Origin of the sequence: Kineosporia sp. A_224, from assembly GCF_002198655.1 — a bacterium.
Lineage (GTDB): Bacteria > Actinomycetota > Actinomycetes > Actinomycetales > Kineosporiaceae > R-H-3.
Genome location: NZ_MWLN01000199.1, coordinates 110,590 through 204,208 on the forward strand (window position 1 = coordinate 110,590; position 93,619 = coordinate 204,208).

Here is a 93,619-nt window from a genome sequence, read left to right on the forward strand (position 1 = left end):
CCAGGGTCGCGTCGTTGACCACCAGGCAGCGGTCGGACGTCAGCACCGTCTCGAACAGGAGGAAGTGCCACAGATACTCCAGGAGCGACTCTCCCGTCGACGTCCACAGCGCGTGAGCCTCGTTCTCCCGCTCCACGACCATCTGGTCTCTCAGACCCCACAGCCAGACACCCTGGTTCTCGACACCGATCAGGAGGACATCGCCGGTGTGCTCGGCGTCGGTGGGAATGGTGTTCTGCCGGGCGGCGGTCGCGTCCCAGCAGGCGACGGTCAGCTGCCAGCGCACGACCTCTGCGGGCATCGTGGAGCCGGGGTCGACGGGGGCAGGACCACGGTCCGGTGGTCCGTACCAGGCGCTCAGGAAGCTGGCGGGGTTGGCCGTCGTCGAGACTCAGGGCAGGCCGGACGTCATGGTCCATGCGGTGATCGTGCCGTATGCGGGTCGCCTGCTCCCCGGTGAGCCAGACGTGCCGTCTGACGCGGAGCGCTAGAACGGTGGCGGCTCGTCCTCCGCGGGCGGTGCCTCGGGCGGGCAAGCGTGCGGGAGGTGGGTGCGGGGCAGCGGGACGTGAGGGAGCGCGGTGTAGGCGCGTCCGGTGCGGGTGGTCCAGGTGGTCGTGCCGGGTGGGTCGCCGGGGTTGTCCCGTTGTTCGGGGATGAGCAGCCCGGCGGTCTTGAGCCGATGGCACGCGCGGCAGAGCGGGCGGATATTGCACTCACACGTGGGTCCGCCTTCTGCGAAGGGCTTCTGGTGGTCCGCGTCGCAGCGCCAGGACGCCTTGCTGCACAGCGGAGCGGTGCAGGTCGGGAACGCGTGCTCCACCAACAGCTTCAGTCGTTCGCTCGCGACGTACCCCGGGCTGAAGGTGTTCTTCCCGACCCCGAGGACGGTGCCGTGCTCGCCGTCGACGACCAGGCACCGGAAGACGCCGTTCGTGACGAGGTCGCGGACAGCGTCGGCGGGGATCGGGCCGTAGCCCTGCAGGGTGCCGGGGTCGTTCACCAGCCCCATGAGGGTCTCGGCGGAGACGGTGACGTTCACGCTGACGTGGACGTCCGGCCAGGTCGTGGTGAACCACTCCGGCGCGGACGGCTCGTCGGTGCTGCCGTTCGGGTCGGCGGCGGCGGCGGGCGTGGCGGCCGTCGGCGCACTGGTGTCGGTCGGGACGCAGCCGGCCGGGACCGGGAGGACGTCGGCGGGGACCGGGAGGTAGCCGCTGGTGCAGCCGGTGACGAACAGGTCGTGCCGGAGCTGGTCCAGGGTCCGCGGGTCGCCGTTGGCTCTCAGGTAGCGGGCGGCGGCGTCGAGGCCGTTGTAGGCGGCGGTGATCGCCTCACCGGGGCCGACCGCGGTGAACAGGGCGGCGCCGTCGTCGGTGGTCTGGATGCTGACCCGGCGGCCCTTGCGGTTGCGCTCGCGGCGCTTGGCCTCGGCGTCGGCGTCGACCGCGAGGACCGCAGCGGTGAGGGCCTTCTCGAACCGGTGGGTGCCGCCGTCCAGCACACCCGGCGTCGCGTACACGAGGGCCTCCACCGCTTGTGCGGCCTCGGGTGTCAGGGCCCGGGTACGGCCCAGGACGAGACGCAGCCGGGGCCAGTCCACCCGGCCCGCCTGCAGCGCCTGCGCGGTGAGCGGCAGCTTCTCGTCGATGATCATGGCCTGGGCAGCCTCGACGAGGTAGTCGGCCCTGCTCAGCGTGATCCCGGCAGCACAGGCGATCTCCACGGCGACGGAGCCATCGACCAGGGCGTCCTCGTGGTCCATCTGCGTGCGCCCCGACCGGGCCTTGCGGGGCAGCGACGGGGTGTTCCCGGTCCGGGCGGTGACGATCCGCTCGGCGTGGGCGACCTGCAACCAGAGTGTGCAGTTCTCCAGCCGGCGCAGGGCCGCGGCGCCGGAGAGCGACGCGTCCTGCAGCACGTCGACGAACCCCTCCACGGCAGCCTGCTGCGCGGTCCACGCCTGCGCTCCGCCAAGCACCTCCAATGCCGCTGCGAGCGACTCGAGCCCGGGCGACCCGTCGAGTGCCGCCCGCCGATCGACCGCGTCCCGCCGGTCGTCCGCGGCGATCTGCGCGTACAGCTCGGCGAGCTCTGCGTCCCAGTCCTGCTGCGCCGCAACCGGATCCACCCACCACTCGTCGACCAGCCGCTCCGCGTGAGCGTCGGCGAGCGCCCGCTGCAGTTCCTCGTCCGCTCCGGGGCAGGCCGCCAGATCCGCTGCACTCCAACGGATCTCGCCACCGAGCGGGTCGACCGGCAGGTCGTCGTCGGCGACGTCGATCACATCGCCGACCTTGGTCGAAAGCCTCACCGTCATGATCCGATCCTAGCGCAGATCGAGCCAGGAATCGAACATGGGTTCGAATGAGAATGGTTGCGACGTAACGAGATCGCCCCGCAACGGGTCGGCTACGGTCGCTCTGTCGCGTCCACGTCCGCAACAACCAGTCGTCCCTCGAGCACCGCGAGCGGCCGCACCGTCAACGCCCGCTCGGCCGGCCCGAGCAGCACCTCGCCGGTCCGCAGGTCGAACTCGCTCCCGTGACAGTTACAGGCCAGCACATACCCGTCGAAGACCTCGCCGTCGGCACCGAACGGGCACGCCGCGTGGGTGCACTCGTCGTCGACCGCGACCCACCCGCCCTCGTGCCGGACGACCGTCACGGGCAGCCCGTCGAGCTCGGCGGAGACGACCGTCCCGACCGACGCCGACGTGTCGACGTCCGCCACCGCCGTCCGGCCGGCACCGCCACCAGGCAGGGCGCTCACGCGTCCCACGCCAGCGGCAGCGTCGTCGCCCCGCGGGTCGCCCAGCCGTGCACGACGGGCTCGACGTCCGGGTCGAGACGCAGGTTGGGCAGCCGGGCGAACATCTCCTCGAGCACGACCTGGCCGAGCACCTTGGCGACCGAGTTCCCGATGCAGAAGTGCGTGCCGTAGCCGAACGCGACGTGCGTCCGGGCCGGGCGGTCGAGGTCGAACTCGTCGGGGCGGTCGGGCCACCGCTCAGGATCCCGGTTGGCCGAGCCGATCATCAGCCCGACCTCGGTGCCGGCCGGGAACCGCAGGCCGCCGAGGACGGCGTCCGACACCGTCACCTTCTCGGTGATCCCGAAGGGCGACAGCCAGCGCAGCCCCTCCTCGACGCAGCGTGCGACCCAGGCCGCCGGGTCGGTGCGCAGCCGGTCGGCCTGACCGCCCGCCCCCGGCGCGGCGTCGGGCCGCCCGAGGACGCCGAGCAGGGTGTTCGCGGCGCCGTGCGCGGGCTCCTGGAACCCGCCGACCACGAGCACGCCGATGCTGCCGATGAGGTCCTCGACAGGGCGGACCTGCCCCTCCGGCAGCCCGTCGTGGAGCATGTGCGACAGCGCGCTGCCGTCCGGGGCGGCGGCGAGCGCGCCGAGCCGCCCGTCGAGGTACGCGAGCAGGTCCGTCTTCGCCCGGCGTCCGCGCTCGGCGACGTCGGAGCTGCGGCCGAAGTCGACGAGGTAGGCGGCGTAGTCGTGGAACCAGCGGCCCAGGGTCGCGTCGTCGACGTCCGTGAACCCGAGGACGTCGCCCACGGCGCGCTGGCTGATCGGCTCCAGGAGGGCGGACGTCGCCTCGCAGCGCCCGAGCGGCGCGACGGCGTCGACGTACCGTGCCGCGGTCGCGCGCAGCAGGGTCTCCCGGTACCCGGCGACGGCGCGCGGCCGGAACGGCGGGTTGATCGCGTTGCGCAGGTCCCGGTGCGCGGACCCGTTGAGGCTGATGACGTTCGGCTCGCCGTAGACGTCGTTGAAGATGCCCTTCGCCGGTTCGAAGACGGTGTCGTCCACCCCGGCCTGCTCGCACAGCGCGTACGTGGTGACGAGCACCCGGCCCGACGCGGGCACGTACGCGACGGGCGCGTTCTCGCGCAGCCAGGCGTACGTCGGGTACGGGTCGGCCTCGAGCACCTCGAGCGAGAGGTCGACGACGACGTCCGTGGCGAGGTCGCTGCCGGGCGTGCGGTCGACGTGCAGGGGCAGGGGAGCGGTCACGCGGCGATGCTGCCAGAGCGGACGTCGCGTGCCCAGGGTCGTGCGGGCGGATCGGTCGTGCGGGCGGATCGGCCGTGCGGATGGTCAGCCGTGCGGACGGTCAGGCGCGGCGGCGGCGCCGGGCCGCGCCGCCGCCGCGGCCGGAGCTGCCGAAGATCATGGACACCCCGACCATGAAGCCGAAGTCGTACCAGCCGCCGTTGTTGCGCACCTCGTAGATGCCCACGCCGTCCTTGAACAGCGAGACGACGAACGTCACCGGGCTGATGAACCCGTGCCACAGCCCGAGCCAGAAGCCCGCGGCGTCCGGTCCGGCGACCGAGGCCGTGTTCGGGCCGGCCGCGCAGGCGGTGAGCGCGAGCGCGCCGACGATCAGTGCGAGGGCGATCCCGATGCGCCTCATGGTCATCCCGCTTCCCGTGGCCGCGGTCGGGCGCCGGCGTGGCGTCCCGGGCCGGCCACCCCACCAGCCAACGCCACCGCGGGCCGGCCGGCGCGGTGCGGACGTCCCGCGGTCACGATGCGGCGACGAGCACCCGGCTGCCCGCGCCGTCCGACAGGGCCGTGGCGACCAGCAGGTCGGCGACGTCCTCCCGGGAGACCCTGGGGTTGCCGCGCAGCGGGCGACCGGTCGCGTCGGCGGGCAGACCGGTGCCCGGGGCGTCCGTGAGTGTCACGGCGCGGACGACGGTGACGGGCAGGTGCCCGGCGAGGGCGAGCCGCTCGGCACGGTCGAGGTTCTCGTACGAGTGCCGCAGGGCGCTGAGCCGGACGACGAGGCGGAAGACCGCGGGGAGCGCCGGGCGGCTGTCGCCCGCGCCGAAGGCGCTCAGCAGGACGAGCCGCGGCGCCCCGGGGGCGGCGGCCAGGACCGCCGACACCGCGGTCGGGACGACGTCCGCGGGGCCGTCGAGGCCCTTGAACGGGTTGCCCGCGCGGTACCGGACGCCGACCGCGCTGACGACGGCCGTGCTGCCGTCGAGCGCCGTCCGCATCGCCGCACCGTCGTCGAGGGTGCCGCGGACGACGGTGAGGCCGGGGGCGGCGGCGAGGTCCGCGGGCAGCCGGGCCGGGTCGCGGACCAGGGCGACGACGCGGACGCCGCGGGCCAGGGCGCGCCGGGCGACCAGGGAGCCGACCTTGCCGGTCGCGCCGAGGACGGTGATCTGGTGGGTGGTGCCGGTCATGGCTGCTCCAGGTGGGTGCGGGCCGCCGCTGCTCGGCGGGCTTGCAGCCAGGGCACACCTTCGAGTTGACTCGAAGTCAAGCCGTGCCCGAGGAGGTCCCGTGACCGAGCCCGACGCCGTCCCCGACCTGCCCTGGACCGTGGCGGCGTTCGCCGCCCGCAGCGGCGTGCCCCCGACGACGCTGCGGTACTGGGACGACGAGGGGCTGCTCCCCGCCCACCGGCTCGACAACGGCCACCGCCGCTACGGCCCGGACGACCTGCCGCGCCTGGAGATGGTGCGGATGTGCCAGGGCCTCGGCTGCACGATGGACGAGGTGCGGCTCGTCCTCGACGCGCCCGACCCCGCCGCGCGGGCCCGGTTCGCGGCGGAGAAGCTGCCCGAGGTGCTCGGGCGGATCGAGCTGCTCCGGGTCGCGGCCGATGTCCTGCGGCACGTCGCGGTGTGCGAGCACACGGACGCGACGTCGTGCGGCGCGTGGATGCGCTCGGTGCTCGAACCGCCGGGGGAGCGGCCGGACCTCAGGGCAGGGTGAGGATCTCGGCGCCGGTCTCGGTGACGAGCACCGTGTGCTCGAACTGCGCGGACCGCTTGCGGTCCTTGGTGACGACGGTCCAGCCGTCGGCCCACATGTCCCACTCGAAGGTGCCGAGCGTCAGCATCGGCTCGACGGTGAAGGTCATGCCGGGCTCGATGACCGTCGCGTGGTCCGGGGCCGCGTCGTAGTGCGGGACGACGAGGCCCGAGTGGAACGCCGTCCCGATGCCGTGGCCGGTGAAGTCGCGCACGACGCCGTACCCGAAGCGCTTCGCGTACGCCTCGATGACCCGGCCGATGACGTTCACCTGCCGCCCCGGGGCGATCGCCTTGATGCCGCGCATCATCGCCTCGTGCGTGCGCTCGACGAGCAGCCGGGACTCCTCGTCGACGTCGCCGACGAGGTAGGTCGCGTCGGTGTCGCCGTGCACGCCGAGGCCGTCGACGGTGAGGAAGGCGGTGATGTCGATGTTGACGATGTCGCCGTCCTGCAGGACGGTCGAGTCCGGGATCCCGTGGCAGATGACCTCGTTGACGCTGGTGCACAACGACTTCGGGAAGCTGCGGTAGCCGAGCGTCGACGGGTACGCGTGGTGGTCGAGGAGGTACTCGTGGCCGATCCGGTCGAGCTCGTCGGTCGTCACACCGGGGGTGATCGCCTTCGCGACCTCGGCCATCGCACGGGCCGCGAGCCGGCCCGCCTCGCGCATCGCCGCGATCGTCGCGGCGTCCTTGACCTCCGGGCCGGTGTAGCGGGCGGGGGAGGGCCTGTCCACGTACTCGGGCCGGGGGATGGACGCCGGGACGGGGCGCCGGGGGCTGACCTGCCCGGGCTCGAGGGTGCCGATGGGCGCGACGGAGCCGCCGGTGGTCGTGGACATGGCGTCGAGTCTACGGTCGGTGCGCCCGTGACTCGCGTCGGCGGCTCGCCTTGACGGGGATGTGTGACGGGGCGACCCTGTGGCCCGTGGCCCACCCGCCGCCCTCCGAGCCCGACCAGCCCGCGCCGTCCACGGGCCGCCCCCCGCTGCCCCGTGCCGACCGGATCACCGCGGCCGACCGGCTGCGGAGCGGGCTGCGCCGATCGGTGGCGCGGGTGCGCTGCCGGTTCGGGCTCCACGACTGGGCCTACCGGCGCAACCCGGACGTCGGCGGGGCCTCGGCCGTGTTCCACCAGTGCCGGCGCTGCGGGCGCGAGTACTCGCCGCCCGACCCGCGGCAGACCTGGTTCTGACGCGTCCCGGGCCTCGCGGATCAGGGGCTGACGGCGAGGAACAGGAACGCGGCGAGCAGCACGAGGTGGACGGCGGCCTGCAGCCGGGTCGCCCGGCCCGGGACGACGGTGAGCACCGCCGCGACGATGGTCACCGCGAGCAGGGTGATCTGGGTCGGGTCGAGGCCGAGCAGGAGCGGGCCGTCGAGCCAGATCGAGGCCACGGCGATCGCCGGGATCGTCAGGCCGATGCTCGCCATCGCCGAGCCGAGCGCGAGGTTGAGGCTGATCTGGATCCGCTCGCGCTGCGCCGCCCGGACGGCCGCCAGGGTCTCGGGCAGGAGGACGAGCAGGGCGATGACGACGCCGACGAACGACGGCGGGAACCCGACGCCCGCGACGGCCTTCTCGATCGCCGGCGACTCGACCTTCGCGAGCCCGACGACCGCGACGAGCGAGGCGAGGAGCAGCCCGAGGCTGATGTACGCCGTCCGGTTCGTCGGCGGGTCGGCGTGGACGTCCTCGTCGAGGGTGCCCGAGCCGTCCGTGGCCACGGGGAGGAAGAAGTCGCGGTGCCGCACCGTCTGGGTGAGCACGAACGCGATCCAGAGGGTGAGCGAGGCGATGGCCGCGAACACGAGCTGGCCGGACGAGAGCTCCGGGCCGGGCCGGCTCGTCGTGAAGGTGGGGAGGACGAGGCAGAGCGTCGCGAGCGTCACGACGGTCGCGAGCGCGCCGCCGGTGCCCTCGGCGTTGAACGCCGGGATGCCGTGGCGCAGCGCCCCGACGAGCAGGGAGACGCCGACGATGCCGTTGACGGTGATCATCACGGCGGCGAAGACGGTGTCCCGGGCGAGGGACTGGGTCTCCGGCCCGCCGGAGATCATGAGCGTGAGGATGAGCGCGACCTCGATGACCGTCACGGCGACGGCGAGCACGAGCGACCCGAACGGCTCGCCGACCCGGTGCGCGACGACCTCGGCGTGGTGGACGGCGGCGAGCACGGCCGCACCGAGGACGACCGCGACGAGCGTCACGACGACGGCCCCTGTGGTGCCGTCGAACTTTCGGCCCCAGGTGAGGGCGAGGACGACGACCGCGAGCGGCGGGACCACGGTCGTCCAGGTCAGGGCGGGCAGACGGGAGCGGGTCGCGCGGGTGTCGGTGGTCATCCCCACCACCATTTCAGTGCAGATGCCCGTGCGCAGATCGAGATGCCGTCGCCGGGCGGTGATGCATCCTCAGCCCGTCGGGGTGAGAACCTCGATCCGGTTGCCGTTCGGGTCCTCGGTGTAGAACCGCCGCATCCCGGGGAAGTCGTCGTCGAACGTCACCGGTGCGCCCGCCTCCTCGAGCCGGGCGGCCCAGGCGTCGAGGTCGCCGACGAGGAGCCCCGGGTGCGCCTTGCGCGCCGGCCGGAAGTCCGCCTCCACGCCCAGATGCAGCTCGACGCCGTCCCGCCGGAACCAGCAGCCGCCTCGGGCGGCGAGGGCGGGCGGCTTCGGCACCTCCTCGAAGCCGAGGACGCCGAGGTAGAAGGCGCGCAGCGCGTCCTCGGTGCCGGGCGGGCAGGCGAGCTGGACGTGGTGGACGACGGCGTCCCGGGTCATGGCGGCCTCCTTCGGTGATGTCTTGATGTCAAGATACTCCGTCGTGCCATGATCTCCCCGTGGACGAGGCTCGCGTGCAGACGACTCCCGGTCGTGCGACGCGCTGGTGGGTCGTGCTGCCCTGGGCGGTGGGCGGTCTCGTGTTCTTCGGGCGGGTCTGGTCGCACTGGCACAGCAGTGACGCATGGGACTGGGTCTCGACGTTCGGGGTGGTCATCATCGTCGCCGGCGTCGTGATGCTGTGGCGGGGCCCCGGGACGGTGCGCTCCCGCCAGGCCGCGGGGCTGTTCGTGGCCGCCGGCGCACTGATGTGGTTCCTCGATGTCAACGTCGACCGGTTGGACCCGGGGCAGCCGCATCGCACGTCCTGGCTCCTGCTCACGGTGGCGCTCTTCGGGGGCATCGCCGGGTGCCTGACCGTCGCGTTCGCGCGCGTTCGGGCCGAGCGCGAGCTCTGGCAACCAACGGGCTTCCTCGGCCGGCAGTGAGCAGAATGGCGCCATGGACGACGCCCGCGCCGTAGCCGTTCTCCGCGTCACCGACGCCGAGGCCTCCGCCGAGTGGTACCGGCGCCTCGGGTTCACCGAGGAGTTCCGCCACCAGTTCGAGCCGGGGATGCCCTGGTACATCGGGATCCGGGGCGGGGAGGCCGCCCGGCTGCACCTGTCCGAGCACCGCGGTGACGCCCGTCCGGACACGCTCGTCTACCTCTACGTGCCTGACGTGGACGCCGTCGCCGCGGCCTGCGGCGTCACGCACATCCACGACAACCCGTGGGCGCGCGAGTTCGAGGTCAAGGACCCCGACGGCAACCGGATCCGGGTGGGGACGGTGCCCGCGTCGCGTCGGTAGGGTCGCCGGTCATGACCCCGCCCGATGTCCTGACCGGTCGAAGCCTGCTCGTCGCGGCGTCGTACGTCGTCCTGCGCCGCGGCGACGAGGTGCTCCTCCAGCTGCGGCGGGACACCGGCTACATGGACGGGTTCTGGGCCAGTCTCGCCGGGCACGTCGACCCGTACGAGTCGGCGCAGGAGGCCGCCGTCCGGGAGGCGCGCGAGGGGGCCGGCGTCACGATCGACGCCGGCGACCTGCGTGCGCTGACGACGCTGCACCGGGTCGAGGTCGGCGGCCCGCCGGTCGAGCAGCGCTGCGACTTCTTCTTCGAGGTGACCCGGTGGGCCGGGGAGCCGACCGTGCTCGAGCCCACGAAATGTGCTGCCATGCAGTGGTTCGACCTCGACGCGCTGCCGGCGGACGTCGTCCCGCACGAGCGGCTCGTGCTCGACGGGCTGCGCTCGGGCGACCTGCCGCCGGTCGTCAGCCTGCTGCGCTGAGCCCGCCCCTCAGAGGCTGCTCAGCGACGTGATGTTCGCCTTCTCGAGGAAGGTCTTGTAGTCGTCCGGGCAGAGCGCGCCCACCGCGGCGTCGTCCATCGCGCTCTTCAGCTCGGCGGGCGGGACGTCGGTGCTCGTCATCGTCAGCACCATCTGCGCCTGGTAGCCGGCGTCGACGGCGTCCTGGCCCTCGAGCCCGGCGAGCGTGTTCTTGAGTGCCTTGCAGACGACGGGCGCGTACTTGGCTCCCGCCCCGGCGTCGCCCGCGCCGGGCTGCGCCGCGGACGACGAGGCCGCCGCCGGGGCGGACGAGGCGGCGGGTGCGGCCGACGTGCTGCTCGCACCGCCGCACGCGGTCAGGAGGCCGACGGTGAGCGCTGCCAGGAGCACGGGGGTTCGCATCTTGTGACGCTAGTGGTCCGGGAGGCTCGGCATACGGACAAGCCGGAGGCGGACCGCACGTCCTGGCGGGGCGGTCGAGGGTCGCCTAGCCTGCCGTCCATGACCGAGCAGCCGCAGTTCTGGTTCTACTGCCGGAAGCGGTGCATCTGCGCAGGTCAGACGGCCTGATCCTCGGCCGGGGGCACACCGGGGGCACACCACGCGTCGTCGACAGCCCGGCGCGTGCGGTCCTCGGAGTCCGGCATGAGGTGACCGTAGGTGCTCAAGACGAGGCCGGCGTTCTCGTGCCCGAGCCGCTCGGCGACCGCCACGACGGACTCGCCGGCGGCCAGGAGCAGCGAGGCGTAGTGGTGCCGGAGGTCATGGCTCGACGTCCCGGCCGGCAGCGTGGTGAGGGCGACCCGTTGCCGGAACAGGCCGTCGTAGTAGTCGCTGCGGTAGTGGTTTCCGTGCGTCGTCGCGAACAGGCTCCCGTCGGCCCCGTTGCCGAACTCCGCGAGGTGCTGGGCGGTGCCAGGTCGGGCTCGACGTCCAGGTGCCAACCCTCCCGGCACTGTGCCGCGCGCAGTGCACGGGCCTTCTTCGCGCAGGGCGGGCACACCGTCTGCCGGGTGGAGCCGCAGGGCTGCTCGACCACCTCTGTGGCTCCGGTGTCGAGGTCGACCCGGCGGAGCAGGACCGGCCGGACGCAGACCCCGAACTCGACAGCGACCTTGCGGAGCACCTGCGCCGCACGAGGCTGCCGAGCACGGTCCAGCCGGGAGCCGGGACGCACCCACCCCGAGGCGAGACCCGCCAGCGCCAGCGGATCGACCGGCACAGCACCGACCGCGACGGCGCGGCTCGAAGCATCGAGGACGACGGTCATGCTCATCCACCCCTGACACGACAGAGGGCGTGCCGGGGATGCTGGACCACACCCCGACACGCCCAGCCTGTGGGATGGCCGAACAGTCAGAACCGCTGCGACACGTTGGTAGGCAACGGAATGGTCGCTCGTGTCCAGCCGAACGACCAGCGCCAATGCGCACAAGTGAACGAGGAGAGTGTCGTAGACGGTGACCCTGGCCGGCCCCTAGGGGCCGAGGCGTCGACTTCGGCGAGTGGCAACCATCCCGCCGGCGGATTCGTTGAGTGGCACTCAGCGGATCACCGTGAAACCCACTCTGCCACACCCCACCGACAACCGGGAAGCGGTAGTCAGCGGGCAGAACCGTTCAGGACCAGACTCCCAGGCCACCGCCGGGCAGAGAGATGCACCGGAACGCACCTGGACCTGTGACACCCCACGCCTCATAGTCCTGAGAGACGGGCACGTAGACGTGAACGCCGGAAGAGAAGACGAGTCGAAGACTCCCCGATCGGAAGGCGACGGATGAGAGCACGGTCGTCCCTACCAAGTCGGCAGCCGGACCGGTGTCTCCACTCGATGGCTCGATGGGGATGCGCACTGCACCCGGCGCCTGCAACGGGCCATGAGACAACGTGGCCGCCGTCTCGATCACGAGCTCGGACACCGATCCGACCGACAGCACGAGCCGAAAGTCCGACGTTACGGACTCGATCCGCTCATCCCGAAACGGCAACAGGATGCGGTCGTCCAGATACCTCGGCTCACCGGTCACGAAGCGAATCCTCCCCGACTCCTTGACTCCGGAGGCGGAAGGAGGACACGGAAGGAGGCGGACAACGGAAGGAGGCGTGTGATCCGTCAGTAGAGGTGCGCCAGATTCCCGTCACCTGATGTGCGACAGGTGTCCTAGGAAGCTGAGGATGCCGTCCGCGGCCGGCACGACGAGGCTAGACGGCCGGCAGACGGATGAGTAGACGCGGTCGCAGTCCCGGAGGTGCGTCAGCCTTGGTCGGGAAGGTAGTGGTGCGGGCTTCGCTCCCAGGGCTGTCCTGGCCCTGGCCGTTCTGCCATCCAGCCGGGGGCGAGGTCGGCAAGGTCCTTGAGGCTCGAGTTCAGGGCTACGGCGTGCGCGATGTGCGTAGCTACGCAGGCGTTCGGTTGGTTGGGGTCAGTCCGCCCGTCGCCTACGAGCCAGTTGTTGTCCGAGTCGTGGATCACCAATCGTGCTGGGGACTGCCCTGAGAGCACCGTCCGTTGGACAACTGCACCCAGGCCGTGCGGGAACCTGTTGTCGGTGAAGGGCCACGGCAGCTGCTGGAACATCTCATCGGCGTCGCGCTCGGTCACCGGCTTAGTATCGCTCGGCGCCTCGGGCGGCCAGAGCGTGTGAGCCCTTTCATCGAAGCGGAGCGCAACGGCTACGTCAGAGGGCGGCGGGGGCGTTGTCGGGGTCGGGCAGCCGGATGCTGCGGCTTGTGGTTCCGCACCGCGTCGGTCGTGGTGCGTCGCACGATGTGGACTTCGCCGTCGTTGAGCTCGATCGCCAAGGTGTTCTCCGAAATGGCGATGGTGACCGTCTTACCGGCATGGACGCGGCCGAGGGCGACCTTCTGCCCGACGACCATGACGACGCCGCTGTTCGAGGCGCGACGCTGCACCCGGACCGGTTCAGTGTCCGGTCGCGGCGGGGGGCCGGCGGGTCGCGCGCCCCGAAGTGCTCGGGCTTGCTGGACGGTCAGGGGGTTGGGGCGGGTACGTAGTAGCTCTCGGGTGTGGACGTCGAAGAATGACAGCGTGGAGCCCTCGATGCGGATCCCGATCGAGCGGCCGGCCAGGATCTCCGCGGCGGCGATCGAGTGCCCGCCGAGCAGGACCCGACCGTTGCGGCCCACGCAGCGTTCCACCTCGACCGCCGTCGTGCTCGGATCCGAGGACGGCAGGGGCGGTGGACCGGCTGGCCACGCGCCCTGGGCGGCCAGCCGGGCCAGGTCGTTGACGGACAGGTGAGAGCGCAGGGTCTTCACCCGGGCGCCGTTGATGGACAGGTGCAGCATGTCCGTGTCCGCCCAGAACTTGACGGTCTTGCCCGCGCGGAGCGGGCCGAGCCAGAACTGGCGACCGGCGACGAACAGGTTCCCGCTGGCAGGCACGACCCGGTCGAACTCGACCGGACCGCCCGACCACACCGGAGAGACCCGGTAGCCCGGTCCATCCGTCTGTCCGAGCGGCAGCGACTTCGCTGTCGTCGGCAAGGCAGCCACCGGAGCCGAAGGGTCATCACCCGGCAGAGTCGGAACGGCGGGAGTCGGGGTCAACGCGTCGGGAACCCACAGCGGCACCACGTCCCGCTCGGTGTCCGGTCGTGGTCGGAACCGGTCCGCAGGCACCACGGGGACCCGGTTGTCGAGGCCTTGGTGCGGGCGGTCGTGGTTGTACTCCCGGACCCACGCATCGACTGCGGCCTGGGCCTCGACAATGCTGGTGAACGGTCCCGCGTCGGTGAGGAAGTCCGGGCCGAGAGTGCCGTGGAACCTCTCCACCTTGCCGTTCTGGTTCGGCGACGCGGGCTGGGTCAGCCGGTGGCTGATCCCGTTGTGCCGGCAGATCTTGTCGAACAGCACCTCCCCGCCCTTACCAAACCGGTCGGTGAACTGCTTCCCGTTGTCGGTGATCACCTCTGCCGGGACACCGAACCGGGCCAGCGCCGTCGCGAACGCCAGACACACGGCACGACCGGTCGCTCGTTCCACGACCGAGGCCATCACGCAGTACCGGGAATGGTCATCGACCCCGGTCACCACCTTCACGACCCGGACCTCGCCGGTCCGCACATCGACCAGCTCGACGCCGTCGACGATGTCGATGCCCCACAGCTGCATCGGCTCCGGGCGCTCGAACCGCGTGTAGGACGACCGCGGACGCTTCCGGGGACGATGGACCAGCAGCCCCTGCCGGTACAGGATCCGGTCGATCGTCCGCTCTGACGGCACCACGACGCCGGCCACCGGCTTGCGGAGCAGCTCGAGCCGGATCCGGGTCGACCCCCACCGCGGATGGGCGCGTCGCATCTCCGCGACCGTCGCCTCCACCTCTGGTGACACCTGATGCGGGCACGACTTCGGCCGATGCGACCGGTCGGCCAGCCCCGGCAGCTGCGAGGTCAGATACCTGCCCACCCACCGGTGCAGCGTGGACCGGGACACCCCGACCGACTCAGCGACCTCCGTCACTGCCGCTCCGGCCAACACCGCCCGGACAGCGTCCAACCGCTGCTCGACCATCGACAACACGACCAGTGCCAATCCCGGCCCCTCCAGCCCAGACGTCCCACGGAGACGACTGGCCAGACTGGCCGATCATGAACCACTGTCGCGCATCACCTGACGCTCACCTGTCGCACATCACCCGACGCAGGACACAACGGAAGGAGGCGCTGTTGCTGAATCTGCCAATGACATATCAAGGGCGGCCGCTCCGCGGCCGCCGGCGCCGCGCCTTGCCCTCCCGCTCCGCTCCGGGCCGGCGCGCGCGGTGGGACTCGATGTGGTGGCAGGGAGCGGTAGCGGCCTGTCGACGAAGATGGGTCAGAGGACGGCGCTCAGAGCCTGGTAGCGGCGGTAGCCGTACTGTTCGCCAGCTTCCCACTCCACGGTGACAGCCTCACCGGCCTGCAGCTGGCGGTAGCCGTCCATCCTTTACACGGACCAGTGGACCCTGCAGCCGCCCGGCAGCTCCGGCGCGTCGAGGACACCCCAGCCGATTTCAGGCTCTGCTGACTGATCCGTGGGTCATGTCCGGCCGGGAAGTGCGGGGCGGTGGCCGCCGAGGTTGAGCATGGCCAGGGCGATGAGGGCGTCGGGGCTGGCGAAGCCGAACGCCATCCGGGTGATGAGTCGGATCTTTGTGTTGACGGACTCGATGAGTCCGTTGGACAGGTGGTGCTCGATCGAGGCGAGGATCGTGTCGCGGTGCTCGACGATGGTCCGCTGGAGTTTGACGAAGCGTGGGATCCGGCAGCGGCGGGCCCAGCTGATCCAGGCGTCGAGGGCGGGGACGGCCTCGTCGAAGGGCAGTTGGAACACCAGCCGTAGTCCTTCCTTGAGCAGGTAGGCGCGGTGCAGGCGGGGTTCGGCCTTGGTGATCCAGTCGAGCTTGGCTTGTTGCCGGGTGGTGAGGTGCTCGGGGTTCTTCCAGAGCGCGAACCGGGCGCCCTTCAACGCTTTCGCGTGCCCGGCGGCCTCCACCCGCAGGCCGGCCGCGCGCCGGGCGCGGCGGGCGCGGGCGTCGTCGCGGGCGGCGTTCCACGCCTCGCGGCGGACCTCGTCGAGGGCTTGGGTGGCCCACCGGACGACGTGGAACGGGTCGGCGCAGCGGACCGCGTTCGGGCACCGTTGCGTGACGACGTCACCGATCCAGTTCGCGCCGTCGGCGCTGACGTGGGTGAGCAGGGCGCAGCGCTCGGGGCCGAGGGCGTCGAAGAACGCCCGCAGGGTGGCCTGGTCGCGGCCGGCGGCGACCCACACCAGCCGTCCGGTGTCGTGGTCGACGACCACGGTCAGGTACTTGTAGTTGCGCTTGTAGGAGATCTCGTCGATCCCGATCCGGCGCAGCCCGTCGAACAGGTCCAACCCGGCGGTGGTGTCGGCCCAGACCCGGCTGATGATCGAACCGACCGTCCGCCACGCGATCCGCGCCAGCTGCGTGACCGCGGTCTTGGAGCACTGCGTGGCCAGCCAGGCGACCTGCTGGTCGAACCCGTACGTGTGGCCGGCGCCGTGCCGGGCCCAGGGCACCTGACGCACGGTCGGTCCGTGCTGGCGGCAGTTCACCCGCGGTGCGTCGGCCTCCAGGAACACCCGGGTGGTGCCCCAGTCCAGACCCCGCCAGCGGCGCCGGCCCTCACCCCGGTCGAACCAGGCAGCCCGCGCCCCGCACCGCCCGCACCGACCACGGGCACCTCGTCGCGGTCGGACATGAACCACGACCACGTCGTCCCCCTGGTCGTACTCGACGTCCTCGACCACGGTGTTCTCGACGCCCAACAGGGCGCCCCATAGGCTTGCTCGACGCACGCCGTTCCTCGCTCACAGGTGACTGACCCTAGACAAGCCAGAAACCTAGGCCGGGAACGGCGTGCACCCGTCTCCGACGCCACCGACCACCCACGGAAACGTCAATAGAGCCCGATTATTTCCGGGGTCGAAGCTGCGGACCACTGCCTGGCTCCTTCCCGTCCGAAAGCTCACGACGGGGAGGGTAGCGACCAACCGGTCAGAGCCAGGCAGGCTTTCGTTCGGCCCGCGCGGGACATGTCATCGGGTCCCGTTCGTGTGACGCGCGGGGCCGATCGCCTCAGTCTCGCGACTCACCTTCCGGTACCACCGCCGAACCCCGACAACCCCCAGGTTCCGGTCGGTGCCGGGAAGGTGCTCACCGCACCTGCGCGTGGCCGAGTCCTCGAGGTGGGTGGGAGTTGCTCGGCGAGCCTCCCCGACGGAGGTACCTCCCGCCTGACGGCAAGGGGATGAACCGCCCCCCTTGCCGCCAGCTCCCACCTGTTAGACCAAGACCAGGCGAGGAACGCCCGACGAGCCAGCCCAACCAGAACGACCCGGACGTCGCCGCCCACTCGAAAGTCATCGGCACTGTTTCGGGCTACTCGAGTCCGCCCGACCAACGAACATTCAAGTCATGAAGGCTTCAATCAGTTCGTCCCTCCGCCAACAACAGCCACCTTCGGCTCCGCCGCCTCAATGTCGGCGGAAGCAGCCTCTACGGACCGACCTGCCCACAACTTGGCCAATTCCGTGTCTTGACGCTCCGCCGGAGTCACTATGCCCGACGACACCGGGAAGACTGCGTATGGCATGTCTGGGACGATTCTTCCGGTGGAGTCTCGGGTCACCGGCATCAGATAGTTCTGCCCAATCTCCACCCAAGTCGACCCATCGACCACCAACTTACTGCGTTTGCCGTTGTGCGTGACCCAACCAGCCCAAACTGCATCGAATTGCAGGGGAGGTGCGGCAGCGTCGGGACGCCGCCAAAGAGTTTCCGCTACCTCAAAACTGATCACCCGATAGATCCAGAGTTCACCCGCTGCGACACGCGCGGGAGGAGCCGGATCGGTCTCTTCCTTTGCTGTCACGGCAGTGACAAGCAGCACTGCATCCGCATGCCTCACAAGATCCTCCAACGTATCGGAGGGATAGAGCGTCGCCCCGTCGGCGTAGACCACCGGGGGCAAGTCGCGAGTGTCATTGCCGCGGTGGATCACGGCGAAGGAAAGCACTGCGAGCGCAAGGCTTACCGCCAGGCCCGACACCCAAGCGATCTGAACTCTTCTCATCGTTGTCCACCCTGATTTCGGCCTGTTCCGCAGGGACATCCCGCGACGGCGAACGGCACGGCCCATGTCACACATGATCCTTCCTCAAGCAGTCTGGATCGCCTTAGTATGTGCCGTTGATCTGCCCAACGTTAAGGAGCCCGAGTGCCGCCGGCATGGTCGAGTCGATACTCTTGCGCAGGCACTGCAGTGAAGAGTCCTGATTCCCCATGGCGGGGCTCGCATTATCACCGTGTACGAGCCCTACGGCGTGCCCAGACTCGTGGCAGATAAGCGTCAGGAACGGTGTGCTCATGGAGAAAGTGACGTACTCCTGATCGCACTGCGTCGACGAGATGGCGTCGTCGCAGATCGTTAGTCCGATAAGGCCACCCTGTAATGTTCCCTGCCTATAGATTATGTCGGTTTCGGCCGACCCTGTATACACTGGCGAACTCGTGAAGTTCACCGTGAGTACAGTTGGTTCAAATTGTCCTTCGAGCACTGAGTTAATGTTTGAACGTCCCGTTGCTGAGATAGTTGCCTCGTCGAACCACACCAATGTCGCATTGTCCGTCCGACAGAAGAGAGAGCCATCCGCGCAATTCCAATTGGTGTTCGGGGTATGGAACATGTTGTCCTGCGCGGCGAGTGCCGGAGCGGGCGCCAGGCTCAACGTCACAACCGACAAGAGTGCAGCAAGAATTGACCGGCGCCTACGTGGATTGCGCATCTGTAGCCCTCCTCCAGGTGTGGCCAGCATGATCGCGCTAGTCGAGGGCGTCAAGGACCGGGCGCAGATGATCCCGATGACCGTGACCGAACGTTGGCTGTCAACGGCAGTCTCTTGACTCCGACCGGACAGTTCACCGCGGCCGACATAGAAGCCAGCGCCTTGTGGTCATCGCAGGGAGCAGTGACCGTCGCGTCAGACATGGATACTAGAACGGACTCAAGACCTCGCCGTGGGGATGCCAATCGACCATATTCAGACGAGTCGACTGGGCACGAATCGGCAGGCCAATGGCGGTTGTCCACGATCGACAGCTAGCGTCGGCCCGGAGTCTGCGGGTTGAGGGCCGCTCAGCCAGCTCCCAGAAGGACCAGCCCATGATGGTCGACGAAGTCCTGGTAGTCCTTGACGTTCAACGTCGCGAGCGGCCGGCCCTCGAAGAGGCAGCACGCCGCGTTCCACATGTCGTTGACCGGTCGCGGTCGGCCGGCGCGGCGGGTGGCGGCGGACAGCCGGCCCCAGATCCGGGCGACCTCCTCGTCGTAGCCGATGACCGGAACCGTCTCCAGCCACGCGTCGAGGAGGTCGGTGCTCTTGCGGCCCCAGCTGCGGGCCACCGTCCACTCCGTCAGCTCCCCGAGCGCACGAAGGTGATGCACGGCGCGTACGGCGCGAGCTGACCGAGGACCTTGGGGGAGAGGCGGCGGCGGATGAGGTTCGAGACGACCGTGTCGAGGGCTACGTAGTCCACCTGGGGCTAGACCGTCCCCAGCCGTCGGCCCTCGCGGACGTACTCGAGGAACTCGTCGAGCTCGCCGGGCTCCGCTAAGAGCTCCTCGCGGGCGTAGAAGGACCCGTCGCCGATCGGGCGGGTGCCCTTGGCCGCCGCCTGCTCGTCGAGGGTGGCCCGCCGCTGCTTCCACCGGTCGGGCGCGGGCGTCGGGTGCTCAGCACCGGTCGTCATCGCGACCACCTCCAGTTCGCTCGGGACGACTGCTGAAACAAGTCTCGCACCCAGGACCCTTCCCCGGCGAGCGGCTGCCGGGGGCGCGTCGGGGGCACACGGGGGCACGCCAGGGGCGCAGGAGCCTGTCCGGCGCTGACAGCCGACGACCGACCATCACGAACGTTTCCGCAGGTCAGCACGTGTTCTGGCGGCATCGGACGAGGTCACCTAGGCTGCCGATATGGAGCAGCCCCAGTTCTGGTTCAACATCCGCACCGGCAAGGTCGAGACGGAGTACGACAAGAACCAGGGCAAGGACCTCATGGGGCCCTACGCCAGCGAGGCCGAGGCGGCGCAGTCGCTGGCGAAGGCCGCCGAACGGACCGAGTCGTGGGACGAGGAGGACCGCCGCTGGCGCGAGGGCGACGAGGCCTGAGCCCACGACCTGCCGCGGCTCAGTGCCGGGCGAAGTAGGCCAGCGCGTTCTGCTTGTCGGGGAACGCCGGCGCACCGAGACCGCCCCCGACCAGCTGCAGCCCGCGGAGCACCGCCCGGCCGATGCCGTCCATGCCGATGAATGCCGAGCGCACCCCGTGCGCCGACATCGGACCGCGCATGGCCGCCTTCACCGCGGTCAGGAACTCGCTCGTGGGCTTATGGTTCGGGTCGACGTGTACGAGCACCCGAACCCCGTGCTCAGCCGCCGCGACGAGCCTGAGGGTCTCCTCCAGGGTCGCCATGTCCTGCTCGTGCGTATGGCCGCGGTAGTCCGCGAGCAGGTAGCGCAGCCCGTTCTCCTCCTGCCAGCTGCACGCCATGACCGACCTCCCTCGAATGGCGGCGTCTCCACCTCTGCGAGCCCTATCGGCTGCCGGGGCCGCCGACTTGATCAGACGGTGGGCCGGGCCTGCCGGCGCCGCCGGTCGGTGAACGTCTCGCGGTAGCGGTTGAGCAGGGACAGCAACTCGTCCTGGTCGAGGCCGCCGTAGCCCGCGGGCACCGTCGTGGGGTAGCCGAAGCGGCCGCGCAGCCGGCGCCGCGTCCGGTCGTCGGGCGCGTGCCGGTAGGCCCGGTTCTGGAACCCGACCCCGGCGCCGGCAGGGCTGAACCGCACGCAGTCCTCCCAGGTCTCGCTCTGCCGTACCCGGAACGCGCCGACCTCGGTGACGCCGTCGGCGTCGACGACGAGCCGGGCCGGGCGCACGAGGTCGACCACGGACGACGCGACGAACCACCCGAGCGCACCGAGGACGACGGCCGCGCCGGCGACCCACCACAGCGACCCCGCGGCGTCGTCGGCACCGGCCGCCACGACGCCGCCGCACCCGAGCGTCAGGACGACCGCGAGCGCGAGGGTGGCGACCCGGTTGCGGCGCGCCATGACGAGCTCGACCCGGGGGAGCGACGGCGGGTCCTGCGGCACGTCTCCAGGATCGCCCGTGGCGGTGACCATGCGCAGGCGTTCGGCTACGTCGCGTCGGGGCGGACGGCGTCCGCCCCGGGGAGCGTCTCGTCCGCCCGGCGGGCCCGCTCCTCGCGCAGGTCCCGCTCGCGGACGGCGTGCTCGTCGGTCCGGGCGTCGTAGCCCCAGAACTCGCGCAGCCAGGCCGCGGTCGCGACGACACCGACCGCGCAGAGCACCCCGCCGCTGACGATCGACGTCCGGACGCCGAACCCGTCCGCGACGACCCCGGCCCGCACCTGGCCGCCGAGCGGACCCACCGAGTACGAGAGCATCTCGATGCCCGCGAGCCGGCCGCGGCGCTCGTCGGGGATGGTCTGGTTCCAGATGATCTGCCGGAACAGGGCGCTCACCATGTCGGCCGCCCCGGCCAGCGCGAAGAAGACGAGCACGAGCCACGCGGCCGACGCGAGACCGGCCGCCGCGGTCGCCAGCCCCCAGCAGGCCGCGGCGACGACGACGACCCTTCCGTGGTGGTGCACGCGCGCCGTCCAGCCGCTCGTCGCCGTCGCGACGAGGCTGCCCGCCGTCCCCGCGCTGTAGAGCAGGCCGAGGAGCTCGGGCTGCCGGAGCACGTCGGTCGCGAACGCCGGGAAGAGCACGACGGGCATGGCGAGGAACATCGCGACCATGTCGATGACGTACGTGCCGAGCAGGTCGCGCCGGCCGGCCGCGTAGCGGATCCCCTCGACGATCCCGGCGACGCTCGGCGGCGTCCCGCCGTCCGTGACGGGGGCCGGGCGCAGGCCGACGTAGAGCACGGCGGCGACCGAGAGCCCGACGACGTCCACCGCGTACGCCCACGTCGCACCGCCCGAGGCGAGGATGAGCCCACCGATCGCCGGCCCGGCGAGCAGCCCGGTCTGCATCCCGATCGACGAGAGCGCCAGCGCCCCGGGCAGCTCGTCGTGCCGGACGACGCGCGGCAGCAGCGCCTCCCGGCTCGGCCGGTGCGCGGCGGTCACGGCGGACAGCAGGGCGCCGACGACGTACAGCGCCCAGACCTGCGGGGTCGGCAGGTGCGCGTTGACGAGGAGCAGCGCCGTGAGCGCGACCTGGGCGACGGTCGTCGTGACGAGCACGGTGCGGCGGTCGTAGTGGTCGGCGATCGCCCCGCCCCAGAGGCCGAACACGACGAGCGGCACGAGCTCGACAGCGCCGAGCATGCCGACCGCGAGGTTCGACCCGGTCAGGGCGTAGAGCTGCCAGGGCAGCGCGACGTAGGTGACCATCGCGCCGAGGTAGGTCACGGTGCCGGCGACGAGGAGCAGCCGGAAGTCGCGCGACGTCCGCAGAGGCGTGAGGTCGACCATCGGCAGGCGGGGGAGGCGGGGCACGAGCGGTCAGCCTCTCAAGCCGGTGGTGGTGATCGCATCCGGGTATCCGCCCGGCCGGAGGTCAGGAGGTGCCCGGGTCAGCGGTGCAGCTTGGGGAGCACCTCGCGGCCGAAGACCTCGATCCACTCGGCCTGGTTGCGGCCCACGTTGTGCAGGTAGACGCGGTCGAAGCCGAGGTCGCAGAACTTCTGGATCGCGGCCCGGTGCACGTCGGGGTCGCTGGAGATGACCATGCGGCCCTCGAAGTCCTCCGGGCGGACGAGCTTGGCCATCTGCTCGAAGTCGAACGGGGAGCGGATGTCGGCCTTGGGGAACTTCATCCCGCCGTTGGGCCACTGGTCCATCGCGTTCGCCAGCGCCTCCTCGTCGGTCGGCGCCCACGACAGGTGCAGCTGGAGCACGCGCGGCATCGTGTCCGGGTCCTTGCCGGCCTCCCGGGCGCCCTCGGCGAACTTGTCGAAGAGGCCGCCGATCTTCTCCAGCGGGGCCCCGACGGTGATGATCCCGTCGGCGAACTTGCCGGTCTTCTTCGCGTTGATCGGGCCGGCCGTCGCCACGAGGATCGGCGGCGCCTGCTCGGGCATCGTCCACAGCCGGGTCGACTCCATCTTGAAGAACCGGCCGTCGTGCTTGACGTCCTTGTTCGCCAGCGAGGCGTCGAAGAGCTTGCGGATGACCTCGATGGCCTCCCACATGCGGAGCGACCGCTCGCCGGCCTCGGGCCAGTACCCCGGCACGACGTGCTCGTTGAGCGCCTCGCCCGACCCGAGGCCCAGCCACGACCGGCCCGGGTACATCGCCTCGGTGGTCGCCGCGGCCTGGGCGACGACCGCCGGGTGGAAGCGGAAGGACGGGCACGTCACGCCCGGGCCCAGGTCGCCGCGGGTGCGCTCGCCGACGGCGGCCAGGACGCTCCACACGAACGACGCCTCACCCTGCGCGGGCACCCAGGGCTGGAAGTGGTCGGCGGCCATGCAGCCGGAGAAGCCGTGCTCCTCGGCGAGCACCTGGTATCCCACGACCTCCTGGGGTGCGAACTGCTCGAGCATCGCGGCGTAGCCGATCGTCAGGTCTGCCATGCGGCCGAGATTAGCCGGACGTCGTCCCGCCCGCCCGACCGGTCACGGGTGAGCGCCCACGCCACGGCGAGGTTCGGCACCCACGCCAGCCAGGCGATCGCGGCGTAGGCCTGGGCGAAGGTCCCCGGGGCGAGGCCCGCGGCGTCCAGGCCGGACCAGGCGCCGAGGTAGAGCCGCAGGGTGACGGCGGCGAAGGTCAGGGCGACGGCGCGGACCATCCAGCGCCGGTGGGTCGCGACGTCCCGGCGGCGGGCGGCCCGGACCCCGAGCACCGTCGTCGTCAGCCAGGCGGCGGCCAGCGCGGCGAACCCGGCCCGGGCCACCGGCCCGCCGAACGCCGTCGGCGCGAGCGCGAGCCCGCCGACGCCACCGACGAGGACGCCGAGGCCGAACAGCCGCCCGAGCACCCGGTGCACCCGTGGCACGCGGCGGCGCAGCGTGCGGGACAGCTGCCACGGCGCGGTCGCCAGCGCGAGCATCGCGCCCGTGACGTGCAGGTACAGCGGCACCTGGTGGGCCAGGTACACGGCGCGCTGCTCGTCGAAGTACAGCGCGGGGTCGAAGCGCAGGTACGCCGACGCGACGAGGACGACGAGCGTCGACAGCAGCGTGGCGAGGGCCCAGAGGAGGCGGCGTCCGGTCATGCCTCGACGATCTCGGCCCGTGCGGCGCCGTCCCACCGGGCCCGCCCCCGGGCCGGGCCGGGGGACAACCCCCGGAGGGCGCTGCGGCCGGCCCGACGCCGGTGGGCGGCCGGGCTACGCGATGAGCGAACGGGTGTCGACGCCGGGCCCCGCGGTCTGCGCAGGATGGGCCCATGACGGACCCGGCCTCCTCGGCGACCCCGCTCCCGCTCTTCGGCGTCAACCTCGGCCGGCTCGCCGACCCTGCGTCAGGCCCCGCGCCGGCCGGCCCGCCGGGGGACGACGCGGCCGGGGTGCCGGCCGGTCCGGTCGCGGCGGCCCGCTGGGCCGAGGAGAACGGGCTCGACGTCGTCACGGCGGCCGACCACGTCGGCGCACCGTCGCCCTTCCTCCAGCTCGCGGCCGCGGCGGCGGTCACGTCGCGGGTACGCCTGCGCACGTACGTCCTCGACTACGGCTTCTGGAACCCCGTCCTCCTCGCGCGGGACGTCGCGACGCTCGACGTCGTCTCCGGCGGCCGGGTCGACCTCGGGCTCGGCGCCGGGCACATGCCGAAGGAGCACGAGAGGGCCGGGCTGCCGTTCCCGCGGTACGCGGACCGGCTCGCCGAGCTCGACGCGTTCGCGACCGCCGTCCGCGACGCGCTCGCCGCCGACGACCAGGCGCCCAAACCGGTGCAGCGGCCGGTCCCGCTGTTCATCGCCGCGATGTCGCCGCGCGGGCTGGACGTCGCGGCCCGGCACGGCAGCGTCGTCGGTCTCGCCGGCGCGGTGCAGCTCGCCGGTCGGCCCGCGGGCACCTTCGGGCTCGCGTCGTCCGCGCAGACCGACGAGCGGGTCGCCGAGGTCCGGGCCGCGAGGGCGGCGCGCGGGCAGCAGCCGGCGACCTTCGACGTCCTGCTCCAGATGGTCTCCCTCGGGAAGGACCCGCAGGAGAGCGCCGAGGCGCTCGCCGCCGAGTGGCGCGCCGAGGGCGACGAGATCACGACCGCCGAGCTGCTCGACACGCCGTTCCTGCTCTTCGCCCGCACCGCCGAGGACGCCGCCGCCGAGCTCGAGCGGCGCACGCTGCGGTGGGGCGTGTCGTCGTGGTGCACCCACACGCCGTCCGGGGTGCCGCTCGCGCAGGTCGCGGCGGCGTACCGGGCCCGCGCGGCGGCGCCCGCGTGAGGTCGCTCGTCGACGACACCGGGCGCGACGTCGTCGTCCCGGACGACGTCACGCGGGTCGTCTCGATCGTCCCGTCGCTCACCGAGTCGGTCGCGGCGACCGCCCCCGGGCTGCTCGTCGCGGCCACCGACTGGTGCACGTACCCGGCGGACCTCGACGTCGTGCGGGTCCGGGGCACGAAGAACCCGGACGTCGCGCGGATCGTCGACCTCGCGCCCGACCTCGTGCTCGCGAACGCCGAGGAGAACCGCGACCCCGATCTCGACCGGTTGCGCGCCGCGGGGGTCGCGGTGTGGGTCACCGACATCCGTACCGTCTCCGGCGCGCACCCGGCGCTCGGCCCCGACGGGTCGCTCGCGCGGATGCTCGACGCGTGCGGGCTCGCCCGGCCCGGCTGGCTCGACGCGGCGGACGCCGCGTGGGCCGCCGTCCGCCCGGCTGCGCCCCGGAGGCGGGCCGTCGTCCCGATCTGGCGCCGGCCGTGGATGGCCGTCGGCCGGGACACGTTCACCGGCGACGTGCTCGCCCGGCTCGGCGTCGACAACGCGCTCGACGGCGACCCCGAGCGCTACCCGAAGGTCGACCTCGACGGGCTCGCCGGGCGGGTCGGCGGGTTCGACGTCGTCGTCCTGCCCGACGAGCCGTACCTGTTCACCGCGGACGACGGCCCGGAGGCCTTCCCCGGCGTGGAGTCCGTGCTCGTCTCAGGGCGACTGCTCACCTGGTACGGGCCGTCGCTCGTCGACGCGGCCCGGGACCTGCCGGGCCTGCTCGGCACCCCATGACCCCCAGCGGACAGGAGAACCCGGTGCACCTCGACCACATCGCCGCCCCGGACGGCGTCGCCCCGGGGCGCGGCTACACCCAGGTCGTCACCGGCCGCGGGCGCCTCGTCGCCGTGTCCGGCCAGATCGCCCAGGACGCCGACGGCGCCCTCGTCGGCGAGGGCGACGTGGCGGCGCAGGCGCGGCAGGTCTTCGCGAACCTCGGGAGCTGCCTGCGTGCTGCGGGCGCGACGTTCGCGGACGTCGTCAAGCTGACGGTCTTCGTGCTGGACGCAGCCAGCCTTCCGGCCGTCCGCGCGGCGCGCGACGAGGTCGTCGACACCGCGCGTCCGCCGGCGAGCAGCGCCGTCGTCGTCGCAGGGCTCTTCGCTCCCAGCTACCTGCTGGAGATCGAGGCGCTGGCCGTCGTCGCGGACTGAGCCCCGGCGGTCGACCGCGGCTCACGCGTCGAACGAGTGCTCCGCCGCCGGGAACGTGCCGCCGCGGACGTCGTCCGCGTACGCCTTGGCCGCCTCGAGCATGACGCCGTGCAGGTCCGCGTAGCGCTTGACGAAGCGTGGCGCCTTGCCGGTCCGCAGGCCCATCATGTCCTGCCAGACGAGCACTTGGCCGTCGCAGTCCGGGCCGGCGCCGATACCGATCGTGGGGATCGCGAGCGCCTTCGTCACCTCGGCGGCGGCCGGCGCGGGGACCATCTCGAGGACGATCGCGAAGGCACCCGCGGCCTCGAGCGCCACGGCGTCCGCGACGAGCTTCTCGACGCCGCTCGACCCGCGGCCCTGCACCCGGTAGCCGCCGAGGGCGTGCTCGCTCTGCGGCGTGAACCCGATGTGCGCCATGACGGGGATGCCGGCGCCGACGACGTTCTCGACGCTCGGCGCGACCCGGGCGCCGCCCTCGAGCTTCACCGCGTGGGCGAGGCCCTCCTTCATCATCCGCATGCTCGTCGCGAGCGCCTGGTCCGGCCCGGCCTGGTACGAGCCGAACGGCAGGTCGGCGACGACGAGGCTGCGCCGGGCGCTGCGGGTCACGGCGCGCACGAGCGGGACGAGCTCGTCGACCGTCACCGGGACGGTCGTCTCGTAGCCGAGGACGTTGTTCGCCGCCGAGTCGCCGACGAGGAGCACCGGGATGCCGGCCTCCTCGAAGATCGCCGCCGAGTACTGGTCGTAGGCCGTGAGCATCGCGAACTTCTCGCCGCGCTGCTTGAGCTCGCGCAGGTGGTGGATCCGCACCCGGCGCGGGGGAGGGACGGCGCCCGGCGCCGCGGCGTCCGGGACGATGACGCGCCCGCCGTACGGGTTGGGCTGCTCGGCGCCGGAGGTGCCTGCGGCGTCCGGGGCCGGGGTCTGCTCGGTCATGTCGATCCCTCTCTCAGGACTCGTCCTCGCGCCAGCGGCTCGTGATCGGCAGGCGCCGGTCCCGGCCGAAGGCGACGGGGGAGATCTTCGGGCCCGGTGCGGACTGGCGGCGCTTCCACTCCGCGCGGTCGACCATCGTGACGACGGAGTCGATCGTCGCGGCGTCGAAGCCGTCGGCGAGCAGCTCGGAGCGGCCGTGCGCGCCCTCGACGTAGCGCTCGAGCAGCTGGTCGAGCAGCTCGTACGGCGGCAGCGAGTCCTGGTCGGTCTGGCCGGGGCGCAGCTCCGCGGACGGAGCCTTGGTGATGCTCGCCTCCGGGATCGGCGGCGTCTGGCCGCGCCGGACGGCGTCCGCGTTGCGCCACCGGGACAGCGCCCACACGAGCGTCTTCGGGACGTCCTTGAGCGGGTTGAACCCGCCGACCGAGTCACCGTAGATCGTCGAGTAGCCGACCGACAGCTCCGACTTGTTGCCGGTCGTCAGGCAGAGGTGGCCCTCCTGGTTCGAGACCCCCATGAGGACGACGCCCCGTACCCGGGCCTGGAGGTTCTCCTCCGCGACCCCGGTGAGGTGCACGCTGTCGAGGAACGCCTGGACCATCGGCGCGATCGGCACGACCCGGTAGTCGAGCCCGGTGCGCTTGGCGAGGTCGGCGGCGTCGTCCTTGGAGTGCTCGCTGGAGTACTTGCTCGGCATCGAGATGCCGACGACGTTCGCCGGCCCGACGGCGTCCACGGCGATCGCCGCGACGAGCGCGGAGTCGATGCCGCCGGACAGCGCCACGACGCACGAGCGCATCCCGTTCTTGCGCACGTAGTCCCGCAGGCCGACGACGAGCGCCTCGTAGACCTCGGCCTCGCCGTCGAGCGGTTCGGCGACGCTCGCCGGCGCGAGGTACGCGGGGTCGGGGGAGTAGGGGGCGACCGGCTCGGCGGAGACGGTGACCCGCCGGACGCCGTCCACCGGGCGGGTCGCGTCGTCCGCGCTCGCGTGCGCCCGGTCGTGCGGCAGGTCGAGGTCGACGACGAGCAGCGCCTGCGAGAACTGCCGCGCCCGGGCCAGGACGTCGCCGCCGGCGCTCACGACGATCGAGTCGCCGTCGAAGACGAGGTCGTCCTGGCCGCCGACCATGTTCACGTACGCCAGGGCGCAGCCGGCCTCGGCGGCGCGCCGGGTCACGAGGTCGCGGCGGACGTCGTCCTTGTCCGTCTCGTACGGCGAGCCGTTGAGCACGAGCAGCAGCTCCGCGCCGGCAGCGCGGGTCTGCGCGACCGGGCCGCCCTCCTGCCAGAGGTCCTCGCAGATCGCGATCGCGACGTCGACGTCCCGGACCCGGACGACGGTGAGGTCGCGGCCCGGCACGAAGATGCGGAACTCGTCGAAGACGCCGTAGTTCGGCAGGTGGTGCTTGGCGTAGCGGGCGACGACCCGCCCGCCGACGAGCACCGCCGCCGCGTTCTGCGGCGACCCCTTGGGCACGCCGAGCCGGTCGACGTCCGCGACGTTGTCGCCGTCCGCGTCGGCCCGGTCGAGGTACCCGACGACGACCGGCAGGTCGCCGAGGCCGTCGGCCGCGAGGTCGCCGGCGAGGCGCTCGAGCGCCGCCCGGCTGGCGTCGACGAAGCTCGTGCGCAGCGCGAGGTCCTCGACGGGGTAGCCGGTGAGGACCATCTCGGGGAAGGCCACGAGGTGCGCGCCCGCGTCGCGGGCCTTCGCGGCCCACTCCCGGACGAGCACGGCGTTCCCGGCGAGGTCGCCGAGGGTGGGGTCGACCTGGGCCAGGGCGAGACGCAGCTGCGGCATGGCACCAGCCTAGGACCGGCCGCCCGGTCCTGCCGAGATGGTTTCCGACTGTGAGTCGGAGACTTCGGTCACGGTGCCCGGTCCGTGAGGTGCCGGCGATCGTCAGAAACATGCCTTGACAGGCATATGACGAGGGAGAGAGGCTGCCGGGGTGCCCGATGCCCTCGCCGTGCTCGCCGAGCCGCACCGCCGCCGCATCCTCGACGTCCTGCGCGCGGGGGAGCAGCCGGTCACGGTGCTCGTCGAGGCGCTCGCCCTGTCCCAGCCCGCGGTGAGCAAGCACCTGCGGGTGCTGCGGGAGGCGGGCCTGGTCGCCGTCCGGCCGGTGCACCGGCAGCGGTTGTACCGGGTGCGACCGGACCCGCTGCGCGAGATCGACGCGTGGCTCGCGCCGTACCGGGCCCTGTGGGCCGACCGCCTCGACGCCCTCGAGGCCCACCTCGACACGATGGAGTGACCCGATGACGCACGACGACCTGGCACAGCCCGACGAGACCCGGTTCGGCACCGTCGAGGAGGTGGACGGCGGCCGGCGGCTGCGCTTCGTCCGCCGGCTCGCGCACCCGCGGGAGAAGGTCTGGCGCGCGCTCACGCAGGACGAGCACCTCGCCGCGTGGTTCCCGCAGCGGATCGTCGGGGAGCGCGCCGCCGGGGCGGCGCTGTCCTTCGAGTTCCGCGGCGGCGAGGCGCAGCCGTTCGCCGGCCGGATGCGCGTCGTCGACCCGCCCGCGGTGCTCGAGTACACGTGGGGCACCGACGTCCTGCGGTTCGAGCTCGAGGACGACGGCGCCGGCTGCGTGCTCACGCTGCTCGACACCGTCGCCGAACGCGGCACGCAGGCCCGCACCGCCGCCGGCTGGCACGTCTGCCTCGACGCGCTCGAGGCCGCCCTGGCCGGCACCGCACCGCACGGCCCCGGCTGGGCCGACGTGCACACGCGCTACGTCGTCCGGCTCGGCCCGGAGGCCTCGACGATCGGCCCGCCGGCCGGGCTGCACCTCACGTGACGGTCAGGGCACGAGAGCGATCTTCCCCGCCGCGTGGCCCTCGCGCAGTGCCGCGTGCGCGGCGGCGGCCTCGGCGAGCGGGTACGTCGCGGCGACGGTGACGACGAGCCGGCCCGCGTTCACGAGGTCGACGAGCTCGAGACGCGCGGCGTCCCGGACGGCGGTGCCCGGGTCTGCGCCGGGGCCGCCGCCGAGCGCCTTGATCCCCGCCGAGCCGGCGCGGCCGAAGGCGGCGATCGTCGCGATCCGGCCCCGGTCCTTCGTCAGGGCGAGCGAGACGTCGACGGCCTCGTCGGTGCCGACGAGGTCCAGCGAGGCGTCCACGCCGTCCGGCGCGAGCGCGCGGACCCGTTCCTCGAGCCCGGCCCCGTAGGCGACCGGCTCGGCGCCGAGCGCCCGCAGCGCGTCGTGCCGGCCCGGGCTCGCCGTCGCGACGACGCGCGCCCCGCGGAGCGCGGCGAGCTGGACGGCCACGAGGCCGACGCCGCCGGCGGCGCCGTGGACGAGCACGGTGTCGCCCGCCCCGACCGCGGTCGCCGTGAGGGCGTGCACCGCCGTCGCACCGGTGAGCATGAGGCCGGCCGCGGCCGGCCAGTCGAGCGCGGCCGGCTTCGGCACGACCGACGCGGCCGGCACGACGAGGCGGTCGGCGTACGCGCCGGTCGTGCGGAACACGACGACCTCGTCACCGACCCCGACCGGCCCCGCCGGGCCCACGGCGTCCGCACCGACCGCGGTCACCACACCGGCGGCCTCGAAGCCCAGGCGCATCGGCAGGCTCGCGGGGTCCGAGCCCATGAAGCCGCTGTAGACCTTGTGGTCGATCGGGTTGACGCCCGCCGCCCGGACGTCGACCGCCACCTCGCCCGGGCCGGGCGGTCCGACCTCGACGTCGACGACGGACAGGACCTCGGGACCGCCGAAGGCGGTCGCGACCACGGCACGTGTCATGACCCTGCCAAGCAGCCGGCGACCCTGCTGATTCCCCGGGCCGTTGCCGTGCACCCGACGATGCGGTTCTCAGCGCCGGGACGGTGCGACGACGAGGGACTGCGCGCTCGACCCGACGACGCCGAGCTCGTCGTGGAGCGTCGAGCGGGCCAGCCCGGTGCCGGACGAGGCGTAGCGGGAGTGCGCGTCGAGGCAGACCCAGTCACCGGCGAGCGGCCGGGTCAGGTGCACGGTGAGGTCGACGTTGACGAACTGCCACAGGTCCCAGTCGAGCCCGGCCGAGACCCCGGAGGAGGAGTCCGCGACGAGGACGGCGCGCTGCAGCCCGGACGGCTCCTCGCCGCCGACGAGGGGGAGCCGGGCGCGCCCCCAGACCGTCGCGTCCCCCCGGCCGTGGGTGCCGCCGACGACCCGCCAGTCGATCGAGCGGCCGTAGGGGAAGTCCCAGCGGTCGCCGCCGACCGGCGGGCAGAGGTCCGGCTCGGGCAACGTCACCCCGGCCTCGGTCACGTCGTCCGGCAGCGCCACCGGCGGGTCGGCGACCGCGAGCAGCCAGGTCCGGGCGACGAGCACGTCCCGGCCGCCCGCCGACAGCGTCGCCTCGGCGAGCGCCACCCGGCGGCCGGGCCGGACGACCCGGGCCGTCACCTCGACCTGCCCGACCGGGACGGGGGCGAGGAAGTCCACCGCCGTCCGGACGGCGACGAGCCCGCTGCCGCCCGCCGCGGCCACCACCTGCTCGCAGGCCCGCACGAGCAGCGCCGACGGCGGGCCGCCGTGCATCGCGTCCGCCGACCAGGGGCCGGTGCAGTGCTCGTGGGCGTCGAACCGCTGCGTCGCAGGCGCTCCGCCGCCGGGGTCGAGGGGTGCGACGAGTGCGAAGTAGGAGGTGCTCACCGGGCGGCGGCCTTCCCGTCGACGAGGTCGAGACGTGCGTCGCACCACTGCGCGACCTCGGTGTCGTGGGTCGCGAGGACCACCACGACGCCGTCGTCCGCGAGCCGGCGCAGGGCCGCGAGGACGACGTCCCGCGCGGCGGTGTCGAGCTCGCTCGTCGGCTCGTCGGCGAGGAGCAGCCGCGGCCGGACGACGAGCGCCCGGGCCACCGCGACGCGTTGCTGCTGCCCGCCGGACAGCTCCTCCGCGAGCCGGTCGGCGGTCAGCTCGTCGGGGCCGAGGCCGGCGTCGGCGAGGGCGGCCGACGCGCGGTCCCGCACCGACGACCCGTCGCCCCGCCTCCCGCCCTCGAGCTGCAGCGCGAGCTCGACGTTCTCGTGCGCAGTGAGCACGGGCAGCAGCCCGTAGCCCTGGAGCACCATCGCGGCCCGGCGCCCGGGGCGGTGGTCGTCGAGGGCGACCGGGGCGCCGTCCCAGGCGACGGTGCCGGCGTCCGGGACGACGAGCCCGCCGAGCACCCCGAGCAGGGTGCTCTTGCCCGACCCGGACGGGCCGGTCACGGCGAGCACGCTGCCGGCCGGGACGTCGAGGTCCACGTCGTCGAGGACGGCGCGCCCGCGGTACCGGACCGTCACGCCGCGGGCCACGAGCCCGGTCGGCGGACCGCCCGGGGCCGTTCCCGCCGGAGCCGTGCCCGCCGCGCTCACGGCTGCCTCCGCACCAGGCGCAGGTCGTCGCCGTCCCGGCGGACCTCGACGAGGGTGCCGGCGGGCCAGGCGTCGCGCTCGCTGTGCGGCAGGTGCAGCGCGCCGTCGGCACCGACGACGACGAAGCGCTCGTCGCCCCGGCCCTCCTCGCCGACCCGGCCCGCCCGCATGACGACCTGCCGGCCGAGCCGGGCGCCGACCTCGCGGTCGTGGGTGACGGCGACGACGGTCGTCCCGAACCGCTCGTTGACCCGCTGCAGCGTCGCGATGACGGCGTCCCGGCCCGCGGCGTCGAGCTGGCTCGTCGGCTCGTCGGCGAGGAGCAGGCCCGGGCCGCCCGCGACCGCGGCGGCGATGGCGACCCGCTGCAGCTCGCCGCCGGACAGGGCGGCCAGCGGTTCGTCGGCGAGGTGGTCGAGGTCGAGCCCGGCGAGCAGCTCGTCGGCCGCCTCGGCGCGGTGCCGGCGGCCCGTCCCGCGCTGGGCGAAGGCGACGTTCTGCGCCGGGCTCGCGTACGGCAGGAGGTTGCGGCCGGCGCCCTGCAGGAGCGTCGCGACCCGGCCGCGGCGCAGCCGCAGCAGCTCGCGCTCGGACATCCGGCCGATCTCCGCGTCCCCGATCCGGACCGTGCCGGCCGAGGGCCGCACGAGCCCGGACAGCGCCGCGAGGAGGGTCGACTTGCCCGAACCCGACGGCCCGAAGAGGGTCACGGTCTCGCCGGCAGCGATGGTCAGGTCGACCCCGCGCAGCGCGACGACCTCGGTGTCGAAGAGCCGGTAGATGTGGACCAGGCCCTCGACCCGGACCGGCAGACCCGCGCCGGCGGGGGCGTGGGCGCTCATGCCTGCACCTGCCGGAGCAGCCCGGTGTCGGCCGCGGCGACGACGCGCCGGGCGCCGAGCTCGCTGAACGCCGCGGCGACGAGGGCCGCCGCACCGGTCACCGCGAGCAGGAGCGGCCAGCGGACGCCGTACGCCCGGACCGCCTCCGACCCGCCGGTGACCGCCGGCAGGGCGTCGAGCACGAGCCAGGTCGCGGCGGCGCCGGTGACGCCCCCGACGAGGACGCCCAGCAGGACGAGCACGAGCTGCTCGACCCGCCCGGCCGCGACGAGCGAGGAGCGCCGGGCCCCGAGCAGGCGGGCCGCCGCGAGCTCGTAGGCGCGCCGGCGGCCGCCGAGGTACGTCGAGGCGAGGAGCGCGCCGCCGCCGGCGAGCAGCGCCGCGACCGCGGCGACGAGGTAGAGCACGAGAGCCAGCGAGGTGCCGTCCCCGTCGAGCACGGCCTGGCGCTCCGCGAGGCTGTCGACGCCGCGGACCGACAGGCCGGCGGCCCCGAGCCGGCGGACGGCGTCCGGTGGTGCGGCCGGCGACAGCCACACCTGGGCGTCCGCCTCGGACCAGCGCCGCTCGGCGGCGGAGTCGACGGCGTTGCGCAGGTCGACGAGCGCGCCCGCGCGGCCGACGACGGGCAGCGGGCCGCGCCTGCCGGTCGCCGTGACGACGAGCTGGGTCGAGTCGAGTCCCGCGACGCGGACGGTCGGGGCGTCGGACCCGCTGTCGTACGGCGAGTACGACGCCCGGTCCCCGAGGACGGCAGGCGGGTCTGCGGGGTGGTCGGCGGGCTCGGCGGCCGGACCCGTCCCGTCCGTGACGGTGAGGACCAGCCCGGCGGCGCTCGTCGCCACGTCCTGCGGGCGGACCCGGGACGGGTCGAGGGTCAGCGACGCCGTCCGGGCGAGGCGCCACCCGCCCGGGGCCGACAGGCCGGCGTCGACCGGGCCGCCGGCGTCCGACATCCGGGTCACCGTCACGGTGCCGGACGGCTGCACGTCGCCGAACGGGTCGACGTCGAGGGTGAGGCGGAGCAGCCGGCAGCCGTCTGCGCACGAGGGCAGGCGGACCGTGTAGTCGCGGGTGCCCCGGGCCAGCGCGCCGAAGGTGACGACCCGGTCGGTGCCGTCGGGGGCGATGAGCCGGGCGCCGAGGGACGTCTTCGACGAGCGCGCGGGCAGCGCGTCGTCAACGGTCACCGTGAGCGTGTCGCGCGCCGTGACGGGTGCGGCGTCGACCGGCGGCCGCAGGACGCGCGCGAGCCCGGCCGGGGTGGTCCCGACCCACGCCGGGTCCCACGCCGAGACGGCGGCGAACCGCGGCGAGTCCACGGCGAGGGTCCCGTCGACGCTGACGGCGGCCATCGCCCACGTCCCCTCGGGGTCGACGGTGCCGACGACCTCGGCGAGCGCCCACGGGGGCAGCGCCGCGACGTGGACGACCTGCGCTGCCGGCACCTGGGTGCGGGCGAGGTCGAAGCGGGCCTCCTGGGCGATCCGCCACTCCTGGACGCCGAAGACGGCCAGTGCGACGGCCACCGCGAGGAGCACGCTGACCCGGCTGCCGGCCGGTCGCCGCGCCAGGTTGCGGGCAGCGAGGAAGAGCGCCGCGCCGGGGCGGCCGCGGGTGCTCGCGACCGCGAGCCGGGCCACGAACGGCAGCACCCGGACGGCGACGAGCCCGCCGGCGAGGGCGAGCAGCGCCGGCGTCGCGAGGGCCACCGCGCCGGAGACGCCGGTCCGCAGCAGGTAGACGCCCTCCGCGGCGAGCACGAGCGCGACGGCGTCCACGGCGACACCGCGCAGCCGGGCCGCCCGGCCGCCGGCCGTGCGCCGGAGCTGGTCCAGGACCGGCGCGGTGAGCAGCCTGGCCGTCGCAAGGGCGGCCGCGACGAGGCCGCCGACGACGGCGGCGGCGAGCGCGAGCCACACGGTGCGGTCCAGGGTCACCGACGTCCCGGGCTGCAGCACGCCCTCGACGAGCCGGCTGACGACGAGGTAGGACAGTGCCAGCCCGACCGGGGCGGCCGCGAGCAGCAGGACGCAGGCCTCGGCGAGCGCGAGGACCGCCGTCCGGCGCAGGGACAGGCCGCGCAGCTTCGCGAGGGCGACCTCGGCGCTGCGCTCCTCGGTCGTCGTCGCGACGACGAGGAAGAGGACGAACCAGGCGAGCGCGACGAGCTGCAGCGTGATCGCCAGCGCGGCGCCGCGCAGGTCCCGCCGCTGGGGCGCGACCTCGGCGAGCAGGTCGGTGATCTGGTTCGTCAGGGTCATCGGGGGCAGGTCCTCGGCGGCGACGCCGCGGACGGCGCCGGCCGGCCGGCCCCCGACCGCACGCAGGTCCCGGTCGACCGCGGCGACGTCGGCGACGACGGGGCCGGTGGTCGAGAGCAGGATCGTGTCCCGCCGCAGCGGCCGGTAGGCCCCGGCGGCACCGCCCAGCGTCCTGTCGTCGATGTCGTCGCGCGCGACGAGCACGGCGTCGACCTTGAGGACGTCGTCCGGCTGGCGCGGCTCGGTCCACTGGATCGGGGAGCGGGCGCCCCACACGGCCTCCGCCGCGGCGACGTCCGCGTAGACCCCCGCGACGCGCAGCGGCCGGGCGGCGAGCGAGAGCCGGACCTGGCTGCCGACCGCCAGCCGGAAGGTCTGCGCCGTCCGCCGCGAGACGAGGACCTGGCCCGGGCCGGGCGAGCACGTGCCGCTGTCCATCTGCAGCCCCTCGCACGCCCGCTCGAGCCACACCGGCTGGGCCAGCCCCGCGACGGAGCCCCCGTCGAGCACGAGGGACGTGCTGTCGAGCTCGACGAACGCGCTGGGCGGCCCGAACCACCGGTCCAGCCGGTGGTCCGCGGCGACGGCCCGTGCGGCGTCCGCGACGACCGGCGGCCCGACCTGGCCGGTCGTCGGGTCGCTGCTCATGTCGCCGGTGAGCCGGCCGGGCCCGCCGAGCTGGGCCTCGACCGTGAGCCCGACCTGGACCGCCGGCGCCTGGGCGACCCGCTGCCGAAGGAGGGACTCCTCGGCGCTGCGCGCGTAGAGCGGCCCGAGGGTGCCCGCGGCGGTCGCGACGACCGACGCGGCGAGGACGGCGAGCGAGGTCGCCCGGCGCCAGCGCACCGCGCGCCAGAGCAGGGCCAGCACCGGGCCAGGCTAGCGCCCGGCGGCCCGCCGGTGACCGTGCCCGGGCGACGGGGCCGCCTCCCGCCGTGGCGAGGTCCAGGCCGTAGCCTGTTACCGCGGCGACACGCGGCCCTGTGAGGCTGGGCGGATCCGTACAACCGGTTCGGGCGGGAGCCCCCGATCGATGAGCGAGTGTGACCGTGGACAGGCAGCAGGAGTTCGTCCTCCGCACGATCGAGGAGCGTGACATCCGGTTCGTCCGGCTGTGGTTCACCGACGTCCTCGGCTCGCTCAAGTCGGTGGCCGTGGCCCCTGCCGAGCTCGAGGGGGCGTTCTCCGAGGGCATCGGCTTCGACGGCTCCGCGATCGAGGGCCTGGCCCGGGTCTACGAGGCCGACATGCTCGTCCGGCCGGACCCGGCGACGTTCGCCGTCCTGCCCTGGCGCGGGGACCACCACGGCACCGCGCGGATGTTCTGCGACGTCCTCACCCCGGACGGCGAGCCGTCGATGTCGGACCCGCGCAACGTCCTGCGCCGCGCGCTGCACAAGGCCGCCGGCCACGGGCTGACGTTCTACACGCACCCCGAGATCGAGTTCTACCTGCTCAAGGACGAGTGGGCGCCGGGCCGCGACCCCGAGCCCGTCGACCGCGCCGGGTACTTCGACCACGTCCCGCGGGGCACGACGCACGACTTCCGGCGGGCCGCGATCGGTGTCCTGGAGTCGATGGGCATCTCGGTGGAGTTCAGCCACCACGAGGGCGGCCCCGGCCAGAACGAGATCGACCTGCGCTACGCCGACGCGCTCAGCACGGCCGACAACATCATGACCTTCCGCAGCGTCATCAAGGAGGTCGCGCTCGAGCAGGGCATCTACGCGACGTTCATGCCCAAGCCGTTCGCGGACCACCCCGGCTCCGGCATGCACACCCACCTGTCGCTCTTCGAGGGCGACCGCAACGCCTTCCACGAGGCGGGCGCGGAGTTCCAGCTGAGCAAGGTGGCGCGGCAGTTCATCGCCGGCCTGCTCGCGCACGCCGCCGAGATCACCGCGGTGACGAACCAGTGGGTCAACTCGTACAAGCGGCTGTGGGGCGGCGGAGAGGCCCCGAGCTACGTCTGCTGGGGCCACAACAACCGGTCGGCGCTCATCCGGGTGCCGATGTACAAGCCGGGCAAGGGCAACTCGACGCGCATCGAGTACCGCGCGATCGACTCCGCCGCGAACCCCTACCTCGCGTTCGCGATCATGCTCGCGGCCGGGCTCAAGGGCATCGAGGACGGGCTCGACCTGCCGGACGGCGCCGAGGACGACGTCTGGTCGCTCACCGACGCCGAGCGCCGGGCCCTCGGGATCAAGCCGCTGCCGACGAGCCTGGACAACGCGATCCAGATCATGGAGGAGTCCGAGCTCGTCGCCGAGACCCTCGGCGAGGGCGTCTTCGACTACTTCCTGCGCAACAAGCGCGCCGAGTGGGCGGAGTACCGGCACCAGATCACCGCGTTCGAGCTCAACCGCTACCTCCCGATGCTCTGACCGTCGCGACCGATGACGAGTGACCGATGACGACGCTGTCCACCCCGACGCCCCCGTCGGACGCCGCCACCGCTGCCCGCGTGCTCGTCGTCGTCCACGAGGACGACTCCGGCCTCGGACGGCTCGACCCGTACCTGCGTGAGCGACTCGGCCCGGCGTGCGTCGACGACCGGCACCCCGGCTCGGGCGACGACCTGCCGGCCGACCTCTCCGGGCACGACGCGATCGTCGTGCTCGGCGGGGTGATGGCCGCCTGGGAGGACGACGTCGCCCCCTGGCTGCCCGGCACCCGGGCGCTGCTCGCCGAGGCGGTCGACCGCGGCGTCCCCACGCTCGGCATCTGCCTGGGCTTCCAGCTGCTGGCGATGGCCACCGGCGGGCGGGCCGAGCGCGGCACGCACGGGCTGGAGATCGGCTACGTCGAGGTCGACCTGCTGCCCGCGGCGGCGGACGACGCCCTGCTCGGCGCGGTCCACGCCGAGGCCGGGCCGCGGATCGGCGTCGCGCACTGGCACCAGGACACCGTGACCGAGCTGCCGCCGGGCGCCGTCCCGCTCGCGACCGGGCAGCGGTACGCCCGGCAGGCGTTCCGGCTGGGGGAGCGGGCCTGGGGCGTCCAGTACCACCCCGAGGTCACCGCCGCGGACTACGAGAGCTGGCTCGTCGGCGGCCACGGCACCGTCGTCGGCGCCGGGCTGCACCCCGACGACCTGCGGCCGGCGCTCGCCGCCGGCGAGGAGTCGCTCGCGCGCGTCGCCCGCACCCACGCGGTCGCGTTCGCGGACGTCGTCGCCGCGTACGTCGCCCGCCGCTGACCGTCGCCCGGCGCCGCCGTCGGCACCGGTCCGACGGCACAGGGCGGACGGGCTACGGTGGCGGACGTGAGCACGTCCAGGCCCCGGCGCGGCAGCCTCGGGGGCCAGCTGGCCCGCCTGGGGTTCGTCGACGTCCCGAAGGCCGAGCGGCTCCTCGAGGACCCGGCGCTCGCCGGGATCGTCGACCCGTTCGAGGACCTCTTCGAGGACGGCGCGCTCTCCGCGCTCGGCGAGGCGCCGGACCCGGACCTCGCGCTGCTCTCGCTCGTGCGGATCCTCGAGCAGCTCATCGGCCTGCAGCCCGACGACCCGTTCGCCGCGTTCGACCTCGACGGCGCGGACGAGCGCCCCGCCGCACCGTCGACCGGCGAGATCGCCCTGCTCGGTGCCCACCCCGCGCGGCTGCGCGCCGTCCTGCGCTCCGGGGGGCCGGCCCGGGACCGGCTCGTCGCCGTCCTCGGCGCGTCGGCGGCGCTCGGCGACCACCTCGCCCGCCACCCGGAGCACTGGACGGTGCTCGTCGAGGACGACGAGGAGAGCCGCACCGCGCCCGCGATGCGCGCCGAGCTCCTGCTGGCGGTCGGCGCCGACCCGGACGCCGCGGAGCCGGTGGCGGACCTGCCGCCGGAGGAGGCGACCGACGCGCTGCGGGTCGCCTACCGCCGCCGGCTGCTCGCCGTCGCCGGGCTCGACCTCACCGCGCCCGACCCGGTCGTCGCGATGCCCGCGGTCGGCCGCGAGCTCGCCGACCTCGCCGCGGCCGCGCTGGAGACCGCGCTCGCGATCGCCCGCAGCGAGCTGCCGCCGGACGCCGCCCCGTGCCGGATCGCGGTGATCGGGATGGGCAAGTGCGGCGGCCGCGAGCTCAACTACGTGAGCGACGTCGACGTCGTCTACGTCGTCGAGCCCCCCGAGGAGCTCGCCGGCGACCCGGACGCCGAGACCGCCGCGCTCGCCACCGGAACCCGGCTCGCCGCGGGCCTGGCCCGGGCCTGCTCCGCCGCCACGGCCGAGGGCACGCTCTGGCCGGTCGACGCCAACCTGCGCCCGGAGGGCAAGGCCGGGCCGCTCGTGCGGACCCTCGAGAGCCACCGCTCCTACTACCAGCGGTGGGCGGCGACCTGGGAGTTCCAGGCGCTGCTCAAGGCCCGCCCGGTCGCCGGTGACCTCGCGCTCGGCGAGGCCTACCTCGACGCGCTCGAGCCGATGGTGTGGCAGGCCTCGCAGCGGGAGAACTTCGTCGAGGACGTCCAGGCGATGCGCCGCCGCGTCGAGCAGCACGTGCCCGCCAAGGAGGCGGCCCGCCAGATCAAGCTCGGCCCGGGCGGCCTGCGGGACGTGGAGTTCAGCGTCCAGCTGCTCCAGCTCGTCCACGGCCGGGTCGAGCCACGGCTGCGCACGGGCAACACGACCCAGGGCCTGGAGCTGCTCTCGACGTACGGCTACGTCGGCCGTGACGACGCCGCCGAGATGGACCGGGCCTACCGCTTCCTGCGCACCCTCGAGCACCGGGTGCAGCTGTTCCGGCTGCGCCGCACCCACGTCGTCCCGGACGCCGAGGCGGACCTGCGCCGGATGGGCCGGTCCTTCGGGTTCCGCCGGACGCCGGCCGTCGAGCTCGAGGAGACCTGGCAGGCCCGGGCCCGCGAGGTCCGGCGGCTGCACGAGAAGCTCTTCTACCGGCCGCTGCTCGCCGCCGCCGCCCGGCTCACGACCGACGAGGTCCGGCTCACGCCCGAGGCCGCGACGGCCCGGCTGCGGGCGCTCGGCTACCGCGACCCCGGCGGCGCGATGCGGCACATCGAGGCGCTCACGTCGGGCGTCAGCCGGCGGGCCGCGATCCAGCGCCAGCTGCTGCCGGTCATGCTCGGCTGGTTCGCCGGGGGAGCGGACCCGGACGCCGGGCTGCTGTCGTTCCGCCGGGTCAGCGACGAGCTCGGGACGACGCACTGGTACCTCAAGATGCTCCGCGACTCCGGGGCCGCGGCGGAGCGGATGGCGCACGTCCTCGCGTCGAGCCGGCTCGTCTCAGAGCTGCTCGAGCTCGGCCCGGAGGCGGTCGCGATGCTCGGCGACGAGGCCGAGCTGAGGCCGCGGCCGCGGTCGGCGATGATCGACGCCGTCCGGCGGGCCGCCGACCGGCACGACCGCGACCCGGAAGGCGCCGTCATCGCCGCACGCGCCGTCCGGCGGCGGGAGATCGTCCGGACGGCGATCGCGGACCTCGTCGGGCTCGCCGACCTCGCAGCGGTCGGGCGGGGGCTGTCGGACGCCGCGGTGGCGGCCGTCGACGGCACGCTGCGGGCGGCGTCCGCGGCCGTCGCGCAGCGCACCGGCGGCACGCTGCCGACCCGGCTGCTCGTCGTTGGCATGGGCCGGCTCGGCGGCAGCGAGGCCGGCTACGGCAGCGACGCGGACGTCATGTTCGCCCACGAGCCGCTGCCCGGTGCCGACGAGAAGCAGGCCCAGGACGCCGCGATGGCCGTCGTCTCCGAGCTGCGCCGGATGCTCCGGATGCCCGGCCCGGAGCCGGCGCTCGACGTCGACGCGGACCTGCGGCCCGAGGGCCGCAACGGCCCGCTGGTGCGCACCCTGGACTCGTTCGCGGAGTACTACGGGCGCTGGTCGTCGACGTGGGAGGCGCAGGCGCTCACCCGGGCCGTGCCGATCGCCGGTGACGAGGACCTCGCGCTGCGGTTCGTCGCGCTCGTCGACCCGCTGCGCTGGCCCGAGGGCGGGCTGCCCGAGGCGGCCGTCAAGGAGATCCGCCGGATCAAGGCCCGCGTGGAGTCCGAGCGGCTGCCGCGCGGCGCGGACCCGCACCGGCACCTCAAGCTCGGCCGCGGCGGGCTCTCGGACGTCGAGTGGACCGTCCAGCTGCTCCAGCTCCAGCACGGCCACGCCGTCCCGGGCCTGCGCACGACCTCGACGACGGGGGCGCTCGCCGCGGCCGCGGAGGCCGGTCTGCTCGACCAGGAGGACGCCCGGGCGCTGCTGCTCGCGTGGACGCTCGCCTCCCGGGTCCGCAACGCGACCGTGCTGTGGCGCGGCCGGCCGTCGGACGCGCTGCCGAAGACGGTCCGCGAGATGGACGGCGTCGCCCGGATCGTCGGATACCCGCCTGGGTCCGCCGGGCAGCTCGACGAGGACTACCTGCGGGTGACCCGCCGGGCGCGCTCGGTGGTGGAGCGGGTCTTCTACGGCTGAGCGCGGCGTCCCGGCGGCCCCGGGGTGCAGCGGGGCCACCGCGTCGGCCAGGATGGCCCGGTGCAGCTGACCCCCGCCCGCGGCGTCTTCGGCGACGAGCCCGTCTGGTTCCACGAGCCCGCGCGCTGGCGCCGCTCCGGCCCGGACATCGTGCTCACCGCAGACCCGGGCAGCGACTTCTGGCGCCACACCCACTACGGCTACGTCCACGACAACGGGCACTTCCTCGGCGCCCGGATGCTCGGCGAGTTCGTCGCGAGCACGACGGTCGAGGGGCAGTACCGGGCCGGCGGCGACCAGGCCGGCCTCATGGTCCGGATGGACGCCGAGCGCTGGATCAGCGTGGCGGTCGAGCGCGTCGACGGCGGGCACAGGATCGTCGCCGTCGTGACCCACGGCGTCTCGGACCGCAGCGTCGTCCCGGTCGGCCGGGTGGACGGGCCGGTCGGGCTGCGGGTCGTGCGCTCGGGCGACGGTCTCTCGGTCGAGTTCTCCCTCGACGCCGGGGCGACCTGGGTGCCGCACCGGCTCTGCTACCTGCCCCCGGACCTGCCCGCGTTCGTCGGCCCGATGGCCGCCTCGCCCGCCGGGGACGGCTTCGAGGTCGTCTTCCGCGACATCGTCATCACCAAGCCCTGACGCGTCCGCCCGCGCCGGGTCCCGGAACAGCAGCGGGCCCGGACGACGCGGGGAACGTCGTCCGGGCCCGAAACCAGGTCAGGGGGCTGACCCGGGGGACGACGGCCCGCCTGGGGCGGGCGGGCCGTCGCGCACGGTGCTGTGCGTCAGGTCGCGAACGGACCCGCGCCACCACCGAAGGAGCTGAAGGCGTACCACGGACCGTTGACGGTCGGGGTCTGCCCGTTCCGCAGGCGCAGCTCCCACGTCGCGCCGCCGGGGGCTGCCGTGATGACGGCATTCCCGATGAACACGTAGTTCGTGACGCCTGCGGTGGTGTTCTTCCGGTAGATCCGCACGGTCGCGGCACCGTTGGTGACGCTGCCGTTGAGGCGGAGCTCGGAGCCTGCCCGGTAGCGGCCCGTGGCGATCGAGACCGTGTCGGTCTGGATCGACACCTGGACGACGTCGACCGCGGTCTGGCCGCCCTTCGTGGCCGTGACCTTGTAGAAGAGCGGAGCGTTCCGCGCCTCCCAGACCGCCGCGTTCGTGCCCGCGGCGTTCGTCGCGGTGGACGTCGGCAGCCCGAGGACCGGGACCGTCACCGTCGGCGCCGCGACGTCCGTCGCGGACAGCAGGCTGGTCGCGATCACGGCCGAGTTGGGGTCGGCCGTGGTGATCCGCTGCCAGGTGTACGCCACCCCGCTGATCGGCGAGCTGCCGTTGAGCGTGACCGCCGCACCGCCGCGGACGGCGGTCTTGTCCGCGCCGGCGCTCACGGTGACCTGTTCGCCGACCGTCGCGGTCGCGGGCCCGGAGGCCGGCCCGGCGCCGACGGCGTTCCGGGCGGTCACGGTGACCGTGTACTCACCGGCGTCGAGGCCGGTGATCTGGGTTGTCAGCGTTCCCGTGCCGGGGGACACCTGCTTCGAGCCGTTCTCGGGCCCTGCCCAGGTCACGTCGTACCGGGTGACCGGCGCGTCCTGCGGGTCGGCCACGGCCGTGAACTCGACGTCGATCGTGCCGAGCCCACCGACGGCGCCGGTGAGGGTCGGCGCGTCCGGGGTCGACGCGTCGAGGAACGTCACGAGCTGGTCGACCTGTGCCGAGGGGTTCCCGGCGGCGTCGAACGCGACGACGCTGATCCTCGTGCTCGCCGAGATGTCGAACGGCGCCGTGTACAGCGTCGTCGGGACGCTGCCGGTGAGGACGTCCCCGTCGGTGAGGTCCGGGAAGCCCGGCTCGCCCGGCGCGGTGAGGGCGTAGTAGATCTCGCCGCCCTCGGTGGAGGCCAGCGTCACCGGGGTCGCGCCGAGGTAGGGGCCGGCCGGCAGCGTGAGCGACGCGGTCGGAGGCGTCTCGTCCGGCGGCGTGATGCTCAGCTGCGCCGCCGGGTTCGTCTCGTTCCCCGCGGCGTTCACCGAGGTGACCTCGTACGTGTAAGCGTTCGGGTCGCCGTCCACGGTGAGCGTCGTGCCGGTCGCGGTCGCGTTGTTGACCCGCTTGCCGAACTCGGCCTGCTTGAGGTTCGCGTCCTGTGCGCCGACGGCGCGGACCCGGTACCCGGTGATGGCCGGGGTGCCCGGGACCGGAACGGCCGGCACCCAGGTGACCTCGACGTTGTGGCCGCCGCCGGACGTCGCCTCGACGACCGTGATGCTCGTCGGCGCCGGCGGGCCGGACTGCAGCGGGCCGTTCGGGCAGCCGCCGAAGCCGGGGCCGCCGAGCTCGCCGAACTCGGCGATCGTCAGACCCTGACGGTTCGCGTCGAGGTCCTCGACCTCCCACGCCATGGCGCGCGCGCCGCCGCCGGCGGCGATCGCCGCGGTCTCGGCGTTGAGGAACTCGTAGGTCGCGACGAAGTCGACCGGGCCGGTCGTCGCGTTCTGGTCGCTGAAGATCAGGCTCGAGGAGTACTGGCCCCGGGCGTCGAGGGTGAGCGGGCCCGGGGTGGCCCGGACGTCACGGCGCGCGATCTCGGTACCGGTGAGTGCCGGCTCGACGATCCGCTGCTCGAGCTGCGCGAGGTTGACGCCGGCGCCGATGTGGCCGCGGAGCCGCAGGACCGTCGGGTCGAGCGCGTCGATCTCGATCGCCGGACCACCGAACGCGCCGATGTTGGCCGCGATGGTCGTGGTGTCGCCGAGGAGCTCGTTGCCGACGTACACCGAGACCTTGTCGCCGGCCTGGATGTCCGGCGTCACGTTCGGGGCCCCGGTGCCGGTGCCCCAGCAGTACCCGCCGGGGTGGTTGATCTCGATGGACGGGCTGCCGCCGGTGAGGACGCCCTCGGCGGAGCCGGTCACCTGGCCGTCCCGCGTGACGACGACGCGTGCGGTCTCGCCGACGTGGGTGTCGAAGCCGTCGACGGAGATGAAGTCGCGGTCGGGGAAGACGACGATGTTGTCCGGGAAGGTCGGCACGGCCGCCGAGGCCGAGGAGGCCAGGCTCAGCGTGCCGACAGCGCCCGCGGAGACCGCGAGGACGACCGCGAGCCCCATCCGGGTCGGCTTGTCGAGAGATCGGAGCCGGCGCGCAAGGGCGCGCGGCAGCGCAGCGGTGCGATTCATGTGATGCCCCAATACCTTCGCAGTCCCCAAGGGACCGGCTGCCCCGCCGGTCACTACCGAGGCTGCACCGCGAAAGGGTTCATGGCTAAGGGAGTCTTAAAATTCCCCCTAGTTTGGGGGGTGGCCACCCCCTGCATGAGGGGGGCCGTACGGACGAGGCACTCCGTCGTTCGGTGGATCTCCGGTCGGTTTCCGTAATCGCGGCGCGACGGGCCTGCGCCCAGCATGGCACGTCCCGGCGTGGTGCACGCGCGGCTCGTACAGTCGTGGCAGCGGCGCGGGCGTGCGCCGCCCGAGGCGGGAGGTGGCCGTGAGCCGGGACGACGCGACGTGGCGGCGGGCGGCGCGCCTGGCCCGGGGTGCGCTCCCGCTGCGGGCGGTGCCGTGGGCCGCGACCGGGGCGCACGGCGCGGGCCCGGACGAGGACGGCGACGCGACGTCCGACGGCCAGGCCCGCCCGGGGCGGGGCATCGACGAGGTCATCGGCGACTGCGCGCTCTACGAGGACGGCCGGCGCCGTCCGGGCCGGATCGACCTCGCCGACGCGGGCCGGACGGCGCGGACGGTGCAGGGCGGCAAGGGGTTCGTCTGGATCGGCCTCCAGCAGCCGACCGCCGAGGAGATCTCCGTCGTCGCGGACGCGTTCGGGCTGCCGGCCCTCGCCGTCGAGGACGCCGTCAAGGCGCACCAGCGGCCCAAGCTCGAGGTCTACGGCGACGTCGTGTTCGTCGTCATCAAGCCCGTGCGGTACGTCGACCACGAGGAGGTCGTCGACGTCACCGAGATCGCCGTCTTCCTCGGGCGCAACTTCGTCGTGACCGTCCGGCACGGGCACAGCGACGTCCTGCGCCGGGTGCGCGCCGAGATCGACGCCGAGGGGTCCGACCTCGCCACGCACGGCCCGACGGGGGTGCTCTACCGGACGGCGGACCTCGTCGTCGACGGCTACGAGGAGGCGATCTCCTCGATCGACGTCGACGTCGACGAGATCGAGCTGCAGGTCTTCGGCGCCGAGCAGCACGACGTCGACGACGACGAGAACTCCGAGCGCATCTACAAGCTCAAGCGCGAGATCGCCGAGTTCCGGCGGGCGGTCGCGCCGCTCGCGCTGCCGCTCCAGCGGCTCGCGGACGGCGCCGTCGCCGGGGTCGACGCGGAGCTCCTCCAGTACTTCCGCGACGTCCACGACCACGTGCTGCGCGCCGCCGACGCGATCGAGGTGCACGACCGGCTGCTCTCCGACGTGCTCCAGGCCGAGCTGGCCCGGGTCGCGGCCCGGCAGAGCCGGATCGCGGTGCGGCAGAACGAGATCGCCGTCCGGCAGAACGAGGACATGCGCAAGATCTCGGCCTGGGCGGCGATCGCTCTCGTACCGACGGCGATCGCCGGCATCTACGGCATGAACTTCGACACCATGCCCGAGCTGCACTGGCGCTACGGGTACTTCGGGGTGCTCACCGTCATCGGGGTCGCCTGCGTGACGCTGTACCGGCTGTTCCGCCGCAACGGCTGGCTCTGACCGCCGCCGACGGGTCCTGGCCGTCCGCGCCGTGCGGATGACGGGCCGTCCGGCCGGATGACGTCCGGCCCGACGTCCCCCGCCGCGACGCCGCCGAGCACTAGCGTGGTCCGCGTGATCGACAGGGTCCTCGGGGAGCTCGAGTCGGCGCTGCGCGCCGACGGGGCCGCGGCCGGCCGGGCGATGCAGGCCGTGTGGCAGCAGGTCGGGTCGGCGGACGCCGCCGCGGCGACCCGTGCGCTGGAGCGCATCGGCTCCCTGTTCGACGGGCTGCCGCCCGGCCGCGGGAGCCGGCTCGCCGTGCTCGCGGGGGCGCTCGTGGAGCGTGGCGCCGACCCGGCACCCGCGGTGCCCGCCGTCGTCGACGGCTGGCTCGAGGCGGCGGAGGCGGCGACGGAGTTCGCCCGGCGCTGGCGGCTCGCCGTCCGGCTCGCACCGCCGGAGCCGGTGGACGACCCCGCGACGTTCGAGGCCGTCGTCGCCCGGCTCGCGGGCGGGGAGCCGGCCGACGACGGGCTGCGCCGGCTCGCCGCGGCCTGGTTCATGCTCGGGCAGTGGACGATGGCGCTCACGACGTTCCTCCAGCAGGCCGCCGTCCGGACCGGCCTGCCGCGCCGCGAGGAGGTCGAGGACGCCGTGGAGGCGCTCCAGGACGTCCGCTACGACCTCGACTGGCTCGTCGACCTGCTCCGGGTGCTCGACGACGAGCAGATGCTCGTCCTGCACCGGCCGAGCGGGCGCGGCTGGGCGCTCACCGTCGGCGGGATCGGCGACAACTTCCAGCTGCACACGCTGCTCGCGGCGACGCTGCTGAGCATGACCGACGACCGGCTGCTCCCCGGCATGCCGCCGTCCGCCGCGGAGGTCGCCGCCGCGACCGACGGCCCGCTGCGCCCCGACGGCGGGATGCAGGCGCGGTTCCACCTCGTGGACGGCGAGGGGCACTGGATCTGGAACGAGGGCGTCCCGGCGGACATCCCCGTCGTCGACGGCGCGCGCGTCGTCCTGCTCGACCCGCTCGGCGAGGCGCGCACGTGGGAGGCGGGCCGGCAGTTCGCGCAGATGGTGCCGACGGTCCGGCTGGTGCGGGTGCTCGACCGGGACGAGGCCGCGCTGCGCATCGTGTCGGTCCCGACGATCGCGACGCCGCAGCACCCGTGACGCTCAGCACACGTCTTCGGCGCCGCGAACCACAACGATGACCTCCCCGAAACATTCGGTGTAGCGGGGCTACCTAGCGTCGATCTTCGGCAGACCTCTGCCGCACGGACGACGACAGGGAGTGGCAGCACATGGGTGGGAACGACGCTCGGATCCAGGCGATCAAGGACGTCGAGGCCTACGTGCCTCCTGCGGTGAGCTTCATGGCCGAGGAGAAGCCGGGCGAGATCTTCGGCGAGAACGTGTTCAGCCGCGCCGTGATGCAGCAGCGGCTTCCGAAGTCGGTCTTCAAGTCCGTCCTCGCCACGATCGAGCACACCGCGCCGCTCGACCCGCTCGTCGCGGACGCCGTCGCCTCGGCGATGAAGGACTGGGCGCTCGAGAAGGGCGCCACCCACTACGCGCACGTCTTCTACCCGCTGACCGGCCTCACCGCGGAGAAGCACGACAGCTTCTTCGAGCCGATCGGGGACGGCGGCGCCATCGCCGAGTTCGCCGGCAAGACGCTCATCCAGGGCGAGCCGGACGCCTCGAGCTTCCCGAACGGCGGCCTGCGCAACACGTTCGAGGCCCGCGGGTACACCGGCTGGGACGTCACCAGCCCGGCGTACGTGCTCGAGAACCCGAACGGCAACACCCTGTGCATCCCGACGGTCTTCGTCTCCATGACCGGCGAGGCGCTCGACCACAAGACGCCGCTGCTGCGCTCCCAGCAGGCGATGGCGGACCACGCCGAGCGGATCCTGCGCCTGTTCGGGCACACTCCCGCGCGCGTCGTGTCGTACTGCGGCCCGGAGCAGGAGTACTTCCTCGTCGACCGGCACTTCGTGCTGGCCCGTCCCGACCTGCTCAACGCCGGCCGCACCCTCTTCGGTTCCAAGCCGCCCAAGGGCCAGGAGTTCGACGACCACTACTTCGGGGCCATCCCCGAGCGGGTGCTCGGCTTCATGCTCGACACCGAGCGCGCCCTGTTCAAGCTCGGTATCCCGGCGAAGACGCGGCACAACGAGGTCGCGCCGGGCCAGTTCGAGATCGCGCCGATGTTCGAGCGCGCGAACGTGGCGTCCGACCACCAGCAGCTGCTCATGACGACCTTCAAGTCGATCGCGCGCAAGCACGGCATGGAGTGCCTCTTCCACGAGAAGCCCTTCGCCGGCGTCAACGGCTCCGGCAAGCACGTGAACTTCTCGATCGGCAACGCGACCGAGGGCAACCTGCTCCTGCCCGGCGACAACCCGCACGACAACGCGCAGTTCCTCGTGTTCTGCGCCGCCGTCATCCGGGCCGTCCACAAGTACGCCGGCCTGCTCCGCGCGTCCGTCGCGTCGGCGAGCAACGACCACCGGCTCGGCGCGAACGAGGCCCCGCCCGCGATCATCTCGATCTTCCTCGGCGACCAGCTCGCCGGCGTCTTCGAGCAGATCGCCCTTGGGGCCGCGACGTCGTCGAAGAGCAAGGGCCGCCTGACGATCGGCGTCGACACGCTGCCCGTCCTGCCGACCGACCCGGGCGACCGCAACCGGACGAGCCCCTTCGCCTTCACCGGCAACAGGTTCGAGTTCCGTGCACCCGGTTCGATGCAGACCGTCGCCGGCCCGATGGTCACCCTGAACACGATCATGGCCGAGGCGCTCGACCACATCGCGACGGAGCTCGAGGCAGCGGTCGCCGCCGGGACCGACTTCAACGCCGCGGTACAGACCGTCCTCACCGAGATCATCAACACCCACGGCGCGGTCGTCTTCAACGGCGACGGCTACTCGGAGAAGTGGCAGGTCGAGGCTGCCGAGCGCGGGCTGCCGAACCTGCGGACGACGCTCGACGCGCTCCCCGAGCTCGTCTCCCCGGAGGCGATGGAGCTCTTCGAGAAGTACAAGGTCTTCAACCACCGTGAGATGCACAGCCGCTACGAGATCGGTCTGGAGCACTACACGCTCACGATCGGCGTCGAGGCGCGCCTCACGCACGAGATCGGCGCGACCGTCGTGCTGCCGGCCGCCGTCCGCTACCAGACCGAGCTGGCCGTCAACGTCGGCGCGCTCAAGGCGGCCGGGGTGGACGCCGACCTCGCCTCGCTGGAGACGGTGACCGGCCCGCTCGGGGACCTGCGGGCGGCGCTCACGACCCTCGGCGCGGCACTGGCCGCCGACGCGGGGGAGGAGCCGCTCGAGGAGGCCACGTACGCCCGGGACGTCCTGCTGCCGGCGATGGCCGCCGTCCGGACCGCCGCCGACGCGCTCGAGGGCGTCGTCGCCGACGACCTCTGGCCGCTGCCGACGTACCAGGAGATGCTCTACATCCTCTGACCCGCGCTCACGCGGACGGCGACGGGCCTGCGACCGGCAGGCTCGTCGCCGTCTTCGGCGTGAGGTCGACGTTCGGGTCCTCGGACGGCGCGTACATGTGCTGCCCGAAGTAGACGGCGACGCGGTCCATGACGTCCGCCGACGGGCTGAACAGCACGTACCGCTTGCGCGGGCCGCCGGTGCTCGTGGCCATCTGCGGCACCCGGAAGTCGAACCGCACACCGCTCGCGCGGGCGATCCGGGCGATGGTCCGGGGTGCGTAGTAGGAGACGTGACCGCGGCGGTAGAGGTACTCCTGACGCTCCAGGTTGCCGCCGTCGTAGATGTTCGTCGAGCAGACGAGCAGCCCCTGGGGCGTGAGCAGGTCGAACAGCCGGCGGAACTCGGTCGTCGGGTCCGTGAAGTGCTCGACGACCTCGCAGGCGACGACGAGGTCGAACCGCTCGGTCGTGCCGTCCCGGACGTTGAGGAAGTCCTCGTCGAGCCCGAGGTCGACCACGTCGCTGATGATCGCCCGCTCCACGCCGGGCAGGGCGCGCACGTGCAGGTAGTCCTGGCTGCGACCGGCGCCGAACACGTTGACCCGCAAGCCCGTGCGGCCGAGCACCTGGACGCCCATCCGGGCCATCTGGAACTCCCGGCCCGGCCGGTCCGCGGTGCCGACCCGCGCCGTCAGCTCGAACCGGTTGACCGAGGTGAACTTCGTGTAGTCCACCGTGTTCGTGCCGTTCGAGACGTAGCCGCACTGCGAGCAGATCCGCAGCTCGTAGGCCCGCTTGGGGCGCTGGACGGTCTGCGACCGGGTCTTCGTCGACCCGCAGACCAGGCAGCCCTCGGGCAGCGGCGATCCGCTCGCGTCGGGTCGGCGGCTCGCCTCGAGCCGGCGGTTCGCCTCGAGGAGGAGGCGGCGGCGGCGCGCGGCCTGGAACCTGCGCAGCTGCCGGCGCGGGTGCCGCAGACCGCGTGCCACGGCGTCGAGCCGGGCACCGGCCCGCTGCGCGGGGCCTGCAGGATCCGTCATCGTTCGCACCACCTTCCGCCGCTCCCGGGTGGTCCCAATCGGCGGCGCTGACCAGGGACCCTACTGCGCCGCGCGCCCCGCGTCATGATCCGGCGCGTCGCGACGGCTGCGCCGGCACCGGCCGACAGCACGCGAAGGGCCTCCGACCCGGGATCTTCCCTGGTCAGAGGCCCTTCGGACGACGCGATCTCAGATGTCGTAGTACAGCTCGAACTCGTGGGGGTGCGGCCGCAGGGAGATCGGGAGGATCTCCTGCTGACGCTTGAAGTCGATCCACGTGTCGATGAGGTCCTCGGTGAACACGCCACCCTCGGAGAGGTAGCTGTGGTCGGCCTCGAGAGCGTCGAGGACGGCGCCGAGCGAGCCGGGGACCTGCGGGATCGAGGCGTGCTCCTCCGGCGGCAGTTCGTAGAGGTCCTTGTCGACCGGTGCGAGCGGCTCGATCCGGTTCTTGATGCCGTCGATGCCGGCCATGAGCTGGGCGGCGAACGCGAGGTACGGGTTGCTCGACGGGTCGGGCACCCGGAACTCGATGCGCTTGGCCTTCGGGTTCGAGCCGGTGACCGGAATCCGCACGCAGGCGGAGCGGTTGCGGGCCGAGTAGACCAGGTTGACCGGCGCCTCGTAGCCCGGCACCAGGCGGCGGTAGCTGTTCACCGTCGGGTTGGTGAAGGCGAGCAGCGACGGGGCGTGGTGCAGGAGGCCGCCGATGTACCAGCGCGCGATGTCGGACAGGCCGCCGTAGCCGCGCTCGTCGTAGAAGAGCGGCTCGCCGTCCTTCCAGAGCGACTGGTGGCAGTGCATGCCCGAGCCGTTGTCACCGAAGAGCGGCTTCGGCATGAAGGTCGCCGTCTTGCCGGCCTCCCACGCCACGTTCTTGATGACGTACTTGAAGAGCATGACCTTGTCGGCCGACTTGAGCAGCGTGTCGAAGCGGTAGTTGATCTCCGCCTGGCCCGCGGTGCCGACCTCGTGGTGGGCGCGCTCGACCTGCAGGCCGAGAGAGTCCAGGGTCTTCGACATCTGGTCGCGCAGGTCCGCGTAGTGGTCGACCGGCGGGACGGGGAAGTAGCCGCCCTTGTACCGGGTCTTGTAGCCGCGGTTGCCGCCCTCCTCGACGCGCCCGGTGTTCCAGGCGCCCTCGATGGAGTCGATGTGGTAGTACCCGGCGTTCTGCTTCGTCTCGAAGCGGACGTCGTCGAAGACGTAGAACTCCGCCTCCGGGGCGAAGAACGCGGTGTCCGCGATGCCCGTCGACTTGAGGTACGCCTCGGCCTTGCGGGCCACCTGGCGCGGGTCGCGGCTGTAGGCCTCGTCCGTGTACGGGTCGACGATGCTCATGTTGATGTTGAGCGTCTTCTCCGTGCGGAACGGGTCGATGTAGGCGGTGCCGACGTCCGGGATGAGCTTCATGTCCGACTCGTTGATCGCCTGGAAGCCACGGATCGACGAACCGTCGAACATCTGGCCCTCGGCGAAGAACGTTGCGTCGACCGACGCGGCCGGCACGTTGAAGTGCTGCATGACCCCGGGGAGGTCGCAGAACCGCACGTCCACGAACTTGACGTCCTCGTCCTTGATGAACTTGAGGACCTCGTCGCCATTGCTGAACATCCAACCTCCAGGGCTGGGGAGCGGAGCGGGCATCGGGCAGGGTTCACCGCGGGCCCGCGTCATCGGGGAGTCCCGTGGAATCGCCCTGGACACTATGGACCAGGGATTTCCCGCCAGTGTCCCGTCTGTTTCCGTGAGGTAACGGGAGCCGACCGCAGGTGTCGGCGGTGTGACGCTACCCCGCGCCCGGGGGCCCGGGTGCCCCGGCGCGCCGCCCCGGCTAGCCTCGGGGCATGGCCGGACGACGCGACATGGGTTCGTGGCTCGACGGGCCGGGCGGGTCGCGGACGCCGGTGGACGACGGCGCCGACCACGCCGGGGCCCGGTTCGGCCGGCCCGCGCAGGGCGCCGGGTCGGTCGCCTCCTTCGGGCGGCGGGTCGTCGGCCTGCTCGTCGACTGGCTGCTCTGCGTGCTCATCGCGCAGGGGCTGCTGTCGTCCGTCGGTCGCCCCGACCTCATGGCGCTCGTCGTCCTCGTGACCGAGCACGTGCTGCTCGTCGGGACGCTGGGCATGACGGTCGGGCACCGGGTCGCCGGGATCAGGGTCGAGACCCTCGACGGCCGCCCGCCGGGACCGGCCCGGGCGCTCGTCCGGGCGCTGCTGCTCGTCCTCGTCGTCCCGCCGCTGTTCACCGACCGCGACAACCGCGGCCTGCACGACCGCGCCGCCGGCACCCTCGTCGTCCGCGCCGCCTGACCCACCCTCCCACCCCGGAGTTACTAGCGCGTATGACCCGTTTTCTGGGTCATACGCGCTAGTAGCTCGGGTCAGGTGTCGTGGAGGGGGAGGCGGACCTGGAAGCGGGTGTCTCCCGGCACCGACTCGACGCGCAGGTCGCCGCGGTGCCGCTGGACGACGATCCGGTAGGAGATGTCGAGCCCGAGCCCGGTCCCCTCGCCGACCGGCTTCGTCGTGAAGAACGGTTCGAAGATCCTGGACCGCAGCTCCGCCGGGACGCCCGGCCCGGTGTCGCCGATCTCGACGAGCACGTGCTCGCCGTCGCGTGCCGTGCGCACGGTGAGCGCGCCCTGGCCGCCCATCGCCTGGACGGCGTTCTCGACGAGGTTCGTCCAGACCTGGTTGAGCTCGCCGGGGTAGGCGGGGATCCGGGGCAGCGTCCGGTCGAGGTCCTTGACGACGGTGACCCCGGGCCGCAGCTTGGCGCCCAGCATGACGAGCGTCGACTTGAGCCCTTCGTGGACGTCGATGTCCTGGCGCGGCGCCCGGTCCATCTGGGAGTACTGCTTCGCCGCTCCGACGAGCGCCGAGATCCGGCCCGTCGTGTCGTCGATCTCGTTGAGGAGCATCTCCGTCTCGAGGGTGTACGTCACCCAGCGCAGCCCGCCACCGAGATGGGTCCGGGGCACCGCGGCCGCGACCCGGTCGAGCCAGCCGGTGTCGAGCCCGGCGGCGACGAGCGTCGCCGCGAGCTCCCACCCGTTGGCGACCTCGTGCTCGTCGAGCCAGTCGGTCAGCTCGTCCTCGGCGTCGCTCGTCTCGAGCGGCGACAGCTCGGGCGCCGACGCCAGCCGGGCCACGGCCTCCTCCTGGACGTCGGTGAGCCGGATGAGCGTGTCCGCGTCGAGCTTGCCGTCGGCGAGGCTCGCGAGCTTGTGCCGCATCGCGGCGAACCGTTCCCGCAGCGTCGCGGTCGCCCGGACGGCGGCCGCGGCCGGGTTGTTCAGCTCGTGCGTGAGCCCCGCGGTGAGCCGGCCGAGAGAGAGCAGCCGCTCCCGCTGGGCGACGATCTCGTTGCTCGAGCGCATCCCGACGAACAGGCCCTCGAGCAGGTGCATCGCCATCGGGAACCAGGTGCGGATCTCGACGGCGAACTCGTCGGCGTCCAGCGCGAGCAGCGCCGCGTCGGTGACTGCCTCCATGGAGGCGCTGTACGGCAACGGTTCCGGCGTCCGGACGTACGCCTGGGTCGCCCCCGCGTAGGCGCCGCGCTGGCTCGTCCGGATGATCTCGAGCTCGTGGTCCTCGACCCGGCGCCGCATGACGACGGTGCCCTCGAGCAGCACGAAGAAGCACGTCGCGGGGTCGCCCTGGGTGTAGACGGCCTCCCCCGCCGTCCGGCGCTCGACCCGGCCGTGCGCCGCGAGCCAGCCGAGCTTGTCGTCGTCCAGCGACTCGAAGAGGAACAGCGTGCGCAGCACGTCGGGGCCGACCCGCTCCGGGCCGGCCGTCGTCCCGTCGACCGTCACGCGGTCACCGCCCTTCCAGGTACCGGTGCACGAGGGTCACCGCGAGGGCCCCCTCGCCGACCGCGGACGCCACCCGCTTCACCGACTGCGACCGGACGTCGCCGGCGACGAACACCCCGGGCACGCTCGACTCGAGCAGGTACGGGTCGCGGTCCGGCGACCAGCCCGGCGGCGGTGCGCCGTCCCGGACGAGGTCGGGGCCGGTGAGGACGAAGCCCGCGTCGTCGCGGTGCACGGCATCCGGCAGCCACGCCGTCATCGGCGACGCGCCGATGAACACGAAGACGTGCCCGGTCCGCACCGTCGTCGAGGTGCCCGTCGCGTCGTCGGCGAGCGTGACCTGCTCGAGGTGGTCCTCGCCGTCCAGCGCGGCGACCCGGGTGCACAGCCGGACCTCGATGTTCGGCACGGCCCGCACCTGCTCGATGAGGTAGTGCGACATCGACCGTTCCAGGTCACGCCCGCGGACGACGAGGGTCACCCGCGCGGCGTGCCGGGCGAGGAAGACCGCGGCCTGCCCGGCCGAGTTCGCCCCGCCCACGACGACGACGTGCTCGCCCGCGCACGTCGCGGCCTCGGTCGCCGTCGAGCCGTAGTAGACCCCGCTGCCGACGAAGCGGTCGGCGCCGTCCGCGTCGAGCTGCCGGTACGCGACGCCGGTCGCGAGGATCACCGTGTGCGCGGCGATGCGCGTGCCGTCGTCGAACCGGACGACGCGGCGCGGCCCGGTCGCGTCGATGCCGACGGCCGTGCGCGCCGTGAGCACCTCGGCACCGAACTTCACCGCCTGCCGGCGGGCCCGGTCGGTGAGCTGCCCGCCCGAGACCCCGTCGGGGAAGCCGAGGTAGTTCTCGATCCGCGAGCTCTGCCCGGCCTGCCCGCCGGCGGCCTGGCGCTCGACGAGCACCGTGCGCAGCCCCTCGGACGCGCCGTACACCGCGGCGCCGAGGCCGGCCGGGCCGGCCCCGACGATGAGGACGTCGTAGAAGTCCTCGGTCGGCACGGTCGACAGGCCGACGCTCGTCGCGAGGTCGGCGAGCGTCGGGGCCCGCAGCACCGTGCCGTCGGCGGTCACGACGACCGGCACGTCGTGCGGCGTCGAGTCGCTCGCGGCGAGCAACCGCGCGCCGTCCGGCTCGTCGGCGGCGTACCAGCGGTACGGGACGGCGTTGCGCGCCAGGAAGTCCCGGACCTCGAAGCTCGGCCGGGAGAACCGGTGCCCGACGACCTTCGTCACCGTCACGGCGGCCTCACCGCTCGCCGCCCACAGCTCCAGGAGCGTGTCGATGACGGGGTAGAGCTTCTCCTCCGGGGGCGACCACGGCTTGAGCAGGTAGTGGTCGACGTCCACGTCGTTGATCGCGCGGATCGCGGCGTCGGTGTCGGCGTAGGCGGTGAGCAGCGCGCGGCGGGCCCGCGGGAACAGGTCCATCGCGGCCTCGAGGAACTCGATGCCGTTCATCTGCGGCATCCGGTAGTCGGCGAGCAGGACGGCGACCGGCTCGCCGCGCAGCCTGAGCTCCTTGAGCGCGTCGAGGGCCTCTGCCCCGGACGACGCGCGGACGACCCGGTGCCGGTCGCCGTACCGGCGGCGCAGGTCCCGTGCGACGGCACGGGAGACGGACGGGTCGTCGTCGACGGTGAGGATGACGGGACGGCGCTCCTGCTCGGGCGCGGGGTCGGGCTCGGTCACGACAGGGCCAACGCTGCGGACGGCTCGGGCATGCCGGTCACGCTAACGAGCGGTCCCGGGTGCCGCACCCGCGCGCAGGGCCCGGCGGGAGCGTCCGGGGCACAGGGCAGACTGGCGGGCGTGAGACCCGGGACGGACCTGCCGCTGCGCGCCGTCCTTCCGGCGGTCCTCGCCGCGCTCGACGCCGCGGGGACCGCCGTGCTCGTCGCGCCGCCCGGCACCGGCAAGACGACGCTCGTGCCGCTCGCGCTCGCCGGTCTGCTCGACGAGCCGGACGACGGACCGTCCGCGGGCACCCCGCCGGTCCGGGTGCTCGTCGCCGAGCCGCGCCGGCTCGCCGCGCGCGCCGCGGCCCGGCGGATGTCGGACCTCGTCGGCGACCAGGTCGGCGGCCTCGTCGGGTTCACCGTGCGCGGGGAGTCCCGGACGTCGGCGCGCACCCGGGTCGAGGTCGTCACGACCGGGCTGCTCGTGCAGCGGCTGCTCGCGGACCCGGAGCTGGCCGGGGTCGGCGTCGTCATGCTCGACGAGGTGCACGAACGGCACCTCGACACCGACCTGGCGCTCGCGTTCTGCGTCGACGTCCGGGCGGCGCTGCGGCCGGACCTGCGGCTGCTCGCCACGTCGGCGACCGCGGACGCCGAACGGGTCGCGGCGGCGCTCGGCCGCGACGCGGCCGTGGACGGCGGCCCGGGCGACGGTCTGCCGGGCGGGGCGGCCCCCGTCGTCGAGGCGGACGGCGTCCTGTTCCCCGTCGAGCCGGTCTGGTGCCCGCCGCCCGCCGGGATCGCGCCGCCGCACGGGCTGCGCGTCGACCCGCGGCTGCTCGACCACGTCGCGACCGTCGTCCGGCGGGCTCTCACCGAGCGCGCCGGGGACGTGCTCGTCTTCCTTCCCGGCGCCGGCGAGATCGGCGGCCTGACCGGTCGGCTCGCGGGCGCGACCGACCCGGGAGGCGCCCCGCTCGACGTCGTCCCGCTGCACGGCCGGCTGCGCGGGGACGTCCAGGACGCGGCGCTGCGCCCGACCCCCGGACGGCGCCGCGTCGTGCTCGCGACGGCGGTGGCGGAGAGCAGCGTCACCGTGCCGGGGGTCCGGGTGGTCGTCGATGCCGGGCTGGCCCGGGTGCCGCGGACCGACCTCGGGCGCGGGCTCGACGCCCTCGTCACCGTGCGGGTCTCCCGCGCCGGCGCGACCCAGCGGGCCGGCCGGGCCGGCCGGGAGGCACCCGGCGCGGTCTACCGCTGCTGGCCGGAGGGCGAGCACGAGCGGCTCGCCGCCCAGCCCGAGCCGGAGGTGGGGACGGCCGACCTCACGGCGTTCGCGCTGCGGCTCGCGTGCTGGGGCGCACCGCGTGGTCGCGGCCTCGCGCTCGTCGACGCTCCCCCGGTCGCCGCGCTCGATGTCGCCGAGGCGACCCTGCACGGCCTCGGCGCCCTGGACGGCGACGGCCGGGCCACACCGCGCGGCCGGGCCCTCGCCCGGGTCGGGGCGCATCCGCGGCTGGCCCGCGCTCTGCTCGACGGGGCACCGCTCGTCGGTGCGCGGCGGGCCGCGGAGGTCGTCGCGCTGCTGTCCGACGACGCGGGGACCGGCCCGGGCGGGGCCGGTGGCGACGACCTCGTCGCCCGCTGGCGGGCGCTGCGGACCGGGCGGGACCCGGGCTCCCAGCGCTGGCAGGACGAGACGCGGCGGTTGCTCCGGGCGGTCGAGGGCCCGGCGGCACGAGGCGGTGCGCCGTCCGGGCCGGCGGACGGGCCGTCGCTCGACGAGGCGGCCGGGGTCGTCGTCGGCCTCGCCTTCCCCGAGCGGCTCGCGCGCCGGCGCCGGGCCGGCGACCGCAGCTACCTCATGGCGTCGGGCACCGCCGCCGAGCTCGGCGACGGCACCCGGCTCGCCGACGCCACGTGGCTCGCGATCGCCGTGGCGGACCGCCCGCCGGGGCGCCGCGACGCCCGGGTGCGGGCCGCCGTCCCGGTCGACGAGGCGACGGCGCGCGAGGTCGGCGCGCACCTGCTCGAGGAGGTCGACGAGGTGGTCTGGGCGGGCGGCGACGTCCGGTCGCGGCGGCTCGAGCGGCTCGGTGCCGTCGTCCTCGCGGAGCGCCCGCTGCGCTCCCCGGACCCGGCCCTCGTCGCCGCCGCCGTCGCCGCGGGGCTGCGCGCCGAGGGCCTCGACCTGCTGCGCTGGAGCGAGAACGCCCTCGCGCTGCGGCGCCGGCTCGCCGCCTGCCGGTCCGGCCTCGGCGACCCGTGGCCGGCCGTCGACGACGAGAGCCTGCTCGCGCACCTCGACCTCGCCGGGGCGCGCTCGCGCCGTGACCTGCTCAGGGTCGACGTCACGACGGCGCTGCGCACCCTCGCCGGCTGGCGGCTCGTGGCGACCCTCGACGACGTCGCCCCCGAGCGCGTCGAGGTGCCCTCGGGGTCGAAGGTCGCCGTCGACTACACCGACCCGGACGCCCCGGCGCTCCCGGTCAAGGTGCAGGAGGTCTTCGGCTGGACGGCGTCCCCGCGGGTCGCCGGCCGCCCGCTCGTGCTGCGGCTGCTCTCCCCCGCCGGCCGCCCGGTCGCCGTGACGAGCGACCTGGAGTCGTTCTGGCGCAACGGGTACCCCGGCGTCCGCGCCGACCTGCGCGGCCGCTACCCACGGCACCCCTGGCCCGAGGACCCGCTCGCCGCGGCACCGACCAGGCGGGTCAACCCGCGCCGAGGCTGAGGTCGGCGCCACTACAGTCGACAGCGCCTCAGAGGTAGATCGCTCTCGATATGTACGGCGATCTACCTCAGAGGGCATATGGACGGCCGCCGCGTCGGGAGGAGTGCAGCAGTGAGCGACCGCACCCGGCGCGCTCCGCTGAGCGCCGACGAGATCGTCGCGGTCGCCTGGGAGATGTCCGGCGGCGATGCGGACGCCGTGAGCCTGCGCGACCTCGGCGCCCGGCTCGGGGTCCACCCGACGGCGGTGTACCGGCACTTCCCGGACAAGCACGAGCTCATGTGCGCCGTGGCCGACCGAACGCTCGCCGGCGTCTGCGACGTCGCGGACGGCGTCGACGACCCGGTCGAGGCCCTCGTCGCCGTCCTCTCGGCGCTCCGCGGCCGGCTGCTCTCCCGGCCCGCCGCTGCGCGGGTGCTCGCGCAGGGCCCGACCCGGCGGGTCAACGAGGTCACGCTCACCGAGCGGCTGCTCGGGCTGCTCCGGGCGCTCGGCCTGCCCGACGCCGACGTCGCCCGCGGCTACCACGCCGTCGTCGAGCTCACCGTCGGCTCCGCCGTCATCGACCAGCCGGTCGACGCGCTCGGCGCCCCCGGCCGGGCCGCGACGTACGACCGGTGGCGGGCCGACTACCTCGCCCTGGACGCCGACCGGTACCCGGCGCTCGTCGCGCTGGCCCCGGTGCTCTACCGCGGTGCGGGCGAGGACTTCGAGTTCGCCCTGAGGCTGCTCCTCGAGGCCCTCGCCCGTCGCGGCGGGCGCGGCTGACGCACGCCCGTGCGTCGGTGCCGGCGTCGGCGCTGGCGTCAGTGGTACGGCAGGTAGAACGCCTTCTCGAAGTCCGACAGCGTCTCGCCGTCGAGGGTCGACCCGGATGCCTCGAACTTCTCGAGCTCGGCCCGCTTGACCCCGACGAGGTTCGCGACGAGCTCGGCGCCGACCGCCTCGACGAGCGCGGTGTCGGCCTCGAGCGCGTCGAGCGCCTCGCCGAGGCTCGTCGGCGCCGTGACGTCGGTGCCGCCGTCCTCGAAGCCGTCGCCGGTGTAGGCGGGCGGCGGCTCGGCCTTCGCCGTCGCACCGAGCCACGCCGCGCGCAGCACCGCGGCGACGCCGAGGTGCACGTTCATCGAGCCGTCGCCGACCCGGCTCTCGACGCGCATCGCGGTGCCGGCCTCGGCCGGGATCCGGTTGCTCACGTTGCGGTGGTCGACGCCCCAGTTCGCCCAGTAGCCCGCGAGCGTGCCCGGCTGCAGGCGGCGGTAGGCGTTGACCGTCGGGGCGCAGAGCGCGATGAGCGCGCGGTGGTGCTCGCAGAGCCCGGCGACGCTCTGCCGGCCGACCTCGGCGAGGCCGTGCTCGGCGTGCGGGTCGTAGAAGGCGTTGCGCCCGTCGGCGTCCGCCATCGAGAAGTTCACGTGGAGGCCGGAGCCGGCGACCGTCGGGAACGGCTTGCCGAGGAAGGTGAAGTCGAGCCCGAGCGCGAGGCCCCGCTCCCGGACCAGCAGCCGGAACAGGAAGGCGTCGTCCGCGACCGCGAGCGCGTCGCCGTACTCGAGGGTGAACTCGAACTGCGACTCGTCGAACTCGACGCTCGCGGACTCCACCGCGAACCCGCAGCGGTCGGCGGTCTCGAGGACGTCCTCGAGGAAGCCGCTCGGGTCGCCGAGCCGGCCGGTGCCGTAGACCATCGAGCGCGGGTTGGCGAAGCGCGTCCAGCCGCCCTCGCCGTCGGGTGCGAGGAGGTAGCCCTCGAGCTCGATGCCGACCTTCGCGCGGTGGCCGAGGTCGGCCCAGCCGGCGACGGCGTTCTTCAGCGCCGTCCTGGCCGAGACCGGGTACGGGGCGCCGTCGATCTCCAGGTCGGCGACGGCGACCGCCGTCCGGTCGTCGTCCCACGACGGGTGCAGCGAGTCGGGGTCGACGGTGCCGTGGACGTCGCGCAGCCCGTCGAGCATGTGCGCGCCGGGCGCGGGGATGATGTCGCGGTCGTACGTGAGGCCGAAGGTCGTCACGCAGAACCCGCTGCCGGCCTCGGCACGGCGGGTCGGCAGGTACTTGCCACGGGCGAGGCCCAGGTGGTCGGGCCACAGCATCCGCACACGGCGGTAGCTGCTCACGGGGGTCATGCGGGGCTCCCTGGTGGGCGGGTCCTCAGGACGGGCGGGTCGGTCAGCGCGGGGTGACGGGTGGTGCGGCAGGCGGGGTGGCGCCGAGGGTGACGAACCGGCGCCGGTGGTACATGAGCGGGGTGGGCGCGTCGCCCGGTGGGAGGACGACGTCGTGCACGCTACCGATGACGACGGTGTGCGTGGACTGGTGCATCGAGTTCCCGACGTGGCAGACGAACGTCGCGGCCGCGCCCTCGAGGACCGGGACGCCGTGCGGGTGCACCCGCCACGTGCCCGCCGAGAAGCGGTCCTCGCCGGACAGCCCGGTGCGCCCGGCGAAGACCTCGGCGACGTCCTGCTGGTCGGCGGCCAGGACGTTCACCGAGAACCAGCCGGTCGTCGGGAGCGCCTTCGCCAGGCTCGACGAGCGGTTGAGGCACGCGACGAGCATCGGCGGCTCGGCCGACAGCGACGTCACGGCGGTGGCGGTGAGACCGGCCCGGCCCGAGCGCGGGCTCGTCACGGCGATGACGCTCACGGCGGCCGCGAGCGAGCTCATCGCCTCGACGAAGCGCTCGGCGACGCCGTCCTCGGGGGCGTGCGTGTCGTCGTACAGCGCGTCCTCGGGCAGCGGCCGCCGGTCGTCGGCGCTCGTCACGCGTCCCCCGCCGGGCGCCGCGCGAGCTCGCCCTGCAGGCGGCCCTCCCGGACGACGGCCACGCCGTCCAGCTCGACGGTGCACCGCCGCATCGGCAGGTCGAAGTGGCACGGCGAGAAGCGCTGCGCCGTCTCGTTCGCACCCGTCGAGTACATGAAGTTGCCCTCGAACGCGCGGGCCTCGGTGCCGTTGATCTGGCTGCGGTCGTAGAGGTCGAGGTAGTCCCAGCGGGCGGCCGGGTTCATCCCCCAGCCGATGTGGGAGGACGCGTACGCGTCCTTGCCACCGAACGCCGCCATGTAGTCGGCGAGCTGGTCGGCCTCGTAGCCGTCGCCGCTGATGTCGGTGACGAAGTCGTCGACGACCGTCATCCGGATCGGCGAGGACACGTACTTCTTGAAGGTGAGGTTGATGTCGCCCGGTGCGAGGACGATCGTGCCGCTCACGGTCCCCGGGGCCGGGAAGGCGAGGACGAGCCCGCCCGGCCAGTGCGCGATGCTGCCGGGCCCGCTCGTGACGCCTGTCGAGCCCGCGGTGAACGAGCCCGCGAGCCGGACGGTGAGGTCGGTACCGGCCTCCGAGGTGACCCGCATCGTGTCGGCGGCCGAGATCATCTCGTGGCCACGGGCGACCCGGGCGGCCATGTCCGGGTCGTGCGGGAGCCGCTCAAAGTTCTCCGGGTGCTCGTTGCTGATCATAAGCACCCGGGTGCCGGCGCCGAGGATCGCGCCGAGCTCGCGCGAGTGCAGCAGCCCCTCCGCGGTGCAGTCGACGACGAAGTCGGCCTCCTTGAGGGCGGCCAGCGCCGCCGGGTTGCCGCGCAGCGCGAGCGAGGTGCCGGTCGAGCGCAGCGCGACGGGGCCGGTGTTCGCCGGCGTCGGCATGACGACCTGCAGCGTCGCGGCGCCGAGCGACTGGGCCGCGAGCAGCGCCGTCTCGACGATCGAGGACCGGCTCGCCGACTCGGAGAGGACGACGCACGTCTCGGTCGGGCCGAGCCCGCAGAGCTCCAGCTGCAGCCGGAACCGTTCCAGCCAGCGCCATTCGGTCGTCATGCGTCGAGGCCCTTCCAGAAGGTGCGGACGATCTCGTTGACCAGGTCGGGCTGCTCGAGGTTGGCCAGGTGGCCGGCCCCGGGGACGACCTCGAGCCGCGCCCCGGGCACGAGGTCCGCGATGACCTCGGCGTACTGCAGCGGGGTCTCCTCGTCGTGCTCCCCGACGACGACGAGCGTCGGGCAGCCGATCCCCGGCAGCCGCGTCCGGGTGTCGTGCGTGACGAGCATGCCGCACGCGGCCCGCAGCGCCGCGGCCGGGATCCGGGACATCGCGCCGACCGCCTCGGCGCGCTGGGCGGCGGTCGCCGCCGGGCCGACGATGGCGCCGATGACCGTCGGGGCCATGTCGGCGGGGGTCGCACCGGCGGCGAGCGGGCCGAGCCGGGCGTCGAGCCAGGACTGCGCGGTCGTCGTCCCGTCCAGGCCGAACGCCGGGCTGGTGTCGAGGAGCACGAGCGAGCGGACGACGTCCGGGTGGTCCAGCGCGAGGTGCTGGGCGACCATCCCGCCGAGCGACAGGCCGACGACGTCCACCGGCCCCGCGGACAGCTCACGGGCCAGGCCCGCGGCCGCGGCCGCGACGGAGCCGAAGGAGTCCGGGCTGCCCGGCGAGACGCCGTACCCGGGCATGTCCCAGGCGACGCACGTGCGGATGTCGGCGAGGCCGGTCAGCTGCGGCTCCCACGCCGTCCGCGAGCCGCCCAGCCCGTGGAGGAAGAGCGCGACCGGGCCGGTCCCCGCGGTGCGCCGGCCGACCGGCGGCGCGTCGTGGTCCTGCGGGGTCGGCGGCACGGGGGTCACAGTACCGAGCGGCCGGCGGGCCTGCCCAGACACAAAGTCAACAGTGTTGACCCGGACCCGCGGGGCGCGGAACACTCCTGCGCATGACTCTCGCCCCGTCCGCTGCCGCACCCGCCGTCGACCGGGACGCGCTCGTCGCGAAGATCCGTGAGCTCGGTCCCGTCTTCGCCGAGCGCGCCGTGAGGTACGACCTCGAGGCGTCCTTCCCGTTCGAGAACTTCGCCGACCTGCGCGAGATCGGCTTCCTCGCGCTGTGCGTCCCGCAGCGCTACGGCGGCCTCGGCGCGAGCTTCGCGGACTACGCCCGCGTCTCGGCGGAGATCGGCCGCTACTGCGGGTCGACGGCGCTGACGTTCAACATGCACAACGCGACGATGCTCTGGGCCGGTGAGGTCGCCGACCTCCTCGACCTCGACGACGACGCGCGCGCCACCCACGAGCGCCGCCGGACCGAGCTGTTCCGCGGGGTCGTCGAGGACGGCACGATCCACAGCCAGCCGTTCAGCGAGGGCGTCTCCGCCGGGGCGCTGTCCGGCGTCACGACCAAGGCGGAGCCCTGCGAGGGCGGCTTCCGGGTCACGGGGCGCAAGATCTTCGCCTCCCTCTCCGGTGCGGCGAACCGCTACAACATCACCTGCCAGGTCCCCGGGGAGCCGTTCATCCGGCTGCTGTCGGTGCCGACGGACGCCGAGGGCGTCGAGATCGTCGGCCCGTGGGACCCGCTCGGGATGCGCGGAACGGTGTCGAAGACCCTGCTCTTCACCGACGTGTTCGTCCCCGCGGAGAACGAGGTCATGCCGCCGGGGGCCTACGACCAGGCGGCCCAGCGGTACCCGTTCCTCTTCATGTCGCTCGCGCCGTCCTACCTCGGGCTCACCCAGGGCGTCCTCGACTTCGTCCGCGGCTACCTGCGCGGCGAGATCGCCGGGTCGCCGTCCGGCCCGCCGCGCCGGGACCTGCCGCAGAAGCAGGCCGGCTGGGCCCAGCTCCAGATCTCCTACGAGCGCAGCCGGGCGCTGCTCTACGACGTCCTCGACCACATGGTCATCGACCCGGACGCCGACCTGCTCGCCCGCGCGTGGGCCGCCGTCTTCACGACGATGGAGACGGCGAACGAGGTCGCGGCGCTCGCTGTTCGGGTCTGCGGCGGCCAGTCGATGCTCAAGCACCTGCCGCTCGAGCGGATGTACCGCGACAGCAGGCTCGGCTCGACGATGCTGCCGTGGAGCGCCGAGGTCTGCCTCGACCGGCTCGGGACGGCGAAGCTCTACGACTGACGGACCCGGGCCCGCGCGAGGTTCAGTTCCACCCGCGCCATCGAGCGCAGGTGCACCTCGTCGGGGCCGTCGGCGAGGCGCAGCGTGCGGACCATCGCCCACATCTGCGCGAGCGGGGTGTCCTCGCTGACGCCGGCGGCGCCGTGGGCCTGGATCGCCTTGTCGAGCACGTAGAGCGCCGCCCGCGGGGCCGCGACCTTGATCGCCGCGATCTCGCTCGCGGCGCCCTTCGCGCCGACCCGGTCGATGAGCCAGGCCGTCTTGAGCACGAGGAGCCGGGCCTGCTCGAGCGCGAGCCGCGACTCGGCGACCCACTCCCGGACGACGCCCTGGTTCGCCAGCGGCTGCCCGAACGCCGTCCGCTCGATCGCGCGGGAGGTCATGAGCTCCAGCGCCCGCTCCCCCATCCCGAGCGCGCGCATGCAGTGGTGGATCCGGCCCGGGCCGAGGCGGGCCTGGGCGATCGCGAAGCCGGAGCCGGGCGTGCCGACGAGGTTCGACGCCGGCACCCGGACGTCGTGGAAGCTGACCTCCCCGTGCCCGCCGTGCGCGCCGTCGTCGTAGCCGAAGACCGACGTCGACCGGTGCACGGTGACACCGGGGGTGTCGAGGGGGACGAGGATCATCGAGTGCCGGGCGTGCCGCTCGGCGTCCGGCTCGCTGACGCCCATGACGATCGCGATCTCGCACTCGGGCCGCAGGGCCCCCGACGACCACCACTTGCGGCCGTTCACGACGTACTCGTCGCCGTCCCGGGTGATCCGGGTGGCGATGTTCGTCGCGTCGGACGAGGCGACGTCCGGCTCCGTCATCGAGAAGCAGGAGCGGATCCGGCCCTCGAGCAGGGGAACGAGCCAGCGCTCCTTCTGCTCGGGGGTGCCGAACATGGCGAGCACCTCCATGTTCCCGGTGTCCGGTGCCGCGCAGTTCATCGCCTCGGGGGCGAGCGCGTACGACCGCCCGGAGAGCTCGGCGATCGGCGCGTAGTCGAGCACCGACAGGCCCGCGCCGTGCTCGGCGTCGGGCAGGAACAGGTTCCACAGCCCGCGCTCCCGGGCCTGCGTCCTGAGGTGCTCGATGACCGCCGGCGTCCGGTAGGGGGTGCCCTCCTCCCGGAGCCGGGCGACCTGGTGGTGGTACAGCGGTTCCGCCGGGAGGACGGCCTCGTCGAGGAACCGGCGGACGGCCTCCTGGAGCTCGGCGGAGCGGGCGCTCGGGGCGAAGTCCATGGGTGCCTCTCAGCGGGTGAAGTACCCGGCGGGGTTGGCGACGAGCATCTGGTCGACCTGGGCCTGCGTGACCCCGGCCGCCAGGAGCGCGGGCAGCACGTCGTCGCTGATGTGCTCGTAGTGCCAGTTCGGTGCGGCGGCGGCCTTCGCGGCGTCGTGCGCGGCCCCGAAGTAGTCGATGAAGCAGTTCGCGTCGTGGCCGAGGACCATCCGGTCCGCGTAGCCGCGGGCGGCCAGCGCTGCGATGGTCGCGACCCGTTGCGCGCCGGGGTTGAAGATGTCGAGCCCGAAGCGGTCCATCCCGAGGGTGGCGCCCCGGTCGGCGAGGCTCATGAGGAAGTCGAGGTCGTTGCTGTCGCCGGCGTGGCCGACGACGACCTTCGTGAGGTCCGCGCCCGCGGCCTCGAACAGGTCGAGCGCCGTCCGGCCGCTCTGCTCGAGGGCGCTCGTGTGCACGGTGATCGGGGCGCCGGTCTCGGCGCTCGTGCGGCCGACGGCCCGGGCGATCCGCTCGACGCCCGGCGTCGGGACCGCGGTCTCGACGCAGCACTTGAGGAAGGCGGCCTTGACCCCGGTGCCCGCGATGCCCTCGGCGATGTCGCGGGTGAAGTCGGTGACGAGCGGCTCGGGCATGTCGAGGAGCAGCCCGGGACCGCGGTAGGCGTACTGCTGCGGGAGGTCCCCGAAGGCGTACAGGCCGGTCGCGACGACGATGTTCACCGGCGTCTGCGCGGCGATCCGCTGCATCCGCGGGATGTTGCGGCCCAGTCCCCACACGGTCGGGTCGACGATCGTCGTGATGCCCTTGGCGTGCAGGGCGCGGAGCTTCTCGACCGCGTCGGCGACCCTCGCCTCCTCGTCCCACCAGGTGTCGCCGTAGTTCTCGACGTGCTCGGTCGCGAGCACGAAGACGTGCTCGTGCATGAGGGTCGGGCCGAGGTCGCTCAGCGCGACCGGGCCGCGGACGGTCTCCACCGTGGACATGGGTGACACCTCTCCGACGTCGTCGTCCGGGGGCCGTGGCGTCCCGGGCGCGAAGGCCTGAGACACATCGCCGCAGCGTCTCAGCGTGTCCGGGGGGTGTCAATGGGGCCGAGGTCCCCAGGCGGCAGGCCGAGCAGCACCGCCGCGACGGCGAGCGCCTCGTCGATCCGCGGCTCCCCGCCGCCGAGCAGGTGCGCGTAGAGCGGCCCGTCCCCGATCCGGACGATCGCCTGCGCGAGCACCGGGACGGGCAGCAGGGGCGCCATCCGGCCGGCCGCGACCTCCTCGTCGAGCAGTGCCCGCAGCAGGGCGGCCGAGCGGCTCTCGATGAGTCCCGGGCTCGTCGCGAGCCGGACGAAGAGCCGCGGCTCGCGGGCCGTGAGCGCCCGCAGCGGCTCCGCGTCGACGACGCGGTGCATGAAGGCGTCGAGGACGGCGAGCACGCGGTCGCCCCCGGTCGGGCCGGGGCGACGGGCGTCGACGTCGCGGACCGCGGCGCGGAACGTCCACTCGGTGGCGTCGGAGAGCACGGCACCGAGGAGGTCCTCGCGGTTGCCGGCCCAGCGGTAGAGCGTCGCGCGGCCGACGCCGAGCTCTGCGGCGAGGGCGGACATGTCGAGGCTGTCGCCGCGCAGGTACGCCGCACGGGCCGCCGCGTGAACGGCGGCAGCACCACGCCCGCCGCGCGGCCGGGGTGCCGCCGGGCGGCCCTGCAGCGGGCGCTCCTGCGGCAGGTCCTCCGGCGGGCGGGCGGTCACCGCGTCATCGTGGCACGGCGGGCGGCCGCTGCGGATCTGCCGGACGGACGGTGTGCCAGAGCGTCCAGCGGTCGCGCTCGACGACGGGGCCGGGCGGCAGTGTCGCGCGGAGCGTGGCGCAGAAGCCGTCGAGCTCGGTGTCGTCGAGCTCGTGGAGGATCGAGCGTCCGGTCCGTGCGCGTAGCTCGGTGGCGTAGGCCTCGGCGCTCGCGTGCACCCGGCGCACCTCGTGCAGCGAGCTCGTCGTGACCGGGTCGAAGCCGTTGCGCCGCAGCACCTCCGTGAGCGCCGCGGCGTCGGGCCGCCGGCCGGCCTCGACGGCGCGCAGTCGTGGGAAGGCCGCGAGGAGGTACCCCCTGAGGTTGTCGGGGCCGGCGGGTCGGTCGACGTCGTCCGGCGTCCGGTCCTGGACGACGAGGTGGCCGCCGGGGACGAGCAGCCGGTAGGCCTCGCGGGCGAAGGCGTCGAGGTCCGGCAGGTGGTGGACGACCGCCCGGGACAGGACGAGGCCGGCCGCGCCGTCCGGCAGGCCGGTCGCGGTGACGTCGGCGCGGACCAGGTCGAGCCCGGCGGGGGCGTCGGCCCGCGCGGCGTCGAGGATCGGCGCGCTCGAGTCGACCCCGACGACGTGGGCGGCGCCGAGCCGGAGCAGCGCGCGGGAGTAGGTCCCGCCGCCGCACCCCAGGTCGACGGCGCGCAGGCCGCGCGGGTCGACCAGGCGCCCGAACGCCTCGGTCCAGGTCGGGTCGGCGTCCCGGTCGGAGTATGTCCTCGCCTGTGCGGGGTCGTGGAAGTTCACGGGCACGGTGGCCTCCTGGTGCTCGCCGGCGGTCGTCCGCCGAAGTGCCTTGATATCAAGATACTCTCCGGTGACCGGGCGCCCGGTCAGGGACAGCCGTGGCTGTCGGCGGGTAGGGTCACCTGGACCATGATCAGCGCGGGTCGGGGAGGCGCCGTGAGCGGGACGGACGACGGGATCACCGGGCCGGGCGCCGACGACGCGCAGAGCGCCTGGGCGGAGTGGATCCGGCCCGAGGCCGCGGTGCTCGGTGTCGCGGGGGTCGCGGCTGCCGCGCTGGCCCGCACCCTGACCGGCGCGTCCGGGGACGACCCGGACGACGACACGTCCCCTGCCGTCGGGGACGGTGACGACGCGGGCGACGCCGACGCCTGGGAGCAGATCTCCCGCGACACGCAGCAGGTGGCCGACCACGGCGTGACCCTCGCGGCGATGGACGGCATGGCTCAGGCGCAGGCAGACACGATCGAGTCGTTCAACCCTTCGAACTACTGACGGAGGACCTGTGAGCGGGATGGACAGCACCACGGACGCCTGGGCCGACTGGACGACCCCGGGGGCGGCCGCGTTCGGCGTCGTCGGGCTGGCCGTGGCGGCGGTCGGGCACGTGCTCGCTGACGACGACGGCGCGGACGACGGCGCGGACGACGGTGCGGACGGCGTCGGGGACGTCGACAAGGACGGCGACGCGGACCAGGACGACGTGACGCAGCAGTCGACCGACCTCCTCGTGGACTCGACGAACGGCGGCGTCCAGCTCATGGCCGCGGACGCCGCGCAGCACGCCTACGGCGAGGCCATCACGTCGTACTGCGACCCTGACGGCCCCGACTTCTGACCTCCCCGCCGGTCAGCCGGCGGGAACCTCGGCCTCGACCCGCCCGAACGTCGCCAGGCCGTGGGACCCACCGGGCAGAGCCAGGTCCCCGGCGGCGAGCCGGTCCCGCAGGTACGTGAACGTCTGGATCGTCTGGGCCCAGATGTGCTCCCCCGCGACGACCGGCGGGCGGACGGCGTCCCCCTCGGCGACGAACTGCGGGAGCGGCTCGACGACCGTCCAGTAGTCGAGGCTGCAGAACAGCGGGAAGGAGTACCGCTCGCTCGTCACCTTCCGCACCCGGTGGGTCGTCGCGACGAAGCGCCCGTTCGTCCAGGTCTCGAGCATGTCTCCGATGTTCACGACGAACGCGTCCTCGACCGGCGGGGCGTCCACCCACTGCCCGGCCCCGTTGAGCACCTCGAGGCCGGGGGTCGTCGAGCGCAGCAGCGTGAAGCACTCGTAGTCGGTGTGGGCGCCGATGCCGGGGCGGTCCTCGGCGGTGTCGTCGGCGGGGTAGTGCAGGAGGCGCAGCTGGCTCGGCGGTGCGGTGAGGTACCGGTCGAAAGCGTCAGGGGCCTCGCCGAGGGCCAGCGCGAACCCCCGGAACAGCGCCCTGGCGACGGACCACACGTGCGCGTAGTACGCAGAGAGCGCCTCCTCGAAGCCCGGGACGTCGGGCCACCGGTTCGGGCCCGAGAAGGGGTGCGGCGCCATGCCCGGAGGCAGCGCGACCTCGGGGACGAAGTCGAACGCCTCCTTCTTGTCCGGGGTGCCACCGGCGAAGACCTCCTCGCCCTCCGGAACGTAGCCCCGGTGGTTCGTCGAGTCGCCGATGTACGTGCGCAGCTTCGCCTCGGGCGGCAGGGCGAAGAACGCCTGCGTCACGGCGAGGAGGCGTTCGAAGACGCCGTCCGGCGGCATGCACCCGGTGACGTGGACGAAGCCGACCTCGCTCGCCGCGCGGCCGAGCGCGTCGGCGACGGCGCGGTGCGCGGCAGGATCGTCGCCGAGCAGCGGTGCGATGTCGACGATCGGGACCGAGGTGAAGTCACTGGGCGGCATCGCGCTCTCCTGCCATCTGGTGGTCTGCTGCGATCTCGTGGTCTGCTGCCGTCTGCTGGTCCGGTGCCGGCTGCCGCTGCGTCGGTGCTGCGGCGGTCTCGTCGGACCGGTGGCCACCGGGTGCGGGGAGCAACGTCGTCCCCTCGCGCCGGACGACGTCCCAGGTCCGCACGAGCGGTCCGGCGGTCCCGACGTCGCACGTCGTGAACCGGTCGCCGGCGTCCACCGGGGCGAGGTCGTCGCCCTCGCGGTACGGCAGCGTCGACATCTCGACGACCCAGCGGCCGTCGGGGTCGATGCGGCCCAGGGCGACCTCGCAGTCGAGGAGCGCGGCACGCTCCTGCGCGTCGGCACGCAGGAGCAGCGCGGTGAGCCGGGCGCCGGGCGGCAGCGGCGCCGCCCGGCCGCGTGCGACACCGAACCGGGCCCCGACCCGGACGAGGACGCCCGGCCGGCCGCTCCCGCGCTCGCGCAGCCGGACGGCCGCGGCGTCGGCGACCGGTGCCGGCTCGGGGTGCCAGTGCTCGACGTAGGCCGAGTGCACGCCGACCTCGACGAGGGTGGTCCCGTCCCAGTGCAGCCGGCCCTCGTCGGGGACCCCGGCGGGCGGCTGGAGGTCGACGAGCCGGTCCCACCGCGCGAGGTCGCCGGTGACGGTGAACGTGCCGGCGAACCCCTCGTGGGCGCCGAGCCAGCGCAGGACGGGCGCGGGTGCGGTCGCCAGCCCGGCCGGGCCGGTGAGACCCGTCAGGTCAGGGCGTGGCGGGTGCAGCCCCGCGGGCCGGCGCAGGTCGACGTAGAGGCCGGGGCCCTGGAACCACACCACCTGCGTCGTCTCGTCGCGGCGGCCCTCGGCGTCGCGGTAGAGCGACCGCCGGACCGGGCCGAGCAGGGCCTCCGGGGTCGTCACCGCGGCGGGCGAGGACGTCACCTGTCGGACGATAGGCAGCGTGACGACAGCGCCGGATGACGCGGCTGTGTCCATCCGGTAACGGGGCCACCGGGCCCGGCGCAGTGGGCGCCCGACTCCTACCCCGCCGCTGCGATGAGCGGGAAGCGCAGGCCGCTCGCCCGGCGGACCGGGCGTTCGACGGCGGCGCGGACCGCAGCCTCTCCCCCGAGGACCCGGACCTGCTCCCGGGCCCGGGTCACCGCCGTGTAGAGCAGCTCGCGGGTGAGGAGCGGCGACTCCTGCGGCGGCAGGACGACGGAGACGGACCGGAACTGGCTGCCCTGGCCGCGGTGCACGGTCGTCGCGTAGACGGTCTCGACGGCGGGCAGCCGGTGCGGGCGGACGACGAGCGGGGAGCGCGGGTCGCCGAACGCCGCCACGAGGCCGGTGCCGTCCGCGACGAGGACGCCGGTGTCGCCGTTGTACAGGCCCGTGTCGCGGTCGTTCGCGGTGACGATGAGCGGCCGCCCGGGGTACCACCGGCCGTGGTGGGCCCGACCGTCGTCGGCGTCCTCCGGCCCGGCCGCCGCGAGCGCCCACGACTCGGCGAGGGCGGCCCACCGGGCGACGCCGAACGGGCCCCTGCGGTGGGCGAGCAGCAGCCGGTGCGTCTCGAGGGCGCCGAGGGCGGTGGCGACGTCGCCGCCGCGCGCCGCGTGGAGGACGGCCCGGCCGGAGGCCGCGACCTCGGCCCGGACGCCCGCGGCCTGCTCCTCGTCGGGCAGAGCGCCGCTTGTGTCGACGAACGTCACCGCGGTGTCCCCGCGGCGCAGGACCGCGAGGACGGCGTCGGCGTCCCCGGAGCGGATCGCCGTCGCGAGCTCACCGATCGCCCCGTCGAACCGGTGCGTGCGGGTGAGCCGGACGACGCCGTTGCGCAGCGCGGGCGAGTCCTCGGGCCCGACGTCGGCGTCCGCGGGGAGGGCACGGGCCAGGGCGGCGGGAAGGTCGTCGGCGACGGGCGGCCGGGCGACGAGGTCGCCGAGCACCGCACCGGCCTCGACGGACGCGAGCTGGTCGGGGTCGCCGACGAGGACGAGCCGGGCGTCGGGCCGCAGGGCGTCGACGAGCCGGGCCATGAGGGTCAGCGACACCATGGAGGTCTCGTCGACGACGACGACGTCGTGCGGGAGGCGGTGGTCCCGGTCGTGCGCGAACCGGGTGCTGCTGCCGGGCTTCCAGCCGAGGAGCCGGTGCACGGTGGTGGCCTCGGGCTCGCCGACGCGGCGCCGGTCCTCGTCACCGAAGCGGGCCGCCTCGGCCCGGACGGCCTCCTGGAGCCGGGCGGCCGCCTTGCCCGTGGGGGCGGCGAGCGCGACCCGCAGCGGCGCTCCCCCGACCGACTGGAGGACGGCGAGCAGCCGCGCGACGGTCGTCGTCTTGCCGGTGCCCGGGCCGCCGGTCACGACCGTGACCCGGCTCAGGGCCGCGGTCGCGGCGGCGAGACGCTGCCGGCCGTCGGCCTCGACGGGGAACAACCGGGCCACGGCCCGGGCGACGACGACCGGCTCGACGCCGAGCAGGCCACGGGCGAGCCGGCCGTCGACCTCGGCGCGGACGACCTGCTCGTCGCGCCAGTACCGGTCGAGGTAGAGCCGGCCGTCGACCCAGCGGACCGGTGGGTCCGGCACGCGGGTCCGGCCGCCCGAGGCGTGCGGGGCGGCCGCGCCCGGGCCGGGGGCCACGAGCGGGCTGCCGAGGATGGCTGCCCGCCAGGCGGCCGGCTCGGGCCAGGGCAGCCCGGCCGCCGGGGTGCCGGCGACGAGCACCCCGTCCTCGGCCTCGGGGACGGCGAGCGCGTCGAGGTCGTCGAGCGCGACGCACACCGAGCCGGAGCGCAGCGCCCGGACGGCGAGCCCGACCGCGAGGAGCACCCGCTCGTCGTCCTCGCCGGTGAGCCGGCCGAGCCTGCGCGCGACCTGGACGTCGGCGGAGGCGAGGATCCCGGCGTCGTTGAACGCGCGCAGCACCGGCCCGGCCGTCAGCGCGACGCGGGCCGGCACCGGGGCGGACCGGCGGTCCGTCGCGGTCACGGCGCCTCCCCGGTGTCGAGCAGCGTCGAGAGACCGGCGACGAGCGCCCCGGGCGGCCGCCACGCCATGACGCCCGACGGGGTGCCGTCCACGGCCGGGGTCGACGGGCCGGCCATCCCACGGACGAAGAGGTAGAGCCCGCCGCCGAGGTGCACGTCGGGGTCGTACCCGGGCTGGCGCCACGTGAGGAACCGGTGCAGGGCCACCAGGTACAGCAGGAGCTGGAGCGGGTAGTCGGCCTCCGTCATCGCCTCGACGAGCGCGTCGCAACGGTAGTGCGCGGCCGTCAGCGGCTCCCCGGCGGGCGCGAGCCGGTTCGTCTTGTAGTCCACGACGAGGTAGCGCGGCTCCGGCCCGGCGGCGGCCGCGCTGCCACCGGGGCCCGGGCCGCGGACACGCAGCACGGCGTCGAGGCTCCCGGTGAGGTAGCCCCGCAGCCGGGTCGCGGCGAACGGTGCGTGCATCAGGTGGTCGGCGTACGGCCGGAACGGGTCGGCTGCCGGGAGGTGCCGCCCGAGCAGGTCGCCGATCGCAGCGATCGTCGCCCCCCGACCGGTGGGGCTGTCCCCGCCTGCGAGCGGCAGCTCGAACTCCAGCTCGGCGAGCCGGTCGACGGGCCGGACGTCGCGCAGCGCGAGCCCGGGCACCGCCGGGCCGAGCGGCGTCGCGAGGACGGCGCCGAGCGCGGCTGCGAGGGCGACCGGGTCGACCCCGCCGAACCGTGCGGCGCCGGCGTCCCGGCAGCGCCGCAGCAGCTCGGCGCCGAGGTCGGACGCGGAGGTGTCGACGTACTCGAGCACCTCGTGCACGAGGACGCCGAAGGCGGCCCCCGCCGGCAGGTCCGCGAGCGGCAGCGGGACGTCGTCCGCGGCCCCGCCCGCCGACACGCCCTGCGGGGTGCCCGCCGTGGTGGCTGCGGTGGTGGCCGGGGTCGGGGGCAGCCCGGGCGCGGGCGGCGGCGGCTCGTCCTCGACGCCCCGGGTCTCCGGCTCGCTCGACACCCCCGAACCGCCCGGGCCGCCCGGGTCCCCCGGCAGGGCCCCGGCCGCGCCCGTCGGTGCGCCGCCGAGGGCCGCCTCCGCGGCGTAGCGCTCCTCGTGCGCGGCGGCGGTGAGGGCGGTGTACGAGGTGCGCCGCCAGGTCGTGTCCAGCCGACGGCCGAAGGGCGCGACCGTGAGGTCGGGGCGCCCGGTGCCGGCGGGGGCCCACCGGGCCGGCGACGGGAGCGTGTCGACGTGCTCGACCACGACGGTGCCTACGGACGACGCTGCGAGGGCGTCGAACGCCCGGGCCGCCTCGTCGTCCCGGCCGACGGGCACGGAGGGCGGTGGCTCCTGGCCTGCCCCGGGTCGCCCGAGCAGCACCCGGGACAGCGGGCCGGCCGCGGAGTTGCTCGAGGGGGCCCAGTGCACGACGACCTGCGAGCAGGCCCGGGTCAGGGCGACGTAGAGCAGGCGCAGGTCCTCGCCGCGCTCCTCGGCCATGTGGAGGCTGCGCGCGGTGTCGTAGCCGGGGGTCCCCGGGCCGCCGACGTCGAGCACCCGGGCCTCGCCGTCGTGGTGGCGCAGGATCGGCGGGGTGCTGCTCTCGAACCGGTCCCAGGCGAAGGGCACGTAGACGACGGGGAACTCCAGGCCCTTGCTCGCGTGCACGGTGACGACCTGGACCGCGGCCGCGTCGGTCTCCAGCCGGCGGCTGCGCTCCTCGGCGTAGTCGAGGGCGGCCTCCGCGATCCGCCGCCGCAGCCAGTCGGTGAGGGCGGCGGTCCCCAGGCCCTCCGCGGTGGCCGTGAGGTGCAGCGACTGCGCGACGTGGCGCAGGTCGGTGAGGGTCCGCTCGCCGGTCGCCGTGACGAGGAGCCGCTCGGCGAGGCCGTCCGCCGACGCGGCCTCGAAGAGCGCCGCGACGCCGCGGGCGCCGAGCAGCTGGGCCCACGACCGGACCCGGTCCGACAGCGCGTCGCGGTCGGCGTCTGTGGCCGTGCCGAGCCGCGTCGCGTCCCAGCCGACGAACGGCGTCAGCGCCGCTGCGGCCGTCCGGCCCGGGTTGCCGGGCTGCTCGAGCGCGACGAGCAGCGTGAGCCAGGCGCGGGCGGCCGGGGAGTCGAACACACTGCTGAGACCGGAGACGACCGCGGGCACCCCGGCCGCGACGAGGGCGTCCCGGACGGTCGTCGCGTCGACGTTGCGCCGGGCGAGGACCGCGACGTCGGCCGGGACCACGGGCCGCCACCCGCCGCCGTCCCGCAGCTGCGACGACCCGAGCTGGCGTACGACGTCCGCCGCGACGTCCGTGGCGATCGCCTCCCGGACCGCCTGGACGAGCGGTTTGGTCGACGACCGGGCCGGGACACCGAACACGGGCCGCGAGAGGTGCCGCAGCCGGACCGGGGCTCCCCCGGTGAACCGGCGTTCGGGGTGGGCCGCCTCGACCGGCCGGACGACGATCCGCGGGTCCCCGAGCGCCGCCCCGCCGAGGAGGTGCTCCAGGCCCGCGAGGAGCGGGGCGTCGCTGCGCCAGCTCCGGCCGAGCGTCGCCGAGTGGTCGGCGACCCCGCGGGCCGCGAGGTAGGCGACGACGTCGCCGCCGCGGAACGCGTAGATGGCCTGCTTGGGGTCGCCGATGAGGACGAGCGTCCGCCGCCCGTGGAAGGCGGTCGCGAGGATCTCCCACTGCACCGGGTCGGTGTCCTGGAACTCGTCGACGAGGACGACGTCGTACCGCGACCTGACCCGGGCCACCGCGTCGTCGCCGTGGGCCGGGTCGACGAGCGCGTCCCGCAGCTCGACGAGCAGGTCGTCGTAGTCGAGGACGCGGCGGGCCCGTTTGCGCCGGGTGACCTCGGCGGCGGCCGCGTGCGCGAAGGCGTACCGGTGACCGGCAGGTGAGCCAGGTGCCGCGGCGGCCGGTTCGAGCCGGGCCTGCGGGGAGCCGACTGCGGCCCGCGCCACCTGCCGGGCCTCCTCGACGCTCAGCGGCGGCGCCGGGGTGTCGGCGTACAGGAGCACGTAGAGGTCGTCGACGACCTCGTCGACGAGGTCGGCGAGGTCCGGCACGAGCACGGCGTCGGCGTCGACGTCGGCGGCGAGCCCGAGCGAGGCGAGCATCTGCTGGCAGAAGCCGTGCGTCGTGGCGATCGTCGCGGCGTCGAACTGCGCGAGCGCGGCCCGCAGCCGGCGCCGGCGGGCCGCGAGCTCGGCGTCGTCGACGCTCGCGAGGTGCCGGACCAGCGGGTCCTGCGCGGTCCGGGCGTCGTCCGCCAGCAGGGCCCGCTCGGCGCTGACGAGCCGCTCCCGCACCCGGTCCCGCAGCTCGGACGTCGCCGCCCGGCCGAACGTCACGAGGAGCAGCCGGGACAGGTCCGCGACCCCCTCGGCGACGTACCGGGTCGCGAGGGCGGCGATGGTGAACGTCTTGCCGGTGCCCGCGCTCGCCTCGAGCACCGTCGTGCCGGTCGGCAGCGGCCCGCAGACGTCGAAGACCGCGGCGAGCGGCGGGGCGGCAGGTTGCTCCGTCGTCGTCATACCGTCCGCACCTCCTCGTGGGCGAGCAGCGGCTTCCACACCCGCAGTGCGAGCACCCCGAGGCGGGTGGTGTCGGTGCCGTCGGCCGACCAGGCCGCCTCGTCCCGCTCCGGGACGCCCGCGACCAGGCCGATCGGAGCGGCCGGGCCCCAGACGAACACGTGGTACCGGTCCTCGACCTCGTAGAGCTGCTTCCAGGCCGACGCCGCCTCGCCGAGGGCCTGCTCGGCGGAGTCCCCCGCGAGCCGGCTGCGGGCGTAGGCGGCCCCGGCCGCGGCGGGCAGCGGCAGCGGCGCGCGCAGCGCGCGCTCCCGCAGCCGGACGAGGTTCTCGAGCACCGTCTGCGCGGTCGCGTGCGACGGGGCGGTCAGCGTCGCGCGCTGCGCCCCGCCGCGGCGGCCGCCGGCCCGGCCGATTGTCACGGCCTGCCACGGCCGGTCCGGGTCCGCCGCGACGAGGGCGAGCAGCTGGACCCAGGCGCGCAGCCGGTGCTTGGCCCCGAGCCGGGAGAAGACGGCGCGCGCGACGGTGTCGCCGTGGACGCCGTCGACGGACCCCGTGACGGCGATGCCGACGGGCAGGTCCGCGGTGACGTCGACGACCGTGGGCTCGCCGGAGAGGTACGGCTGGACGGCCGCGGCGACCGGCACCACCTGGCCGAGGACCCGGTCGAGCGCCGCCCGGCCGAGCTGCCGGGGCGGCACCTCGCCGCGCCGCCACTCGGCGTTCCTCGCCCGGTCACGGTCGACGCCGGCGAGCCGGGCTGCGAGCAGCCGGTCGCCGATCGCCCAGGTGCCGAGCCCGTCGAGCGCCAGCGGCAGCCGGTCGACGACGTCCTCCTCGTCGGCGGGCAGCGCGACGCCGAGCCGGTTGCGCAGGAACCAGCGGGCCGGGTGCTCGAGCAGGTCGGCGAGGTCGCCGACGTCCACGGTGTCCGGCCGGGGCGGCGCCGGCAGCGCGGCCGGCAGGAACGGCACCCGGTCGCGGCGCTCGCCCCGGGCGACGACGGCTGCGCGGTGCGCCGCCCGGTCGTGGCTGAACGGCCCCGGGGTACCGAGCGCGCCGGCGGCGAAGTTGCGCTCGTCGACCGGCTGGAGCGGGTGCCGGACGACGACCTGCGACCGCACCGGTGCCTCGCCCGGCGACGCCGCCGTCCGGTCGAGCGCGTCGAGGAGCTCGGCGACAGGGACGGCCGGCGGCCGCAGCGCCCCGGTCCGTTCGTCCGCGCCCGTGTAGAGGACGACGAGGCGCTCGCCGGCCGCGGCGACCGCGTCGAGGAACAGCTGGCGGTCCTCGCTGCGCCGGTCCCGCTCGCCGAGGCAGGGGTCGCGCAGGAGCAGGTCGTCGCCGTCGCCGCGGCTGCTCCGGGGGAACACCCCGTCGTCGAGACCCAGCAGCGCCACGACCCGGTGCGGCACGGCCCGCATCGGCTCCAGCGAGCAGACCGTCAGGGCTCCTGTCCGGAAGCCCGCCCGGGTGGGCCGCCCGGCGAGCCGGTCCGCGAGCAGCGCGCGCACGTCGGGCAGCCGCAGCACGGTGCCGTCCCGCCCGGCCGCGGCCTGGCGGACCTCCGCGAGCACCTGCCGCGCCTGGACGCCCTGCCAGGCCTCGGTCGGCGGCGCGCCGGCGAGCAGGTCGAGGGCGTCGTCGAGGGTGTCGAGCCAGTCGGCGACGGGCCGCCTCCCGTCGAGCCGGGCCAGCACCGACCCGAGCCGGTCGACGAGCTCGGCGAACCGGCCGGCCAGCGCCACGCCGGTGCTGTCGACGTCGTCGAGCGGCAGCGCGGGGCCGACGAAGCGGTGGTCCTCCTCGGCCATCGCGGCGCCGAGCAGGATCCGGTCGAGCGCCGCGTCCCACGTGCCCTGCCGGACGAGCCCGAGACCGAACCGGGCACGGCGGCCGGCGTCCTCGCCCCAGTGCGCACCTGCGGCGGCCGACCACTCGCGGATCTGGTCGAGGTCGTCCTCGTCGAAGCCGAACCGGTACCGCACGGGCGGGCTCGCGGCGAGGTCGAGCACCTCGGACGCCGTGACCCGGCCGTCGGCGAGGTCGAGCAGGGCGGCGAGCAGACCGAGGTGCGGGTTCGTCTGGCGCAGCGACCGGTCCGCGACCCTGACCCGCAGGGTCTGGCCCGGGTGCGCGTCCGCCGGGGCCTCGCCGTCCGGGGCCAGGCCGAAGGTCGCCGCGACGAGCGGCGCCACGGCCTCGACGTCCGGGCACATGACGAGGACGTCGCGCGGCTCGAGGGTCGGGTCCTCGGCGAACAGGCCCACGAGCACCTCACGGAGCACCTCGACCTGCCGGGCCCGGCCGTGGCAGGCGTGCACCCGGACGCTGCGGTCCCCGGCGTCGAGGCGGTGCGGCGCGGCCGGCTCGGCGTCGGCGCGCAGGGCGGACTGGAGGGCACCGAGCAGCGTCGGCGGCGGTGCGGGGGCCGGGTGCGGCACGTCGACGACCCCGGTGCCGTCAGCAGCGCCGTCGAGGCCCAGGAGCCGGGTCTGCAGCTCGACGACGTCACGGGCCATCGAGGCGAGCACCGGGAGCCGCGCGACGGGCCCGACCGCGGCCCGCCGTCGCGACTCCGGCACGCCACGGGCGGCGACCGCGGCCCAGAGCGCCGGCGACGGGTGCACGAGCCACAGGTGGACGTCGCGGTGGCGGCCGAGGGCGTGCAGGACGCGGAGCTGGTCCTCCGGGAGCCGGGTCGGGCCGAAGACCGACAGCCGGCCGGGGACGTCGGGCGGGGCAGTGGTCGCCAGGGCCGCCAGGGCGGCGTCGAGCCGCTCCGCGGGGCCGGGGACGCCGAGCCGGGCCCGGACCCGCCGCCACAGCTCGGGCTGCCAGCGCAGGTCCGCCGGCACCGGTGCCCCGGCGCCGTCCTCGTCGCGCCCGGCCGCCCACGCGGTGACGAGGTCTGGGCGCTGCGCCCCGTACGCGGTGAGCAGGCCCGCGACGTGCCGGGCGACGGCGAGCCGGCGGCCGCGCCGCAGCTCGTCGGGGTCGTGCCGGTCGGGGTTGCCGGCCGGCGCGGGGGGCGACCCGGCCGAGGCGTGCCCCAGGTGCCGCGCGAGCGCCGCGCACCACGGCTCGTCGACGGCGTCGTCGAGGGTGGCGAGCACCGCCCACGTGAGCGGCTCGACCCGCCACGGGTCGTCGTCCGTGCCCCCGCCGAGGACCCCCGCGAGCACCGAGCCGACGAGCCGGCCGGGGGACGAGAAGGCGATGTTCGCGCAGACCCCGGCCTCCGTGCCCGGGGCGGCCCCGAGCCGGTGCGCGAGGCGCTGGGCCAGCCAGCGCTCGACCCCCTTCGTGGGTACCGCGACGAGCTCGGGGGCGAAGGGGTCGCCGGGCGGGGCGGCGAGGACCTCGGCGAGCGGCCCGACGAGGGAGTCAGCGCGCTCGGACCGGTGCACGTGCAGCACGCCGACCCTCCCCTGCGCTCGCACCCGCCGGCCCGGACCCGGACCGCCGCCGCCCGGCAGGGGCGGCACCCGGACGACGCTAGCCGCCCGCCCGGACGCCCGTGCGCGCCGTCCACAGACCCGGCCTCCCGGACGGCGTGTCGCGGCCCTGTGGACGGGTCGGCCCCGGACGACGGGCCAGGACCGAACCCCGGGGACCCGCCATCCGTCTTCCCCTGACGTGGCCCTCCTCGGACCGGACGACCCCGGCAGCCCCGTCGCCGGCAGCCGCGGCGCCGCCCCGTCGACGGCGGCTCAGCGGGTCAGCACGACCTCGCGCGCCGGGGCGGCGGTCGCCCGGCGCCGGGCCAGCCACGCGACGTCCACCCAGAACGACCACGTGAGCAGGGCCAGCGCCGCGGCGAGCACGGTGAAGGTCGCCGCCGCAGGCAGCACTCCGGCGACCGCGGCGACGAGCACGACCCCCTGGACCGCCGCGACGACCTTGCGCGAGTACCGCGGCGGCAGCGCCCGCGCCGTCCACGGGAGCACGCAGGTCGCGACGAGGAACGCGTACCGCATGAGCCCGATCGCGAGCACCCACGCCCCGACGACCGGCACGAGCAGGGCGCTGAGCACGAGCATGAGGAACGCGTCGACCTCGCCGTCGAACCGGGCACCGAGCGCCGTCGCGGTGCCGGTCCGGCGGGCGACGAGGCCGTCGACCGCGTCGAGCGCCAGCGCCACGACCGTGACGGCGACGAGCAGCCCCGACGCCGGCTCGCCGGTGAGCAGCGCCCGGGCGACGAGCCCGGTGACGACCGCGACGAGCGCGGTCCGCACCGCGGTCACCGTGTTCGCGGCCCCGAACCGGGTCGCACCGGACGCGCGCAGGCCGTTGCCGAGCAGCGCCCCGGCGCCGACGGCCACGGACAGCCCGGCCCCCGCCCCGGTGAGGTCGGCGGCGAGGTGCGAGATTCCGGTCATGAGAACTCCTCCGGCACGGTGCGGGCTCGACCGGGTATACGTACGCGGGGCCGGTCCGGTTCTGTCCGGCGCCGGGCAGTCCGCCGAGCACCCCGGCCGGCGGCGCTCGTGAGCACGCCGGCGCGCGCGCTCTGGGTCGTCGGACCGGGCCGCGCCGAGGTGCGCGACGTCGCCCTCGCGCCCCCGGGCCCCGACGACGTCGTGGTCCGCACCCTGTTCTCGGGCGTCAGCCGGGGCACCGAGAGCGTCGTCCTGCGCGGCGGCGTCCCGGCGAGCCAGCACGCGGCGATGCGGGCCCCGTTCCAGGAGGGCGACTTCCCGTTCCCGGTGAAGTACGGCTACCTGGCCGTGGGCGTCGTCGAGCAGGCGCCCGCGACCTCCCGGGGCGCGGCGCTGCTCGGCCGCACGGTGTTCAGCCTCCACCCGCACCAGAGCCGGTTCGTCGTCCCGGCGCACGCGGTGACCCCGGTGCCGGACGACGTCCCGCCCGGCCGCGCCGTGCTCGCCGGTGCGATGGAGACGGCCGTCAACGCCCTCTGGGACGCCGCCCCGCTCGTCGGCGACCGGGTCACGGTCGTCGGGGCCGGCATGGTCGGCGGCTGCGTCGCCGCGCTCCTGGCCCGGATGCCGGGCGTCGACGTCGAGGTCGTCGACGTCGACCCGGCCCGGGCGCCGGTCGCCGTGGCCCTCGGGGCCAGGTTCGCACGACCGGACGACGCGGCGGTCGACCGGGACCTCGTCGTCCACGTGAGCGCGACGTCCGCGGGGCTGACCCGGGCGCTCGAGCTCGCCGCGCCGGAGGCCACCGTCCTCGAGGTGAGCTGGTACGGCGACCGGCCGGTCCAGGTGCCGCTCGGCGAGTTCTTCCACCCGCGCCGGCTCGTGCTGCGCAGCAGCCAGGTCGGCAGCATCTCCCCCGCCCGCCGGGGCAGCCGCACGTACGCCGACCGGATGGCGCTCGCGCTGCGGCTGCTCGCGGACCCGGCCCTCGACGTCCTCGTCACCGGCGAGTCGGCGTTCGAGGACCTGCCGCAGGTGCTGCCACGGCTGGCGTCCGGCGACCTGCCCGCGCTGTGCCACCGCGTCCGGTACGACCCCTGACCCGCCCGCACGACCCGTAGAACGCTTGCCACCGAGGAGTCCGATGTTCTCCGTCACCGTCCGCGATCACATGATGGTCGCCCACAGCTTCTCCGGCGAGGTCTTCGGCCCGGCCCAGAAGCTGCACGGCGCGACCTTCGTCGTCGACGCCACGTTCCGGCGGCCCGACCTCGACGCCGACGGCATCGTCGTCGACATCGGTCTCGCGTCGCAGGCCCTGCACGAGGTCGTCGGCGCGCTCTCCTACCGCAACCTCGACGACGAGCCGGCGTTCGCCGGCCGCAACACGACGACCGAGGTGCTCGCCCGGCACGTCGCGGACACCCTCGCCGACCGGATCGCCGCGGGTGCCCTCGGCGAGGGCGCCCGGGCCGTCATCGGCCTGGTCGTCACGCTCCACGAGTCGCACATCGCCTGGGCGAGCTACGAACGGTCGCTGTGACGCTCGCCGTGACGGTCGATGCGGCCCTCGCCCGGCTCGCGGCCGGCGGCGGCCTCGTCGTCGTCGTGCCGGCCGGCGTCGACGACCCGCGGACGCCGAGCGGCGGCAACACGTACGACCTGCGGGTGGTCGAGGCGCTCGGCCGGCTCGGCGTCGCCGTCCGGCGGCACGACGTCGCGGGCGGCTGGCCGCAGCCGACGGCGGACGACGAGCAGCGGCTCGCGGCACTGCTCGCCGCTGTGCCGGACGGCGGCACCGTGCTCGTCGACGGCCTCGTCGGCTGCGGCGCGCCCGGCCCGCTGGCCGCCGAGGCGCAGCGGCTGCGGCTCGCCGTCGTCGTGCACCTGCCGCTCGGTGACGAGACCGGGCGGCCGCCGGACCAGGCCGCGACCCTCGCCGCGCGGGAGCGCCGCGCCCTGCACGCCGCGACCGTCGTCGTCGCGACGAGCACGGCGACGGCGGCCCGGGTCGAGGCGCTCCACGGCCTGCCCGCCGGGGCCGTCGCGGTCGCTCCGCCAGGGGTCGACCGCGGCCCGGCCGCGGAGCCGTCACTGCACGGCGGCCGGTTGCTCTGCGTCGCGTCGCTGACACCGCGCAAGGGCCAGGACGTGCTCCTCGCGGCGCTCGCCGCGCTCGACCCCGTCGTGCCGTGGACGCTCGAGTGCGTCGGCCCGCCCGGGGACGCCGACCACGTGAGCGCGCTGCGGAGCACGCTCGCCGGGCACGGCTGGGAGCACCGGGTCCGCCTCGTCGGCCCGCTCGCCGGCGCCGACCTCGACGCCGCCTACGCCGCCGCCGACCTGCTCGTGCTCCCGTCGCACGCGGAGCCGTACGGGATGGTCGTCACCGAGGCCCTCGCACGCGGGGTGCCGGTCCTCGCGAGCGACGTGGACGGCGTCCCGGAGGCGCTCGGCACGACCCCGGACGGCGACCGGCCCGGCCTGCTCGTCCCGCCCGGGGACGTGCCCGCGCTCACCGCCGCCCTGCGCCGCTGGCTCGACGACCCCGCCCTGCGGACGGTGCTGCGGGCCCGGGCGGCCGTCCGCGGCGCCGGGCTGCCCGGCTGGGACGGCACCGCCCGCCGGCTCGCCGCCGCCCTCGTCGACCGGAGGACACCGTGAGCGCCCCCGGACCGGACGGCGAAGGCGCCGACCCCACGACCTACTCCCCCGACTGGCTCGCCCTCCGCGAGCCCGCCGACGCGGCGGCCCGCGCGAGCGACCTCGCCGACGCCGCCGCGGCCGCGCTCGGGGCGGCCGTCCGCGCCGGGCGCCGCCCGGCCGGCACCCCGGTCGTCGTCCACGACCTCGGCTGCGGCAGCGGCTCGATGGGCCGGTGGCTCGCCCCGCTGCTGCCCGGTCCGCAGCACTGGGTGCTCCACGACCGTGACCCGGCGCTGCTCGCCCTCGCGGCGTCCCGGCCCGGCATCGCGCCCGGGGGCGCGACGGTCACGGTCGAGCCCCGGCGCGGGGTGCTGGGCGCGCTGACCGCCCGTGACCTCGCCGGTGCCGACCTCGTGACCGCCTCGGCGCTGCTCGACGTCCTCACCGCGGGCGAGGTCGAGGCCGTCGTCGCCGCGGTGGCCGGGGCCGGGTGCCCGGCCCTCGTCACGCTGTCGGTGCTCGGCCGCGTGGACCTGGTGCCGCCGGACCCGCTCGACGTCGTCGTCGAGGCCGCGTTCAACGCCCACCAGCGGCGTCCCGTCGCCGGGCGCACCCTGCTCGGTCCCGCCGCGGTCGAGGTCGCCGCGGCGGCCTTCGACCGGCACGGGTACGACGTCCGGGTCCGGCCGAGCCCGTGGCGGCTCGGTGGCGCGGACGGCGGGCTCGCCGCCGCCTGGTTCGACGGCTGGGCCGGTGCGGCGGCCGAGCACAGCCCCGGCGTCGCCCCGGCGGAGTACCTGGACCGGCGGGCCGCGGCCGCCCGGGCGGGCACTCTGCACGTCACCGTCCACCACGCGGACCTGCTGGCCCGGCCCCGGGGTGAACGGGGGCGACCGCCCGCACGTATCGACGGGTGAGGGTCCGCGGGCCGGGGCCCGGGACGGACCGGACGGGCCACGACGGGGCGAGGGAGGCGGGCATGCGCGTCACCGCGACGGCCCTGCGTGCCGTGCGTCCGCACCTCGGGACGCTCGCCGGGCTCGCCGTCCTCGCCGCGCTGCTGCTCCGGCTCGGCGGCCGCCCGTTCCTCGACGGCGTCGCGGCCGTCGACGCCCCGACCCTGCTCGCCGCGCTCGGGCTGGGCGCCGTGACGACGACCGCCTGCGCCTGGCGCTGGACCGCGGTCGCCCGCGGCGCCGGTCTCGCGCTGGACCTGCGGACGGCGACCGCGGACTACTACCGCGCGGTCTTCCTCAACGCCGTGCTGCCGGGGGGCGTCCTCGGGGACGTCGACCGGGCCGTCCGGCACGGCCGGGACGCCCGCGACCTGCGGCGGGCCGCCGCGGCCGTCGCCGTCGAGCGCGGCGTGGGGCTCGTCGTCCTCGTCGCCGCGACCGCGGTCTGGCTCGTGGCGGCCGGCCCGGCCCTGCTGCCCGTGCCCCGGTCCTGGGTGGCGGCCGGGCTGCTCGTCGCGGTCGTCGTCGGCGCCGGCGCGCTGGTCGCGCTGCGGTCCCGCTCGCGGGCGGTCGGCGACCGGGCCCGGGTCGTGGTCGGCGCCGGCGCGGTCGCCGTCGTCCTCGGCACGTCCCTCGTCGCCCTCGCCGGCTTCGTCGCGACCTTCGTCGTCGCCGCCCGCGCGGCCGGGGTGGACGCGCCGGTCGGCCGGGTCGTCCCGCTCGCCCTCGTCGCGTTCGTGGCGATGTCGCTGCCGCTCAACGTCGGCGGCTGGGGACCGCGCGAGGGTGCGGCCGCGTGGGCCTTCGGCGCGGCCGGGCTCGGGGCCGCCCAGGGCGTCAGCGCCTCCGTCGCCTTCGGGGTGTGCGTCCTCGTCTCGAGCCTGCCGGGTGCCGTCGTCCTCGTCGCCCGGCGGCTGCGGCCCGCCCCGTCGGCCGCGGCACCGGACGGCACGCCGGTCGCGGACCTGGTCGCCCGATGACGGCCCGGTCAGCCCGCCAGGGCCTCGCGGTCGAACCGCTCCGACAGCCCGTACCGGAGCAGCACGACGTCCCCGATCTGGCGCACCTCCGCGAGCAGTGCGCGCCTGCCCCGGTCCTGCGGGAACCGGCCCGCCCCGAGCAGCCGCGGCGCCTGCGCCTCACCGACGAACAGCGGCGCCACGGAGAGGTGCAGCTCGTCGGCGAGCCCCTCCCCGATGAGCTGCGTGTGCATCGTCTGCCCGCCCTCGACCATCAGCCGCTCGACGCCGCGCTCGTAGAGGTCGGCGAGGACGAGCCCGAGGTCGACGGGGTCGCCCGCGTCGAGCACCGTGGCCCGCGCCCCGAGCCGCTCGCGCGCCGTGCCGAAGCCGGGCGACGCGGCGTAGACGAGCCGCTCGGCGTCCCCGCACGTGAAGAAGGCGGCGTCCGGGTCGAGGCAGCCGCGGCCGGTGAGCACGACCTTCGCGGGCGTCTCGGGCACCCCCCGCGCCAGCCGCTGCGCCCGCCGGTCCGGGCAGCGCACGAGCAGGCGCGGGTTGTCCCGGCGCACCGTCCTCGCCCCGACCATGATCGCGTCGCAGCCGGCCCGGGTCGCGTCGACCCGGTCGAAGTCCGCGTCGTTCGACAGCATGAGCCGCTGCGACGAGGCGTCGTCGAGGCAGCCGTCGATGGACGTGCTGCAGCTGAGCACGACGTACGGTCGCTCTCCCACGGTCCTGTCCTCCCGCCCGCCGCCCGGCTCCCACCGTCGCGGCGGGGCTGCTCGCCCCGCGCCGGCCCCGGCCGCTCCCTGCTGCCGTGACCACTTCCCGATCCGAGGACAGGACGCCGATGGCCGACCCGCTGCCCCTGCCGGGCACCCCCGAGACCCGGACCGCCACCCACGGGCAGACCCCTCCCGAGGCCGCCGTCCGGCGGCGGGTGACCGTGCCGCTGCGTGCACCCGACGGCTATGAAACGCGGGCGGACGTGTTCACGTTCGACGGTCTCGTCGACGGCAAGGAGCACCTCGCCCTCGGCCTCGGCGACTGGCAGCGCTCGCTGCGCCGCGCGGCGGCCGTCGGCCGGGGCACGCTCGTGCGGGCGCACTCGGAGTGCCTCACCGGCGACGTCCTCGGCTCGCTGCGCTGCGACTGCGGCCCGCAGCTGCGCGAGGCGCTCGAGCGGGTGACCGAGGTCGGCGGGTTCGTCCTCTACCTGCGCCAGGAGGGCCGCGGCATCGGGCTCTACGCCAAGCTCGACGCCTACGCCCTCCAGGACGACGGCCTCGACACCTACGCGGCCAACCGCAGCCTCGGGCACGCGGACGACGAGCGCGACTACGCCGCGGCCGCCCAGATGCTCCACGCGCTGGGGGCGCCCCGGGTCGCCCTCCTCAGCAACAACCCCGACAAGGCGGCGCAGCTCGAGGCGTACGGCGTCGAGGTCATCGAGCGCGTCCCGACGCGGGTGCACCTGTCCGCGGCCAACGCGGGGTACCTGTCGGCGAAGGTCCGCCACACGGCGCACACGATCGAGCTGCCCGGGGTCGTCCCGGAGGCCGCGGGCGGCTGAGCGGGAGGTCGCTCGCGCCACCGGCACCTCGTGTAACCTCTGCCGCCGTTGCGGCAGCCAGAGGGGCGGCCCGGCGAGAGGGACCGATGAGCGAGCAACCGCAGGGCCCGGGCTGGTGGCTGGCCTCCGACGGTCGGTACTACCCGCCCGCTCAGGAGGCCCCGGAGGCCGCCCGGCCGCCCCAGTACCAGGCACCTCAGTACGAGGCACCTCAGTACCAGGCCCCCCAGTACGCGGCACCCCAGCACCCGGCCCAGAACCCACCGGCGCAGTACCAGCCGGCCCAGTACCAGCCGCACGCCGCCGGACCCGTGCCGCCGTCGCCCGGCATGAGCGGCTGCGGCAAGGTCGCGCTCGTCGCGGGCGGCGTCCTCCTCGTCCTCGGCGTCGTGGTCGTGGTCGCCGTCGTCCTCGGCGTCCGGTGGCTCGGGAACAAGGCCACGGACTTCGTCGAGCCCGGCAGCTGCGAGATCACGTCCGACGCCGTCGTCAGCGAGGCGCTCGGGACGCCGATCACCCTGGAGAAGGGCACCGGGCTGGGCGGTCTGGTGTCGGGGATCATCGACGCGCGGGTGCTGGCGGACGCGCCGTCCTGCTGGGGGTCGGCGTCCGCCGAGGACTCGGGCGCCCTTCTCGTGCGCGTCGCGGTCGTCCGTGGCGGCGACGCCGCGGCCCGGTTCCGGGCCGAGGTGAAGCAGGCCAAGGGGGTCGTCGTGTCCAGCACCGACGACGGCGAGGGGACGAGCACGACGGTCGAGACGTCGCCGTACTACGGCACGGCCGTCGAGGGCATCGGCGACGAGGCCTTCTGCACCTCGCTGGGCCTCACGGGGACCGTCGGCATCCTGGTCCGTTCCGGCGACGACCTGGTCTACGCCAGCGTCGGGGGCACGCCTGACGGCTCCACCGCCGACCTGCTGGACGAGACGGCCGGCTGCGAGCGGGCCCGGAAGCTCGCCTCCGCAGTGCTGGCGGGCTGAGCGGCGCTCGTCCCCCACGGGCAACCCGGCGGCCGAAGACTGGCCGCCCGGGACGAGTCGGGCGGCCCGCACCGCTGCCTACCGTTCCCCTCTGGTGACGACGCAGAGGGGTTGCCGATGTCCACCGACACATCAGCCGGGCAGGCCGCCTCCGGCGCCGCGCGTGGCGAGCACCCGACGCCGGACCGGAACGAGGGTCTCACCGCGGACGACCTGCGGGACCTGGCGCCGGCCGATCAGGATCTGCGCCTGTACCGGGCCATGGCCTTCGTCCGGGCCTTCGAGGAACGTGTCGAGACCCTCTACAAGCAGGGCCAGGTCCGCGGCCCGGCGCACCTCGCGCTCGGGCACGAGGCCGTCGCGGTCGGGGTCGGCGCGGCGCTCGGCCCCCAGGACCGCTCGATCGGCACCTACCGCGGCCACCACCACGCGCTCGTCCGCGGCACCCCGCCCGACGGCATGATGCTCGAGCTGCTCGGCCGCGCCGGGGGCGTCTGCGGCGGCAAGGGCGGCTCGATGCACGTCCTCAGCGTCGAGCACGGCTACCTCGGGTCGCACGCGATCATCGGCGCCCACCTCCCGGTCGCGGCCGGGCTCGGCTGGGCGAGCCAGGTGCTCGGCGAGGACCGGGTCACCGCCTGCTTCTTCGGCGACGGCGCGACGAACATCGGCGCGTTCCACGAGGCGCTCAACCTCGCTGCCGTCTGGCACCTGCCCGTCGTCTTCGTCTGCGAGAACAACGGGTACATGGAGTACACCCCGATCGAGACCGTCGTCCCGGTGACCTACCCCGCGGCGGACCGCGCGGCCGCCTACGGGCTGCCGGCGATCACCGTCGACGGCAACGACGTGAGCGCGGTCCGGGAGGTCGCCGTCGCGGCCGTCGCGACCGCCCGCCGCGGCGAGGGCCCGGTGCTCGTCGAGGCGCGGACCTACCGGCACGGCGGCCACTCGGTCGCCGACCCGGCCGCGTACCGGCCCCTCGGCGAGGTCGAGGCGTGGAAGGCCCGCGACCCGCTCGCCGTGCACCGGGACGCCGCCGTCGCGCGCGGCGGCGACCCGGCGGTGTACGAGGCCGTCATGCCGGAGGTCCGCGAACAGGTGGCGGCGATCGCCCGCCGGGCCCAGGAAGCGCCGCGGCCGGATGCCGCGGACGCCTGGACCGACGTCTGGAGCGACGGGAGCAGCACGTGGCGGAGCTGACGTACCGGGAGGCGGTCGCGGCCGGCCTGGCCCGGGAGATGGACCGGGACCCGACCGTCGTCCTCATCGGGGAGGACCTGCGCGCGGGCGGGGTCTTCAAGACGACGAAGGGGCTCTTCGAGCGGTTCGGCCCGGTGCGGGTGCGGGACACCCCGATCTCCGAGCAAGCGATCGTCGGGGCCGCGATGGGCGCTGCGATGGGCGGCCTGCGCCCGGTCGCCGAGATCATGTTCAGCGACTTCTACGCGACGTGCTGGGACGGCGTCGTCAACGAGATCGCCAAGGCCCGGTACATGAGCGCGGGCCGGCTGACCCTGCCGCTCGTCATCCGCTCGGCGAACGGCGGCGGGATCGGCTTCGGCGCCCAGCACAGCCAGGCCACCGAGAACTGGGCGATGTGCGTGCCCGGCCTGAAGATCGCCTGCCCGTCGACCCCCGGCGACGCCGTCGGGCTGCTCGCCGCCGCGGTGCGCAGCGACGACCCGGTCCTCGTCTTCGAGCACAAGGCGCTGTACGGCGTGCGCGGCGAGGTGCCGGACGGCGACCACGTCGTCCCGCTCGGGCGGGCGGGGGTCCGCCGCTCCGGCGCCGACGTGACGCTCGTCGGCCTCGCCGCGACCGTGCCGATGTGCCTGGCGGCCGCGGCCGACCTCGCCGCCGCGGGCGTGGAGGCCGAGGTGATCGACCTGCGCTGCCTCGTCCCGCTCGACGCCGCGACGGTGCTGGAGTCCGTCGGGCGGACCGGCCGGCTCGTCGTCGTCGAGGAGAACCCCGGCCAGCTCGGCTGGGGCGCCGCGGTGGCCGCCCTCGTCGCCGAGGAGGCGTTCGGCGACCTGCGGGCGCCGGTGCTGCGGGTCAGCGGCGGCAACGTCCCGCTGCCGGTCGCCAAGGAGCTCGAGGCGGAGGTCTCCCCGAGCGCCGCGAAGGTCGTCGCCGCGGTGCACCGTGCCCTCGACCACCGCCGGGTCGCGCCGGTCGCCTGACCTGCGCGGTCCCGGGCCCGCGCGGACAAGCCCCGGGGGCATCTTCGTCCGTGCGGGACATGCCCGAAGGGCCGTACCGGACCGGATGCTGACCCGGTGAGGATCGCGATCGGCATCGGCGCCGAGCTCGTCGGACGACCCCTGCTCCCGGCGGAGGTCGCCCAGCAGGCGTGCGACGCCGAGGCGGCCGGCTTCGGCTCGGCGTGGACGGTGCACCTGTCGCGCGGCATCGACGCGCTGAGCGTCCTCGCCGTCGCCGGCAGCCGGACCTCGACGATCGACCTCGGCGTCGGCGTCGTCCCAACCTACCCGCGGCACCCGCACGCGCTCGCCCAGGCCGCGGCCACCGTCCAGTCGCTCTGCGGCGGCCGGCTCACCCTCGGCGTCGGGGTCTCGCACAAGCCGGTGGTCGAGGGGCTCTTCGGCCTGCCGTACACCTCCCCCGCGGCGCACATGCGCGAGTACCTCTCGGTGCTCGTCCCGCTGCTGCGCGAGGGATCGGTGACCTACCGCGGCGAGCACTTCAGCGTCGACGGCGGGTTCGGCGTCCCCGGGACGAGCCCGGTGAGCGTCGTCGTCGGCGGCCTCGGCCCGCTCATGGTCGCCGCCGCCGGCGAGCTCGCCGACGGGACCGTGACCTGGCTCGCGACCCCGCACGGCCTCGCCTCCGACATCGGCCCCCGGCTGCGTGCCTCGGCCGAGGGCGCCGGCCGCCCGTCGCCGCGGCTCGTGGCCGCGATCCCGGTCGCGGTCTGCGGGGACGACGACGCGTCGCGGGCGGCCGCCCGCGAGGCCGCCGGCACCGTCTTCGCCCGGTACGCGGGTCTGGAGAACTACCAGCGCCTCATGGCCCGCCAGAGCGTCGAGCACGTCGCGGACGTCGCGGTCGTCGGCACCGAGGAGGACGTCGCCCGGCAGTTGCGCGCGTACGCGGACGCCGGCACGACCGAGCTCTGGGCGACCCCGTTCGGGCTCGGCCCGGCCGGTGCGCCGGACGACGGCACCTCGGCCCGCACGACCGCGTTCCTCGCCGGGCTCGCCCGGGAGGGCCTGTGACCGGCCGGCTCGGGAAGTACGCCCCGGAGCTCGTCGAGGGCGGCTTCGCGATCGAGGTCGCCGACGCGCCGCTGCTCCACGAGGGCATCGACCTGGCCGACCTCGCGCACCTCGTCGTCCTCACCGAGCAGCACCTCGTCCCGGCGGACGCGGCGGCCCGGCTGTTCGCCGTCCTCCTCGAGGCGCACGCGACGCCGGTCGAGGCGTTCGGCTACGACCCGGTCCACGGCGAGACGTACAACTGCCGGGAGCGCGTGTTCGCCGCCCGGATCGGCGACGACGCCGGTTGGCTGCACGTCGCCCGCACCCGGCGCGAGGCGGTCCGGGTGGCGCTGCGGCTGCGGCTGCGCACCGACCTGCTCGAGCTCGTCGGGGCCGCCGCCGGGTTCGTGCGTGCCGTCGCCGACCAGGCCGACGCCCATGCCGAGACCTACCTCGCCGACCAGACGTACCTCCAGCACGCGCAGCCCTCGACCTTCGGGCACTACCTCCTCGCCTTCGCCTACCCCGTCCTGCGGGACGTCGAGCGGCTGCAGGCGGACCTGGCGGCCCTGAACCGCAGCGCCGGCGGCGTGGGCAGCGTCAACGGTGGCCGGCTGCCGTACGACCGGCAGCGGGTCAGCAACCTGCTCGGGTTCGACGGGATCCTGGAGCACACCCGGGACGCGATGTGGGCGACCGACGGGATGGTCTCCGCGCTGGCCTCCGCGACGAGCCTCGTGACGACGCTGAGCAAGCTCGCCGAGGACCTCGAGATCTGGGCGAGCAACGAGTACGGCTGGCTGCAGCTCGCCGACGGGCACTCGCGCAGCAGCGTCATGATGCCGCAGAAGCGGAACCCGTACGCGCTGTCGATGGTCCGCGGCGAGGCCGGCATCCTCATCGGCCGGCTCACCGGGCTGCTCACGGTCTGCCGGACGCCGTCGGCCCGCAGCGACGGGATGATCTTCGCGTACGGCGAGGTGCCGCGGGCCCTGTCGCTGGCCACCCGGGCGACCCGGCTCATGGCCGGGGTCGTCGCCGGCGTCGAGGTCGACGCCCCGGCGATGCGCCGGGCCCTCGACGCGTCCTTCACGCAGGCGACCGACCTCGCCGAGCACGTCATGACGACCTGCGGGCTCGACTACCGGACGGCGTACGAGGTCGTCGGGGCCGCCGTCCGCACCGCGGCCGCCGCGGGCCTGGCGGGTCGCGACCTCACCGGCGACATGCTCGACACGGCCGCGACGGCCGTGACGGGATCCCCGCTCGGGCTGGCCGGCACCGACCTCGCGGGCGTCCTCGACGCGGCCGCGGTGGTCGCCACCCGCACGGGCCCCGGTGGCGCCGCCCCGGACGTCGTCCGCGCCATGGCCGCCCGCTGCCGGGCCGACGCGGACGGCGTCCTCGCCGCCGTGCACGACCGGCGCGCGGCCTTCACCGCCGCCGAGACCGCCCTGCTCGACCTCGCCGTCGACTGGGCGTCGTTCGGGGTCGGGCAGCCGCTGCTCTCCCC

General features: G+C 74.7%; 86 protein-coding genes and 1 pseudogene (1 of these 87 cut by a window edge). 35 read left to right on the top strand and 52 right to left on the bottom strand.

Annotation, left to right across the window (positions count from 1 at the left end; all coding sequences use genetic code 11):
* The 6 genes from EDJALFJO_RS23530 to EDJALFJO_RS23560 all read right to left on the bottom strand — a co-directional run.
* Window positions 1–286, bottom strand: the 5' portion of a protein-coding gene (locus EDJALFJO_RS23530) for a hypothetical protein (RefSeq protein ID WP_143448733.1). 248 nt of this gene lie to the left of the window's left edge; only the first 286 of its 534 coding nucleotides appear in the window; its start codon is at window positions 284–286; the stop codon falls past the left edge of the window.
* A 201-nt stretch (window positions 287–487) separates the two neighbouring features.
* A complete protein-coding gene (locus EDJALFJO_RS23540; protein WP_088288749.1) occupies window positions 488–2,320 on the bottom strand; it encodes an HNH endonuclease signature motif containing protein in 1,833 nt (610 codons plus the stop codon).
* A gap of 92 nt (window positions 2,321–2,412) precedes the next feature.
* A complete protein-coding gene (locus EDJALFJO_RS34520) occupies window positions 2,413–2,772 on the bottom strand; it encodes a Rieske 2Fe-2S domain-containing protein (RefSeq protein WP_158220542.1) in 360 nt (119 codons plus the stop codon).
* Window positions 2,769–4,025, bottom strand: coding sequence for a cytochrome P450 (locus tag EDJALFJO_RS23550; protein WP_088288751.1), 1,257 nt, complete (start codon window positions 4,023–4,025; stop codon window positions 2,769–2,771). The genes EDJALFJO_RS34520 and EDJALFJO_RS23550 overlap by 4 nt, the downstream gene beginning before the upstream one ends.
* Window positions 4,026–4,125: 100 nt before the next feature.
* On the bottom strand, window positions 4,126–4,434 hold the full coding sequence (locus tag EDJALFJO_RS23555) for a hypothetical protein (protein ID WP_088288752.1): 309 nt from the start codon (window positions 4,432–4,434) through the stop codon (window positions 4,126–4,128).
* Between the two features lie 106 nt (window positions 4,435–4,540).
* The gene (locus EDJALFJO_RS23560) at window positions 4,541–5,212 is read right to left on the bottom strand and encodes an NAD(P)-dependent oxidoreductase (RefSeq protein WP_088288753.1); all 672 of its coding nucleotides are present in this window, start codon (window positions 5,210–5,212) and stop codon (window positions 4,541–4,543) included.
* Between the two features lie 100 nt (window positions 5,213–5,312).
* Between EDJALFJO_RS23560 and EDJALFJO_RS23565 the strand changes: the two genes are divergently transcribed.
* On the top strand, window positions 5,313–5,747 hold the full coding sequence (locus EDJALFJO_RS23565) for a MerR family transcriptional regulator (protein WP_158220543.1): 435 nt from the start codon (window positions 5,313–5,315) through the stop codon (window positions 5,745–5,747).
* On the opposite strand, the gene map is transcribed toward EDJALFJO_RS23565, so the two are convergent.
* The gene (map, locus tag EDJALFJO_RS23570) at window positions 5,734–6,630 is read right to left on the bottom strand and encodes a type I methionyl aminopeptidase (RefSeq protein ID WP_088288755.1); all 897 of its coding nucleotides are present in this window, start codon (window positions 6,628–6,630) and stop codon (window positions 5,734–5,736) included. The two genes, EDJALFJO_RS23565 and map, sit on opposite strands and share 14 nt — an antisense overlap.
* Window positions 6,631–6,716: 86 nt before the next feature.
* Between map and EDJALFJO_RS23575 the strand changes: the two genes are divergently transcribed.
* The gene (locus tag EDJALFJO_RS23575; protein ID WP_088288756.1) at window positions 6,717–6,983 is read left to right on the top strand and encodes a hypothetical protein; all 267 of its coding nucleotides are present in this window, start codon (window positions 6,717–6,719) and stop codon (window positions 6,981–6,983) included.
* A 20-nt stretch (window positions 6,984–7,003) separates the two neighbouring features.
* Here EDJALFJO_RS23575 and EDJALFJO_RS23580 read toward each other — a convergent pair whose 3' ends face one another.
* Both EDJALFJO_RS23580 and EDJALFJO_RS23585 read right to left on the bottom strand, forming a co-directional pair.
* On the bottom strand, window positions 7,004–8,134 hold the full coding sequence (locus EDJALFJO_RS23580) for a calcium:proton antiporter (RefSeq protein WP_088288757.1): 1,131 nt from the start codon (window positions 8,132–8,134) through the stop codon (window positions 7,004–7,006).
* Window positions 8,135–8,203: 69 nt separating this feature from the next.
* Window positions 8,204–8,572 carry a VOC family protein gene (locus EDJALFJO_RS23585; RefSeq protein ID WP_088288758.1) on the bottom strand — a complete coding sequence of 123 codons (369 nt, stop codon included), beginning with the start codon at window positions 8,570–8,572 and terminating at the stop codon, window positions 8,204–8,206.
* A 59-nt stretch (window positions 8,573–8,631) separates the two neighbouring features.
* Here EDJALFJO_RS23585 and EDJALFJO_RS23590 point away from each other — a divergent pair, with 59 nt between their 5' ends.
* Genes EDJALFJO_RS23590 through EDJALFJO_RS23600 form a run of 3 tightly spaced genes read left to right on the top strand, consistent with a single transcriptional unit; the run spans window position 8,632 to window position 9,906 of the window.
* Window positions 8,632–9,060, top strand: coding sequence for a hypothetical protein (locus EDJALFJO_RS23590; protein ID WP_088288759.1), 429 nt, complete (start codon window positions 8,632–8,634; stop codon window positions 9,058–9,060).
* Between the two features lie 13 nt (window positions 9,061–9,073).
* Complete coding sequence (locus tag EDJALFJO_RS23595; RefSeq protein WP_088288760.1) at window positions 9,074–9,424, top strand: glyoxalase/bleomycin resistance/extradiol dioxygenase family protein; 351 nt, start codon at window positions 9,074–9,076, stop codon at window positions 9,422–9,424.
* Between the two features lie 11 nt (window positions 9,425–9,435).
* Window positions 9,436–9,906 carry an NUDIX domain-containing protein gene (locus EDJALFJO_RS23600; protein WP_088288761.1) on the top strand — a complete coding sequence of 157 codons (471 nt, stop codon included), beginning with the start codon at window positions 9,436–9,438 and terminating at the stop codon, window positions 9,904–9,906.
* Window positions 9,907–9,915: 9 nt separating this feature from the next.
* Here the strand turns inward: EDJALFJO_RS23600 and EDJALFJO_RS23605 are convergent, their stop codons facing one another.
* From EDJALFJO_RS23605 to EDJALFJO_RS23640, 11 genes and pseudogenes are all read right to left on the bottom strand, one after another.
* Entirely contained in the window at window positions 9,916–10,308 is a 393-nt protein-coding gene (locus EDJALFJO_RS23605) for a hypothetical protein (RefSeq protein ID WP_143448737.1), read from the bottom strand.
* A gap of 155 nt (window positions 10,309–10,463) precedes the next feature.
* Window positions 10,464–10,775 carry a tyrosine-type recombinase/integrase gene (locus EDJALFJO_RS35165; protein ID WP_369812574.1) on the bottom strand — a complete coding sequence of 104 codons (312 nt, stop codon included), beginning with the start codon at window positions 10,773–10,775 and terminating at the stop codon, window positions 10,464–10,466.
* A pseudogene (locus EDJALFJO_RS36555) lies at window positions 10,724–11,182 on the bottom strand (replication initiator); the annotation flags it as partial. The pseudogene EDJALFJO_RS36555 and the gene EDJALFJO_RS35165, both read right to left, overlap by 52 nt.
* 343 nt (window positions 11,183–11,525) lie before the next feature.
* Window positions 11,526–11,933: a DUF6188 family protein gene (locus tag EDJALFJO_RS23615; protein ID WP_088288763.1), complete on the bottom strand. Its 408-nt coding sequence runs from the start codon at window positions 11,931–11,933 to the stop codon at window positions 11,526–11,528.
* A 227-nt stretch (window positions 11,934–12,160) separates the two neighbouring features.
* Window positions 12,161–12,508 carry a hypothetical protein gene (locus EDJALFJO_RS33690; RefSeq protein ID WP_143448738.1) on the bottom strand — a complete coding sequence of 116 codons (348 nt, stop codon included), beginning with the start codon at window positions 12,506–12,508 and terminating at the stop codon, window positions 12,161–12,163.
* Window positions 12,509–12,579: 71 nt separating this feature from the next.
* On the bottom strand, window positions 12,580–14,463 hold the full coding sequence (locus EDJALFJO_RS23620; RefSeq protein WP_088288764.1) for an IS481 family transposase: 1,884 nt from the start codon (window positions 14,461–14,463) through the stop codon (window positions 12,580–12,582).
* A gap of 486 nt (window positions 14,464–14,949) precedes the next feature.
* A complete protein-coding gene (locus EDJALFJO_RS23625) occupies window positions 14,950–16,233 on the bottom strand; it encodes an ISL3 family transposase (RefSeq protein ID WP_088288765.1) in 1,284 nt (427 codons plus the stop codon).
* Between the two features lie 632 nt (window positions 16,234–16,865).
* A complete protein-coding gene (locus EDJALFJO_RS33700; protein WP_143448739.1) occupies window positions 16,866–17,510 on the bottom strand; it encodes a hypothetical protein in 645 nt (214 codons plus the stop codon).
* 1,062 nt (window positions 17,511–18,572) lie between these two features.
* On the bottom strand, window positions 18,573–18,839 hold the full coding sequence (locus EDJALFJO_RS23635) for a hypothetical protein (RefSeq protein ID WP_198950578.1): 267 nt from the start codon (window positions 18,837–18,839) through the stop codon (window positions 18,573–18,575).
* An 11-nt stretch (window positions 18,840–18,850) separates the two neighbouring features.
* Window positions 18,851–18,973 (bottom strand): hypothetical protein, encoded by a 123-nt coding sequence (locus EDJALFJO_RS36020; RefSeq protein ID WP_255392584.1) that lies wholly within the window; start codon window positions 18,971–18,973, stop codon window positions 18,851–18,853.
* Window positions 18,974–18,979: 6 nt separating this feature from the next.
* Window positions 18,980–19,186 carry a hypothetical protein gene (locus EDJALFJO_RS23640; RefSeq protein WP_143448741.1) on the bottom strand — a complete coding sequence of 69 codons (207 nt, stop codon included), beginning with the start codon at window positions 19,184–19,186 and terminating at the stop codon, window positions 18,980–18,982.
* 223 nt (window positions 19,187–19,409) lie between these two features.
* Here EDJALFJO_RS23640 and EDJALFJO_RS23645 point away from each other — a divergent pair, with 223 nt between their 5' ends.
* On the top strand, window positions 19,410–19,604 hold the full coding sequence (locus EDJALFJO_RS23645) for a methionine aminopeptidase (protein ID WP_088288768.1): 195 nt from the start codon (window positions 19,410–19,412) through the stop codon (window positions 19,602–19,604).
* A 19-nt stretch (window positions 19,605–19,623) separates the two neighbouring features.
* Here EDJALFJO_RS23645 and EDJALFJO_RS35765 read toward each other — a convergent pair whose 3' ends face one another.
* The 5 genes from EDJALFJO_RS35765 to EDJALFJO_RS23670 form a co-directional block, all read right to left on the bottom strand.
* Window positions 19,624–19,986 carry a hypothetical protein gene (locus EDJALFJO_RS35765; RefSeq protein WP_088288769.1) on the bottom strand — a complete coding sequence of 121 codons (363 nt, stop codon included), beginning with the start codon at window positions 19,984–19,986 and terminating at the stop codon, window positions 19,624–19,626.
* Window positions 19,987–20,057: 71 nt separating this feature from the next.
* The gene (locus EDJALFJO_RS35770; protein WP_088288770.1) at window positions 20,058–20,591 is read right to left on the bottom strand and encodes a hypothetical protein; all 534 of its coding nucleotides are present in this window, start codon (window positions 20,589–20,591) and stop codon (window positions 20,058–20,060) included.
* 44 nt (window positions 20,592–20,635) lie between these two features.
* The gene (locus EDJALFJO_RS35775; RefSeq protein WP_088288771.1) at window positions 20,636–21,943 is read right to left on the bottom strand and encodes an MFS transporter; all 1,308 of its coding nucleotides are present in this window, start codon (window positions 21,941–21,943) and stop codon (window positions 20,636–20,638) included.
* 101 nt (window positions 21,944–22,044) lie between these two features.
* Window positions 22,045–23,046 (bottom strand): TIGR03557 family F420-dependent LLM class oxidoreductase, encoded by a 1,002-nt coding sequence (locus EDJALFJO_RS23665; protein ID WP_088288772.1) that lies wholly within the window; start codon window positions 23,044–23,046, stop codon window positions 22,045–22,047.
* Complete coding sequence (locus EDJALFJO_RS23670) at window positions 23,034–23,690, bottom strand: DUF2306 domain-containing protein (protein WP_088288773.1); 657 nt, start codon at window positions 23,688–23,690, stop codon at window positions 23,034–23,036. Before EDJALFJO_RS23670 ends, EDJALFJO_RS23665 begins: the two co-directional genes overlap by 13 nt.
* Window positions 23,691–23,863: 173 nt before the next feature.
* On the opposite strand from EDJALFJO_RS23670, the gene EDJALFJO_RS23675 reads away from it, so the two are divergent.
* From EDJALFJO_RS23675 to EDJALFJO_RS23685, 3 genes are read left to right on the top strand one after another with little or no spacing between them, the layout of a single operon-like run.
* A complete protein-coding gene (locus EDJALFJO_RS23675) occupies window positions 23,864–24,859 on the top strand; it encodes a TIGR03621 family F420-dependent LLM class oxidoreductase (RefSeq protein WP_088288774.1) in 996 nt (331 codons plus the stop codon).
* A complete protein-coding gene (locus EDJALFJO_RS23680; protein ID WP_088288831.1) occupies window positions 24,856–25,644 on the top strand; it encodes a helical backbone metal receptor in 789 nt (262 codons plus the stop codon). The genes EDJALFJO_RS23675 and EDJALFJO_RS23680 overlap by 4 nt, the downstream gene beginning before the upstream one ends.
* Entirely contained in the window at window positions 25,641–26,063 is a 423-nt protein-coding gene (locus EDJALFJO_RS23685; protein ID WP_088288775.1) for a RidA family protein, read from the top strand. Before EDJALFJO_RS23680 ends, EDJALFJO_RS23685 begins: the two co-directional genes overlap by 4 nt.
* Before the next feature lie 21 nt (window positions 26,064–26,084).
* Here EDJALFJO_RS23685 and panB read toward each other — a convergent pair whose 3' ends face one another.
* Both panB and EDJALFJO_RS23695 read right to left on the bottom strand, forming a co-directional pair.
* Window positions 26,085–27,005, bottom strand: a complete 921-nt coding sequence (panB, locus tag EDJALFJO_RS23690; RefSeq protein ID WP_088288776.1) for a 3-methyl-2-oxobutanoate hydroxymethyltransferase — start codon at window positions 27,003–27,005, stop codon at window positions 26,085–26,087.
* A 13-nt stretch (window positions 27,006–27,018) separates the two neighbouring features.
* On the bottom strand, window positions 27,019–28,809 hold the full coding sequence (locus EDJALFJO_RS23695) for an NAD+ synthase (protein ID WP_088288777.1): 1,791 nt from the start codon (window positions 28,807–28,809) through the stop codon (window positions 27,019–27,021).
* Between the two features lie 151 nt (window positions 28,810–28,960).
* Between EDJALFJO_RS23695 and EDJALFJO_RS23700 the strand changes: the two genes are divergently transcribed.
* The gene (locus EDJALFJO_RS23700; RefSeq protein WP_198950580.1) at window positions 28,961–29,266 is read left to right on the top strand and encodes a helix-turn-helix transcriptional regulator; all 306 of its coding nucleotides are present in this window, start codon (window positions 28,961–28,963) and stop codon (window positions 29,264–29,266) included.
* Between the two features lie 4 nt (window positions 29,267–29,270).
* Entirely contained in the window at window positions 29,271–29,816 is a 546-nt protein-coding gene (locus EDJALFJO_RS23705) for an SRPBCC family protein (protein ID WP_088288778.1), read from the top strand.
* Window positions 29,817–29,819: 3 nt separating this feature from the next.
* On the opposite strand, the gene EDJALFJO_RS23710 is transcribed toward EDJALFJO_RS23705, so the two are convergent.
* The 5 genes from EDJALFJO_RS23710 to EDJALFJO_RS23730 form a co-directional block, all read right to left on the bottom strand.
* Window positions 29,820–30,767: an NADP-dependent oxidoreductase gene (locus tag EDJALFJO_RS23710; protein ID WP_088288779.1), complete on the bottom strand. Its 948-nt coding sequence runs from the start codon at window positions 30,765–30,767 to the stop codon at window positions 29,820–29,822.
* A gap of 69 nt (window positions 30,768–30,836) precedes the next feature.
* Complete coding sequence (locus EDJALFJO_RS23715; protein ID WP_198950582.1) at window positions 30,837–31,664, bottom strand: thioesterase family protein; 828 nt, start codon at window positions 31,662–31,664, stop codon at window positions 30,837–30,839.
* Window positions 31,661–32,371, bottom strand: a complete 711-nt coding sequence (locus EDJALFJO_RS23720) for an ABC transporter ATP-binding protein (RefSeq protein WP_198950583.1) — start codon at window positions 32,369–32,371, stop codon at window positions 31,661–31,663. The genes EDJALFJO_RS23715 and EDJALFJO_RS23720 overlap by 4 nt, the downstream gene beginning before the upstream one ends.
* Window positions 32,368–33,213: an ABC transporter ATP-binding protein gene (locus EDJALFJO_RS23725; protein ID WP_088288780.1), complete on the bottom strand. Its 846-nt coding sequence runs from the start codon at window positions 33,211–33,213 to the stop codon at window positions 32,368–32,370. Before EDJALFJO_RS23725 ends, EDJALFJO_RS23720 begins: the two co-directional genes overlap by 4 nt.
* Window positions 33,210–36,347, bottom strand: a complete 3,138-nt coding sequence (locus EDJALFJO_RS23730; protein ID WP_088288781.1) for an FtsX-like permease family protein — start codon at window positions 36,345–36,347, stop codon at window positions 33,210–33,212. The genes EDJALFJO_RS23725 and EDJALFJO_RS23730 overlap by 4 nt, the downstream gene beginning before the upstream one ends.
* Window positions 36,348–36,526: 179 nt before the next feature.
* Between EDJALFJO_RS23730 and EDJALFJO_RS23735 the strand changes: the two genes are divergently transcribed.
* From EDJALFJO_RS23735 to EDJALFJO_RS23750, 4 genes are all read left to right on the top strand, one after another.
* Window positions 36,527–37,864, top strand: a complete 1,338-nt coding sequence (locus tag EDJALFJO_RS23735) for a glutamine synthetase family protein (RefSeq protein ID WP_088288835.1) — start codon at window positions 36,527–36,529, stop codon at window positions 37,862–37,864.
* 26 nt (window positions 37,865–37,890) lie between these two features.
* Window positions 37,891–38,679 carry a type 1 glutamine amidotransferase gene (locus tag EDJALFJO_RS23740; RefSeq protein WP_088288782.1) on the top strand — a complete coding sequence of 263 codons (789 nt, stop codon included), beginning with the start codon at window positions 37,891–37,893 and terminating at the stop codon, window positions 38,677–38,679.
* Window positions 38,680–38,745: 66 nt separating this feature from the next.
* Window positions 38,746–41,886: a bifunctional [glutamine synthetase] adenylyltransferase/[glutamine synthetase]-adenylyl-L-tyrosine phosphorylase gene (locus tag EDJALFJO_RS23745; protein WP_088288836.1), complete on the top strand. Its 3,141-nt coding sequence runs from the start codon at window positions 38,746–38,748 to the stop codon at window positions 41,884–41,886.
* 60 nt (window positions 41,887–41,946) lie between these two features.
* The gene (locus tag EDJALFJO_RS23750) at window positions 41,947–42,525 is read left to right on the top strand and encodes a DUF1349 domain-containing protein (RefSeq protein ID WP_158220544.1); all 579 of its coding nucleotides are present in this window, start codon (window positions 41,947–41,949) and stop codon (window positions 42,523–42,525) included.
* Between the two features lie 146 nt (window positions 42,526–42,671).
* Here EDJALFJO_RS23750 and EDJALFJO_RS23755 read toward each other — a convergent pair whose 3' ends face one another.
* Complete coding sequence (locus EDJALFJO_RS23755; RefSeq protein WP_088288784.1) at window positions 42,672–45,074, bottom strand: fibronectin type III domain-containing protein; 2,403 nt, start codon at window positions 45,072–45,074, stop codon at window positions 42,672–42,674.
* A gap of 469 nt (window positions 45,075–45,543) precedes the next feature.
* On the opposite strand from EDJALFJO_RS23755, the gene EDJALFJO_RS23760 reads away from it, so the two are divergent.
* The 3 genes from EDJALFJO_RS23760 (at window position 45,544) to EDJALFJO_RS23770 (ending at window position 50,060) form a co-directional block, all read left to right on the top strand.
* The gene (locus EDJALFJO_RS23760; RefSeq protein WP_088288837.1) at window positions 45,544–46,593 is read left to right on the top strand and encodes a magnesium and cobalt transport protein CorA; all 1,050 of its coding nucleotides are present in this window, start codon (window positions 45,544–45,546) and stop codon (window positions 46,591–46,593) included.
* A 114-nt stretch (window positions 46,594–46,707) separates the two neighbouring features.
* Complete coding sequence (locus EDJALFJO_RS23765) at window positions 46,708–47,754, top strand: hypothetical protein (RefSeq protein ID WP_143448742.1); 1,047 nt, start codon at window positions 46,708–46,710, stop codon at window positions 47,752–47,754.
* Between the two features lie 131 nt (window positions 47,755–47,885).
* A complete protein-coding gene (locus tag EDJALFJO_RS23770) occupies window positions 47,886–50,060 on the top strand; it encodes a glutamine synthetase III (RefSeq protein ID WP_088288786.1) in 2,175 nt (724 codons plus the stop codon).
* 7 nt (window positions 50,061–50,067) lie between these two features.
* Here EDJALFJO_RS23770 and EDJALFJO_RS23775 read toward each other — a convergent pair whose 3' ends face one another.
* Window positions 50,068–51,081 (bottom strand): bifunctional 2-polyprenyl-6-hydroxyphenol methylase/3-demethylubiquinol 3-O-methyltransferase UbiG, encoded by a 1,014-nt coding sequence (locus EDJALFJO_RS23775; protein ID WP_088288787.1) that lies wholly within the window; start codon window positions 51,079–51,081, stop codon window positions 50,068–50,070.
* Between the two features lie 189 nt (window positions 51,082–51,270).
* On the bottom strand, window positions 51,271–52,695 hold the full coding sequence (glnA, locus tag EDJALFJO_RS23780) for a type I glutamate--ammonia ligase (RefSeq protein ID WP_088288788.1): 1,425 nt from the start codon (window positions 52,693–52,695) through the stop codon (window positions 51,271–51,273).
* Window positions 52,696–52,928: 233 nt separating this feature from the next.
* On the opposite strand from glnA, the gene EDJALFJO_RS23785 reads away from it, so the two are divergent.
* On the top strand, window positions 52,929–53,393 hold the full coding sequence (locus tag EDJALFJO_RS23785; protein WP_088288789.1) for an RDD family protein: 465 nt from the start codon (window positions 52,929–52,931) through the stop codon (window positions 53,391–53,393).
* A 71-nt stretch (window positions 53,394–53,464) separates the two neighbouring features.
* Here EDJALFJO_RS23785 and EDJALFJO_RS23790 read toward each other — a convergent pair whose 3' ends face one another.
* Entirely contained in the window at window positions 53,465–54,904 is a 1,440-nt protein-coding gene (locus EDJALFJO_RS23790; RefSeq protein WP_088288790.1) for an ATP-binding protein, read from the bottom strand.
* A gap of 4 nt (window positions 54,905–54,908) precedes the next feature.
* Entirely contained in the window at window positions 54,909–56,597 is a 1,689-nt protein-coding gene (locus tag EDJALFJO_RS23795; protein WP_088288791.1) for an FAD-dependent oxidoreductase, read from the bottom strand.
* A 120-nt stretch (window positions 56,598–56,717) separates the two neighbouring features.
* On the opposite strand from EDJALFJO_RS23795, the gene hrpB reads away from it, so the two are divergent.
* Both hrpB and EDJALFJO_RS23805 read left to right on the top strand, forming a co-directional pair.
* Entirely contained in the window at window positions 56,718–59,315 is a 2,598-nt protein-coding gene (hrpB, locus tag EDJALFJO_RS23800) for an ATP-dependent helicase HrpB (RefSeq protein ID WP_233149999.1), read from the top strand.
* A 111-nt stretch (window positions 59,316–59,426) separates the two neighbouring features.
* Complete coding sequence (locus EDJALFJO_RS23805) at window positions 59,427–60,083, top strand: TetR/AcrR family transcriptional regulator (RefSeq protein WP_158220545.1); 657 nt, start codon at window positions 59,427–59,429, stop codon at window positions 60,081–60,083.
* Between the two features lie 38 nt (window positions 60,084–60,121).
* On the opposite strand, the gene EDJALFJO_RS23810 is transcribed toward EDJALFJO_RS23805, so the two are convergent.
* The 4 genes from EDJALFJO_RS23810 to EDJALFJO_RS23825 are packed head-to-tail and all read right to left on the bottom strand — an operon-like array spanning window position 60,122 to window position 63,930.
* Entirely contained in the window at window positions 60,122–61,441 is a 1,320-nt protein-coding gene (locus EDJALFJO_RS23810; protein ID WP_088288794.1) for a glutamine synthetase family protein, read from the bottom strand.
* 43 nt (window positions 61,442–61,484) lie between these two features.
* Window positions 61,485–62,081, bottom strand: a complete 597-nt coding sequence (locus EDJALFJO_RS23815; RefSeq protein ID WP_088288795.1) for a flavin reductase family protein — start codon at window positions 62,079–62,081, stop codon at window positions 61,485–61,487.
* A complete protein-coding gene (locus EDJALFJO_RS23820) occupies window positions 62,078–63,136 on the bottom strand; it encodes a peptidase M29 (protein ID WP_088288796.1) in 1,059 nt (352 codons plus the stop codon). Before EDJALFJO_RS23820 ends, EDJALFJO_RS23815 begins: the two co-directional genes overlap by 4 nt.
* Complete coding sequence (locus EDJALFJO_RS23825) at window positions 63,133–63,930, bottom strand: alpha/beta fold hydrolase (protein WP_158220546.1); 798 nt, start codon at window positions 63,928–63,930, stop codon at window positions 63,133–63,135. The genes EDJALFJO_RS23820 and EDJALFJO_RS23825 overlap by 4 nt, the downstream gene beginning before the upstream one ends.
* A 92-nt stretch (window positions 63,931–64,022) precedes the next feature.
* Here EDJALFJO_RS23825 and EDJALFJO_RS23830 point away from each other — a divergent pair, with 92 nt between their 5' ends.
* Window positions 64,023–65,216: an acyl-CoA dehydrogenase family protein gene (locus EDJALFJO_RS23830; protein ID WP_088288797.1), complete on the top strand. Its 1,194-nt coding sequence runs from the start codon at window positions 64,023–64,025 to the stop codon at window positions 65,214–65,216.
* On the opposite strand, the gene EDJALFJO_RS23835 is transcribed toward EDJALFJO_RS23830, so the two are convergent.
* The 4 genes from EDJALFJO_RS23835 to EDJALFJO_RS23850 form a co-directional block, all read right to left on the bottom strand.
* Window positions 65,207–66,445: an acyl-CoA dehydrogenase family protein gene (locus tag EDJALFJO_RS23835; RefSeq protein ID WP_088288798.1), complete on the bottom strand. Its 1,239-nt coding sequence runs from the start codon at window positions 66,443–66,445 to the stop codon at window positions 65,207–65,209. The genes EDJALFJO_RS23830 and EDJALFJO_RS23835 overlap by 10 nt on opposite strands.
* A 9-nt stretch (window positions 66,446–66,454) precedes the next feature.
* On the bottom strand, window positions 66,455–67,429 hold the full coding sequence (locus EDJALFJO_RS23840; protein ID WP_088288799.1) for a phosphotriesterase: 975 nt from the start codon (window positions 67,427–67,429) through the stop codon (window positions 66,455–66,457).
* 80 nt (window positions 67,430–67,509) lie between these two features.
* Window positions 67,510–68,187 (bottom strand): QsdR family transcriptional regulator, encoded by a 678-nt coding sequence (locus tag EDJALFJO_RS23845; protein WP_198950585.1) that lies wholly within the window; start codon window positions 68,185–68,187, stop codon window positions 67,510–67,512.
* A 4-nt stretch (window positions 68,188–68,191) separates the two neighbouring features.
* Window positions 68,192–68,992: a bifunctional 2-polyprenyl-6-hydroxyphenol methylase/3-demethylubiquinol 3-O-methyltransferase UbiG gene (locus tag EDJALFJO_RS23850; protein ID WP_088288800.1), complete on the bottom strand. Its 801-nt coding sequence runs from the start codon at window positions 68,990–68,992 to the stop codon at window positions 68,192–68,194.
* Window positions 68,993–69,142: 150 nt separating this feature from the next.
* On the opposite strand from EDJALFJO_RS23850, the gene EDJALFJO_RS23855 reads away from it, so the two are divergent.
* Both EDJALFJO_RS23855 and EDJALFJO_RS23860 read left to right on the top strand, forming a co-directional pair.
* Window positions 69,143–69,481 carry a hypothetical protein gene (locus EDJALFJO_RS23855; RefSeq protein WP_088288801.1) on the top strand — a complete coding sequence of 113 codons (339 nt, stop codon included), beginning with the start codon at window positions 69,143–69,145 and terminating at the stop codon, window positions 69,479–69,481.
* A 19-nt stretch (window positions 69,482–69,500) separates the two neighbouring features.
* A complete protein-coding gene (locus EDJALFJO_RS23860) occupies window positions 69,501–69,824 on the top strand; it encodes a hypothetical protein (RefSeq protein ID WP_088288802.1) in 324 nt (107 codons plus the stop codon).
* A 12-nt stretch (window positions 69,825–69,836) separates the two neighbouring features.
* Here EDJALFJO_RS23860 and EDJALFJO_RS23865 read toward each other — a convergent pair whose 3' ends face one another.
* The 6 genes from EDJALFJO_RS23865 to EDJALFJO_RS23890 form a co-directional block, all read right to left on the bottom strand.
* Entirely contained in the window at window positions 69,837–70,868 is a 1,032-nt protein-coding gene (locus tag EDJALFJO_RS23865; RefSeq protein WP_088288803.1) for an isopenicillin N synthase family oxygenase, read from the bottom strand.
* Window positions 70,855–71,799 carry a hypothetical protein gene (locus EDJALFJO_RS23870; RefSeq protein WP_088288804.1) on the bottom strand — a complete coding sequence of 315 codons (945 nt, stop codon included), beginning with the start codon at window positions 71,797–71,799 and terminating at the stop codon, window positions 70,855–70,857. Before EDJALFJO_RS23870 ends, EDJALFJO_RS23865 begins: the two co-directional genes overlap by 14 nt.
* A gap of 98 nt (window positions 71,800–71,897) precedes the next feature.
* Window positions 71,898–73,853 carry an exodeoxyribonuclease V subunit alpha gene (gene recD / locus EDJALFJO_RS23875; protein WP_088288805.1) on the bottom strand — a complete coding sequence of 652 codons (1,956 nt, stop codon included), beginning with the start codon at window positions 73,851–73,853 and terminating at the stop codon, window positions 71,898–71,900.
* Window positions 73,850–77,377: a UvrD-helicase domain-containing protein gene (locus EDJALFJO_RS23880; protein ID WP_088288806.1), complete on the bottom strand. Its 3,528-nt coding sequence runs from the start codon at window positions 77,375–77,377 to the stop codon at window positions 73,850–73,852. The genes recD and EDJALFJO_RS23880 overlap by 4 nt, the downstream gene beginning before the upstream one ends.
* Entirely contained in the window at window positions 77,374–80,799 is a 3,426-nt protein-coding gene (gene recC, locus EDJALFJO_RS23885) for an exodeoxyribonuclease V subunit gamma (protein ID WP_088288807.1), read from the bottom strand. Before recC ends, EDJALFJO_RS23880 begins: the two co-directional genes overlap by 4 nt.
* Window positions 80,800–81,093: 294 nt before the next feature.
* Window positions 81,094–81,765 (bottom strand): CDP-alcohol phosphatidyltransferase family protein, encoded by a 672-nt coding sequence (locus tag EDJALFJO_RS23890; protein WP_088288808.1) that lies wholly within the window; start codon window positions 81,763–81,765, stop codon window positions 81,094–81,096.
* Between the two features lie 108 nt (window positions 81,766–81,873).
* Here EDJALFJO_RS23890 and EDJALFJO_RS23895 point away from each other — a divergent pair, with 108 nt between their 5' ends.
* The 5 genes from EDJALFJO_RS23895 (at window position 81,874) to EDJALFJO_RS23915 (ending at window position 86,347) form a co-directional block, all read left to right on the top strand.
* Window positions 81,874–82,866, top strand: a complete 993-nt coding sequence (locus tag EDJALFJO_RS23895) for a zinc-binding alcohol dehydrogenase (protein ID WP_088288809.1) — start codon at window positions 81,874–81,876, stop codon at window positions 82,864–82,866.
* Window positions 82,867–82,909: 43 nt separating this feature from the next.
* Window positions 82,910–83,308: a 6-carboxytetrahydropterin synthase gene (locus EDJALFJO_RS23900; RefSeq protein ID WP_088288810.1), complete on the top strand. Its 399-nt coding sequence runs from the start codon at window positions 82,910–82,912 to the stop codon at window positions 83,306–83,308.
* Window positions 83,305–84,429: a glycosyltransferase family 4 protein gene (locus EDJALFJO_RS23905; RefSeq protein WP_198950586.1), complete on the top strand. Its 1,125-nt coding sequence runs from the start codon at window positions 83,305–83,307 to the stop codon at window positions 84,427–84,429. The genes EDJALFJO_RS23900 and EDJALFJO_RS23905 overlap by 4 nt, the downstream gene beginning before the upstream one ends.
* Entirely contained in the window at window positions 84,426–85,328 is a 903-nt protein-coding gene (locus tag EDJALFJO_RS23910; RefSeq protein ID WP_088288811.1) for an SAM-dependent methyltransferase, read from the top strand. Before EDJALFJO_RS23905 ends, EDJALFJO_RS23910 begins: the two co-directional genes overlap by 4 nt.
* A gap of 62 nt (window positions 85,329–85,390) precedes the next feature.
* The gene (locus EDJALFJO_RS23915; RefSeq protein ID WP_088288812.1) at window positions 85,391–86,347 is read left to right on the top strand and encodes a lysylphosphatidylglycerol synthase domain-containing protein; all 957 of its coding nucleotides are present in this window, start codon (window positions 85,391–85,393) and stop codon (window positions 86,345–86,347) included.
* Between the two features lie 8 nt (window positions 86,348–86,355).
* On the opposite strand, the gene EDJALFJO_RS23920 is transcribed toward EDJALFJO_RS23915, so the two are convergent.
* Window positions 86,356–87,060 carry a dihydrofolate reductase family protein gene (locus tag EDJALFJO_RS23920; RefSeq protein ID WP_088288813.1) on the bottom strand — a complete coding sequence of 235 codons (705 nt, stop codon included), beginning with the start codon at window positions 87,058–87,060 and terminating at the stop codon, window positions 86,356–86,358.
* Window positions 87,061–87,146: 86 nt separating this feature from the next.
* On the opposite strand from EDJALFJO_RS23920, the gene ribA reads away from it, so the two are divergent.
* The 6 genes from ribA to EDJALFJO_RS23950 all read left to right on the top strand — a co-directional run.
* Entirely contained in the window at window positions 87,147–87,902 is a 756-nt protein-coding gene (ribA, locus tag EDJALFJO_RS23925) for a GTP cyclohydrolase II (RefSeq protein ID WP_233150000.1), read from the top strand.
* An 86-nt stretch (window positions 87,903–87,988) separates the two neighbouring features.
* Window positions 87,989–88,882 carry a hypothetical protein gene (locus tag EDJALFJO_RS23930; protein ID WP_088288815.1) on the top strand — a complete coding sequence of 298 codons (894 nt, stop codon included), beginning with the start codon at window positions 87,989–87,991 and terminating at the stop codon, window positions 88,880–88,882.
* A 117-nt stretch (window positions 88,883–88,999) separates the two neighbouring features.
* A complete protein-coding gene (locus EDJALFJO_RS23935) occupies window positions 89,000–90,085 on the top strand; it encodes a thiamine pyrophosphate-dependent dehydrogenase E1 component subunit alpha (RefSeq protein ID WP_088288816.1) in 1,086 nt (361 codons plus the stop codon).
* Between the two features lie 38 nt (window positions 90,086–90,123).
* Complete coding sequence (locus tag EDJALFJO_RS23940) at window positions 90,124–91,068, top strand: alpha-ketoacid dehydrogenase subunit beta (protein ID WP_369812575.1); 945 nt, start codon at window positions 90,124–90,126, stop codon at window positions 91,066–91,068.
* Between the two features lie 96 nt (window positions 91,069–91,164).
* Window positions 91,165–92,124, top strand: coding sequence for a TIGR03564 family F420-dependent LLM class oxidoreductase (locus EDJALFJO_RS23945; RefSeq protein ID WP_088288818.1), 960 nt, complete (start codon window positions 91,165–91,167; stop codon window positions 92,122–92,124).
* A partial coding sequence (locus EDJALFJO_RS23950; protein ID WP_088288819.1) for an argininosuccinate lyase occupies window positions 92,121–93,619 on the top strand: 1,499 nt, incomplete at its 3' end. The genes EDJALFJO_RS23945 and EDJALFJO_RS23950, both read left to right, overlap by 4 nt.

Bases quoted from the DNA above. Each gene is read 5' to 3' on its own strand.
- EDJALFJO_RS23830 (WP_088288797.1), top strand. From the start codon at position 64,023: ATGACTCTCGCCCCGTCCGCTGCCGCACCCGCCGTCGACCGGGACGCG.
- EDJALFJO_RS23840 (WP_088288799.1), bottom strand. From the start codon at position 67,429: ATGTCCACGGTGGAGACCGTCCGCGGCCCGGTCGCGCTGAGCGACCTC.
- EDJALFJO_RS23740 (WP_088288782.1), top strand. From the start codon at position 37,891: ATGACGACGCTGTCCACCCCGACGCCCCCGTCGGACGCCGCCACCGCT.
- EDJALFJO_RS35775 (WP_088288771.1), bottom strand. From the start codon at position 21,943: ATGGTCGACCTCACGCCTCTGCGGACGTCGCGCGACTTCCGGCTGCTC.
- EDJALFJO_RS23705 (WP_088288778.1), top strand. From the start codon at position 29,271: ATGACGCACGACGACCTGGCACAGCCCGACGAGACCCGGTTCGGCACC.
- EDJALFJO_RS33700 (WP_143448739.1), bottom strand. From the start codon at position 17,510: ATGAGAAGAGTTCAGATCGCTTGGGTGTCGGGCCTGGCGGTAAGCCTT.
- panB (WP_088288776.1), bottom strand. From the start codon at position 27,005: ATGACCGAGCAGACCCCGGCCCCGGACGCCGCAGGCACCTCCGGCGCC.
- EDJALFJO_RS23940 (WP_369812575.1), top strand. From the start codon at position 90,124: ATGGACCGGGACCCGACCGTCGTCCTCATCGGGGAGGACCTGCGCGCG.
- EDJALFJO_RS23810 (WP_088288794.1), bottom strand. From the start codon at position 61,441: ATGACCCCCGTGAGCAGCTACCGCCGTGTGCGGATGCTGTGGCCCGAC.
- EDJALFJO_RS23665 (WP_088288772.1), bottom strand. From the start codon at position 23,046: ATGGCAGACCTGACGATCGGCTACGCCGCGATGCTCGAGCAGTTCGCA.
- EDJALFJO_RS23640 (WP_143448741.1), bottom strand. From the start codon at position 19,186: ATGACGACCGGTGCTGAGCACCCGACGCCCGCGCCCGACCGGTGGAAG.
- EDJALFJO_RS23775 (WP_088288787.1), bottom strand. From the start codon at position 51,081: ATGACGGATCCTGCAGGCCCCGCGCAGCGGGCCGGTGCCCGGCTCGAC.
- EDJALFJO_RS23555 (WP_088288752.1), bottom strand. From the start codon at position 4,434: ATGACCATGAGGCGCATCGGGATCGCCCTCGCACTGATCGTCGGCGCG.
- EDJALFJO_RS23685 (WP_088288775.1), top strand. From the start codon at position 25,641: ATGACCCCCAGCGGACAGGAGAACCCGGTGCACCTCGACCACATCGCC.
- EDJALFJO_RS23540 (WP_088288749.1), bottom strand. From the start codon at position 2,320: ATGACGGTGAGGCTTTCGACCAAGGTCGGCGATGTGATCGACGTCGCC.
- EDJALFJO_RS23930 (WP_088288815.1), top strand. From the start codon at position 87,989: ATGAGCGAGCAACCGCAGGGCCCGGGCTGGTGGCTGGCCTCCGACGGT.
- EDJALFJO_RS23915 (WP_088288812.1), top strand. From the start codon at position 85,391: ATGCGCGTCACCGCGACGGCCCTGCGTGCCGTGCGTCCGCACCTCGGG.
- EDJALFJO_RS23935 (WP_088288816.1), top strand. From the start codon at position 89,000: ATGTCCACCGACACATCAGCCGGGCAGGCCGCCTCCGGCGCCGCGCGT.
- EDJALFJO_RS23880 (WP_088288806.1), bottom strand. From the start codon at position 77,377: ATGACGACGACGGAGCAACCTGCCGCCCCGCCGCTCGCCGCGGTCTTC.
- EDJALFJO_RS23600 (WP_088288761.1), top strand. From the start codon at position 9,436: ATGACCCCGCCCGATGTCCTGACCGGTCGAAGCCTGCTCGTCGCGGCG.
- EDJALFJO_RS23675 (WP_088288774.1), top strand. From the start codon at position 23,864: ATGACGGACCCGGCCTCCTCGGCGACCCCGCTCCCGCTCTTCGGCGTC.
- EDJALFJO_RS35765 (WP_088288769.1), bottom strand. From the start codon at position 19,986: ATGGCGTGCAGCTGGCAGGAGGAGAACGGGCTGCGCTACCTGCTCGCG.
- map (WP_088288755.1), bottom strand. From the start codon at position 6,630: ATGTCCACGACCACCGGCGGCTCCGTCGCGCCCATCGGCACCCTCGAG.
- EDJALFJO_RS23710 (WP_088288779.1), bottom strand. From the start codon at position 30,767: ATGACACGTGCCGTGGTCGCGACCGCCTTCGGCGGTCCCGAGGTCCTG.
- EDJALFJO_RS23755 (WP_088288784.1), bottom strand. From the start codon at position 45,074: ATGAATCGCACCGCTGCGCTGCCGCGCGCCCTTGCGCGCCGGCTCCGA.
- glnA (WP_088288788.1), bottom strand. From the start codon at position 52,695: ATGTTCAGCAATGGCGACGAGGTCCTCAAGTTCATCAAGGACGAGGAC.
- EDJALFJO_RS23820 (WP_088288796.1), bottom strand. From the start codon at position 63,136: ATGACGACCGAATGGCGCTGGCTGGAACGGTTCCGGCTGCAGCTGGAG.
- EDJALFJO_RS23580 (WP_088288757.1), bottom strand. From the start codon at position 8,134: ATGACCACCGACACCCGCGCGACCCGCTCCCGTCTGCCCGCCCTGACC.
- EDJALFJO_RS23585 (WP_088288758.1), bottom strand. From the start codon at position 8,572: ATGACCCGGGACGCCGTCGTCCACCACGTCCAGCTCGCCTGCCCGCCC.
- EDJALFJO_RS23605 (WP_143448737.1), bottom strand. From the start codon at position 10,308: ATGCGAACCCCCGTGCTCCTGGCAGCGCTCACCGTCGGCCTCCTGACC.
- EDJALFJO_RS23770 (WP_088288786.1), top strand. From the start codon at position 47,886: ATGGGTGGGAACGACGCTCGGATCCAGGCGATCAAGGACGTCGAGGCC.
- EDJALFJO_RS23725 (WP_088288780.1), bottom strand. From the start codon at position 33,213: ATGAGCGCCCACGCCCCCGCCGGCGCGGGTCTGCCGGTCCGGGTCGAG.
- EDJALFJO_RS23865 (WP_088288803.1), bottom strand. From the start codon at position 70,868: ATGCCGCCCAGTGACTTCACCTCGGTCCCGATCGTCGACATCGCACCG.
- EDJALFJO_RS23560 (WP_088288753.1), bottom strand. From the start codon at position 5,212: ATGACCGGCACCACCCACCAGATCACCGTCCTCGGCGCGACCGGCAAG.
- EDJALFJO_RS23670 (WP_088288773.1), bottom strand. From the start codon at position 23,690: ATGACCGGACGCCGCCTCCTCTGGGCCCTCGCCACGCTGCTGTCGACG.
- EDJALFJO_RS23695 (WP_088288777.1), bottom strand. From the start codon at position 28,809: ATGCCGCAGCTGCGTCTCGCCCTGGCCCAGGTCGACCCCACCCTCGGC.
- EDJALFJO_RS23835 (WP_088288798.1), bottom strand. From the start codon at position 66,445: ATGGACTTCGCCCCGAGCGCCCGCTCCGCCGAGCTCCAGGAGGCCGTC.
- EDJALFJO_RS23785 (WP_088288789.1), top strand. From the start codon at position 52,929: ATGGCCGGACGACGCGACATGGGTTCGTGGCTCGACGGGCCGGGCGGG.
- EDJALFJO_RS23900 (WP_088288810.1), top strand. From the start codon at position 82,910: ATGTTCTCCGTCACCGTCCGCGATCACATGATGGTCGCCCACAGCTTC.
- EDJALFJO_RS23860 (WP_088288802.1), top strand. From the start codon at position 69,501: ATGGACAGCACCACGGACGCCTGGGCCGACTGGACGACCCCGGGGGCG.
- EDJALFJO_RS23595 (WP_088288760.1), top strand. From the start codon at position 9,074: ATGGACGACGCCCGCGCCGTAGCCGTTCTCCGCGTCACCGACGCCGAG.
- EDJALFJO_RS23890 (WP_088288808.1), bottom strand. From the start codon at position 81,765: ATGACCGGAATCTCGCACCTCGCCGCCGACCTCACCGGGGCGGGGGCC.
- EDJALFJO_RS23645 (WP_088288768.1), top strand. From the start codon at position 19,410: ATGGAGCAGCCCCAGTTCTGGTTCAACATCCGCACCGGCAAGGTCGAG.